Source organism: Pseudomonas sp. NFR09 (genome assembly GCF_900111535.1).
GTDB lineage: Bacteria > Pseudomonadota > Gammaproteobacteria > Pseudomonadales > Pseudomonadaceae > Aquipseudomonas > Aquipseudomonas extremorientalis.
Map to the genome: position 1 here is coordinate 1 of NZ_FOIH01000010.1, position 111,225 is coordinate 111,225.

General features: G+C 59.4%; 119 protein-coding genes, 4 tRNA genes and 1 rRNA gene (1 of these 124 only partly in view). 86 read left to right on the forward strand and 38 right to left on the reverse strand.

Annotated features, from left to right (window positions below):
* The first annotated feature begins 67 nt into the window (after positions 1-67).
* The 50 genes from rrf to bfr all read left to right on the forward strand — a co-directional run bounded on the left by rrf (position 68) and on the right by bfr (position 35,764).
* Positions 68-183 (forward strand): 5S ribosomal RNA (gene rrf, locus BMX59_RS21340).
* A 159-nt stretch (positions 184-342) separates the two neighbouring features.
* The gene (gene birA, locus BMX59_RS21345; RefSeq protein WP_093125520.1) at positions 343-1,302 is read left to right on the forward strand and encodes a bifunctional biotin--[acetyl-CoA-carboxylase] ligase/biotin operon repressor BirA; all 960 of its coding nucleotides are present in this window, start codon (positions 343-345) and stop codon (positions 1,300-1,302) included.
* Positions 1,292-2,038: a pantothenate kinase gene (locus BMX59_RS21350; protein ID WP_092250506.1), complete on the forward strand. Its 747-nt coding sequence runs from the start codon at positions 1,292-1,294 to the stop codon at positions 2,036-2,038. Before birA ends, BMX59_RS21350 begins: the two co-directional genes overlap by 11 nt.
* Positions 2,039-2,045: 7 nt before the next feature.
* A complete protein-coding gene (locus BMX59_RS21355) occupies positions 2,046-2,492 on the forward strand; it encodes a hypothetical protein (RefSeq protein ID WP_092250509.1) in 447 nt (148 codons plus the stop codon).
* A gap of 143 nt (positions 2,493-2,635) precedes the next feature.
* Positions 2,636-2,720, forward strand: a tRNA-Tyr gene (locus tag BMX59_RS21360).
* 24 nt (positions 2,721-2,744) lie between these two features.
* Positions 2,745-2,818 (forward strand) — tRNA-Gly (locus tag BMX59_RS21365).
* Between the two features lie 25 nt (positions 2,819-2,843).
* Positions 2,844-2,919 (forward strand) — tRNA-Thr (locus BMX59_RS21370).
* Between the two features lie 161 nt (positions 2,920-3,080).
* Positions 3,081-3,156, forward strand: a tRNA-Trp gene (locus tag BMX59_RS21375).
* Positions 3,157-3,201: 45 nt separating this feature from the next.
* Complete coding sequence (gene secE / locus BMX59_RS21380) at positions 3,202-3,570, forward strand: preprotein translocase subunit SecE (protein ID WP_071489830.1); 369 nt, start codon at positions 3,202-3,204, stop codon at positions 3,568-3,570.
* Between the two features lie 9 nt (positions 3,571-3,579).
* Positions 3,580-4,113 carry a transcription termination/antitermination protein NusG gene (gene nusG / locus BMX59_RS21385; RefSeq protein ID WP_003176436.1) on the forward strand — a complete coding sequence of 178 codons (534 nt, stop codon included), beginning with the start codon at positions 3,580-3,582 and terminating at the stop codon, positions 4,111-4,113.
* 117 nt (positions 4,114-4,230) lie between these two features.
* Complete coding sequence (gene rplK, locus BMX59_RS21390) at positions 4,231-4,662, forward strand: 50S ribosomal protein L11 (protein ID WP_003176435.1); 432 nt, start codon at positions 4,231-4,233, stop codon at positions 4,660-4,662.
* Positions 4,662-5,357, forward strand: coding sequence for a 50S ribosomal protein L1 (gene rplA, locus BMX59_RS21395; RefSeq protein WP_003232403.1), 696 nt, complete (start codon positions 4,662-4,664; stop codon positions 5,355-5,357). The genes rplK and rplA overlap by 1 nt, the downstream gene beginning before the upstream one ends.
* A 200-nt stretch (positions 5,358-5,557) precedes the next feature.
* Positions 5,558-6,058 carry a 50S ribosomal protein L10 gene (rplJ, locus tag BMX59_RS21400; protein WP_016969477.1) on the forward strand — a complete coding sequence of 167 codons (501 nt, stop codon included), beginning with the start codon at positions 5,558-5,560 and terminating at the stop codon, positions 6,056-6,058.
* Between the two features lie 78 nt (positions 6,059-6,136).
* Positions 6,137-6,502 carry a 50S ribosomal protein L7/L12 gene (rplL, locus tag BMX59_RS21405; RefSeq protein ID WP_071489831.1) on the forward strand — a complete coding sequence of 122 codons (366 nt, stop codon included), beginning with the start codon at positions 6,137-6,139 and terminating at the stop codon, positions 6,500-6,502.
* A gap of 219 nt (positions 6,503-6,721) precedes the next feature.
* Entirely contained in the window at positions 6,722-10,795 is a 4,074-nt protein-coding gene (rpoB, locus tag BMX59_RS21410; protein ID WP_010206926.1) for a DNA-directed RNA polymerase subunit beta, read from the forward strand.
* A gap of 64 nt (positions 10,796-10,859) precedes the next feature.
* Positions 10,860-15,059, forward strand: a complete 4,200-nt coding sequence (rpoC, locus tag BMX59_RS21415; RefSeq protein ID WP_071489832.1) for a DNA-directed RNA polymerase subunit beta' — start codon at positions 10,860-10,862, stop codon at positions 15,057-15,059.
* A 217-nt stretch (positions 15,060-15,276) separates the two neighbouring features.
* Positions 15,277-15,648, forward strand: coding sequence for a 30S ribosomal protein S12 (gene rpsL / locus BMX59_RS21420; protein WP_002555494.1), 372 nt, complete (start codon positions 15,277-15,279; stop codon positions 15,646-15,648).
* Positions 15,649-15,766: 118 nt separating this feature from the next.
* Entirely contained in the window at positions 15,767-16,237 is a 471-nt protein-coding gene (gene rpsG / locus BMX59_RS21425; protein ID WP_002555493.1) for a 30S ribosomal protein S7, read from the forward strand.
* A gap of 30 nt (positions 16,238-16,267) precedes the next feature.
* Positions 16,268-18,373 (forward strand): elongation factor G, encoded by a 2,106-nt coding sequence (gene fusA / locus BMX59_RS21430; RefSeq protein ID WP_010206921.1) that lies wholly within the window; start codon positions 16,268-16,270, stop codon positions 18,371-18,373.
* A gap of 30 nt (positions 18,374-18,403) precedes the next feature.
* Entirely contained in the window at positions 18,404-19,597 is a 1,194-nt protein-coding gene (gene tuf / locus BMX59_RS21435; RefSeq protein WP_010206920.1) for an elongation factor Tu, read from the forward strand.
* A gap of 159 nt (positions 19,598-19,756) precedes the next feature.
* Positions 19,757-20,068 (forward strand): 30S ribosomal protein S10, encoded by a 312-nt coding sequence (rpsJ, locus tag BMX59_RS21440; RefSeq protein ID WP_003186070.1) that lies wholly within the window; start codon positions 19,757-19,759, stop codon positions 20,066-20,068.
* 81 nt (positions 20,069-20,149) lie between these two features.
* Positions 20,150-20,785, forward strand: a complete 636-nt coding sequence (gene rplC / locus BMX59_RS21445) for a 50S ribosomal protein L3 (RefSeq protein WP_057010372.1) — start codon at positions 20,150-20,152, stop codon at positions 20,783-20,785.
* 12 nt (positions 20,786-20,797) lie between these two features.
* Entirely contained in the window at positions 20,798-21,400 is a 603-nt protein-coding gene (rplD, locus tag BMX59_RS21450; protein ID WP_003176424.1) for a 50S ribosomal protein L4, read from the forward strand.
* Positions 21,397-21,696: a 50S ribosomal protein L23 gene (gene rplW, locus BMX59_RS21455; RefSeq protein WP_002555488.1), complete on the forward strand. Its 300-nt coding sequence runs from the start codon at positions 21,397-21,399 to the stop codon at positions 21,694-21,696. The genes rplD and rplW overlap by 4 nt, the downstream gene beginning before the upstream one ends.
* 14 nt (positions 21,697-21,710) lie before the next feature.
* Positions 21,711-22,535 carry a 50S ribosomal protein L2 gene (gene rplB / locus BMX59_RS21460; protein WP_003186055.1) on the forward strand — a complete coding sequence of 275 codons (825 nt, stop codon included), beginning with the start codon at positions 21,711-21,713 and terminating at the stop codon, positions 22,533-22,535.
* 16 nt (positions 22,536-22,551) lie between these two features.
* Complete coding sequence (gene rpsS, locus BMX59_RS21465) at positions 22,552-22,827, forward strand: 30S ribosomal protein S19 (protein WP_003232420.1); 276 nt, start codon at positions 22,552-22,554, stop codon at positions 22,825-22,827.
* A gap of 11 nt (positions 22,828-22,838) precedes the next feature.
* Complete coding sequence (gene rplV, locus BMX59_RS21470; protein ID WP_003103908.1) at positions 22,839-23,171, forward strand: 50S ribosomal protein L22; 333 nt, start codon at positions 22,839-22,841, stop codon at positions 23,169-23,171.
* A 13-nt stretch (positions 23,172-23,184) separates the two neighbouring features.
* Positions 23,185-23,871 (forward strand): 30S ribosomal protein S3, encoded by a 687-nt coding sequence (rpsC, locus tag BMX59_RS21475; RefSeq protein ID WP_003176422.1) that lies wholly within the window; start codon positions 23,185-23,187, stop codon positions 23,869-23,871.
* A 12-nt stretch (positions 23,872-23,883) separates the two neighbouring features.
* A complete protein-coding gene (rplP, locus tag BMX59_RS21480; RefSeq protein ID WP_003176421.1) occupies positions 23,884-24,297 on the forward strand; it encodes a 50S ribosomal protein L16 in 414 nt (137 codons plus the stop codon).
* A complete protein-coding gene (gene rpmC / locus BMX59_RS21485) occupies positions 24,297-24,488 on the forward strand; it encodes a 50S ribosomal protein L29 (RefSeq protein WP_002555481.1) in 192 nt (63 codons plus the stop codon). Before rplP ends, rpmC begins: the two co-directional genes overlap by 1 nt.
* Positions 24,489-24,490: 2 nt before the next feature.
* Entirely contained in the window at positions 24,491-24,757 is a 267-nt protein-coding gene (gene rpsQ / locus BMX59_RS21490; RefSeq protein WP_003176419.1) for a 30S ribosomal protein S17, read from the forward strand.
* A 23-nt stretch (positions 24,758-24,780) separates the two neighbouring features.
* Complete coding sequence (rplN, locus tag BMX59_RS21495; RefSeq protein WP_002555479.1) at positions 24,781-25,149, forward strand: 50S ribosomal protein L14; 369 nt, start codon at positions 24,781-24,783, stop codon at positions 25,147-25,149.
* An 11-nt stretch (positions 25,150-25,160) separates the two neighbouring features.
* The gene (gene rplX / locus BMX59_RS21500; protein WP_003176416.1) at positions 25,161-25,475 is read left to right on the forward strand and encodes a 50S ribosomal protein L24; all 315 of its coding nucleotides are present in this window, start codon (positions 25,161-25,163) and stop codon (positions 25,473-25,475) included.
* 22 nt (positions 25,476-25,497) lie between these two features.
* Positions 25,498-26,037, forward strand: a complete 540-nt coding sequence (gene rplE / locus BMX59_RS21505) for a 50S ribosomal protein L5 (RefSeq protein ID WP_003194642.1) — start codon at positions 25,498-25,500, stop codon at positions 26,035-26,037.
* Between the two features lie 13 nt (positions 26,038-26,050).
* Positions 26,051-26,356: a 30S ribosomal protein S14 gene (rpsN, locus tag BMX59_RS21510; RefSeq protein ID WP_003176414.1), complete on the forward strand. Its 306-nt coding sequence runs from the start codon at positions 26,051-26,053 to the stop codon at positions 26,354-26,356.
* Between the two features lie 206 nt (positions 26,357-26,562).
* On the forward strand, positions 26,563-26,955 hold the full coding sequence (gene rpsH / locus BMX59_RS21515) for a 30S ribosomal protein S8 (RefSeq protein WP_010206883.1): 393 nt from the start codon (positions 26,563-26,565) through the stop codon (positions 26,953-26,955).
* A 12-nt stretch (positions 26,956-26,967) separates the two neighbouring features.
* The gene (gene rplF / locus BMX59_RS21520) at positions 26,968-27,501 is read left to right on the forward strand and encodes a 50S ribosomal protein L6 (RefSeq protein ID WP_003194640.1); all 534 of its coding nucleotides are present in this window, start codon (positions 26,968-26,970) and stop codon (positions 27,499-27,501) included.
* Between the two features lie 10 nt (positions 27,502-27,511).
* The gene (rplR, locus tag BMX59_RS21525; protein ID WP_003186037.1) at positions 27,512-27,862 is read left to right on the forward strand and encodes a 50S ribosomal protein L18; all 351 of its coding nucleotides are present in this window, start codon (positions 27,512-27,514) and stop codon (positions 27,860-27,862) included.
* A gap of 3 nt (positions 27,863-27,865) precedes the next feature.
* Positions 27,866-28,366 (forward strand): 30S ribosomal protein S5, encoded by a 501-nt coding sequence (rpsE, locus tag BMX59_RS21530; protein WP_003176409.1) that lies wholly within the window; start codon positions 27,866-27,868, stop codon positions 28,364-28,366.
* 2 nt (positions 28,367-28,368) lie between these two features.
* A complete protein-coding gene (rpmD, locus tag BMX59_RS21535; protein WP_003176408.1) occupies positions 28,369-28,545 on the forward strand; it encodes a 50S ribosomal protein L30 in 177 nt (58 codons plus the stop codon).
* 3 nt (positions 28,546-28,548) lie between these two features.
* Positions 28,549-28,986, forward strand: a complete 438-nt coding sequence (gene rplO, locus BMX59_RS21540) for a 50S ribosomal protein L15 (protein ID WP_003176407.1) — start codon at positions 28,549-28,551, stop codon at positions 28,984-28,986.
* Complete coding sequence (secY, locus tag BMX59_RS21545) at positions 28,987-30,315, forward strand: preprotein translocase subunit SecY (protein WP_003176406.1); 1,329 nt, start codon at positions 28,987-28,989, stop codon at positions 30,313-30,315. It begins immediately after the preceding gene.
* A gap of 28 nt (positions 30,316-30,343) precedes the next feature.
* Positions 30,344-30,460 carry a 50S ribosomal protein L36 gene (gene rpmJ, locus BMX59_RS21550; RefSeq protein ID WP_002555468.1) on the forward strand — a complete coding sequence of 39 codons (117 nt, stop codon included), beginning with the start codon at positions 30,344-30,346 and terminating at the stop codon, positions 30,458-30,460.
* A 129-nt stretch (positions 30,461-30,589) separates the two neighbouring features.
* Complete coding sequence (rpsM, locus tag BMX59_RS21555; protein ID WP_003194635.1) at positions 30,590-30,946, forward strand: 30S ribosomal protein S13; 357 nt, start codon at positions 30,590-30,592, stop codon at positions 30,944-30,946.
* A gap of 30 nt (positions 30,947-30,976) precedes the next feature.
* Positions 30,977-31,366: a 30S ribosomal protein S11 gene (gene rpsK / locus BMX59_RS21560; RefSeq protein WP_002555466.1), complete on the forward strand. Its 390-nt coding sequence runs from the start codon at positions 30,977-30,979 to the stop codon at positions 31,364-31,366.
* Positions 31,367-31,384: 18 nt separating this feature from the next.
* Positions 31,385-32,005: a 30S ribosomal protein S4 gene (gene rpsD, locus BMX59_RS21565; protein WP_003176404.1), complete on the forward strand. Its 621-nt coding sequence runs from the start codon at positions 31,385-31,387 to the stop codon at positions 32,003-32,005.
* A 22-nt stretch (positions 32,006-32,027) separates the two neighbouring features.
* Entirely contained in the window at positions 32,028-33,029 is a 1,002-nt protein-coding gene (rpoA, locus tag BMX59_RS21570; RefSeq protein WP_003176403.1) for a DNA-directed RNA polymerase subunit alpha, read from the forward strand.
* A 41-nt stretch (positions 33,030-33,070) separates the two neighbouring features.
* The gene (gene rplQ / locus BMX59_RS21575) at positions 33,071-33,457 is read left to right on the forward strand and encodes a 50S ribosomal protein L17 (protein ID WP_003176402.1); all 387 of its coding nucleotides are present in this window, start codon (positions 33,071-33,073) and stop codon (positions 33,455-33,457) included.
* Positions 33,458-33,695: 238 nt separating this feature from the next.
* Positions 33,696-35,144 (forward strand): catalase, encoded by a 1,449-nt coding sequence (locus BMX59_RS21580; RefSeq protein ID WP_092250512.1) that lies wholly within the window; start codon positions 33,696-33,698, stop codon positions 35,142-35,144.
* Between the two features lie 155 nt (positions 35,145-35,299).
* Positions 35,300-35,764 carry a bacterioferritin gene (bfr, locus tag BMX59_RS21585; RefSeq protein WP_033900044.1) on the forward strand — a complete coding sequence of 155 codons (465 nt, stop codon included), beginning with the start codon at positions 35,300-35,302 and terminating at the stop codon, positions 35,762-35,764.
* A 65-nt stretch (positions 35,765-35,829) separates the two neighbouring features.
* On the opposite strand, the gene uvrA is transcribed toward bfr, so the two are convergent.
* Positions 35,830-38,664: an excinuclease ABC subunit UvrA gene (gene uvrA, locus BMX59_RS21590; RefSeq protein WP_093125529.1), complete on the reverse strand. Its 2,835-nt coding sequence runs from the start codon at positions 38,662-38,664 to the stop codon at positions 35,830-35,832.
* 178 nt (positions 38,665-38,842) lie between these two features.
* Between uvrA and BMX59_RS21595 the strand changes: the two genes are divergently transcribed.
* Both BMX59_RS21595 and BMX59_RS21600 read left to right on the forward strand, forming a co-directional pair.
* Positions 38,843-40,237 carry an MFS transporter gene (locus BMX59_RS21595; RefSeq protein ID WP_071489835.1) on the forward strand — a complete coding sequence of 465 codons (1,395 nt, stop codon included), beginning with the start codon at positions 38,843-38,845 and terminating at the stop codon, positions 40,235-40,237.
* 9 nt (positions 40,238-40,246) lie between these two features.
* The gene (locus tag BMX59_RS21600; RefSeq protein ID WP_003232445.1) at positions 40,247-40,762 is read left to right on the forward strand and encodes a single-stranded DNA-binding protein; all 516 of its coding nucleotides are present in this window, start codon (positions 40,247-40,249) and stop codon (positions 40,760-40,762) included.
* Positions 40,763-40,819: 57 nt separating this feature from the next.
* Here the strand turns inward: BMX59_RS21600 and BMX59_RS21605 are convergent, their stop codons facing one another.
* The gene (locus BMX59_RS21605; RefSeq protein ID WP_175486698.1) at positions 40,820-41,737 is read right to left on the reverse strand and encodes a LysR family transcriptional regulator; all 918 of its coding nucleotides are present in this window, start codon (positions 41,735-41,737) and stop codon (positions 40,820-40,822) included.
* Between the two features lie 101 nt (positions 41,738-41,838).
* Here BMX59_RS21605 and tam point away from each other — a divergent pair, with 101 nt between their 5' ends.
* Entirely contained in the window at positions 41,839-42,600 is a 762-nt protein-coding gene (tam, locus tag BMX59_RS21610) for a trans-aconitate 2-methyltransferase (RefSeq protein ID WP_093125540.1), read from the forward strand.
* Between the two features lie 21 nt (positions 42,601-42,621).
* Here tam and BMX59_RS21615 read toward each other — a convergent pair whose 3' ends face one another.
* Positions 42,622-43,182 carry a cysteine hydrolase family protein gene (locus BMX59_RS21615; RefSeq protein ID WP_093125544.1) on the reverse strand — a complete coding sequence of 187 codons (561 nt, stop codon included), beginning with the start codon at positions 43,180-43,182 and terminating at the stop codon, positions 42,622-42,624.
* 96 nt (positions 43,183-43,278) lie between these two features.
* Between BMX59_RS21615 and BMX59_RS21620 the strand changes: the two genes are divergently transcribed.
* From BMX59_RS21620 to BMX59_RS21630, 3 genes are all read left to right on the forward strand, one after another.
* Positions 43,279-44,238: a GlxA family transcriptional regulator gene (locus BMX59_RS21620; RefSeq protein WP_093125549.1), complete on the forward strand. Its 960-nt coding sequence runs from the start codon at positions 43,279-43,281 to the stop codon at positions 44,236-44,238.
* Positions 44,239-44,409: 171 nt separating this feature from the next.
* Positions 44,410-45,519, forward strand: coding sequence for a DUF3182 family protein (locus BMX59_RS21625; RefSeq protein WP_093125553.1), 1,110 nt, complete (start codon positions 44,410-44,412; stop codon positions 45,517-45,519).
* The gene (locus BMX59_RS21630) at positions 45,509-46,264 is read left to right on the forward strand and encodes an alpha/beta hydrolase family protein (protein WP_093125557.1); all 756 of its coding nucleotides are present in this window, start codon (positions 45,509-45,511) and stop codon (positions 46,262-46,264) included. The genes BMX59_RS21625 and BMX59_RS21630 overlap by 11 nt, the downstream gene beginning before the upstream one ends.
* Before the next feature lie 4 nt (positions 46,265-46,268).
* Here BMX59_RS21630 and BMX59_RS21635 read toward each other — a convergent pair whose 3' ends face one another.
* From BMX59_RS21635 to BMX59_RS21645, 3 genes are read right to left on the reverse strand one after another with little or no spacing between them, the layout of a single operon-like run.
* Complete coding sequence (locus BMX59_RS21635; protein WP_071489843.1) at positions 46,269-47,216, reverse strand: lysylphosphatidylglycerol synthase domain-containing protein; 948 nt, start codon at positions 47,214-47,216, stop codon at positions 46,269-46,271.
* On the reverse strand, positions 47,206-48,468 hold the full coding sequence (gene clsB, locus BMX59_RS21640) for a cardiolipin synthase ClsB (RefSeq protein ID WP_092250538.1): 1,263 nt from the start codon (positions 48,466-48,468) through the stop codon (positions 47,206-47,208). The genes BMX59_RS21635 and clsB overlap by 11 nt, the downstream gene beginning before the upstream one ends.
* Complete coding sequence (locus BMX59_RS21645) at positions 48,465-49,244, reverse strand: endonuclease/exonuclease/phosphatase family protein (RefSeq protein ID WP_071489845.1); 780 nt, start codon at positions 49,242-49,244, stop codon at positions 48,465-48,467. The genes clsB and BMX59_RS21645 overlap by 4 nt, the downstream gene beginning before the upstream one ends.
* Before the next feature lie 171 nt (positions 49,245-49,415).
* Here BMX59_RS21645 and BMX59_RS21650 point away from each other — a divergent pair, with 171 nt between their 5' ends.
* On the forward strand, positions 49,416-51,521 hold the full coding sequence (locus BMX59_RS21650) for a mechanosensitive ion channel family protein (RefSeq protein WP_092250541.1): 2,106 nt from the start codon (positions 49,416-49,418) through the stop codon (positions 51,519-51,521).
* 56 nt (positions 51,522-51,577) lie between these two features.
* On the opposite strand, the gene BMX59_RS21655 is transcribed toward BMX59_RS21650, so the two are convergent.
* Positions 51,578-55,846 carry a DEAD/DEAH box helicase gene (locus tag BMX59_RS21655; RefSeq protein WP_093125566.1) on the reverse strand — a complete coding sequence of 1,423 codons (4,269 nt, stop codon included), beginning with the start codon at positions 55,844-55,846 and terminating at the stop codon, positions 51,578-51,580.
* A gap of 141 nt (positions 55,847-55,987) precedes the next feature.
* Between BMX59_RS21655 and BMX59_RS21660 the strand changes: the two genes are divergently transcribed.
* Positions 55,988-56,872 (forward strand): sugar nucleotide-binding protein, encoded by an 885-nt coding sequence (locus tag BMX59_RS21660; protein ID WP_083351508.1) that lies wholly within the window; start codon positions 55,988-55,990, stop codon positions 56,870-56,872.
* A gap of 92 nt (positions 56,873-56,964) precedes the next feature.
* Here BMX59_RS21660 and BMX59_RS21665 read toward each other — a convergent pair whose 3' ends face one another.
* The 5 genes from BMX59_RS21665 to BMX59_RS21685 all read right to left on the reverse strand — a co-directional run bounded on the left by BMX59_RS21665 (position 56,965) and on the right by BMX59_RS21685 (position 60,862).
* On the reverse strand, positions 56,965-57,663 hold the full coding sequence (locus BMX59_RS21665; protein WP_093125571.1) for an OmpW/AlkL family protein: 699 nt from the start codon (positions 57,661-57,663) through the stop codon (positions 56,965-56,967).
* A 94-nt stretch (positions 57,664-57,757) separates the two neighbouring features.
* Entirely contained in the window at positions 57,758-58,270 is a 513-nt protein-coding gene (locus tag BMX59_RS21670; protein WP_071493720.1) for a DUF3299 domain-containing protein, read from the reverse strand.
* Positions 58,271-58,281: 11 nt separating this feature from the next.
* Positions 58,282-59,547: an ABC transporter permease gene (locus BMX59_RS21675; protein ID WP_016978529.1), complete on the reverse strand. Its 1,266-nt coding sequence runs from the start codon at positions 59,545-59,547 to the stop codon at positions 58,282-58,284.
* 1 nt (position 59,548) lies between these two features.
* Positions 59,549-60,259: an ABC transporter ATP-binding protein gene (locus tag BMX59_RS21680; protein ID WP_093125576.1), complete on the reverse strand. Its 711-nt coding sequence runs from the start codon at positions 60,257-60,259 to the stop codon at positions 59,549-59,551.
* Positions 60,260-60,265: 6 nt separating this feature from the next.
* Entirely contained in the window at positions 60,266-60,862 is a 597-nt protein-coding gene (locus BMX59_RS21685) for a DUF2796 domain-containing protein (RefSeq protein ID WP_093125580.1), read from the reverse strand.
* A 131-nt stretch (positions 60,863-60,993) separates the two neighbouring features.
* On the opposite strand from BMX59_RS21685, the gene BMX59_RS21690 reads away from it, so the two are divergent.
* Entirely contained in the window at positions 60,994-61,341 is a 348-nt protein-coding gene (locus tag BMX59_RS21690; RefSeq protein ID WP_093125585.1) for a hypothetical protein, read from the forward strand.
* Here the strand turns inward: BMX59_RS21690 and trxA are convergent.
* Entirely contained in the window at positions 61,338-62,210 is an 873-nt protein-coding gene (trxA, locus tag BMX59_RS21695; RefSeq protein WP_092250557.1) for a thioredoxin, read from the reverse strand. The two genes, BMX59_RS21690 and trxA, sit on opposite strands and share 4 nt — an antisense overlap.
* A 285-nt stretch (positions 62,211-62,495) precedes the next feature.
* Here trxA and BMX59_RS21700 point away from each other — a divergent pair, with 285 nt between their 5' ends.
* A complete protein-coding gene (locus BMX59_RS21700; protein WP_093125591.1) occupies positions 62,496-63,968 on the forward strand; it encodes a trypsin-like serine peptidase in 1,473 nt (490 codons plus the stop codon).
* 33 nt (positions 63,969-64,001) lie between these two features.
* On the opposite strand, the gene BMX59_RS21705 is transcribed toward BMX59_RS21700, so the two are convergent.
* Together BMX59_RS21705 and BMX59_RS21710 are read right to left on the reverse strand one after the other, a co-directional pair.
* Positions 64,002-64,655, reverse strand: coding sequence for a class I SAM-dependent methyltransferase (locus tag BMX59_RS21705; protein ID WP_092250563.1), 654 nt, complete (start codon positions 64,653-64,655; stop codon positions 64,002-64,004).
* Positions 64,652-65,107 (reverse strand): YbaY family lipoprotein, encoded by a 456-nt coding sequence (locus tag BMX59_RS21710; RefSeq protein WP_093125597.1) that lies wholly within the window; start codon positions 65,105-65,107, stop codon positions 64,652-64,654. Before BMX59_RS21710 ends, BMX59_RS21705 begins: the two co-directional genes overlap by 4 nt.
* Positions 65,108-65,247: 140 nt before the next feature.
* Between BMX59_RS21710 and nrdR the strand changes: the two genes are divergently transcribed.
* The 11 genes from nrdR (at position 65,248) to BMX59_RS21765 (ending at position 73,438) form a co-directional block, all read left to right on the forward strand.
* Complete coding sequence (gene nrdR / locus BMX59_RS21715) at positions 65,248-65,712, forward strand: transcriptional regulator NrdR (protein ID WP_010206843.1); 465 nt, start codon at positions 65,248-65,250, stop codon at positions 65,710-65,712.
* Positions 65,709-66,845 (forward strand): bifunctional diaminohydroxyphosphoribosylaminopyrimidine deaminase/5-amino-6-(5-phosphoribosylamino)uracil reductase RibD, encoded by a 1,137-nt coding sequence (gene ribD / locus BMX59_RS21720; protein WP_071489858.1) that lies wholly within the window; start codon positions 65,709-65,711, stop codon positions 66,843-66,845. The genes nrdR and ribD overlap by 4 nt, the downstream gene beginning before the upstream one ends.
* A gap of 47 nt (positions 66,846-66,892) precedes the next feature.
* Positions 66,893-67,555 carry a riboflavin synthase gene (locus BMX59_RS21725; RefSeq protein WP_071489859.1) on the forward strand — a complete coding sequence of 221 codons (663 nt, stop codon included), beginning with the start codon at positions 66,893-66,895 and terminating at the stop codon, positions 67,553-67,555.
* Between the two features lie 15 nt (positions 67,556-67,570).
* Positions 67,571-68,662, forward strand: coding sequence for a bifunctional 3,4-dihydroxy-2-butanone-4-phosphate synthase/GTP cyclohydrolase II (gene ribBA, locus BMX59_RS21730; RefSeq protein WP_092250569.1), 1,092 nt, complete (start codon positions 67,571-67,573; stop codon positions 68,660-68,662).
* Positions 68,663-68,752: 90 nt separating this feature from the next.
* Entirely contained in the window at positions 68,753-69,229 is a 477-nt protein-coding gene (gene ribE / locus BMX59_RS21735) for a 6,7-dimethyl-8-ribityllumazine synthase (protein ID WP_003176356.1), read from the forward strand.
* Positions 69,226-69,726, forward strand: coding sequence for a transcription antitermination factor NusB (gene nusB, locus BMX59_RS21740; RefSeq protein WP_010206836.1), 501 nt, complete (start codon positions 69,226-69,228; stop codon positions 69,724-69,726). Before ribE ends, nusB begins: the two co-directional genes overlap by 4 nt.
* Before the next feature lie 18 nt (positions 69,727-69,744).
* A complete protein-coding gene (gene thiL, locus BMX59_RS21745) occupies positions 69,745-70,710 on the forward strand; it encodes a thiamine-phosphate kinase (protein ID WP_093125603.1) in 966 nt (321 codons plus the stop codon).
* Positions 70,711-70,776: 66 nt separating this feature from the next.
* Positions 70,777-71,496, forward strand: a complete 720-nt coding sequence (locus BMX59_RS21750; protein WP_092250575.1) for a substrate-binding periplasmic protein — start codon at positions 70,777-70,779, stop codon at positions 71,494-71,496.
* A gap of 129 nt (positions 71,497-71,625) precedes the next feature.
* Positions 71,626-72,243 (forward strand): GTP cyclohydrolase II, encoded by a 618-nt coding sequence (gene ribA, locus BMX59_RS21755; protein WP_016978544.1) that lies wholly within the window; start codon positions 71,626-71,628, stop codon positions 72,241-72,243.
* Complete coding sequence (locus BMX59_RS21760; protein WP_093125609.1) at positions 72,240-72,659, forward strand: nuclear FMR1 interacting 1 family protein; 420 nt, start codon at positions 72,240-72,242, stop codon at positions 72,657-72,659. Before ribA ends, BMX59_RS21760 begins: the two co-directional genes overlap by 4 nt.
* Positions 72,656-73,438 (forward strand): cobalamin-binding protein, encoded by a 783-nt coding sequence (locus tag BMX59_RS21765; RefSeq protein WP_093125614.1) that lies wholly within the window; start codon positions 72,656-72,658, stop codon positions 73,436-73,438. Before BMX59_RS21760 ends, BMX59_RS21765 begins: the two co-directional genes overlap by 4 nt.
* On the opposite strand, the gene BMX59_RS21770 is transcribed toward BMX59_RS21765, so the two are convergent.
* The 6 genes from BMX59_RS21770 to BMX59_RS21795 form a co-directional block, all read right to left on the reverse strand.
* On the reverse strand, positions 73,435-75,324 hold the full coding sequence (locus tag BMX59_RS21770) for a TonB-dependent receptor domain-containing protein (RefSeq protein WP_093125618.1): 1,890 nt from the start codon (positions 75,322-75,324) through the stop codon (positions 73,435-73,437). The genes BMX59_RS21765 and BMX59_RS21770 overlap by 4 nt on opposite strands.
* 79 nt (positions 75,325-75,403) lie before the next feature.
* A complete protein-coding gene (gene dxs / locus BMX59_RS21775; RefSeq protein WP_093125623.1) occupies positions 75,404-77,302 on the reverse strand; it encodes a 1-deoxy-D-xylulose-5-phosphate synthase in 1,899 nt (632 codons plus the stop codon).
* 110 nt (positions 77,303-77,412) lie between these two features.
* Positions 77,413-78,300 carry a (2E,6E)-farnesyl diphosphate synthase gene (gene ispA / locus BMX59_RS21780; protein WP_092250590.1) on the reverse strand — a complete coding sequence of 296 codons (888 nt, stop codon included), beginning with the start codon at positions 78,298-78,300 and terminating at the stop codon, positions 77,413-77,415.
* Complete coding sequence (locus tag BMX59_RS21785; RefSeq protein ID WP_003176346.1) at positions 78,297-78,539, reverse strand: exodeoxyribonuclease VII small subunit; 243 nt, start codon at positions 78,537-78,539, stop codon at positions 78,297-78,299. Before BMX59_RS21785 ends, ispA begins: the two co-directional genes overlap by 4 nt.
* Before the next feature lie 158 nt (positions 78,540-78,697).
* Complete coding sequence (locus tag BMX59_RS21790) at positions 78,698-79,075, reverse strand: MerR family transcriptional regulator (RefSeq protein WP_071489868.1); 378 nt, start codon at positions 79,073-79,075, stop codon at positions 78,698-78,700.
* Positions 79,014-79,658 (reverse strand): NAD(P)H-dependent oxidoreductase, encoded by a 645-nt coding sequence (locus BMX59_RS21795; protein ID WP_093125629.1) that lies wholly within the window; start codon positions 79,656-79,658, stop codon positions 79,014-79,016. The genes BMX59_RS21790 and BMX59_RS21795 overlap by 62 nt, the downstream gene beginning before the upstream one ends.
* 186 nt (positions 79,659-79,844) lie before the next feature.
* Here BMX59_RS21795 and BMX59_RS21800 point away from each other — a divergent pair, with 186 nt between their 5' ends.
* Positions 79,845-80,876 (forward strand): PDDEXK nuclease domain-containing protein, encoded by a 1,032-nt coding sequence (locus BMX59_RS21800; protein ID WP_093125633.1) that lies wholly within the window; start codon positions 79,845-79,847, stop codon positions 80,874-80,876.
* A gap of 15 nt (positions 80,877-80,891) precedes the next feature.
* Here the strand turns inward: BMX59_RS21800 and BMX59_RS21805 are convergent, their stop codons facing one another.
* The 12 genes from BMX59_RS21805 to BMX59_RS21865 form a co-directional block, all read right to left on the reverse strand.
* A complete protein-coding gene (locus tag BMX59_RS21805) occupies positions 80,892-81,326 on the reverse strand; it encodes a hypothetical protein (protein WP_093125638.1) in 435 nt (144 codons plus the stop codon).
* A gap of 29 nt (positions 81,327-81,355) precedes the next feature.
* Positions 81,356-81,922, reverse strand: a complete 567-nt coding sequence (locus BMX59_RS21810) for a hypothetical protein (protein ID WP_093125643.1) — start codon at positions 81,920-81,922, stop codon at positions 81,356-81,358.
* A 149-nt stretch (positions 81,923-82,071) separates the two neighbouring features.
* Entirely contained in the window at positions 82,072-82,704 is a 633-nt protein-coding gene (gene ycaC / locus BMX59_RS21815; RefSeq protein ID WP_071489873.1) for an isochorismate family cysteine hydrolase YcaC, read from the reverse strand.
* 498 nt (positions 82,705-83,202) lie between these two features.
* On the reverse strand, positions 83,203-83,979 hold the full coding sequence (locus BMX59_RS21825) for a LexA family transcriptional regulator (RefSeq protein ID WP_093125647.1): 777 nt from the start codon (positions 83,977-83,979) through the stop codon (positions 83,203-83,205).
* A gap of 214 nt (positions 83,980-84,193) precedes the next feature.
* Entirely contained in the window at positions 84,194-84,721 is a 528-nt protein-coding gene (ppa, locus tag BMX59_RS21830) for an inorganic diphosphatase (RefSeq protein WP_003219382.1), read from the reverse strand.
* Between the two features lie 109 nt (positions 84,722-84,830).
* A complete protein-coding gene (locus BMX59_RS21835; protein WP_093125650.1) occupies positions 84,831-85,646 on the reverse strand; it encodes a M90 family metallopeptidase in 816 nt (271 codons plus the stop codon).
* Positions 85,647-85,652: 6 nt separating this feature from the next.
* Entirely contained in the window at positions 85,653-86,309 is a 657-nt protein-coding gene (locus tag BMX59_RS21840; RefSeq protein WP_028618093.1) for a DedA family protein, read from the reverse strand.
* 309 nt (positions 86,310-86,618) lie between these two features.
* Positions 86,619-87,077: a GNAT family N-acetyltransferase gene (locus tag BMX59_RS21845; RefSeq protein WP_017735604.1), complete on the reverse strand. Its 459-nt coding sequence runs from the start codon at positions 87,075-87,077 to the stop codon at positions 86,619-86,621.
* A gap of 92 nt (positions 87,078-87,169) precedes the next feature.
* Positions 87,170-88,003 (reverse strand): ethanolamine ammonia-lyase subunit EutC, encoded by an 834-nt coding sequence (gene eutC, locus BMX59_RS21850; protein ID WP_093125655.1) that lies wholly within the window; start codon positions 88,001-88,003, stop codon positions 87,170-87,172.
* Complete coding sequence (locus BMX59_RS21855) at positions 88,000-89,394, reverse strand: ethanolamine ammonia-lyase subunit EutB (RefSeq protein ID WP_093125660.1); 1,395 nt, start codon at positions 89,392-89,394, stop codon at positions 88,000-88,002. The genes eutC and BMX59_RS21855 overlap by 4 nt, the downstream gene beginning before the upstream one ends.
* Positions 89,395-89,446: 52 nt before the next feature.
* Positions 89,447-90,880 carry an ethanolamine permease gene (gene eat / locus BMX59_RS21860; protein WP_092248114.1) on the reverse strand — a complete coding sequence of 478 codons (1,434 nt, stop codon included), beginning with the start codon at positions 90,878-90,880 and terminating at the stop codon, positions 89,447-89,449.
* Between the two features lie 118 nt (positions 90,881-90,998).
* Positions 90,999-92,519 (reverse strand): acetaldehyde dehydrogenase ExaC, encoded by a 1,521-nt coding sequence (locus BMX59_RS21865; protein WP_093125664.1) that lies wholly within the window; start codon positions 92,517-92,519, stop codon positions 90,999-91,001.
* Between the two features lie 272 nt (positions 92,520-92,791).
* On the opposite strand from BMX59_RS21865, the gene BMX59_RS21870 reads away from it, so the two are divergent.
* From BMX59_RS21870 to BMX59_RS21890, 5 genes are all read left to right on the forward strand, one after another.
* Entirely contained in the window at positions 92,792-94,708 is a 1,917-nt protein-coding gene (locus BMX59_RS21870) for a sigma-54-dependent Fis family transcriptional regulator (RefSeq protein ID WP_092248120.1), read from the forward strand.
* A 490-nt stretch (positions 94,709-95,198) separates the two neighbouring features.
* Entirely contained in the window at positions 95,199-95,936 is a 738-nt protein-coding gene (locus tag BMX59_RS21875; RefSeq protein ID WP_256572987.1) for a hypothetical protein, read from the forward strand.
* A 97-nt stretch (positions 95,937-96,033) separates the two neighbouring features.
* Complete coding sequence (gene mpl / locus BMX59_RS21880; protein WP_093125669.1) at positions 96,034-97,383, forward strand: UDP-N-acetylmuramate:L-alanyl-gamma-D-glutamyl-meso-diaminopimelate ligase; 1,350 nt, start codon at positions 96,034-96,036, stop codon at positions 97,381-97,383.
* The gene (ubiX, locus tag BMX59_RS21885) at positions 97,380-98,009 is read left to right on the forward strand and encodes a flavin prenyltransferase UbiX (protein ID WP_093125672.1); all 630 of its coding nucleotides are present in this window, start codon (positions 97,380-97,382) and stop codon (positions 98,007-98,009) included. Before mpl ends, ubiX begins: the two co-directional genes overlap by 4 nt.
* Entirely contained in the window at positions 98,002-98,286 is a 285-nt protein-coding gene (locus BMX59_RS21890; RefSeq protein ID WP_071493681.1) for a YceK/YidQ family lipoprotein, read from the forward strand. The genes ubiX and BMX59_RS21890 overlap by 8 nt, the downstream gene beginning before the upstream one ends.
* A 53-nt stretch (positions 98,287-98,339) precedes the next feature.
* Here BMX59_RS21890 and BMX59_RS21895 read toward each other — a convergent pair whose 3' ends face one another.
* The 3 genes from BMX59_RS21895 to BMX59_RS21905 form a co-directional block, all read right to left on the reverse strand.
* Positions 98,340-98,981, reverse strand: coding sequence for an oxidoreductase (locus tag BMX59_RS21895; RefSeq protein WP_092248126.1), 642 nt, complete (start codon positions 98,979-98,981; stop codon positions 98,340-98,342).
* A 29-nt stretch (positions 98,982-99,010) separates the two neighbouring features.
* Positions 99,011-100,729: a C13 family peptidase gene (locus BMX59_RS21900; RefSeq protein ID WP_093125677.1), complete on the reverse strand. Its 1,719-nt coding sequence runs from the start codon at positions 100,727-100,729 to the stop codon at positions 99,011-99,013.
* A 105-nt stretch (positions 100,730-100,834) separates the two neighbouring features.
* A complete protein-coding gene (locus BMX59_RS21905) occupies positions 100,835-101,290 on the reverse strand; it encodes a MaoC family dehydratase (protein ID WP_071489885.1) in 456 nt (151 codons plus the stop codon).
* 163 nt (positions 101,291-101,453) lie between these two features.
* On the opposite strand from BMX59_RS21905, the gene BMX59_RS21910 reads away from it, so the two are divergent.
* From BMX59_RS21910 to BMX59_RS21920, 3 genes are read left to right on the forward strand one after another with little or no spacing between them, the layout of a single operon-like run.
* A complete protein-coding gene (locus tag BMX59_RS21910; RefSeq protein ID WP_015886074.1) occupies positions 101,454-101,807 on the forward strand; it encodes a CidA/LrgA family protein in 354 nt (117 codons plus the stop codon).
* Entirely contained in the window at positions 101,804-102,520 is a 717-nt protein-coding gene (locus BMX59_RS21915; RefSeq protein ID WP_093125682.1) for an LrgB family protein, read from the forward strand. The genes BMX59_RS21910 and BMX59_RS21915 overlap by 4 nt, the downstream gene beginning before the upstream one ends.
* Positions 102,521-102,541: 21 nt before the next feature.
* Positions 102,542-103,132 carry an LON peptidase substrate-binding domain-containing protein gene (locus BMX59_RS21920; RefSeq protein WP_058427778.1) on the forward strand — a complete coding sequence of 197 codons (591 nt, stop codon included), beginning with the start codon at positions 102,542-102,544 and terminating at the stop codon, positions 103,130-103,132.
* Here BMX59_RS21920 and BMX59_RS21925 read toward each other — a convergent pair.
* Both BMX59_RS21925 and BMX59_RS21930 read right to left on the reverse strand, forming a co-directional pair.
* Entirely contained in the window at positions 103,129-104,445 is a 1,317-nt protein-coding gene (locus BMX59_RS21925) for a bifunctional DedA family/phosphatase PAP2 family protein (protein WP_071489886.1), read from the reverse strand. The genes BMX59_RS21920 and BMX59_RS21925 overlap by 4 nt on opposite strands.
* A gap of 16 nt (positions 104,446-104,461) precedes the next feature.
* Positions 104,462-105,145: a DNA-3-methyladenine glycosylase gene (locus tag BMX59_RS21930; protein WP_093126020.1), complete on the reverse strand. Its 684-nt coding sequence runs from the start codon at positions 105,143-105,145 to the stop codon at positions 104,462-104,464.
* Between the two features lie 174 nt (positions 105,146-105,319).
* On the opposite strand from BMX59_RS21930, the gene BMX59_RS21935 reads away from it, so the two are divergent.
* From BMX59_RS21935 to rodA, 6 genes are all read left to right on the forward strand, one after another.
* Entirely contained in the window at positions 105,320-106,585 is a 1,266-nt protein-coding gene (locus tag BMX59_RS21935) for a glutamate-5-semialdehyde dehydrogenase (protein ID WP_093125687.1), read from the forward strand.
* Positions 106,585-107,229, forward strand: coding sequence for a nicotinate-nucleotide adenylyltransferase (nadD, locus tag BMX59_RS21940; RefSeq protein WP_071489888.1), 645 nt, complete (start codon positions 106,585-106,587; stop codon positions 107,227-107,229). The genes BMX59_RS21935 and nadD overlap by 1 nt, the downstream gene beginning before the upstream one ends.
* Before the next feature lie 69 nt (positions 107,230-107,298).
* Positions 107,299-107,793, forward strand: a complete 495-nt coding sequence (rsfS, locus tag BMX59_RS21945) for a ribosome silencing factor (RefSeq protein ID WP_003176298.1) — start codon at positions 107,299-107,301, stop codon at positions 107,791-107,793.
* A gap of 9 nt (positions 107,794-107,802) precedes the next feature.
* Positions 107,803-108,270, forward strand: a complete 468-nt coding sequence (gene rlmH, locus BMX59_RS21950) for a 23S rRNA (pseudouridine(1915)-N(3))-methyltransferase RlmH (RefSeq protein WP_003176297.1) — start codon at positions 107,803-107,805, stop codon at positions 108,268-108,270.
* A 15-nt stretch (positions 108,271-108,285) separates the two neighbouring features.
* A complete protein-coding gene (mrdA, locus tag BMX59_RS21955; RefSeq protein ID WP_071489890.1) occupies positions 108,286-110,184 on the forward strand; it encodes a penicillin-binding protein 2 in 1,899 nt (632 codons plus the stop codon).
* A gap of 31 nt (positions 110,185-110,215) precedes the next feature.
* A protein-coding gene (gene rodA / locus BMX59_RS21960; RefSeq protein WP_042570827.1) for a rod shape-determining protein RodA crosses the window boundary here: on the forward strand, positions 110,216-111,225 show its 5' portion. 94 nt of this gene lie beyond the right edge of the window; the window shows 1,010 of its 1,104 coding nt (coding positions 1-1,010); its start codon is at positions 110,216-110,218; its stop codon lies beyond the right edge, outside the window.

The window sequence follows — 111,225 nt, forward strand, 5'->3', positions numbered from 1 at the left end:
CACCGAAAGCTGTCACATACCCAATTTGCTGAAGCGAGGCCCAGGCCGCGACTCAGTACCCGAATTTCTTGACGACCATAGAGCATTGGAACCACCTGATCCCATCCCGAACTCAGTAGTGAAACGATGCATCGCCGATGGTAGTGTGGGGTTTCCCCATGTGAGAGTAGGTCATCGTCAAGATTAAATTCCAGAACCCCTGATTGCTAACGCAGTCAGGGGTTTTGTTTTGGGCGGTCGGAAAGTGCGCTGAGTGTGGCCTCCAGCGCTAAAGTCCAGCCTTTCTATGCAATGACCCTGCGCATGGCTATCATGCGTGCCTCATTGTAAGGCGATGCTTGCATGCTGACGTTGTTGAAACTTCTGAAAGATGGCCGATTCCATTCCGGAGAAGCACTGGGTGCCGCCCTCGGCGTCAGTCGCAGTGCTGTATGGAAGCAGCTGCAGCACCTGGAAGCAGAGTTGAATCTGCCAATTCATAAGGTGCGAGGCAAGGGGTATCAGCTGGCATCCCCATTGGTGTTCTTGAGTGCTGAAGAGATTTCGCGGAGTGCGCCATCGCTGAGATGGCCCGTTCATATCTCCGACTCCATTGACTCCACTAATGCTGAAGCTTTGCGGCTGGTAGACGCTGGATGCGCGGCGCCGTTCCTGGTGCTCGCGGAGCAGCAAACTGCGGGAAGAGGTAGGAGAGGGCGAAAGTGGGTCAGTCCGTTCGCGCAAAACGTTTATTACAGCCTCGTATTGCGTATTGAGGCGGGTCTGCGCCAACTGGAGGGACTAAGCCTGGTTGTGGGTTTGGCGGTCGTGCAGGCCTTGCGCGAGTCTGGTGTTCAGGGCCTGGCCTTGAAGTGGCCGAACGATGTTTTGGTAGGGCAGAAGAAAATTGCTGGAATTTTGCTGGAATTGGTAGGTGATCCCGCGGATATCTGCCACGTGGTCCTGGGAATAGGTATCAACGTGAATATGCAGAGGGCTGACGAGGTCGATCAACAATGGACCTCAGTGCAGCTTGAGACGGGGGTTCAGGTGGATCGCAACCTTCTGGTGTCGCAACTGGGGCGGCAGCTGCAAGGCTACCTTGAGCGGCATCGGGAAGGCGGTTTTGTCGCGCTTCAGGGAGAGTGGGAGCAAAATCACGCTTGGCAGGGCCGGCCGGTCTCCCTTATCGCGGGTGTCCACCAGGTCGATGGGGTTGTGCTGGGTGTAGATCGCCAAGGGGCATTGCGCTTGAGTGTTGATGGCGTTGAGAAAGTATACAGTGGTGGTGAGTTAAGCCTGAGGTTGCGTGATGATTCTTGAGCTCGACTGTGGGAATAGCTTTATCAAATGGCGTGTACTTGCTGATAGCCCCAGTGCCTCGTCGGAGGGGGTGGTTGGTTCGGACCTGGCTTTGATTGAAAGCCTGTTGGCCCTTCCTGGATTGTTGCTGACGCGCTGTCGCTTGGTGAGCGTTCGTGCGCTGGAAGAAACAAGCAAGTTGGTCGCGGCTCTGCATGAGGCGTTCGGTATTACTGTTTCGTGCGCTGCTCCCGCGCGTGAAATGGGCGGAGTGCGCAACGGTTACGAAGATTTCGAGCGTCTCGGCCTTGACCGCTGGTTGGCGATGCTAGGTGGATTCAAGCTCGCGCGAGGCGCTTGCTTGGTGCTTGATTTTGGTACGGCAGCCACAGCGGATTTCATTGCGGCCGATGGCGAGCACCTGGGCGGTTTCATTTGCCCGGGTATGCCTCTCATGCGCAATCAACTGCGCACTCACACGCGTAAAATACGCTACGACGACGCAGCTGCTGAAAGGGCGCTTGAGCGCCTCTCCCCTGGCCGTACGACCGTCGAGGCAGTGGAGCGCGGCTGCACACTGATGCTGAGAGGGTTTGTACTCACTCAGTTAGAGTTGGCGCGAAGCTACTGGGGCGATGACTTCATCGTGTTCCTGACTGGGGGGGACGCTGATTTAGTGGCTGATGCAGTGCCGCAGGCGCGGCTCGTGCCCGATCTGGTGTTTGTCGGTTTGGCGATGGCTTGTCCTTTGTCCTGAGGTGGTTATGCGTTGGTTGTTTTTGCTTTTACTTGTCCTCAACGCCTTCTATTACATTTGGCATCAGCAAGAAGCGCCGCTGCGCGCCAAGGATGTCACGCCTCTAAGCCTGTACAGGGGAGCGCAGCAGGATATTCGGCTTCTCAGCGAATCTTCTGATGCCGTGGTGCGCAGAGATCGCGTAAAAGCATCTGAAGCGCAAAATACTTGCTTGTACATCGGTGGTTTTGCGGATCAGCGTCAAGCACAGTCTGTTGAGCAGCGGCTCACAAGTCTGGATATAAAGGTCAAGCTTCTATTGCTCAATACTACGGACGCCTCCGGCTATTGGCTTCGAGTAGCCCCTGAAAGCCGACGCCTGGCTGACGATCTGCCCTTTGAAAACCTTGCTAAGGAATTCAATGAGTTAAAACATAAAATAATGTTGTGCGAAGGCGTTGCAACTCTCGAATAGTTTGCATAGAATGGCGCCCGCTTCGCAGTGAAGACCTTCTAGGCCTGCAGTGTGAAGCGAAGGTCAATGCAGCTAACCTCATATTTTTAAATGAGAAAATGCTTGACAGAAGGTCGGCGTAATGTAAAATGCCGGCTCGCTTAGGAGGGGTTCCCGAGCGGCCAAAGGGATCAGACTGTAAATCTGACGTCTACGACTTCGAAGGTTCGAATCCTTCCCCCTCCACCATTTTTAGCGTGAGCTGCAAGCTCCGCGGGTATAGTTTAGTGGTAGAACCTCAGCCTTCCAAGCTGATGATGCGGGTTCGATTCCCGCTACCCGCTCCAAGTTTGCAGGTTGTGCAGGTGTTTTGCTCTTGTAGCTCAGTTGGTAGAGCACACCCTTGGTAAGGGTGAGGTCAGCGGTTCAAATCCGCTCAAGAGCTCCATATAACAAGGCAGATATGAAAATATCTGCCTTTGTTTTAACAGCTGCCTCGGCTTGAGGGTGTTGAGTCTGGCGTTATTGCCAGGTGATTTCAAGTCTAGTGGGGTTGGTTGTTGTAAAGTCTTTTTCGGGCCTGCATAATGGTCGGCCTGATTTTGTTTTAGGTCAGTAGCTCAATTGGCAGAGCGACGGTCTCCAAAACCGTAGGTTGGGGGTTCGATTCCCTCCTGACCTGCCAGATTCACGTGGTGTGTCTGGCTTTCTTTTCACAGGATCTTCATAGATGACTCCTAAGGCTGAAGCTCAAAGCTCTCGTTTCGATCTGGTCAAGTGGCTCGCTGTAGTCGCCTTGGTGGTCGTAGGCGTTGTTGGCAATCAGTACTACTCTGCTTCGCCGATCCTGTACCGCGTGCTCGCATTGCTTGCCCTAGCTGCTGTGGCTGCCTTTGTGGGCCTGCAGACCGCCAAAGGCAAATCTTTCGCGATCCTGGTAAAGGAAGCTCGCACCGAAATTCGTAAAGTCGTTTGGCCGACTCGCCAAGAAACCACGCAGACCACGTTGATCGTTGTGGCTGTTGTTCTGGTTATGGCGTTGCTGTTGTGGGGTCTTGATTCCCTGCTCGGCTGGCTTGTTTCCTTGATTGTTGGCTAAGGGTGTCCCGTGGCTAAGCGTTGGTACGTTGTTCATGCTTACTCGGGTTACGAGAAGCATGTTATGCGCTCTTTGCTGGAGCGCGTAAAGCTGGCAGGCATGGAAGATGGCTTCGGCGAAATTCTGGTTCCCACTGAAGAAGTGGTTGAAATGCGGAATGGTCAGAAGCGCAAAAGCGAACGCAAGTTCTTCCCTGGCTATGTGCTGGTTCAGATGGACATGAATGAAGGTACTTGGCACTTGGTCAAGGACACTCCTCGTGTCATGGGTTTCATTGGCGGTACCGCTGATAAGCCTGCTCCTATCACCGACAAAGAGGCAGAAGCGATTCTGCGCCGCGTTGCTGATGGTAGCGACAAGCCTAAGCCGAAGACGCTTTTCGAGCCGGGTGAGGTTGTTCGTGTCACAGATGGTCCGTTTGCTGATTTCAACGGTACTGTCGAAGAAGTTAACTACGAAAAGAGCCGGATCCAAGTGGCAGTGCTCATTTTCGGTCGCTCTACTCCGGTAGAGCTGGAGTTCAGCCAGGTCGAGAAGGTCTAGCTGAGCAAGCATCCCAACCCCGCAGCCTTAGGCTGTGGGGTTTTGTCGTCACTGGGATAAACGCGCAAGTAACCGGGGAGCCTTTCGAGGCGTTTGAACCCGTAATTGGAGTGCCTCATGGCCAAGAAGATTACCGCTTACATCAAGCTGCAAGTGAAGGCCGCTCAGGCCAACCCTAGCCCACCCGTCGGTCCAGCTCTGGGTCAGCACGGCGTGAACATCATGGAATTCTGCAAGGCCTTCAACGCCCGTACTCAGGGTCTTGAGCCAGGTCTGCCGACTCCAGTGATCATCACTGTATACAGCGACCGCAGCTTCACTTTCGAAACCAAGTCGACTCCGGCTTCGGTTCTGTTGAAGAAAGCTGCTGGTCTGACTAGCGGTTCCGCTCGTCCTAACACCGTTAAGGTTGGCACCGTAACTCGTGCTCAGCTGGAAGAAATCGCGAAAACCAAAAACGCGGATCTGACTGCAGCTGATATGGATGCAGCCGTGCGTACCATCGCCGGTTCTGCTCGTAGCATGGGCCTTAACGTGGAGGGTGTGTAATGGCTAAGCTGACCAAGCGCCAAAAGGCTATCGCCGGCAAAATCGAAGCAGGCAAGGCCTACAATTTTGTAGACGCCGCTGCCCTGCTGACCGAGCTGTCGACTGTCAAGTTCAGCGAGTCTGTTGACGTTGCTGTAAACCTGGGTGTTGACCCACGTAAATCCGACCAGGTCGTTCGTAGCGCTACTGTGCTGCCACACGGTACTGGCAAGACTGTACGTGTAGCTGTCTTCACCCAAGGCCCAGCAGCTGAAGCTGCTCTGGCCGCTGGCGCTGACCGCGTTGGCATGGACGACCTGGCCGCCGAAATGAAAGGCGGCGACCTGAACTACGACGTAGTTATTGCATCCCCGGATGCAATGCGCGTTGTAGGTCAGTTGGGTCAGATCCTGGGTCCACGTGGCCTGATGCCTAACCCGAAAGTCGGTACCGTAACGCCAGATGTAGCCACCGCGGTTAAAAACGCCAAGGCTGGTCAGGTTCGTTATCGCACCGACAAAAACGGCATCATTCACACCTCCGTTGGCAAAGTCGGCTTCGATGCCGTCAAGCTGAAGGAAAACGTTGAAGCCCTGATCGCTGATCTGAAGCGTATCAAGCCAGCTTCTTCGAAAGGTATCTACGTCAAGCGCGTTACCCTGAGCACTACTATGGGCCCAGGTCTGGTCATCGACCAAGGCTCACTGGACGTATAAGACACAGATTGGTGCGAGCGATCGCGCCAATTGAAAAAAATTGGGGTCCCTGCCTGGCGGGGGCTATCCAAGACCGTAGGCGACGCAAGTCTTAAACCACAAGCCTACGCAGATGGTGCTCCCGGTTCCTTACCGAATCAGACACCAAAACGACATCCGGCTCCGGCCAGATGAAACGGTAACAAGCAGGAGTTAAACCCGTGGCAATTAATCTCGAAGACAAGAAGGCCATCGTCGCTGAAGTCAACGAGGCTGCCAAAGCTGCTCTGTCCGCTGTCGTGGCTGATGCCCGTGGTGTGACAGTAGGCGCTATGACCGGACTCCGTAAAGAGGCTCGTGAAGCTGGCGTATACGTACGTGTTGTACGTAACACCCTGCTCAAGCGCGCTGTTGCTGACACTGAATACAGTGTCCTCAACGACGTGTTCACCGGCCCGACTCTGATCGCGTTCTCCAAGGAACATCCAGGCGCTGCTGCCCGTTTGTTCAAGGAATTCGCCAAGAGTCAGGATAAGTTCGAGATCAAGGCAGCTGCGTTCGAGGGCAAGTTCCTCGCAGCTAACCAAATCGACGTACTGGCAACACTGCCGACCCGCGACGAAGCCATTTCGCAGCTGATGAGCGTGATTCAAGGCGCTACCAGCAAGCTGGCTCGTACTCTGGCCGCAGTTCGCGAGCAAAAAGAAGCTGCCGCAGCCTAAGGCTGAGCGACTTCTCTCGCGTATTTTTGTTTATTTCGATGGCCGAGTAGGCCGTCCCCCAATTCAGGAAATACAGCAATGTCTATCTCCCAAGACGATATCCTCAACGCCGTAGCTGAAATGTCGGTTCTGCAGGTTGTTGAGCTGATCAAAGCTTTCGAAGAAAAATTCGGCGTTTCCGCTGCCGCTGCTTCCGCTGGCCCAGCTGTTGCTGCTGTTGCTGCTGAAGAGCAAACCGAATTCAACGTCATGCTGGTAGAAGCTGGCGAGAAGAAAGTAAACGTGATCAAGGCAGTACGTGAACTGACCGGTCTGGGCCTGAAAGAAGCCAAGGCTGTAGTTGACGGCGCTCCTGCCCAGGTTCTGGAAGCAGTGTCGAAAGACGCCGCTGACAAAGCTAAAGCAGTGCTGGAAGAAGCAGGCGCTAAAGTCGAGCTGAAGTAAGCATCGACCTTGCGTCTCCAGCCCAAGCGTTAAGCTGAAGGCTGATGGCTGGTGGCTCTTGCCACCGGCCTTTTTCCGTTCTTGGCTGTCGACTCGGTCGCCGCCACTAACGCGCTGTAACCACCCGATGCGGTGGTGCAAACCATGGGGTTTGCAAGATTTTCTGGCTGCTCCCGTCGGAGGGGCCAAACAAGCAGGTGACCAAGCTGGGGAACGCTGATGGCTTACTCATATACTGAGAAAAAACGTATCCGCAAGGACTTTAGCAAGTTGCCGGACGTCATGGATGTCCCGTACCTTCTGGCTATCCAGCTGGATTCGTATCGTGAATTCTTGCAGGCGGGAGCGACCAAAGATCAGTTCCGCGACGTGGGCCTGCATGCGGCCTTCAAATCCGTTTTCCCGATCATCAGCTACTCCGGCAATGCTGCGCTGGAGTACGTCGGTTATCGCCTGGGCGAACCGGCATTTGATGTCAAAGAATGCGTGTTGCGCGGTGTTACGTACGCCGTACCTTTGCGGGTAAAAGTCCGTCTGATCATTTTCGACAAAGAATCGTCGAACAAAGCGATCAAGGACATCAAAGAGCAAGAAGTCTACATGGGCGAAATCCCATTGATGACTGAGAACGGTACCTTCGTAATCAATGGTACCGAGCGCGTTATCGTTTCCCAGCTGCACCGTTCTCCGGGCGTGTTCTTCGACCACGACCGCGGCAAGACGCACAGCTCCGGCAAGCTCCTGTACTCCGCGCGGATCATTCCGTACCGTGGTTCGTGGTTGGACTTCGAGTTCGACCCGAAAGACTGCGTGTTCGTGCGTATCGACCGTCGTCGCAAGCTGCCGGCCTCGGTACTGCTGCGCGCGCTCGGCTACACCACTGAGCAAGTGCTGGACGCTTTCTATACCACCAACGTGTTCAGCCTGAAGGATGAAACCCTCAAGCTGGAGCTGATCGCTTCGCGTCTGCGTGGTGAAATTGCCGTCCTGGACATCCAGGATGAAAAAGGCAAGGTCATTGTTGAAGCTGGCCGCCGTATCACTGCGCGCCACATCAACCAGATCGAAAAAGCCGGTATCAAAGAGCTGGAAGTGCCTCTGGACTACGTCCTGGGTCGTACTACCGCCAAGGTCATCGTTCACCCGGCTACAGGCGAAATCCTGGCTGAGTGCAACACCGAGCTGAACACCGAGATCCTGGCCAAAATCGCCAAGGCTCAGGTCGTTCGCATCGAGACCCTGTACACCAACGACATCGACTGCGGTCCGTTCATCTCCGACACGCTGAAGATCGACTCCACCAGCAACCAATTGGAAGCGCTGGTCGAGATCTATCGCATGATGCGTCCGGGCGAGCCACCAACCAAAGACGCTGCCGAAACCCTGTTCAACAACCTGTTCTTCAGCCCTGAGCGCTATGACCTGTCTGCGGTCGGCCGGATGAAGTTCAACCGTCGTATCGGTCGTACCGAGATCGAAGGTTCGGGCGTGCTGTGCAAGGAAGACATCGTCGCGGTACTGAAGACCCTGGTCGACATCCGTAACGGCAAAGGCATCGTCGATGACATCGACCACCTGGGTAACCGTCGTGTTCGCTGTGTAGGCGAAATGGCCGAGAACCAGTTCCGCGTTGGCCTGGTACGTGTTGAACGTGCGGTCAAAGAGCGTCTGTCGATGGCTGAAAGCGAAGGCCTGATGCCGCAAGACCTGATCAACGCCAAGCCAGTAGCTGCGGCGGTGAAAGAGTTCTTCGGTTCCAGCCAGCTGTCCCAGTTCATGGACCAGAACAACCCGCTCTCCGAGATCACCCACAAGCGCCGTGTCTCCGCACTGGGCCCGGGCGGTCTGACCCGTGAGCGTGCCGGCTTTGAAGTGCGTGACGTACACCCGACGCACTACGGCCGTGTTTGCCCGATCGAAACGCCGGAAGGTCCGAACATCGGTCTGATCAACTCCCTGGCCGCTTATGCGCGCACCAACCAATACGGCTTCCTCGAGAGCCCGTACCGTGTGGTGAAAGACGCTTTGGTCACCGACGAGATCGTTTTCCTGTCCGCCATCGAAGAAGCTGATCACGTGATCGCCCAGGCTTCGGCCACGATGAATGACAAGAAAGTCCTGGTCGACGAGCTGGTAGCTGTTCGTCACTTGAACGAGTTCACCGTCAAGGCGCCGGAAGACGTCACCTTGATGGACGTTTCGCCGAAGCAGGTAGTTTCGGTAGCAGCGTCGCTGATCCCGTTCCTGGAGCACGATGACGCCAACCGTGCGTTGATGGGTTCCAACATGCAGCGTCAAGCTGTACCGACCCTGCGCGCTGACAAGCCGCTGGTAGGTACCGGCATGGAGCGTAACGTAGCCCGTGACTCCGGCGTTTGCGTCGTGGCTCGCCGTGGCGGCGTAATCGACTCCGTTGATGCCAGCCGTATCGTGGTTCGTGTTGCCGATGACGAAGTTGAAACTGGCGAAGCCGGTGTCGACATCTACAACCTGACCAAATACACCCGCTCGAACCAGAACACCTGCATCAACCAGCGTCCGCTGGTGAGCAAGGGTGATCGCGTTCAGCGTAGCGACATCATGGCCGACGGCCCGTCCACCGACATGGGTGAACTGGCGCTTGGTCAGAACATGCGCATCGCGTTCATGGCATGGAACGGCTTCAACTTCGAAGACTCCATCTGCCTGTCCGAGCGTGTTGTTCAAGAAGACCGTTTCACCACGATCCACATTCAGGAACTGACCTGTGTGGCCCGTGACACCAAGCTTGGCCCAGAGGAAATCACTGCAGACATCCCGAACGTGGGTGAAGCTGCACTGAACAAGCTGGACGAAGCCGGTATCGTCTACGTAGGTGCTGAAGTAGGCGCAGGTGACATCCTGGTCGGTAAGGTCACTCCGAAAGGCGAGACCCAGCTGACTCCGGAAGAGAAGCTGCTGCGTGCCATCTTCGGTGAAAAAGCCAGCGACGTTAAAGACACCTCCCTGCGCGTACCTACCGGTACCAAAGGTACTGTCATCGACGTACAGGTCTTCACCCGTGACGGCGTCGAGCGTGATGCTCGTGCACTGTCCATCGAGAAGACCCAGCTCGACGAGATCCGCAAGGATCTGAACGAAGAGTTCCGTATCGTTGAAGGCGCGACTTTCGAACGTCTGCGTTCCGCCCTGGTAGGCCATAAGGCTGAAGGCGGCGCAGGTCTGAAGAAGGGGCAGGACATCACCGACGAAATCCTCGACGGTCTTGAGCACGGCCAGTGGTTCAAACTGCGTATGGCTGAAGATGCTCTGAACGAGCAGCTCGAGAAGGCCCAGGCCTACATCGTTGATCGCCGCCGTCTGCTGGACGACAAGTTCGAAGACAAGAAGCGCAAACTGCAGCAGGGCGATGACCTGGCTCCAGGCGTGCTGAAGATCGTCAAGGTTTACCTGGCAATCCGTCGCCGCATCCAGCCGGGCGACAAGATGGCCGGTCGTCACGGTAACAAAGGTGTGGTCTCCGTGATCATGCCGGTTGAAGACATGCCGCACGATGCCAATGGCACCCCGGTCGACGTCGTCCTCAACCCGTTGGGCGTACCTTCGCGTATGAACGTTGGTCAGATCCTTGAAACCCACCTGGGCCTCGCGGCCAAAGGGCTGGGCGAGAAGATCAACCGTATGATCGAGGAGCAGCGCAAGGTCGCCGACCTGCGTAAGTTCCTGCACGAGATCTACAACGAGATCGGCGGTCGCAACGAAGAGCTGGACACCTTCTCTGACCAGGAAATCCTGGATCTGGCGAAGAACCTGCGCGGCGGTGTTCCAATGGCTACCCCGGTGTTCGACGGTGCCAAGGAAAGCGAAATCAAGGCCATGCTCAAACTGGCGGATCTGCCAGAAAGCGGCCAGATGCAGCTGTTCGACGGCCGTACCGGCAACAAGTTCGAGCGTCCGGTTACTGTTGGCTACATGTACATGCTGAAGCTGAACCACTTGGTAGACGACAAGATGCACGCTCGTTCTACCGGTTCGTACAGCCTGGTTACCCAGCAGCCGCTGGGTGGTAAGGCTCAGTTCGGTGGTCAGCGTTTCGGGGAGATGGAGGTCTGGGCACTGGAAGCATACGGTGCTGCTTACACTCTGCAAGAAATGCTCACAGTGAAGTCGGACGATGTGAACGGTCGGACCAAGATGTACAAAAACATCGTGGACGGCGATCACCGTATGGAGCCGGGCATGCCCGAGTCCTTCAACGTGTTGATCAAAGAAATTCGTTCCCTCGGCATCGATATCGATCTGGAAACCGAATAACACGTGACGCGAATCGAGAGCGGGGCAGTGATGCCCGCTCTCTGCTCCGCCAGGAGGAAAGGCCTTGAAAGACCTACTGAATTTGCTGAAAAACCAGGGTCAAGTCGAAGAGTTCGACGCCATCCGTATTGGGTTGGCATCGCCTGAGATGATCCGTTCGTGGTCGTTCGGTGAAGTTAAAAAGCCGGAAACCATCAACTACCGTACGTTCAAACCTGAGCGTGACGGCCTGTTCTGCGCCAAGATCTTTGGCCCGGTAAAGGATTACGAGTGCCTGTGCGGTAAGTACAAGCGCTTGAAGCACCGTGGTGTGATCTGCGAGAAGTGCGGCGTTGAAGTTGCACTGGCCAAGGTTCGTCGTGAGCGCATGGCGCACATCGAACTGGCTTCGCCGGTTGCCCACATCTGGTTCCTGAAATCGCTGCCGTCCCGTATCGGCTTGCTGATGGACATGACCCTGCGTGATATCGAGCGCGTTCTCTACTTCGAGAGCTATGTCGTTATCGATCCAGGCATGACCACCCTTGAAAAAGGTCAGTTGCTGAACGACGAGCAGTACTTCGAGGCGCTGGAAGAATTCGGTGACGATTTCGATGCTCGCATGGGTGCCGAAGCTGTCCGCGAACTGCTGCACGCTATCGACCTGGAGCACGAGATTGGCCGTCTGCGTGAAGAAATTCCGCAAACCAACTCCGAAACCAAGATCAAGAAGCTGTCCAAGCGTCTGAAGTTGATGGAAGCCTTTCAGGGTTCCGGCAACTTGCCAGAGTGGATGGTGCTGACCGTTCTGCCGGTTCTGCCGCCTGACCTGCGTCCACTGGTACCGTTGGATGGTGGTCGTTTCGCGACTTCCGACCTCAACGACCTGTACCGTCGCGTGATCAACCGTAACAACCGCTTGAAGCGCCTGCTTGATCTGTCCGCTCCGGACATCATCGTGCGCAACGAAAAGCGTATGTTGCAAGAAGCTGTCGATGCCTTGCTCGACAACGGTCGCCGTGGCCGCGCTATCACCGGTTCCAACAAGCGTCCTCTGAAATCCCTGGCTGACATGATCAAGGGTAAGCAAGGTCGTTTCCGTCAGAACCTGCTCGGTAAGCGTGTTGACTACTCTGGTCGTTCGGTAATTACCGTAGGCCCGACCCTGCGTCTGCACCAGTGCGGTCTGCCTAAGAAGATGGCACTTGAGCTGTTCAAGCCATTCATCTTCGGCAAGCTGGAAATGCGCGGTCTCGCGACCACCATCAAAGCGGCCAAGAAAATGGTCGAGCGCGAACTGCCAGAGGTTTGGGACGTTCTCGCTGAGGTGATCCGCGAACACCCGGTTCTCCTCAACCGTGCACCGACCCTTCACCGTCTGGGTATCCAGGCGTTTGAACCGGTACTGATCGAAGGTAAGGCTATCCAGCTGCACCCGTTGGTCTGTGCTGCGTACAACGCCGACTTCGACGGCGACCAAATGGCCGTGCACGTACCGCTGACACTGGAAGCCCAGTTGGAAGCGCGTGCATTGATGATGTCGACCAACAACATTCTGTCGCCAGCCAACGGTGAGCCAATCATCGTTCCGTCGCAGGACGTTGTATTGGGTCTGTACTACATGACGCGTGAAGCGATCAACGCCAAGGGCGAAGGTCGTGTGTTCGCTGACCTGCAAGAAGTTGACCGTGTGTTCCGTGCCGGCGAAGCCGCATTGCACGCCAAGGTCAAAGTGCGGATCAACGAAACCGTCAACGACCGTGACGGCGGCAGCGTGACCAACACTCGTATCGTCGACACCACTGTCGGCCGTGCGCTGTTGTATCAAGTTGTGCCAAAAGGTCTGTCGTACGACGTCGTCAACCTGCCGATGAAGAAAAAGGCGATCTCCAAGTTGATCAACCAGTGCTACCGCGTGGTTGGTTTGAAAGAGACCGTGATCTTCGCTGACCAGTTGATGTATACCGGTTTTGCTTACTCGACCATTTCCGGCGTTTCCATCGGCGTTAACGACTTTGTTATCCCGGATGAAAAAGCCCGCATCATCGGCGCTGCCACCGAAGAAGTGAAAGAAATCGAAAGCCAGTACGCCTCCGGCCTGGTAACCCAGGGTGAGAAGTACAACAAGGTAATCGACCTTTGGTCCAAGGCGAACGATGAAGTTTCCAAGGCGATGATGGCCAACCTCTCGAAAGAGAAAGTCATCGACCGTCATGGCGACGAAGTTGACCAAGAGTCCTTCAACTCGATGTACATGATGGCCGACTCGGGCGCACGGGGTTCTGCTGCGCAGATCCGTCAGCTCGCCGGTATGCGTGGCCTGATGGCCAAGCCGGACGGTTCCATCATCGAAACGCCGATTACTGCGAACTTCCGTGAAGGTTTGAGCGTACTTCAGTACTTCATCTCGACTCACGGTGCTCGTAAGGGGCTTGCGGATACCGCGTTGAAAACCGCTAACTCCGGTTACCTGACTCGCCGTCTGGTAGACGTTGCACAAGATCTGGTTGTAACCGAGATCGATTGCGGTACCGAGCACGGCCTGCTGATGACGCCGCACATTGAAGGCGGTGACGTTGTAGAGCCGTTGGGTGAGCGCGTATTGGGTCGTGTTATTGCCCGTGACGTGTTCAAGCCAGGCACCGAGGAAGTTATCGTTCCTGCCGGCACCCTGGTAGACGAGAAGTGGGTCGAGTTCATCGAACTCAACAGCATCGACGAAGTGATCGTTCGCTCGCCGATCAGCTGCGAAACCCGCTACGGCATCTGCGCCAAGTGCTACGGCCGTGACTTGGCTCGTGGTCACCAGGTGAACATCGGTGAAGCGGTCGGCGTTATCGCTGCCCAGTCCATCGGTGAGCCGGGTACCCAGCTGACGATGCGTACGTTCCACATCGGTGGTGCGGCAAGCCGGACCTCCGCAGCCGACAGCGTTCAGGTGAAGAATGGCGGTACTGTCCGCCTGCACAACCTGAAGCACGTAGAGCGAGTGGATGGTCACCTGGTTGCCGTGTCCCGTTCCGGTGAGCTGGCAATCGCTGATGACTACGGTCGTGAGCGTGAGCGTTACAAGCTGCCGTACGGTGCTGTGATTTCGGTTAAAGAAGGTGACAAGGTCGACGCTGGCGCAATCGTGGCCAAGTGGGACCCGCACACTCACCCAATCGTTACCGAAATGAAAGGTACCGTGACCTACGTGGGCATGGAAGAAGGCATCACGATCAAGCGTCAGACTGACGAATTGACCGGTATGACCAACATTGAAGTACTCGACGCGAAAGATCGTCCAGCTGCCGGTAAAGACATCCGTCCTGCCGTGAAGATGGTCGATGACAACGGCAAGGACTTGTTGCTCCCAGGCACTGACGTAATCGCTCAGTACTTCCTGCCAGCCAACGCCCTGGTCGGTGTAGCGGATGGTGCGAAGATCGCGATCGGTGATGTTATCGCGCGTATCCCGCAAGAAACTTCGAAAACCCGTGACATCACCGGTGGTCTGCCGCGTGTTGCCGACTTGTTCGAAGCTCGTCGTCCGAAAGAAGCGTCGATTCTGGCTGAAGTCAGCGGCACCATCGCGTTCGGTAAAGAGACCAAGGGCAAGCGCCGTCTGGTCATTACTCCGAACGACGGTAGTGATCCGTATGAAGAGCTGATTCCGAAGTGGCGTCACCTGAACGTGTTCGAAGGCGAACAGGTAAACCGCGGCGAAGTTATCTCCGACGGCCCGAGCGATCCACACGACATCCTGCGTCTGCTGGGTGTGAGTGCGCTGGCCAAGTACATCGTTAACGAGATCCAGGACGTTTACCGCCTGCAAGGCGTGAAGATCAACGATAAGCACATCGAGACCATCCTGCGTCAGATGCTGCGTAAAGTTGAAATCGCTGAATCCGGCGATTCCAGTTTCATCAAGGGCGACCAGATGGAACTGACTCACGTGCTGGTGGAAAACGAGCGCTTGGCGACCGAAGACAAATTCGTGTCCAAGTTCACTCGCGTGCTACTGGGTATCACCAAGGCGTCGTTGTCGACTGAATCGTTCATCTCGGCGGCCTCCTTCCAGGAGACCACTCGCGTACTGACCGAAGCAGCGGTAACCGGCAAGCGCGATTACCTGCGCGGTCTGAAAGAAAACGTGGTTGTGGGTCGTCTGATCCCGGCCGGTACCGGTTTGGCTTACCACAGCGAGCGTAAACGCCGCCGTGATGCTGACAAGCCGTTGCGCGTAAGCGCCAGTGAAGTGGAAGCTGCACTGACCGAAGCGCTGAACTCCAGCGGTAACTGAGTTCTGCGATAAATAAGTCCGGGCCCTGGTAGCCCCCATTCGTCGGATCGAGGCAGTTTTGTCCCGGTTCGATGAGAGGGGATGTCGGGGCCTTGCCTTGACTGGGGGCAAGATCCTCTTTAGACTCTTGTACCCCTAAATTTGGCGGGAATTCGTTCCTGCCATTTTGCTTTTCTTGCAAGACAATAGCGTCGCAAGACAACAGTGGAGCTAGTAGATGGCAACTATCAACCAGCTGGTACGTCAGCCGCGTAAGCGTATCGTCGAGAAATCCGACGTGCCTGCGCTGCAGAACTGCCCGCAACGTCGTGGCGTATGCACTCGCGTGTATACCACCACGCCGAAAAAACCTAACTCGGCACTGCGTAAAGTATGCCGTGTGCGCCTGACCAACGGTTTCGAGGTTTCCTCGTACATCGGTGGTGAAGGTCACAACCTGCAAGAGCACAGCGTGGTACTGATCCGCGGCGGTCGTGTAAAAGACTTGCCAGGTGTTCGTTATCACACCGTTCGCGGCTCCTTGGATACTTCCGGCGTTAAAGGTCGTAACCAGGGTCGTTCGAAGTACGGTACCAAGAAGCCTAAGTAGTAGCGGCTTTTTGTAACACTGAATCATCTTATTTTCTGAGTCGATAAGAGTAAGGTCGGAGGCGTCCCGAAAGGGCACCGATTCCGAGCGAACCTGAAGACCGTTTGAGGGCTTATCCATGCCAAGAAGACGCGTAGCAGCCAAGCGCGAAGTGCTTGACGATCCAAAATACGGAAGCCAAATTCTGGCCAAGTTCATGAACCACGTGATGGAGAGCGGCAAGAAAGCCGTTGCCGAGCGTATCGTTTATGGCGCGCTGGAAAAGGTTAAAGAACGCAAGAACAGCGACCCCCTGGAAATCTTCGAGAAAGCTCTCGACGCCATCGCTCCGCTGGTCGAAGTGAAGTCGCGCCGTGTAGGCGGTGCTACTTACCAGGTTCCGGTTGAAGTTCGTCCGTCCCGTCGTAACGCTCTGGCAATGCGCTGGTTGGTAGACTTCGCCCGTAAGCGCGGCGAGAAGTCTATGGCTCTGCGTTTGGCCGGCGAGCTGTTGGACGCTGCTGAAGGTAAAGGTGCTGCTGTTAAGAAGCGTGAAGACGTGCACCGTATGGCTGAAGCTAACAAAGCTTTCTCGCACTACCGCTTCTAATCTTAGCTTCACTAATTTTGCGAGGGCTTTATGGCTCGTACTACTCCGATTAGCCGCTACCGTAACATCGGTATCGTTGCTCACGTGGATGCTGGTAAAACCACCACCACCGAGCGCGTACTGTTTTACACCGGCAAAAGTCACAAAATGGGCGAGGTGCATGACGGCGCCGCGACCACAGACTGGATGGTTCAGGAGCAGGAGCGTGGTATTACCATTACTTCTGCTGCTATTACCGCCTTCTGGAAAGGTTCCGAGAAGCAGTACAAAGACGAGCATCGCTTCAACGTAATCGATACCCCAGGCCACGTAGACTTCACCATTGAAGTTGAGCGTTCCCTGCGTGTACTCGACGGTGCTGTCGTTGTGTTCTGCGGTACTTCGGGTGTTGAGCCTCAGTCGGAAACCGTATGGCGTCAAGCCAACAAATACGGCGTTCCACGTCTTGTTTACGTAAACAAGATGGACCGTGCTGGAGCCAACTTCCTTCGCGTGATCGGTCAGATCAAACAGCGTCTGGGTCACACCCCGGTGCCAATCCAGTTGGCTATCGGTTCCGAAGACAACTTCCAGGGTCAGATCGATCTGATCAATATGGAAGCGGTTTACTGGAATGACTCCGACAAAGGCATGGTGCCTGTTCGCAAGCCTATCCCTGCAGAACTGCAGGAACTGGCTGACGAGTGGCGCAACAACATGGTTGAGGCTGCGGCCGAAGCCAGCGAAGAGCTGATGAACAAGTACCTCGAGGGTGAAGAGCTCACCAACGTGGAAATCAAGGCTGCTCTGCGTCAGCGTACTATCGCTGGTGAGATCGTCCTGGCTGTTTGTGGTTCTTCCTTCAAGAACAAGGGTGTTCCCCTGGTTCTCGACGCCGTTATCGACTACCTGCCGGCTCCAACCGACATTCCTGCTATCAAGGGTACTAACCCTGATAACGAGGAAGAAGAAATGGAGCGTCACGCCGATGACAGCGAGCCGTTCTCGGCTCTGGCGTTCAAGATCGCAACCGACCCATTCGTGGGTACTTTGACCTTCGTCCGCGTTTACTCGGGCGTGTTGGCCTCCGGCGACGGCGTGATCAACTCGGTTAAAGGCAAGAAAGAGCGCGTGGGTCGTATGGTGCAAATGCACGCAAACGCCCGTGAAGAGATCAAGGAAGTACGCGCTGGTGACATCGCGGCCCTGATCGGCATGAAGGACGTCACCACGGGCGAGACTTTGTGCGACGCTGCCAAGCCAATCATCCTGGTTCGCATGGACTTCCCGGAGCCGGTTATTTCGGTTGCCGTAGAGCCTAAGACCAAGGATGACCAGGAAAAAATGGGTATCGCTCTGGGCAAGCTTGCTCAGGAAGATCCATCTTTCCGCGTCAAGACTGATGAAGAGACTGGTCAAACGATCATCTCCGGCATGGGCGAGCTGCACCTGGACATCCTGGTTGACCGGATGCGCCGTGAGTTCAACGTCGAAGCCAACATCGGTAAGCCTCAGGTTTCCTATCGTGAGCGCATCACGAAGAACTGTGAAATCGAAGGCAAGTTCGTTCGTCAGTCCGGCGGTCGTGGTCAGTTCGGTCACTGCTGGATCCGTTTTGCTCCTGCTGACGAAGGTCAGGAAGGTCTGCAATTCGTGAACGAAGTGGTAGGTGGTGTGGTTCCTAAGGAATACATCCCTGCTATCCAGAAGGGTATCGAAGAGCAGATGAAGAACGGTGTTGTTGCCGGCTATCCGCTGATCGGCCTGAAAGCAACCGTTTTTGACGGTTCTTACCACGACGTCGACTCCAACGAGATGGCGTTTAAGGTGGCTGCTTCCATGGCAACCAAGCAACTGGCCCAGAAGGGCGGTGGTGAGTTGCTTGAGCCAATCATGGCGGTAGAAGTTGTTACACCTGAAGACTATATGGGTGATGTCATGGGCGACCTTAACCGTCGTCGCGGCATGATCTTGGGTATGGAAGACACGGTTTCCGGCAAAGTGATTCGCGCCGAGGTTCCGTTGGGTGAGATGTTCGGTTACGCGACCGACGTTCGCTCCATGTCCCAGGGTCGCGCAAGCTACTCTATGGAATTCAAAAAATACAACACAGCTCCGGCGCACATCGCTGAAACTGTATCCAAAAAACAAGGCTGATTCAGTCCTTTAGGCAAGGAGTTAATTGTCGTGGCTAAAGAAAAATTTGATCGTTCCCTACCGCACGTAAACGTTGGCACCATCGGCCACGTTGACCACGGTAAAACCACTCTGACCGCTGCTCTGACTCGCGTCTGCTCCGAAGTTTTCGGTTCGGCTCGTGTTGACTTCGACAAGATCGACAGCGCACCAGAAGAAAAAGCTCGTGGTATCACCATCAACACCGCTCACGTTGAGTACAACTCGACTATTCGTCACTACGCTCACGTTGACTGCCCAGGTCACGCTGACTACGTGAAGAACATGATCACTGGTGCTGCCCAGATGGACGGCGCGATCCTGGTTTGCTCGGCCGCTGATGGTCCGATGCCACAAACCCGTGAACACATCCTGCTGTCCCGTCAGGTAGGCGTTCCGTACATCGTGGTTTTCCTGAACAAGGCTGACCTGGTAGACGACGCTGAGCTGCTGGAACTGGTTGAGATGGAAGTGCGCGATCTGCTGAGCACTTACGACTTCCCAGGTGACGACACTCCGATCATCATCGGTTCTGCTCGTATGGCTCTGGAAGGCAAAGACGACAACGAAATGGGCACCACTGCCGTTCGTAAACTGGTTGAGACTCTGGACAGCTACATCCCAGAACCAGTTCGTCTGACCGACAAGCCGTTCCTGATGCCAATCGAAGACGTATTCTCGATCTCCGGTCGCGGTACTGTTGTGACTGGTCGTATCGAGCGCGGTATCGTTCGCGTTCAAGATCCACTGGAAATCGTTGGTCTGCGTGACACTACCGTCACCACCTGCACCGGTGTTGAAATGTTCCGTAAGCTGCTCGACGAAGGTCGTGCTGGCGAGAACTGCGGCGTTCTGCTGCGTGGTACCAAGCGTGACGACGTTGAGCGTGGCCAGGTTCTGGTTAAACCAGGTTCGGTTAAGCCTCACACCAAGTTCACCGCAGAAGTTTACGTTCTGAGCAAGGAAGAAGGCGGTCGTCACACTCCGTTCTTCAAAGGCTACCGTCCACAGTTCTACTTCCGTACTACTGACGTGACCGGTAACTGCGAACTGCCAGAAGGCGTTGAAATGGTAATGCCAGGCGATAACATTCAAATGACTGTTACCCTGATCAAAACCATCGCAATGGAAGACGGTCTGCGCTTCGCTATCCGTGAAGGCGGCCGTACCGTTGGTGCTGGCGTTGTAGCTAAAATCATCGAGTAATTATCTCTTCTGAGATAGCTCGGTTTTTTTGAGAAGGCCCCCGCTTAGCGGGGGCCTTTTTTATTGGGTTGACACCCATCGGGGGCGTCTATAGAATTGCGCCTCCTTTTAACGGGCGCATTGCGCCCGGTGGGAATAGCAGCCGGAGTCTGAAATCCAATGCAAAATCAGCAAATCCGTATCAGGTTGAAGGCTTTTGACCATCGCCTGATCGACCAATCCACCCAGGAAATCGTGGAAACCGCGAAACGTACTGGTGCTCAAGTGCGTGGTCCAATTCCACTGCCTACCCGTAAAGAGCGGTTCACCGTTCTGGTCTCCCCGCACGTCAACAAAGACGCGCGTGACCAGTACGAGATCCGTACTCATAAGCGCGTACTGGACATCGTCCAGCCAACGGATAAAACCGTTGATGCACTTATGAAGCTCGATCTGGCGGCCGGTGTGGAAGTACAGATCAGCCTCGGCTAAGACTCGGGTCTTAGTCGTGTAACGCTCTGAAATGGGCGGCCATAGCGGGTGAAAGCCCCGTACACTCATGAGGTTTACAACATGACTATTGGTGTAGTCGGTCGTAAATGCGGTATGACCCGTATTTTCACCGAAGAAGGTGTCTCCATTCCGGTCACGGTCATTGAGATCGAGCCGAATCGCGTCACCCAGTTCAAAACTGAAGAAACCGATGGCTATCGTGCAGTGCAAGTCACTGTCGGCGAGCGTCGTGCTTCGCGTGTGACTGCTGCTCAAGCGGGCCACTTCGCTAAAGCAAACGTTGCAGCTGGTCGCACCGTTATGGAGTTCCGTCTTGAAGGCGGCGACTACCAGGCTGGCGATCTGATCAACGCTGAAATCTTCGCTGCTGGTCAACTGGTTGATGTAACCGGTCAGTCCAAAGGTAAAGGCTTCCAGGGTACGATCAAGCGTTGGAATTTCCGTGGACAAGACAACACTCACGGTAACTCCGTTTCCCACCGCGTCCCGGGCTCTATTGGCCAGTGCCAGACTCCTGGTCGTGTATTCAAGGGCAAAAAAATGTCCGGTCATATGGGCGCTGAGCGCGTGACCGTGCAGTCCCTCGAAGTAGTGCGCGTCGACGCTGAACGCAATCTGTTGTTGGTCAAGGGTGCTGTTCCTGGCGCTACTGGCGGCAACCTGGTTGTACGTCCAGCGGCCAAGGCTCGCGGTTAAGGGGAAGCTGACATGCAATTAAATGTAAATGACGCTCAAGCGATCGAAGTTTCCGAACTGACATTTGGCGGCGAATTCAACGAGACGCTGGTTCACCAAGCAGTCGTGGCCTACATGGCCGGCGGCCGTCAAGGTAGCAAGCAGCAAAAGACCCGTTCCGACGTACGTGGTGGCGGTAAGCGCCCTTGGCGTCAGAAAGGTACTGGCCGTGCTCGTGCCGGTACTATCCGTAGCCCAATCTGGCGTGGCGGCGGTACCACTTTCGCAGCTCGTCCGCAGGATCACTCGCAGAAGCTCAACAAGAAGATGTACCGCGCAGCTCTGCGCTCCATCCTTGCTGAACTCGTGCGTACTGACCGTCTGGTCGTGGTTCAGGACTTCGCTGTTGAAAGCCCGAAAACCAAAGATCTGCTGGGCAAACTGAACAACATGAGCCTGACCGACGTTTTGATCGTGTCGGAAGCTGTTGATCAGAACCTGTACCTGGCTGCTCGCAACCTGCCACACGTTGATGTACGTGACGTGCAAGGTTCCGATCCAGTTAGTCTGATCGCATACGACAAGGTGTTGATCACCGTGTCGGCCGTGAAGAAATTCGAGGAGCTGCTGGGATGAACCAGGAACGCGTATTTAAAGTTCTGCTTGGCCCGCACGTTTCCGAAAAGGCTACGGTTCTGGCTGACAAGAAAGGCCAGTTCGTTTTCAAGGTTGCAACTGACGCAACCAAGCTGGAAATCAAGAAGGCCGTCGAAAGCCTGTTCAGCGTGAAAGTAGAGCGTGTTACTACCCTGAATGTTCTGGGTAAGAGCAAGCGCACTGCTCGCGGTCTGGGCAAGCGTAATGACTGGAAGAAGGCAGTTATCTCCCTTCAGCCAGGCCAAGATCTCGATTTCAGCAGCAGTGCTGAGTAAGGAAGGGGTGCATCATGGCAATCGTTAAATGCAAACCGACTTCCCCTGGCCGCCGTTTTGTGGTCAAGGTGGTCAACCAGGAGCTGCATAAAGGCGCTCCTCACGCACCGCTGCTCGAGAAAAAATCGAAGTCTGGTGGTCGTAACAACAATGGTCGCATTACCACTCGTCACATCGGTGGTGGCCATAAGCAGCATTATCGTCTGGTCGACTTCCGTCGCAACGACAAAGATGGCATCGCTGCCACTGTCGAGCGCATCGAATACGATCCAAACCGTACTGCTCACATCGCTCTGCTGTTGTACGCAGATGGCGAGCGTCGCTACATCATCGCCCCTAAAGGCGTGAGCGCTGGCGACCAGCTGATCGCAGGTGCCCTGGCGCCGATCAAGCCGGGCAACGCTCTGCAACTGCGCAACATTCCAGTTGGTAGCACCGTACACGGCATCGAATTGAAGCCAGGTAAAGGCGCGCAAATCGCTCGTTCCGCTGGTGCTTCGGCTCAGCTGATCGCTCGTGAAGGTGTCTACGTGACCCTGCGTCTGCGTTCTGGTGAGATGCGTAAAGTGCTGGCTGAATGCCGCGCGACCCTGGGCGAAGTCTCGAACTCCGAGCACAGCCTGCGTTCGCTGGGTAAAGCTGGTGCCAAACGCTGGCGTGGCGTTCGCCCAACCGTTCGTGGTGTTGCCATGAACCCGGTTGACCACCCACACGGTGGTGGTGAAGGTCGTACCTCTGGTGGTCGTCATCCGGTATCGCCATGGGGCTTCCCGACTAAGGGCGCGAAGACTCGTGGTAATAAGCGTACCGACAAAATGATCGTCCGTCGTCGCAAGTAAATAGAGGGATACGACAGTGCCACGTTCTCTGAAAAAAGGTCCTTTTATTGATCTTCACCTACTGAAGAAGATCGAAGTGGCGGCGGAAAAGAACGATCGCAAACCAGTTAAGACCTGGTCGCGTCGTTCGATGATCCTGCCACAAATGGTCGGTCTGACCATCGCTGTACACAACGGTCGCTTGCACGTCCCAGTTCTCGTGAACGAAGACATGGTCGGCCACAAACTAGGCGAGTTTGCCGGTACCCGCACTTATCGTGGGCACGTGGCAGACAAGAAAGCCAAGCGTTAAGGGGTAAGGAAATGGAAGTAGCCGCTAAGTTGTCGGGCGCTCGAATCTCCGCCCAGAAAGCCCGCTTGGTCGCCGACCAGATCCGCGGGAAGAAGGTGGGCGAAGCGCTCAACCTGTTGGCTTTCAGCAGTAAGAAAGCCGCCGAGATCATGAAGAAAGTGCTGGAGTCGGCCGTAGCCAACGCCGAGCATAACGAAGGCGCAGACGTTGATGACCTGAAGGTCAGCACCGTTTTCGTCAACGAAGGGCGTTCGCTGAAGCGCATCATGCCACGTGCCAAAGGCCGTGCTGATCGCATCGTCAAGCGGTCTTGCCATATCACTGTCAAGGTTGCTGACAAGTAACGGAGTCGAAGAGATGGGTCAGAAAGTACATCCCATTGGCATTCGCCTGGGAATCGTCAAGGAGCACACCTCCGTCTGGTACGCAGACGGTCGGACTTATGCGGACTACTTGTTCGCTGATCTGAAGGTGCGTGAGTATCTCCAAGACAAACTAAAAAGCGCGTCCGTAAGCCGTATCGATATCCATCGTCCGGCGCAAACTGCACGTATCACCATCCACACCGCTCGTCCAGGTATCGTTATCGGGAAGAAAGGTGAAGATGTTGAGAAACTGCGTCAGGACCTGACCAAGCAAATGGGTGTGCCTGTGCACATCAATATCGAAGAGATCCGCAAGCCGGAGCTCGACGGTATGCTGGTTGCGCAGAGCGTAGCTCAGCAGCTGGAGCGTCGCGTAATGTTCCGTCGCGCTATGAAGCGCGCTGTACAGAACGCCATGCGCATTGGTGCCAAAGGCATCAAAATCCAAGTGAGCGGTCGTCTCGGCGGTGCTGAAATCGCACGTACTGAATGGTATCGCGAAGGTCGTGTGCCACTGCACACCCTGCGTGCCGACATCGACTATGCCAACTACGAAGCTCACACCACTTACGGTGTGATCGGTGTAAAGGTTTGGATCTTCAAAGGCGAAGTAATTGGTGGTCGCCAAGAAGAACTGAAACCACAAGCACCAGCGCCTCGTAAAAAAGCTGCTAAGTAAGGGGTACGCCAAATGTTGCAACCTAAGCGTACGAAGTTCCGCAAGCAGATGACAGGCCACAACCGTGGTCTGGCTCAGCGCGGTAGCAAAGTCAGCTTCGGCGAGTTCGCGCTGAAGTCTGTAGCTCGTGGTCGTCTCACCGCTCGTCAGATCGAGTCAGCGCGTCGTGCTCTGACCCGTCACGTAAAACGTGGCGGCAAGATCTGGATCCGTGTATTCCCGGACAAGCCGATCTCCAAAAAACCTCTCGAGGTTCGGATGGGTAAAGGTAAGGGTAACGTGGAGTACTGGGTAGCCCAGATTCAGCCAGGCAAAGTCCTGTATGAAATCGAGGGTGTTTCTGAAGAGCTGGCGCGTGAGGCTTTCGCCCTGGCTGCTGCAAAGCTGCCGCTCGCCACCTCCTTTGTTAAACGGACGGTGATGTGATGAAAGCGAATGAACTTCGTGAAAAATCCGCACAGCAGCTGAACGAGCAACTGCTCGGCCTGCTGCGCGACCAGTTCAATCTGCGTATGCAGAAAGCAACTGGCCAGTTGGGGCAGTCTCATCTGCTCTCGCAAGTTAAGCGTGACATCGCTCGCGTGAAGACTGTGCTCAACCAGCAGGCAGGTAAGTGATCATGGCTGAAGCCGAAAAGACTGTCCGTACGCTGACTGGCCGTGTTGTCAGCGACAAGATGGACAAAACCATCACCGTTCTGATCGAGCGTCGCGTTAAGCACCCGATCTACGGTAAATATGTTAAGCGTTCGACTAAGCTGCACGCGCACGACGAAACCAATCAGTGCCACATCGGCGACAAAGTCACTATTCGTGAAACTCGTCCGCTGGCCAAGACCAAGTCTTGGGCACTGGTTGATGTTCTCGAACGCGCTGTGGAAGTCTAAGGACTAGGGGTCGGAGAAATTATATGATTCAGACTCAATCCATGCTCGATGTGGCCGATAACAGCGGCGCTCGCCGTGTTATGTGCATCAAGGTGCTGGGTGGCTCCCATCGTCGTTACGCTGGTATCGGTGACATCATCAAAGTTACCGTGAAGGAAGCAATTCCTCGCGGTAAGGTGAAAAAAGGCCAAGTGATGACTGCTGTTGTAGTCCGCACTCGTCACGGCGTACGTCGTGCTGATGGCTCCATTATCCGCTTTGATGGCAACGCTGCTGTTCTTCTGAACAACAAGCAAGAGCCGATCGGCACCCGTATCTTTGGGCCAGTGACCCGTGAGCTTCGTACTGAGAAGTTCATGAAGATCGTCTCGCTCGCCCCAGAAGTGCTGTAAGGAGATCCGACATGCAAAAGATTCGTCGTGACGACGAGATCATCGTGATCGCCGGCAAAGACAAAGGTAAGCGCGGTAAGGTGCTTAAGGTTCTCGCTAATAACCGTCTGGTTATCGGTGGTCTGAACCTGGTCAAGCGTCATACCAAGCCTAACCCGATGTCGGGCGTGCAGGGCGGTATCGTCGAGAAAGAAGCTCCGCTGGACGCTTCTAACGTCGCCATCTTCAACGGCGAAACCAACAAGGCTGACCGCGTTGGTTTCAAAGTAGAAGACGGTAAGAAAATTCGTGTCTTCAAGTCGACCCAAAAAGCGGTTGATGCTTGAACACTGCTAGGTAGATTAGACCATGGCACGACTACAAGAGATTTACCGGAAGGAAATCGCCCCTAAGCTTAAGGAAGAACTTAAGCTTGGGAACGTGATGGAAGTTCCGCGCGTTACCAAAATCACCCTGAACATGGGTTTGGGCGAAGCGATCGGTGACAAAAAAGTCATCGAGCACGCTGTTGCTGACCTGGAAAAGATCACCGGCCAGAAAGTCGTTGTGACTTACGCTCGGAAATCCATCGCTGGCTTTAAAGTCCGTGAAGGTTGGCCGATCGGCGTCAAAGTGACCCTGCGCCGTGAGCGTATGTACGAATTCCTGGATCGTCTGCTGTCGATCTCCCTGCCTCGGGTTCGCGACTTCCGCGGCCTGAATGCCAAGTCCTTCGATGGTCGTGGTAACTACAGCATGGGCGTGAAAGAGCAGATCATCTTCCCGGAAATCGACTACGACAAGATCGATGCTCTCCGCGGTCTGGACATCACCCTGACCACCACTGCCAAGAACGATGATGAAGGTCGCGCCCTGTTGCGTGCTTTCAAATTCCCGTTCCGCAACTGATTGGAGTAGGACCATGGCCAAGATGAGCATGAAAAACCGCGAGCTGAAACGTCAGCTCACGGTTGCCAAGTACGCCAAGAAGCGTGCAGCACTGAAAGCAATCATCGTTGATCTGAACGCAAGTCCAGAAGCGCGTTGGGAAGCTACAGTTGCTCTGCAGAAGCAGCCACGTGATGCAAGCGCTTCGCGCATGCGTAACCGCTGCCGCCTGACTGGTCGTCCACACGGCGTTTACCGCAAGTTCGGCCTCGGCCGTAACAAACTGCGTGAAGCGGCAATGCGTGGTGACGTACCTGGTCTGGTTAAAGCCAGCTGGTAAGTACTTTCAACGTCCAGGTGGTCGATGTCGCAAGATACTGACCGCCGGTGACCTTGAATCTGGAACAAGCCCCTTTTGGGGCTTGTTTCATTTCTGGAGTGTGTCTAAAATACGCGGCTCGCCTGAGCCCGTGTGTTTTACCCGGAGATTCTCGGCGACATATGTAGCCGCAAGGCTAATTTTTTTGTATTAGGAGCGTCTAGCCCATGAGTATGCAGGACCCGTTAGCGGACATGCTAACTCGTATCCGTAATGCCCAGATGGCTGAAAAGTCCGTCGTAAGCATGCCATCTTCCAAGTTGAAGGTTGCTGTTGCCAAAGTCCTGAAAGACGAAGGCTACATTGCGGGTTATCAGATCAGCAGCGATGTAAAAGCACTGCTGTCCATCGAGCTGAAGTACTTCGAAGGCCGTTCGGTCATCGAGGAAGTGAAGCGCGTTAGCCGTCCAGGCCTGCGTCAGTACAAGTCCGCTGAAGATCTGCCGAAAGTTCGTGGCGGTCTGGGCGTGTCTATCGTCTCCACCAACAAAGGTGTGATGACGGATCGTGCTGCGCGCGCTGCCGGTGTCGGCGGCGAAGTTCTTTGCACTGTGTTCTAAGGGGGGATAAGCATGTCTCGCGTCGCTAAGAACCCCGTTAAGCTGCCAGCCGGTGTCGAAGTCAAATTCGCAGGCCAACAGCTTTCGGTGAAGGGTGCCAAGGGTACTCTTGAACTGAACATCCATTCGTCCGTTGAGATCGTTGAAGAAGCGGGTGAGCTGCGTTTTGCTGCTCGCAATGGCGATCAACAAACTCGCGCAATGGCCGGTACCACGCGTGCGTTGGTAAACAACATGGTCCAAGGCGTAAGCCAAGGCTTCGAGCGTAAGCTCCAGCTGGTCGGTGTTGGTTACAAAGCGCAAGCAAAAGGCACGGTTTTGAACCTGGCCCTTGGCTTCTCGCACCCTGTGGATTACGAACTGCCAGCGGGCATCACTGCTGAGACCCCTAGCCAGACCGATATCCTGATCAAGGGCATCGACAAGCAGCTGGTAGGTCAAGTGGCCGCTGAGATCCGCGACTTCCGTCCACCAGAGCCGTACAAAGGCAAAGGTGTGCGCTACGCGGACGAAGTCGTCCGTCGTAAAGAAGCCAAGAAGAAGTAGGGCATAGCAAATGACCGACAAAAAAGTTACTCGACTGCGTCGCGCTCGCAAAGCACGCCTGAAAATGCACGAACTCGAAGTCGTGCGTCTCTGCGTGTTCCGCTCGTCGCAGCACATCTACGCCCAGGTCATCTCGGCCGACGGCAACAAAGTCCTGGCAAGCGCCTCGACTTTGGATAAAGAACTGCGTGATGGTGCCACCGGCAACATCGACGCGGCCACAAAGGTTGGCCAGCTGGTCGCTACGCGTGCTAAGGCCGCTGGCGTCTCGCAAGTGGCTTTCGACCGCTCTGGCTTCAAGTACCACGGTCGCGTGAAAGCGCTGGCTGATGCTGCTCGTGAAGCTGGGCTGGAGTTCTAAGTTATGTCAAATAACGACCAAAAGCGCGACGAAGGCTACATTGAGAAGCTGGTTCAAGTTAACCGCGTAGCCAAAACCGTTAAAGGCGGCCGTATCTTCACTTTCACCGCGTTGACCGTGGTAGGTGATGGTAAAGGGCGTGTTGGCTTCGGCCGTGGCAAGTCACGTGAAGTGCCTGCTGCAATCCAGAAAGCAATGGAAGCTGCTCGTCGCAACATGATCCAAGTTGATCTGAACGGCACCACGCTGCAGTACGCAATGAAGTCCGCCCATGGCGCTTCGAAGGTGTACATGCAGCCTGCTTCTGAAGGTACCGGTATCATCGCTGGCGGCGCTATGCGTGCTGTCCTCGAAGTTGCTGGCGTTCAGAACGTTCTGGCCAAGTGCTACGGCTCGACTAACCCGGTAAACGTGGTTCACGCCACTTTCAAAGGTTTGAAAGCTATGCAATCTCCTGAGTCCATCGCTGCCAAGCGTGGTCTGACTGTCAAGGAGATCTTCTGATCATGGCTACCGTTAAAGTAACGCTGATCAAAAGCATGACCGGCCGTATCCCTAACCACAAACTGTGCGTTAAAGGTCTGGGTCTGCGTCGCATCGGTCACACTGTAGAAGTCCAGGATACTCCCGAGAATCGCGGGATGATCAACAAGGCTTACTACATGCTGCGTGTAGAGGGTTAATCGATGAAACTCAATGATCTGAGTCCAGCGCCGGGTTCCCGTCGCGAAAAGCATCGTCCGGGCCGTGGTATCGGTAGCGGTTTGGGTAAGACTGGTGGCCGTGGCCACAAAGGTCAAACCTCCCGCTCCGGTGGCACCATCGCTCCAGGCTTTGAAGGCGGTCAACAGCCGCTGCATCGTCGCCTGCCTAAGTTCGGTTTCGTATCCCTGAAAGCCATGGATCGCGCAGAAGTGCGTCTGTCCGAGCTGGCTAAAGTGGAAGGCGACATCGTTACTGTGCAGACCCTGAAAGATGCCAACGTGATCAACGTCAACGTACAGCGTGTGAAAATCATGCTGTCCGGTGAAGTGACTCGCGCTGTCACTATCGGCAAGGGAATCGGCGCCACCAAAGGTGCGCGTTCGGCTATCGAAGCAGCTGGCGGCAAGTTCGAGGAATAAATGGCTAAGCAAGGTGCTCTCTCAGCGCTCGGCAAAGGCGGTATGTCTGAACTTTGGGCTCGTCTGCGTTTTCTGTTCCTGGCGATTATCGTCTACCGAATAGGCGCACACATCCCGGTTCCAGGTATCAACCCGGACCGACTCGCAGACCTGTTTCGACAGAATGAGGGGACCATTCTTAGCTTGTTCAACATGTTTTCCGGCGGTGCGCTGGAGCGGATGAGCATCTTTGCACTGGGGATCATGCCGTACATCTCGGCATCGATCATCATGCAGCTGATGACCGCCGTCAGTCCGCAGCTGGAACAGTTGAAGAAGGAAGGTGAAGCTGGCCGTCGCAAGATTAGCCAGTACACCCGCTACGGCACTGTCATCCTCGCCCTGGTTCAAGCTATCGGCATGTCCGTTGGCCTAGCCGGGCAGGGTGTTGCGTTCACTGGTGACTTTGGCTTCCATTTCGTCGCGGTATCCACGTTTGTGGCTGGTGCGATGTTCATGATGTGGCTGGGTGAGCAGATTACTGAGCGTGGTGTTGGCAACGGTATCTCGATGTTGATTTTCGCAGGTATCGTCGCCGGTCTTCCGAGAGCGATTGGGCAGTCTTTCGAGTCTGCACGTCAGGGCGATATCAATATCTTTGCCTTGGTTGCCATCGGTTTGCTGGCAGTAGCGATTATCGGTTTTGTGGTGTTCATTGAGCGTGGTCAGCGTCGTATTGCTGTTCACTACGCCAAGCGTCAGCAGGGCCGTAAGGTTTTTGCTGCGCAGACCAGCCACTTGCCGCTGAAAGTGAATATGGCCGGCGTTATTCCGGCAATTTTCGCGAGCAGCATTTTGCTGTTTCCGGCTTCGTTGGGTACCTGGTTTGGTCAGTCTGAAAATATGGGCTGGCTGCAGGACCTCTCTCAGTCGATCGCTCCTGGTCAGCCGTTGAATATTCTGCTGTTTAGTGCAGGGATTATTTTCTTCTGCTTCTTCTATACGGCGTTGATGTTCAATCCGAAAGACGTAGCGGAAAACCTGAAGAAGTCCGGTGCCTTTATTCCGGGCATCCGTCCAGGTGAGCAGTCTGCGCGCTACATTGATGGCGTTCTGACTCGTTTGACCCTGTTCGGTGCTCTATATATGACGGCCGTGTGCTTGTTGCCCCAGTTCCTGGTGGTTGCAGCAAACGTTCCGTTCTACCTTGGCGGGACCTCGTTGCTGATCGTGGTCGTGGTTGTGATGGACTTCATGTCCCAAGTACAATCGCACCTCGTTTCGCACCAGTACGAATCCCTGATGAAGAAAGCCAACCTGAAGGGCTACGGCAGCGGCATGTTGCGCTGAGTACCCCATAAGGTTCGAGGAGTTGGTGATGAAAGTTCGTGCATCGGTGAAAAAGCTGTGCCGTAACTGCAAGATTATTCGCCGCGAAGGTGTTGTTCGAGTAATTTGCAGCGCGGAACCGCGTCACAAACAGCGCCAAGGCTGAGTGTGATCCGCTTGAAGCCCGGCAGCTAGTGCGCTGCCGGGTTGATTATTTGTTATTACAGCGATATTATCTCGCGCCCTATTTCTTGGCTTCCGGGGCGTAGGTAGCTGTCAATTGGAGTCCCACTGAATGGCCCGTATTGCAGGCGTTAACATTCCAGATAACAAGCACACTGTTATCTCGCTGACCTACATCTATGGTGTTGGTCGCACTACTGCGCAGAAAATTTGCGCAGTCGCTGGTGTAAATCCAGCCGCTAAGATCAAGGATCTGAGCGACGAGCAGATTGAACAGCTGCGTGGCGAAGTGGCGAAGTTCACCACTGAAGGTGACCTGCGTCGCGAAATCAACATGAAAATCAAGCGTTTGATGGACCTCGGTTGCTATCGCGGTCTGCGTCATCGTCGTGGTCTTCCAGTACGCGGTCAGCGTACCAAGACTAACGCGCGTACCCGTAAAGGTCCGCGTAAGCCGATCCGCAAGTAATCGCCCCAGCGAATCGACAGGAAAATTATCATGGCAAAACCTGCTGCTCGTCCTCGTAAAAAAGTTAAAAAGACAGTGGTTGATGGCATCGCCCACATCCATGCTTCTTTTAACAACACCATCGTGACCATCACCGACCGTCAAGGTAACGCGCTTTCTTGGGCTACCTCCGGTGGTTCGGGTTTCCGCGGTTCCCGCAAGTCCACCCCGTTTGCTGCTCAAGTAGCTGCTGAACGTGCTGGTCAAGCTGCGCTGGAATACGGCCTGAAAAACCTCGACGTTAACGTCAAAGGTCCAGGTCCAGGTCGTGAGTCTGCTGTCCGTGCTTTGAACGGCTGTGGCTATAAGATCGCCAGCATCACCGACGTGACGCCAATCCCGCACAACGGGTGCCGTCCGCCGAAGAAGCGCCGCGTGTAATCCAGGAGATTGTAAAGAATGGCTCGTTACATTGGTCCAAAATGCAAACTCGCTCGTCGCGAAGGCACCGATCTCTTCCTGAAGAGCGGCGTGCGCGCGATCGAATCGAAGTGCAACATCGAAGCAGCACCTGGTATCCACGGCCAACGCCGCGGTCGCCAGTCCGACTACGGCACCCAACTGCGTGAAAAGCAGAAGGTCCGTCGTATCTACGGCGTTCTCGAGCGTCAGTTCAGCGGCTACTACAAAGAAGCTGCTGGCAAGAAAGGTGCAACCGGTGAAAACCTGCTGCAACTGCTCGAATGCCGTCTGGACAACGTTGTATACCGTATGGGCTTTGGTTCGACTCGTGCCGAATCCCGTCAGCTGGTATCGCACAAGTCGATCAGCGTTAACGGTCAGACCGTAAACGTTCCGTCCTACCAGGTTCGTGCTGGTGACGTGGTCGCAGTTCGCGAGAAAGCAAAAAACCAACTTCGCATTGTCCAAGCTCTCGATCTGTGTGCCCAACGTGGCCGCGTAGAATGGGTAGAAGTAGACACTGAGAAGAAGTCGGGCGTTTTCAAGAACGTTCCTGCTCGCAGTGATCTGTCCGCCGACATCAACGAAAGCCTGATTGTCGAGCTCTACTCCAAGTAAGGGCTAGAAAATAGGTGCATCCATGCAGATTTCGGTAAATGAGTTCCTGACACCCCGCCACATTGATGTGCAGGTTGTCAGTCCAACCCGCGCTAAGATCACTCTCGAGCCTCTCGAGCGTGGTTTTGGCCACACCCTGGGCAACGCGCTGCGCCGCATCCTGTTGTCCTCAATGCCCGGCTGTGCAGTAGTCGAGGCCGAGATTGACGGTGTGCTCCACGAGTACAGCGCCATCGAAGGTGTACAGGAAGACGTAATTGAAATCCTGTTGAACCTTAAAGGTCTGGCTATCAAGCTGCACGGCCGTGACGAAGTTACGCTGACCTTGTCGAAGAAGGGTTCGGGGGTGGTTACCGCTGCCGATATTCAGCTGGATCATGATGTCGAGATCGTTAACCCCGATCACGTAATCGCTAACCTGGCGTCTAACGGCGCTCTGAACATGAAGCTCACCGTAGCTCGTGGTCGTGGTTATGAACCGGCCGACTCGCGTCAGAGCGATGAAGACGAAAGCCGCAGCATTGGTCGCTTGCAGCTTGACTCTTCGTTCAGCCCGGTTCGCCGCATCGCATACGTGGTGGAAAACGCCCGTGTCGAGCAGCGTACTAACCTGGACAAGCTGGTTATTGATCTGGAAACCAACGGTACTCTGGATCCTGAAGAGGCTATTCGCCGCGCTGCAACCATCCTGCAACAGCAGTTGGCTGCGTTCGTCGACCTCAAGGGTGACAGCGAACCAGTGGTAATCGAGCAGGAAGACGAGATCGATCCGATCCTGCTTCGCCCGGTTGACGATCTGGAACTGACTGTACGTTCGGCTAACTGCCTTAAGGCGGAAAACATTTACTACATCGGCGACCTGATTCAGCGTACCGAAGTAGAACTGTTGAAGACTCCGAACCTGGGCAAGAAATCCTTGACTGAAATCAAGGACGTTCTGGCCTCCCGCGGTCTGTCCCTCGGCATGCGCCTCGACAACTGGCCGCCTGCAAGTCTTAAGAAGGACGACAAGGCGACTGCCTGATCGTCGTAATCACCGAACGTGAGTTTGGTAAGGAATGAACCATGCGTCATCGTAAAAGTGGTCGTCACCTGAGCCGTACCAGCTCGCACCGCAAGGCCATGTTCCAAAACATGGCGGTGTCGCTGTTCGAGCACGAGCTGATCAAAACTACACTGCCGAAAGCTAAAGAACTGCGTCGCGTTGCTGAGCCGCTGATTACTTTGGCCAAGACGGACAGCCTGGCTAACCGCCGTCTGGCTTTCGACCGTACTCGTTCGAAAGCTATCGTTGGTAAGCTCTTCAACGACCTGGGCAAGCGTTACGCTACCCGTGAGGGTGGCTACCTGCGCATCCTCAAGTGCGGTTTCCGCGCTGGCGACAACGCGCCTATGGCGTACGTCGAGTTGGTTGATCGTGCTACTGCTGGCGAAGCTGTAAGCGCCGAGTAAGACGACAAGCTGTAACGAAGAACCGGGCCTAGTGCCCGGTTTTTTGTGCGAGTAAGAAAAGCGCGATTTGTACAAGCTTCCGTCGATTGTGCTTGGCACTATGGCACGAGGGGAGTTTGGTAGTTATTTTCTATCGAAGCCTACAATTTAATGAATTTGTAGGCGTCATGTTGATGATCAATACTCCCTGCAAGCCGATTAGCCGGCAGTTCCAAGTCCGACCTGAGGGAAATTGAGCATGAGCCAGAATAAAATCCTTACGACCGCCAGCGGTGCTCCCGTTGCGGACAACCAGAATTCCCGTTCCGCAGGCCCGCGCGGCCCGTTGCTCCTCGACGATTTTCACCTGATTGAGAAGCTCGCTCACTTCAACCGTGAAAACATCCCTGAGCGCCGTGTACACGCCAAAGGCTCGGGTGCCTATGGCACTTTCACAGTCACCAAAGACATTACCCAATACACCAGTGCTAAGTTGTTCGAGTCCGTCGGCAAGCAGACGCCGACCTTCCTGCGCTTTTCTACGGTAGGTGGTGAGCGCGGTTCGGCTGATACCGAGCGCGACCCACGCGGCTTCGCCCTTAAGTTCTACACCGAAGAAGGCAACTGGGACATCGTGGGTAACAACACCCCTGTGTTCTTCATTCGCGATCCATTGAAGTTTCCTGACTTCATCCATACCCAGAAGCGCTTGCCGCAAAGCAACCTGAAAAGCGCGCAAATGATGTGGGACTTCTGGTCTCACTCCCCTGAGGCGTTGCACCAGGTCACCATTCTGTTTTCCGACCGTGGCATTCCCGATGGCTACCGCCATATGCACGGTTTTGGCAGCCACACCTATAGCCTGATCAACGCCAAGGGCGAGCGTCACTGGGTCAAGTGGCACTACAAAACCAAACAGGGCATCAAGAACCTGGCACCGGCCGAAGCTGCGCGTTTGGCCGGTACTGACCCTGATTACGCCCAGCGCGATCTCTTTGATGCGATCGAGCGCGGTGACTTCCCGAAATGGCGCGTGTGCATCCAGATCATGACCGAGGCCCAGGCCAACGCTCATTACGAGAATCCTTTCGATGTGACCAAAACCTGGTCGCAGAAGGAATTCCCTTTGATCGAAGTCGGCGAACTGGAGTTGAACCGCAACCCGCAGAACTACTTTGCTGAAGTGGAGCAAGCCGCATTCGGTCCGAGCAATATGGTTCCAGGCGTAGGCCTGTCGCCAGACCGCATGCTGCAAGGTCGTGTATTCGCCTACGCAGATGCCCACCGCTACCGCGTTGGTACCAATCACCAGCAACTGCCGGTGAACGCCCCACGTAGCCCAGTAAACAGCTACCAGCGTGATGGCTCGATGGCATTCGGCAGTAACGGTGGTGCGGCGCCTAATTACGAGCCGAACAGCTACGCCGATGCACCGAAGCAAGCGCCACAGTATGCAGAGCCTGCACTGGCACTTAATGGCGCGGCTGACCGCTACGATCACAGAGAGGACACTGATTACTACAGTCACGCAGGTGCGCTGTTCCGCCTGATGAGCGATGAGCAGAAAGCGTTGCTCACCAACAACATTGCCGGCGCAATGGGTGGCGTTTCCAGCGACGTCGTTCAGCGCCAGCTGCAACACTTCTACAAGGCTGATCCTGCTTATGGAGAAGCAATCGCAAAGGCGTTGGGTGTATCGCTTAGCTGACTCTAAACGATAAGCAGAACCGCCCTCATTTGGGCGGTTTTTGCGTTAAATCCGCTACTTTTCTCGGAAAATCTTCACTTTTCTGCCGTTGGTCCCGTGACCTTCGAGTCATCATGGTTCAAACTACAGACTTTCAAGCAGGGAGATGTAGGGCGATGCAAGGTCACCCCGACGTAATCGATTACCTCAACACGTTGCTGACGGGCGAACTGGCGGCTCGTGACCAATATTTCATCCATTCGCGCATGTACGAAGACTGGGGCTTTACCGAGCTCTACGAGCGTATCAACCACGAAATGGAAGAAGAGGCACAGCACGCCGACGCACTGATGCGCCGTATCCTCATGCTCGAAGGCACGCCGCGCATGCGTCCGGATGACCTGGATGTGGGCACCACGGTCCCTGACATGCTCGCCGCCGACCTGCGCCTCGAGTACAAGGTCCGTGCCGCGCTTTGCAAAGGCATCGAGCTCTGTGAACAGCACAGCGACTTTGTCACTCGGGAAATCCTGCGGGTGCAGTTGAATGATACCGAAGAAGATCACACCTACTGGCTGGAAAAGCAGTTGGGCCTGATCAAGTTGATTGGCCTGGAGAATTACCTGCAATCGCAGTTCTGATTCCCGGCAGCAAAAAGCCCCTGTCACTGCAAAGTGACAGGGGCTTTTCATTGGGCCCGAAAAAGTCAGGCCCGGTCGCGTTCCAACAGTGGTTTCAAGTAGTAACCAGTGTGTGACTGCGGCATTTCGGAAACCTGCTCCGGCGTACCTACGGCGATAATCTGACCGCCCTTGGAACCACCTTCCGGCCCCAGGTCTACCAGCCAGTCGGCCGTCTTGATCACATCAAGGTTGTGCTCGATCACCACCACGGTATTGCCGTGGTCGCGAAGGCGGTGCAGCACGTCCAACAGTTGCTGGATATCCGCGAAGTGCAGGCCGGTGGTCGGCTCATCAAGGATATACAAGGTCTTGCCGGTGTCGCGCTTGGACAGCTCACGAGACAACTTCACCCGTTGTGCTTCACCACCAGACAGCGTCGTAGCTGACTGCCCCAGCTTGATATATGAAAGGCCTACATCCATCAGGGTCTGTAGCTTGCGCGCCAGCGCCGGAACCGCGTCAAAGAACACGCGCGCTTCCTCGATGGTCATCTCGAGGGTTTCATGGATGCTCTTGCCTTTGTATTTGATCTCCAGCGTCTCGCGGTTATAGCGCTTGCTCTTGCACACATCGCACGGTACGTAGATGTCCGGGAGGAAGTGCATCTCCACCTTGATCAAGCCATCGCCCTGGCACGCTTCACAGCGGCCGCCCTTGACGTTGAACGAGAACCGGCCCGGTCCGTAGCCTCTTGAGCGTGATTCCGGAACACCCGCAAACAGCTCACGAATCGGTGTGAACAGTCCGGTGTAGGTCGCCGGGTTGGAGCGCGGTGTACGGCCAATCGGGCTTTGGTCGATATCGACCACCTTATCCAGGTGTTCCAGGCCCTTGATGCTGTCATGGGCCGCCGCTTCCAGGGTGGTCGCGCCATTCAGGGCGGTGGCACTCAACGGGAACAGCGTGTTGTTGATCAGCGTCGACTTGCCCGAGCCGGAAACACCGGTCACGCAGGTCAGCAGGCCCAGTGGAATTTCCAGGTCGACATTGCGCAGGTTGTTGCCACGCGCGCCCTTGAGGTGCAGCGCCAGCTTTTTGTTGCGTGGCGTACGTTTGGCGGGTACTTCGATCTTCACGCGGCCGGACAGGTACTTGCCGGTCAGCGAGTCCGGGTGCGCCATGACTTCGGCAGGCGTGCCCTCTGCGACAATGTGCCCACCATGCACACCCGCGCCCGGGCCGATGTCGACCACGTAATCCGCCAGGCGAATCGCGTCTTCATCGTGTTCGACCACGATCACCGTGTTACCGATATCCCGCAGGTGTTTCAACGTACCCAGCAGGCGATCGTTGTCACGTTGGTGCAAACCAATCGACGGCTCATCAAGGATGTACAGCACACCCACGAGGCCGGCACCAATCTGGCTGGCCAGGCGAATCCGTTGGGCTTCGCCGCCGGACAAGGTATCGGCGCTGCGATCCAGCGACAGGTAATCCAGGCCTACGTTGACCAGGAACTGCAGCCGCTCGCGAATCTCCTTGAGGATCTTGTCGGCGATCTCCCCACGGCGACCGGTCAGTTTGAGCACGCCAAAGTATTCGCAGGCATCACCGATCGGCAGGCTGGTCACCGCCGGCAAGGTCTTTTCGCCCACCCATACATGCCGCGCCTCACGACGCAGGCGCGTGCCGCGGCAATCCGGGCAAGGCTGGGTGCTGAGGAATTTCGCCAGCTCTTCGCGCACGCTGGCCGATTCAGTCTCGCGGTAGCGACGCTCAAGGTTCGGCACAATGCCTTCGAATGGGTGGGAGCGCTTGACGATATCGCCACGGTCGTTCAGGTACTTGAAGTCGACGTTCTGCGAGCCGCTACCATGCAGGATGACCTTCTGCTGGTCCGCCGGCAGTTGGTTGAAAGGCACTTCCAGGCTGAATTTATAGTGCGACGCCAACGACCCCAGCATCTGGAAGTAATAGACGTTGCGCCTATCCCAGCCGCGAATGGCCCCCTCCGCCAGCGTCAGGTCACCGTTGACCAGGCGCTTGATGTCGAAGAACTGCTTCACGCCCAGGCCATCACAAGTCGGGCAGGCGCCGGCCGGGTTGTTGAAGGAAAACAGCTTGGGTTCCAGCTCGCTGATGGCGTGGCCGCAGATCGGGCAGGCAAACCGGGCGGAGAAGATGATCTCTTCGCCTGGCTCGTCGTCCATCGGCGCCACCAGTGCAATACCGTCGGCCAGTTTCAATGCGGTTTCGAAGGATTCCGCCAGGCGCTGCTGCAGGTCGGCGCGCACCTTGAAGCGGTCGACCACGACATCGATCGAATGCTTCTTCTGCTTGTCGAGCTTCGGCGCTTCGTCCAGCTCATACAGCTTGCCGTTGATCCGCGCACGCACAAAACCTTGCGCACGCAGCTCTTCGAAAACGGAAAGATGTTCGCCCTTGCGCTCACGGATCACCGGTGCCAGCAGCATCAGCTTGGCACCTTCCGGCTGGGCCAGCACCAGGTCGACCATCTGGCTGACGGTCTGGGCTTCCAGGGGAATGTCGTGGTCCGGGCAACGCGGAATACCCACGCGTGCATACAGCAGGCGCAGGTAATCGTAGATTTCGGTAATGGTGCCCACGGTGGAACGCGGGTTATGGGAGGTCGACTTCTGCTCGATGGAAATGGCCGGCGACAGGCCTTCAATAGTGTCGACGTCGGGCTTTTCCATCATCGACAGGAACTGCCGGGCATAGGCCGACAGGGATTCCACATAGCGGCGCTGGCCTTCGGCATACAGCGTGTCGAACGCCAGCGACGATTTGCCGGACCCGGACAAGCCGGTGATGACGATCAGTTTGTCCCGGGGCAGGGTCAGGTCGATGTTCTTCAGGTTGTGGGTTCTAGCCCCACGAATCAGGATCTTGTCCAAGATGGCCTCGCACGGCGGGCGTAAATAATGCCGGAGTATACGGCTAAAGACTGGATGAATATACACTGTCAAAAGGCCGCTTGCAGCCTTAGATGAAAGCTGCGCGGCAAAGCGCCGCATATACCCTCTCAATCGATGGGACTGGTAGAATCGCCGCCGGTTCACACGAGGTTTTTCCATGCACGATCCCCACAGCGAACGCATGAGTAGCGGCGAGACCCGAGCGGCAAGCGGTCTGGCCCTGGTGTTCGCCTTCCGTATGCTGGGCATGTTTATGGTGTTGCCGGTGCTGGCGACCTATGGAATGGATCTCGCAGGCGCAACCCCCGCGTTGATCGGCCTGGCGATTGGCGCCTATGGCCTGACCCAGGCGATTTTCCAGATCCCGTTCGGGATCATTTCCGACCGTATCGGTCGCCGCCCGGTGATCTACCTGGGGCTGATCGTGTTCGCCCTCGGCAGCGTGCTCGCGGCTCAATCCGATTCCATCTGGGGCGTGATCGCCGGGCGCATCCTGCAAGGCGCGGGCGCGATTTCCGCTGCGGTCATGGCGTTGCTGTCCGACCTGACCCGCGAACAACATCGCACTAAGGCCATGGCCATGATCGGCATGACCATCGGCCTGTCGTTTGCCGTGGCCATGGTGGTGGGGCCCTTGCTGACTCGCGCGTTTGGTTTGCACGGGCTGTTCCTGGCCACAGGCGGTATGGCACTGTTCGGCATCGTGATCGTGGCCTTCATGGTGCCGCGCTCCACTGGCACGTTGCAGCACCGTGAGTCAGGCGTCGCGCGCAAGGCCCTGTTGCCGACGCTCAAGCACCCGGACCTGCTGCGCCTGGATTTAGGTATCTTCGTATTACACGCCATGCTGATGTGCAGCTTTGTCGCCTTGCCTCTGGCCTTGGTAGAAAAAGCCGGCCTGCCCAAGGAGCAGCACTGGTGGGTCTACCTTACTGCGCTGCTGATTTCGTTCTTCGCCATGATCCCCTTCATCATCTACGGCGAAAAGAAACGCAAAATGAAACGAGTTTTGCTCGGCGCCGTCGCGACGCTGATGCTCACTGAGCTATTCTTCTGGCAGTTCGGCGACAGTCTGCGGGCGCTGGTAATCGGCACGGTGGTGTTCTTCACCGCGTTCAACCTGCTGGAGGCGTCGCTGCCTTCGCTGATCAGTAAAGTTTCACCGGCCGGCGGCAAAGGGACGGCGATGGGGGTGTATTCCACCAGCCAGTTCCTGGGTTCCGCACTGGGCGGCATCATGGGTGGCTGGATGTTCCAGCATGGCGGTTTGTCGGTTGTGTTCCTTGGATGCGCAGGTCTGGCTGCCCTCTGGCTGGCCTTTGCTGTTACCATGCGCGAACCTCCCTATGTGACGAGTCTGCGCTTGCCGTTATCGCCCGAAGCGATCCGCGAAGCCGGTCTGGTCGAGCGCCTTAAGGCCGTTACTGGGGTTACCGATGCCGTGGTTGTTGCTGAAGAAGCCGCCATCTACATCAAATTGGACACCGAATTATTGGATCGCGCGACGCTCGAGCAACTGGTCAACCCAGTGCCGACAGCGCGCCCAGCCTAGGAGAACGTTATGGCCCGTGGGGTTAACAAAGTCATATTGGTCGGTACGTGCGGCCAGGATCCCGAAGTTCGCTACTTGCCTAACGGTAACGCCGTGACCAACCTGAGTCTGGCGACCAGCGAACAGTGGACCGACAAGCAGACCGGCCAGAAGGTCGAGAAAACCGAATGGCACCGTGTGTCGATGTTCGGCAAGGTCGCAGAGATCGCCGGCGAGTACCTGCGCAAAGGTTCGCAGGTCTACATCGAAGGCAAGCTGCAGACCCGCGAGTGGGAAAAAGACGGCATCAAGCGTTACACCACTGAAATCGTGGTCGACATGCAAGGCACCATGCAACTGTTGGGCGGCCGTCCACAGGGCGACCAACAGGGCCAGGGCGGCATGTCCAACTCGGCTCCGCGTCCACAGCAGTCGCGCCCGCAGCCAAGCCAGCAGCCACAGCGTGAGTCGCGTCCAGCGCCACAACAGGCCGCGCCGCAACCGGCTCCGGATTTCGACAGCTTTGATGACGATATCCCGTTCTGAGGTTTAACACCTGGAACACACAGAACCCCCGCTGGCTCAGGCCTCGGGGGTTTTTTATCACCCGTGATCAGCTTCAGTCGAGGCGGCGGTGACAACCATCTCCTTGAACCGCTGCAGCATCGCCGAACCGTCATCGATCCGCGTCGCCAAATGCAACGGCGCCACCAGGCTGCGGCACTCCGTCAATTCCCGATAAACGATGCCATCCCCGCGCAAGCGCTGCATCGACGCCGGCACGATGGACACCCCAAGTCCAGCAGCCACCAGGCTTAGGGTCGCGGTCATGCGCGGAGCTTCCTGCACCACCTGCGGGCTGAACCCTGCTTCACGGCAGGCCACCAGAATTGCGTCGTACAAACCCAGCCCCACACGCCGGCGGTAGAGCACGAAGGACTCGGTCGCCAATGCCGACAAGGGCAGGGGAGATCCCGGATCGATTGCCAGAGGATGATCCGTGGGCAACGCCAGCAACATGGGCTCCACCAGGATCGGTTCGTCTTGCAGCGACTGGGTTGCGCTGAGGGGCGAGCGGATAAATGCTGCATCGAGCTTCTCATGGACCAACGCGTCCAGCAGTTCGCCGGTCCCGGCTTCCTCCAGCACCACTGTCACGCCGACAAAGGTTTCGCGAAACCGCCGTAATACACTCGGCACAAAGGGATGCAGCGCCGCCGAGCTGGTAAACCCGATCGCCAGGCGCCCACGCTCGCCCCGTGCGGCGCGGCGCACCACCTCTGCAATCCCATCTGCCTGGGCGAGAATCTCACGTGCTTCGTCCAGCAATGCGAGCCCGGCCGTCGTGGGCCGCACGCCACGGGGCAGGCGCTCCATCAAGACCACACCCAGTTCGGCCTCAAGGCTTTGCAGCATCCGCGTCAACGGCGGTTGCTGCATGCCCAGGCGTTCGGCAGCGCGGGTGATATAGCCTTCTTCGGCGATGGCCACAAAGGCCTTGAGTTGGCGAAGTTCCAGCATAGGTATACTTTTCAGGTATGGGAGTGCATCAATCCTGGCATTTGTTCTCATGGCTCACAAGATTTAGGCTGTGGACATCCTCAAGAAGAAGGAAAGCCGTGATGAACTGGTCAGCCAAGCAGTACACGATGTTCGAACAGCAGCGCACCCGCCCTGTCCGTGACCTGGTCGCGGCCATTCCGAACGTTGAAGTGCACAATGCCGTCGATTTAGGCTGCGGTCCCGGTAACTCGACTGAGGTGCTCGCCGAGCGCTTCCCGCAAGCGCACATCACCGGTATGGACAGTTCCGATGACATGCTGGTCGACGCCCGCAAACGGCTACCGACATTGAACTTCGAACTGGCGGATATCGGTGCCTGGAACCCTGCGCGCGCCTTCGATGTGATCCTGGCCAATGCGTCCCTGCAATGGCTGCCGGACCACGCCACGCTGTACCCGCACCTGGTCCGCCAACTGACGCCCGGCGGTACGCTGGCGGTGCAAACCCCGGACAACCTCGACGAACCCGCCCACCAGCTCGCCCGCGAAGTCGCGGCAGAAGGTCCATGGTCGGCAAAGATCGGTGCGGTCAAACACAACGAGCGCCACACGGCGAGCTACTACTACGAACTGCTGAGCAAACATTGCAGTACGGTCGATGTGTGGCGCACCACCTACCAGCACCCGTTGGCGAGCCACGCGGCAGTAGTGGAGTGGTTCAAGGCATCGGCGCTGAGGCCCTTCCTCGCGCCTTTGGCCGACAGCGAAAAAACCGCTTTCCTGCAGGAATACCAGGCGCGAATGACCCGTGCCTATCCGGCCCTGGCTGACGGCACTGTACTACTACCGTTTCCGCGCCTGTTCATCATCGCGACCCGCTGACGTCCAAAGGACAAGTGGCGGTCATGCCGCCGCTTGCGCCTTCAAATACTCATCCGCCGACACCACGCTCGCATACCCAAACGCCAGCGACGCCATGTAAGCCCCATGCACCTGCGCCGCCGGAATCACCTGCCCATTGAACTCCAGGTCCCGCGTGGCGCACGCGTCATGAATCACCGTGACCGTGTAGCCCAGGTCCGCCGCCGCCCGCACCACCGCGTCGATGCACATGTGGCTCATGCTGCCGACCACTACCAGGTCCGTGATGCTGCGCTGTTCCAACAGGGCTCGCAGGTTGGTCTCGCGGAACGCATTCACGAAATGCTTGAGCACCACCGGCTCGTTGCCCTCGTTCAACACTTTGCCATGCAGGTGCGCACCCTCGGAGCCGGGCGTGAAGAACGGTGCGTCATCGGAGGTGAACTCATGGCGCACATGAATCACCGCATCGCCCGCCTGGCGAAATGCTTGCAGCACCTGCGCGGCTTTGTCCGCTGCGGCGTCCACGCCGTCAAGTGGCCACTTGCCCTGGGGGAAGTAGTCGTTCTGGATATCGATTAGGATGAGCGCTTGCTTGGCCATGTGTGTTGCCTCGTGATGGGTTGATGGGGCCAGTATCTTAGCTGGCGCCCACACCTGGGATTGGCTGCACCGACAATAACAGGGGGAAAACTGACAATGGTCGTGGTTGAGCTGGGCGTGTTGATCTACCAGGGTGCGCAACTGGCCGCCGTGCACGGCTTGACTGACCTGTTTGGCGTGGCCAATCGCATCGCCGCCGAGCATCAATCCGCGCAGTTGCCATTGCTGCGGGTCAGCCATTGGCAGGTGGATAGCGCTGGCACACCGGTGCGTGTTTTCAGCAGCTATCCCGGTCCCGAGCAACCGATGATGGCGGTGCTGGTGCCGCCATCGATCGGCGAGTTTACAGAAGACCAGGCACACCCGGCGCTGCTGGAATGGATTCGCCAGCAACATGCGGCAGGCACGGTACTGGGCGGTGTGTGCATTGGCTCGATCATGTTGGCGCGCAGTGGGTTGCTCGACGGGCGCAGCGCCACCACCCATTGGTCCTCCGCCAAATCCTTCGCCAGCCGCTACCCGGCGGTGCGCCTGGAGGCCGACAAGCCGATCGTCGATGATGGCGACCTGATCACCACCGCCGGCTTGATGGCCTGGTCCGAACTCGGCCTGCGCCTGGTCGACCGTCTGATGGGCCCAAGCATCGCGGCCGATACCGCGCGTTTCCTGGTGATCGAGCACAGTGACAGCGCCAGCCAGTGCGGCAGCAACTTCGCGCCGATTCTTGGCCACGGTGACACAGCCATCCTCAAGGTTCAGCACTGGTTGCAGGCCAGCGGTGCGGTGGATGTTTCCCTGGCGGCAATGGCCCGGGAAGCCGGTTTGGAGGAGCGGACTTTCCTGCGGCGTTTTCGCAGCGCCACCGGTTTGAAACCCACCGAATACTGCCAGCACCTGCGTGTGGGCAAGGCGCGGCAGATGCTGGAATTCACCAACGGCACCATCGACCATATCGCGTGGACCGTGGGCTACCAGGACCCCAGCGCCTTTCGCGCCATCTTCAAGAAAATCACCGGCCTTGCGCCCAGCGATTACCGCAGCCGTTTTGGCGTGTGAATCGTGCAGAACGCCGCTGCGTTAACGCGGCGTCGTGCAGAATAAAACAGGCCAACTGCCATCGGTTTTTCCGTAACGGCTTGATTTGAAAAGCATCCTCCATGGAAGAGCCTTGGCCTGATCCCTGCAACCTTCTGCGTACACACATGGCGGGATGGCCAAGGGGGACGCATGACCCCGATTCAACGCAAGAAGCTGGTCGTTGCTCACTCCACGCGTGAGGGCGCGCCGCTGCATGAGGTCGAAACCAATCGTGCCTTGGCACGCTGGCTGGCGCAGATCCTCGGGCTCAAGTTCGGTGGAAGCTATGACGCTGATCTACACGCGGGGCGGGCGTTATACCTGCTGCCCACACAAACCCTGGTCGGTCCCGGCCAGGCGCGGGCACTGAATATCCAAGGTCCGGAGGATTTGTGGGGCGGTTATGTCGACCACGACTTCATCTGCACCAAGGCCATCAGTCATGGCTTACTCAGCCCTGAAGCCAAAGCGCCCGAAGGGTGGTCGGGGTTGTTTGGCGAACGTGTGCGAAAAGTCGTGCTGGAGGGCTTGAGTGTCTTTGCGCTGGAGGACGCGCGGCCTGCCGCTGCACGCTTGCTGTCCAGCGGCCCCATTCGCTTAAAACCCGTGCACGCCTGCGCGGGCCGAGGCCAGGAAGTTATCCACAGCCTGGATGAATTCGAAGCGGTGCTGGCGCGACCGGATGCCGCACAACTCTTCAACCAGGGCGTGGTGCTGGAGCAAGACCTGCACAACGTGGTCACCCACAGTGTCGGCCAGAGTTTTATCGGCGATCACGTGTTCAGCTACTGCGGCGAGCAATACCTGACGAAAGATGGACAGGGCGAAGAGGTCTACGGCGGCTCCAACCTGTTGGTGGTGCCCGGTTACTACGAAGACCTGCTGCAACTCGAATTACCCGACGACGTTCGCGAGGCCATCGAGCAAGCCCAAGTCTTCGACGCGGCCGCCGATGAAGCCTATCCCGGCTTCTACGCATCACGGCGCAATTACGACATCGCCCAGGGCCTCGACAATAACGGCCAGCGTCGCAGCGGCGTGCTCGAACAATCCTGGCGCATGGGCGGGGCCAGCAGTGCCGAAGTCGTGGCCCTGCAAAGCTTTATCAACAATCCCGGCCTGCGTGCGATCCATGTGTCCTCCGTGGAAACCTACGTGGACCAGCCCTTGCCGGCTGATGCCATCGAGGTGTATCGCGGCCCGGCGGAAAACAGCGAGTTCCTTCTCAAGTACGTGACGGTTGAATCTTATGACGGCTAGAAGCGAAAGCATTGCGATCGATATCGACGACGAACAGATGAGCGGCACCTTCCTGAGCCCCAAATCCAAAGTGCCTGGCGTGTTGTTTGTGCACGGTTGGGGTGGCAGCCAGGAGCGAGACCTTGAGCGCGCCAAAGGCATCGCCGGCTTGGGATGTGTATGCCTGACCTTCGACCTGCGCGGGCACGCTGGCACGGGTATTCCTTTGTCCCGCGTCACCCGCGAAGACAATCTGCGCGACCTGCTGGCGGCCTATGACCGACTGCTGGCTCACCCGGCCATCGACACCTCGGCGGTGGCGGTAGTGGGCACCAGTTACGGCGGCTACCTCGCGGCGATCCTCACCTCGCTGCGCCCGGTACGCTGGCTGGCGCTGCGCGTGCCAGCGCTGTACCGCGACCAGGAATGGCTCAAGCCCAAGCGTGACCTGGATAAGGCCGACCTGATGGATTACCGCAGCACCTTGGTCCACGCCGAAACCAATCGCGCCTTGCATGCGTGTTCGGCATTTACCGGGGATGTATTGATCGTCGAATCGGAAACCGATGACCACGTGCCCCACGCGACCATCATGAGCTACCGTGCGGCGTGCCAGCAGACCCATTCCCTGACCCATCGCATCATCGATGGCGCCAACCACTCCCTCAGCGATCCGGTGTCCCAACAGGCGTACACCTCAATCCTGGTGGATTGGATCACCGAGATGGTGGTGGGCGAACGGTTGAGCATCATCCAGTCCCAGTAAGCGTTCAGGCGGGTGTTTTCTTCACCCGCAACGCCTTGGCCTTGGCCTCCACACCGAGGTACATCACCAACGCGATCAGCAGCGGCAAGATGAAGTAAATCGCCCGATACGCGATCAATCCGGCGAGCAGACTGCCCCGCGACGCCTCATGCTGCAGCAGTGCAATAAACACCGCCTCCAGCACGCCCAGCCCGGCGGGAATATGGGTGAGCACCCCGGCAATCGCGCTGATCAGCAACACGCCCAACACCAGTGGATAGTCCAGCTTGGCCGGCAGCAGGGTGAAAATCACCGCCGCCATCAGCGACCAGTTCAACGCGCCGAGCAGCAACTGCAGGCACGCCATGCGCACTGACGGCAGGTTGATTTCCATGCCGCGAATCGTCCACGCGCGCTTCTTCGAAAACTGGCAGGCCACCAGATAGCCGAGGCTGGCCAGTACCAACAACGCGCCAATGCCCTGCAATGCCGTGGTGCTGACCTTCCACCCCGGCGGCATGGTCACCAGGCCGCTGCTGAACACCACCCCGGCAATCGCCATGTAGCCAAACCAATTGGTGGCCAGGCTCAGGCCGAGAATCTTGGCGATATTGCCGGTGCTCACGCCCAGGCGCGAATACAGGCGATAACGCATGGCGATGCCGCCCACCCACGCGCTCAGGTTGAGGTTGAAGGCGTAGCTGATGATGCCCACCGGCAGGATCTGCTTCCACACCAGGTTCTGGCGGATGTAGGTGCGGCCGATCAAGTCGAAGCTGGCGTACACCAGAAAGCTGCACAACGTCAGTGCCCCCGCGATCACCAGAGTGCGCACCTTGAAGTCACCCAGGGTCTGCAGCACTTCGCTCCAGTCGATACGCCGCGCCAGCAGAGTGAACAGCACGATCAGCACCAGGAAAAAGGCGATAGTCAGCGGTTTCTTCCAGCGTTTGAACCGGGATTCAGCGGTCATTGGCCTGGCTCTCGATGGGTTTCAATCGTGGCTTGTGCGCCGGCAGCCATCCCGTCAACGCTGGGAAGTGGCGCATCACATGAAATACCAGAAAGCCCACGGTCAATCGCCACAGCCACAAGCGCGGTTTGCGGTTTTCCGGCATGGTCTGGCAATGATTGTTGGCGAGTGTTTCCAGACGTTCGTATAAGTGTTGGTTGAAGGCTCGGTCGCGTATCAACACGTTGGCTTCCAGGTTCAGCGACAGGCTCAACGGGTCCAGGTTGCTCGACCCAACGGTGCTCCATTCGTCATCCACCAACGCGACTTTGCCGTGCAGGGGGCGCTGGCAATACTCGTGGATCACCACCCCGTCCTTGAGCAGATAGTCGTAGAGCATCCGCGCCGCCAACTTGGCCAGCAGCACATCGGGCTGGCCCTGCATGATCAATTGCACCCTCACGCCACGGCGCGCGGCGTTGCGGATTTCCCGCAGCAAGCGGTAGCCGGGGAAGAAATAGGCGTTGGCAATCACCGCACGTTTTTGCGCCTTGCTCAGTGCGTGGATGTACGCCTCTTCAATATCATCGCGATGTTGCACGTTGTCGCGGTAAATCAGCCGCACCAGGCCATCGCCCTGGTCGGTGGACCACAACGAAGGCCGCTGCTGGCGCCGCCGCCAGCCACGTCGCGCGCGGACTTGGCGACCACTTTGCGCCAGGGCAAAATGATGCAGGTCCGCCACCGCCGGGCCCACCACCCGCACTGCATAATCCTGCTTGGCTTCTGGACCGAAATCTCCCAAATGATCGGCGGAGAAATTGATCCCGCCAATAAACGCCACCTGCGCATCCACCACCACAATCTTGCGGTGCAGGCGACGAAACCAGTTGGTGCGAAAGCCCAGTGTCTTGGACGCCGGGTCAAACATCTGCACCGTCACCCCGGCGTCCGCCAGTTCACCGAGAAACGAGGGCGTCAGCTCACCGCAACCAAAACCGTCCAGGCTTGCCACCACTTTCACTCCACGCTGCGCGGCCTCGATCAGGATGCCGTGCAGCTCATGACCCACCTTGTCTTCGAAGAGAATGAAGGTCTCCAGCAGAATCTCACGCTGCGCCGCGCGCAGGGCTTCGAACACCTTGGGAAAATACGCCTCGCCATTTTCCAGCAACTCGATCTGGTTGCCACTCTGCCAGCCATAATCCAGGTCGCGGGCCTTGGCTTCGTCCGGCGGCTGGTCGGTGGAGATATGTTCCACGGCCACGTTCATAGCTCGATCTCCACCGATAGCGGCACATGGTCGGAGAGGTGGGACCATGGCCGCGTCGTCAGCACCCTGGGGTTATGCACCTTCAGGTTGCGTACATAAATCCGGTCCAGCGGCAGCAATGGCAACCGCGCCGGGAAGGTGCGCGCGGGTTTGCCCATGGACTCGATAAACACTTCCTTCAAACCCGCCTTGCTCAGGTCGGCCTTCTGGCGCCAATCGTTGAAATCACCGGCCACCACTAACGGTGCATCGGCCGGGATTTCGCTGATGCGCTGCTCGATCAAGCGTAATTGCTGCTGGCGGTGCACTTCACGCAAACCCAGGTGGATGCAGATCGCATGGATCTCCTGGCCGGTGCCCGGCAAGCGCAGCACGCAATGCAGCAGGCCCCTGTTTTCATGGCCGCTTTGGGAGATATCGAGATTGTCGTAACGCACGATCTGGAACTTCGACAGCAACGCATTACCGTGGTCGCCATGGGGATAGACCGCGTTGCGCCCGTAGGCGAATTGCGGCCAGATACTGTCGGCGAGGAACTCGTACTGCGGCATGTTCGGCCAGTCACTGAAGCGCTGGGGGTGGCGCTCGTGGGTGCCGTGGATTTCCTGCAGGAACACCATGTCGGCGCCCACGCTGCGCACGGCTTCACGCAATTCGGGCAGGATGAAGCGTCGATTCAGTGCGGTGAAGCCCTTGTGGATATTGACCGTCAACACCGTGAAGCGAGTGATGGCGACGCTGGGGGTGATGGGCACCCAGTCGGGAATCGCAGCCATAGTTGCTCCTGTGAAAAAGTGGTGGGGCCTGGCCCTCGTTTATGGCTGACTGTGATTTTTGACGGAAAGTTTCCAGCGTCCTACAGACGGCATAAAGATGCCGCTGAAGGGGAACGATCAACGCGCAAACCCGTCAGTTCCTTACAGACTCTTCTGAAGGAGCTCGGTGTTTTGCTGAATCTCAAGACTGCATTACTGCTCGGCGCGCTGCTGTTTTGCGGCAGCGGTGCGCTGCAAGCGGCGGCCACCGCGCCGGAACCTGAAGCGCCGGCCAAGCCAGAGTTGCTGGTGGAAGGCGGCCTTCTCGGTGCGATCAGTTCCAGCATTGATGATGTGCAGCAAAAGCTGGACCTCAACCAGAACTTCATTGACGAATGGCGCCTGCGGGCCGACCGGGCTGCCAACGAAGTCGGTCGCCTGGTCAACCAGACCGCTGAGCGTTCCCCGTGGAGCGTGGCCGGGGACTTCCTGTTGCTGTCCGGTGTGTGGATCGGCGCCTTTACGCTGCTGACGTTACTGGGGCGCGTGATAGTGAGACGACTGGGGCAACGCACGTTTTTCGAACGGCGCAAACGCCTCCTAGCGGTGCTGGGCTATGTGGTGCCTTACACGATCCCGGCGCTGATATGCCTGCCCCTGACCTTGTATGTCAGCCATTTTCTGCCCACCTCCGTGGGGCGGGCGCTGGCGCTGTGTTTTGCCTATGCCACCAGCAGTGGCATCTTCTCCACGTCAATGCTGCTGTGTGTGATCGTCATGTTCAATGTCGGCCACAAGCGCCCGGCGGTGCAGATCATTCGCGGCTACTGCCCCAAGCCGCTGTTCCTCATCGGCTTTCTCGCCGCCCTCAGCGACGCCTTGACCAGTCCGCAGATCGCACGCCAACTGGGCGGCAATATCACCAGCAGCATTGCGGTATTCACCGGCCTGCTTGCGACAGTAATCTTTGGCGTATTAGTGGTTCGCCTGCGCCGTCCGGTCGCCCACCTGATCCGCAACCGGCCGTTGGCGCAGCGCATGAAACATCCGGCGCTCCAGCAATCTCTGCGGGTGTTTTCCGGGTTGTGGTACTGGCCGATCCTGTTGATGGTACTGGTCTCGGCAATCAACTTGATCGGTGCCGGCGACGATAATCAGAAGGCCCTGCGTTGCGCGTTGTTCACCACGATCCTGCTGATCGGCACGGTATTCCTCAGCACCGTGTTGCAACACCTGTTCAAATCCCGCAGCCAGGTGGCGATCCAGCGCAGCAGCGCCTACAAGGAACGTTTTCTCAGCCTGTTGCACGCGATCCTGCGCATCGCCATGGCCATTGCCTTTATTGAAATCCTCGGGCGGATCTGGGGCGTGTCCCTGTTCGAGTTCGCCCAGCGCAACTCGGTGGGCCGCGCGATCAGCGATTCGCTGAGCAGCATCGGCCTGATCCTGCTGATGACCTGGCTGTTCTGGGTGGTACTCGACACGGCGATCCAGGAAGCCTTGAAACCACCGGTCAACAAGCGCTCCAGTCGCCAACCGAGCACGCGGGTGAAAACCATCCTGCCGCTGCTGCGCAATGCGGTGAAGATCGTTCTGGTAGTGATCTGCGCGATCACCACCATGGCCAACCTCGGGATCAACGTCGCGCCGCTGCTGGCCGGTGCCGGGGTGGTCGGCCTGGCCATTGGTTTTGGTTCGCAACAACTGGTGCAGGATGTGATCACCGGCCTGTTCATCATTATCGAAGACACGCTGTCCATCGGCGACTGGGTGGTACTCGACTCCGGTCACGCCGGCACTGTCGAAGGCCTGACCATCCGCACCCTGCGCCTGCGCGACGGCAAGGGCTTTGTGCATTCGGTGCCGTTCGGGCAGATCAAGGCGGTCACCAACCAGTCGCGGCAATTTGCCTATGCGTTCTTCTCGGTACAGTTCACCTATGACACGGATGTGGACAAGGCGGTGGAACTGATCCGCGAGGCGGGCCAGTCGATCCGCGATGACGTGTTCCTCAAGTACAACCTGCAAGGCCCGCTGGAGGTGTTTGGCGTGGACAAGATGGACCTCAACGGCGTGGTACTCACGGCACAGTTCCGCACGGTGTCGGGTGGGCAATATGCGGTGAGCCGCGCGTTCAACCAGCGCCTGAAAAAGCTTGTGGATAACTGTGATCAGGTGCACTTCGCGCAGACTTATCCACAGCAGGTGTTGCTGCCCAAGCGTACGCCGCAGGTGGATGAGCCGGATGAAGACGTGCCCGCTTCGGTGGTGCTTACCGAGCAACCGCGAACGCAGTGACCCTCGTGGTGAGCGGGCTTGGCCCGCGCGGTACAAGCCTGCTCACCACAAGAGGTTCATCGTTTGATCAGTTTTTCTTGCAGCAGCGTGGTCTCGGGTAAACTCAGTTCCAGCAACATTTGTTGCGTGCCGCCGACCATTACCGCCGCCGGCAACCCATCCCGGTACACAATCCGATTACCGCTCACTGCCGGCACCTTGTTGCCGGGCAACAGTGTACCGACCAGGTTCAGCGGATCGGCCCCACACACTGCGATCAAACTCCCGTCATGGGGCCGCCGCCGTACTTCACGCAGCAGCGGGATCGCCTCCGGCAGCGCAAACTGCTCACCTGCCAAACCACTGACAAACCGCCCGCCGCGAATTTCCCCGCGTGCTTCCAGCCGGTGAAACGTGCGCAGCAGCTCGCGCCAACTCGGCAGCCAATCTGCCTCACGCTCCAGCAAGCGCCAGAACACCACGCCATAGCGGCGCAGCAGGGTCATGGCGACATGCTCAAGTGCCTCGGCTGAATGGGGCCCGGTAGCCGTTGATGAACGTCGCACCAAGGCCCAGCGCCCGGCATCGTCCATGCCGCCGACAAACGCGCCGCGCCCGCGTCGGCTGCTGCGCGCCTGGCGTTTGCTGGCGGGGGTGGTCAGGGCGCGCAGGCCGGCGAAGCTGTCGGCGTTCACCAGCCCTGCGCCGACCAACTCCTGCAACGTGGTTTCCAGCTCGCTGCGCAACAGATGGGCTTCGTGGGACAGCTCATCAAAAAACAGCGCGCCGTGATCACACAGGGCCTGATGCACTTTCTGCGCCTTGGGCGACAGGGTGGTGACATCGGTAACTTCGGTCAATCCGCTCCATAACCCTACTTGGCTACGGGGCAGCAACACCACCGGCGTGCTGCGCAAGGCCATGGCGCTGGCCTTGTTGCTCAAGCGCAGCCACACCAGTTTGCCGCTGCGGCAGAGTTCGTCGAGCCATGTGGATGAATAATCCTTGAGGCGTGCGCTGAGCAGGTCGTTGTCCCAGGCGGACGTGGCGGCGGCATAGCCTTCAAACTGCCCGACGATTTGCGGCAGCATCGCGCTGCCCTGGCCACGGGTGCCGCCGGACAGGTGCTGCCAGTCGAACAGAAAACGCATGAAATCCTGTAATGCCACCGGTTCGATTTCCCGGCGCAGGCGCTTGACCGTGTAGCGATGAATGCGCGCCAGCAGGTGGCGTTCGCACCACTGCTCTTGTGTGGCCTCGGGGCTGAAATAGCCGCGTAACACGTAGCCTTCCTGTTCCAGGCGGGCCAGTGCTTGAGTGACCTGCATGACCGACAACGCCAGGGGCGCGGCGATCTCGATCAGGCTCACCGGGCCGAACCCACCGAGGCGCGCGCGCAACACTTCCGTCACGGCATCCTCGTAGGTCCACGACTCATCGAAGCCGGGCAGCAACGGCAAGTTGCTCGGATAGATCGCCTGCAGGCAACCCAGGCGCTCAACGGCGACCCACAGGTTGGTGTGTAAGTGAGTGTGCAACTGATAGGCGCGGCCAGCCTTGGCCAGGGCATGCAGCCATTGCGCCCATTGCGGCGTGACTTCGTTGGCGGCGATACACGCCAGGCTCATCAGCGCCTCATGCATTTCATCCGGCCCGTTGGGCGCCGGCCAGGCTTCTTCGCGCACGGCGACGATGGCATCGGCGTCCAGCGCACCGAGGTCGTCGGTGCTTTGCGGGTCGCTCCAGCGTCGGGTGAGCACGGCCTGGGTGCGGCGTTCCTCCAGCGGCGCATCGTCGAGAAAAGTGTACGGACGGGCGCTGAGAATCTCCGCCGCCATGGGCGAGGGTGCCGGCAGGTCGCGGCTGACCAGGCGCACGTCGCCGCGCTCCATGCGCCGCAGCAGGGCCAGCCAGGCGTCGCAGTCCATGGCTTCATGCAGGCAGTCGTCGAGGGTTTGTTCCACTAACGGGTGCTCGGGCACGTCGCGCTCACCGGCGAGGTTTTCCAGGCAGGCAATCTGGTCCGGGAACACGCTGGCGATCAGGTCTTCGCTTTTCATGCGCTGGATCTGCGGCGCGACCTTGCGCCCACCGGCATAACGCGGCAACGCCAAGGCCACACCGGCATTCCAGCGCCAGCGCACGCCGAACAGCGGCGCATCCAGCACGGCCTGGATCAGGATATGTTCGGCGCTTTGGCTGTTGAGGTAGCGCCACACCTCATCCAGCTCGAAGCTGTGGCTGGTGGACAGCGACAGCACGATCGCATTTTCGCTGGCCGCCGCCTGCAACTCGAAGTTGAACGTGCGGCAAAACCGCTTGCGCAGGGCCAGGCCCCAGGCACGGTTGACGCGGCTGCCGAACGGCGTGTGGATGATTAATTGGGTGCCGCCGGACGCGTCGAAAAACCGCTCCATGATCAGCGTGTCCTGGGACGGCAATGCACTCAGGGCCAGGCGTGCGCGGGCGAGGTAGTCGAGGAGCTGTTCGGCGCTGGCGCGGTTCAGGCCGAGTTCGCCGGTCAGCCAGGCCTGTGCGGCTTGCAGGTCGCCGGGTGTGGCGCCGAGCAGCGTGTCCAGTTGACCTTGCAAACGCGCCACCGCCGCCGACAGCTCGTGACTGCGCCCAGGCGCTTCGCCTAGCCAGAAGGGGATGGTCGGCGGTTGACCATGGGCGTCCTCGACCCGCACTTTGCCGGCTTCGACCCGCAAGATCCGATAGGAGGAATTGCCAAGCTGGAAGATATCCCCGGCGATGCTTTCCACCGCGAAGTCTTCGTTGACGCTGCCGATGTTCAGGCTCTGGGGTTCGAGCAACACGCTGTAGTCGGCGTTGTCGGGGATGGTGCCGCCGCTGGTCACGGCGGTCAGCTTGGCGCCGCGCCGACCACGCAAGGTGCGGGTCAGGGCGTCGCGGTGCAGGTAGGCGCTGCGCATGCCCTGGCGACCGTTGTAGCCGTCGCAGAGCATCTGCAACAGTGCCTGGTAATGACGTTCGTCGAGTTCGGCGTAGGGCGCGGCGCGATGGATCATCTCCAGCAAGCCTTGCTCCGACCATTCACGGGCGCTGACTTCGGCGATGATTTGTTGGGCCAGCACGTCCAGTGGCGCCACCGGTATGTGCAGGGTGTCCAGTTCGCCTCGACGCACGCAGTCGAGCAGGGCGGCGCATTCGATCAGATCGTCGCGGGTGGTGGCGAACAGGCGCCCTTTGGGTGTGCCGCCAACCTGGTGACCGGAGCGGCCGACCCGTTGCAGAAAACCGTTGATGGAACCCGGCGAACCGATCTGGCATACCAGGTCCACATCGCCGATATCAATCCCCAGCTCCAGGGATGCCGTGGCGATCAGCACTTGCAGCTCGCCGCCCTTGAGGCGCTGCTCGGCATCCAGGCGCATCTCCTTGGCCAGGCTGCCGTGGTGGGCAGCCACCGCAGTTTTGCCCAGGCGCTCGCTCAAGTGCCGGGCCAGGCGTTCGGCCAGGCGTCGGGTGTTGACGAACACCAGAGTGGTGCGGTGCTCGCGCGCCAGTTCGGCGAGGCGGTCGTAGACCAGCTCCCACACGTCATTGGCCATCACCGCCGAGAGCGGCACGGGCGGCACCTCGATATCCAGATCACGTGGGCGGGCGTGGCCGATATCCACAATCGCGCAGTCCCGACCAGTGCCCACCAGGAACCGCGACACCGCGTCGATGGGCTTTTGCGTGGCCGACAAACCAATGCGCATCAGCGGCCCGGCGCACAAGCCTTGCAGGCGCTCCAGGCTCAGGGCGAGATGGCTGCCACGTTTGCCGGCGGCGATGGCGTGGATTTCATCGACGATCACCGTGCGTGTGCTGGCGAGCATCTGGCGACCGGAGTCCGAGCCCAGCAGCACGTAGAGCGATTCCGGGGTGGTCACCAGGATATGCGGCGGGCGCTTGCGCATCTGGGCGCGGTCTTTTTGTGGGGTGTCGCCCGTGCGCACGGCGGTGCGGATGATCAGCGGCGGCAGATCCAGGCGCTGCAAATGCTCGGTGATCCCGGCCAGCGGGTTTTGCAGGTTGATCTGTATATCATTGGACAGCGCCTTGAGCGGCGACACGTAGACCACCAGCGTCTCATCCGGCAGCTCACCGCCGTTGGCCAGGCCTTGGTGGACCAGGTCGTCCAGCACCGCCAGGAACGCGGTGAGGGTCTTGCCGGAGCCGGTGGGCGCGGCGATCAGGGTCGATTGACGCTGGCGGATCAGCGGCCAGGCCTGGGCCTGGGCGCCGGTCACCGAGGGGAACGTGCTGCGCAACCAGGCGCTGACGGCGGGGTGGAAGCCGGTCAATGCGGTATCAGTGGATTCAGGAAGGCTCATGCAATGATTGATAGCCCTAGTTCCAACAAGTTGCAATGGCACAGTTAATCCGTGACGGTTGCGCGATGAACCCGCAAAATGCAACGATTCTGACCAATACCTGAATAACCTTCGTTCCAACAGACCGGGCCTGCTCAATCTATGCGAATGCGCCTTATGTTACTGGGCGGCGGGAATGCCCTCGGGCAGGCGCTGATTCGCCTCGGTGCAGAGGAAGACATCGGTTTCCTCGCACCCAAACCGCCCCAAGACGGCTGGGATGCCGCAAGCCTCACCCAATTGCTCGACGACACCCGTCCCGACGCGTTGATCAACCTCGCCTACTACTTCGACTGGTTCCAGGCCGAAGCGGTCAGCGAGCCCCGTCTGGCTGCCCAGGAGTTCGCCATCGAGCGCCTGGCCGAGCTGTGCCAGCACCACAGCATCACCCTGTTGCAGCCATCCAGCTACCGCGTGTTCGATGGCTCCCGCGCCACCGCCTACAGCGAAAAAGACGAGCCGGTGCCCCTGGGCCTGCGCGGCCAGGCGCTGTGGCGTATTGAACAGAGCGTGCGCGCCACCTGCCCGCAACATGTGTTATTGCGCTTTGGCTGGCTGCTGGATGACAGCGTCGACGGCACCCTCGGGCGCTTCCTGGCCCGGGCTGAGAAGCCGGATGAGTTGCTGATGGCGGACGACCGTCGCGGCAACCCGACACCGGTGGATGACGCGGCGCGGGTGATCATTTCGGTGCTCAAGCAACTCGATTGCGCGGCGCCGCTGTGGGGCACTTACCACTACGCCGGCCATGAGGCGACCACGCCGTTGGCGCTGGGCCAGGCGATCCTCACTGAAGCGCGCAACTACCACCCGCTGGCAATCGAATCCCCCACCGCCCAGGCCCACGCGGCCCGACCGGATGCGAGCGAAGAACCGCAACACGCGGTGCTCGCCTGCAAGAAAATCCTCCACACCTTCGGCATCAAGCCTCGGGCGTGGCGAGCGGGGTTACCGGCGTTGCTGGACCGGTTCTACCGCCATGGCTGACCCAACACAAAACCCAATGTGGGCATGAGCTAAATGTGGGAGGGGGCTTGCCCCCTCCCACATTGGTTTTTGTGTTGTTGGTCAGGTCGGTGTCAGAACTTGTAGCCGATACCCACCATGTAAACCATCGGGTCCACGTCCACATTGACCTTGGCGCGAGTGCCAGGGGCGACCGCGTTGTTTTCCACGGTGGCCTTGGTGCTGATGTCGATGTAGCGCGCCTGGGCGTTGATCATCCACTTGTCGTTGATCATGTAGTCGGCGCCGATCTGCGCGGCCCAGCCCCAGGAGTTCTCAGCCTTGAAGTTGCTGAAGCCTGCGCCTTGGGCACGGCTGCCGACGTGCTCGTCGTAGATCCAGGTGTAGTTGATACCGGCGCCCACGTACGGTTGGAAGGCCGACTTGTTGTCCAGCGGGTAGTACACGACGCTCAGGGTCGGCGGCAGGTGTTTCAGGGTGCCGAGCTTGCCGTTGGCGGCGCCGAGGGCGGTGCCCTTGATCTTCACGTCATGCTCGAACGGCGTGGCGGCCAGCAGTTCGATACCCACGTGATTGGTCAGCATGTAGGCGAAGTTCAGGCCCAACTGAGTGTCGCTGCTCATGGTCGCCTTGCCGCCCAGGTTGGCGCCGGCCAATGGGCCTTGGTCAACCTTGACGTGGCCGCTGTCGGCCTTCGGGTTCACGGTGATTGCACCAGCGCGAACCAGAATGTCGCCCGCTTCGTGAGCGTGTACGACGGGGGCAACGAGGGCGAGCGCGAAGAGGGACGCGCCGAGCAGAGACTTGTTCATGGGAGCTCCAAAGGACGTTTAAAAGTTGTACGTCCAATGGTAAAGATCGTTCCGTTCGGTCTTTTGACTCAGCTCAATGAAAGGGCGATAAGCGTTATTCGGGCAATTCGTACATGTAAATCTTCTCGGCCTCCATCTGGTAACCGGCATCGGCCAGTTCGCTGGTGGACGGTTTGACCTGCATCGCGCCCTCGATCCAGTACGGCTGATACAGCTCATCGAGCTTCACGCCGATTTCGCTTTTGACATGCACGATCTGGTTCGACGGCGGCGGTGGCACATGGATGCACGCGCCGAAATACGGCACCAGCAAGAACTCGGTGGTGCGGCCGTTTTCGCTGACCTCCAGTGGCACGATGTAGCCGGGCAAGCGAATGTGCTGGCCATCAAGCGCTGGCACCACCGGTGCGTTGGGCAGGTCCTGCTTGGCTGCGGGTGCCGATTCCAGTGCATCCGCCATGCTGGAGAGATTGTGCAGTGGTTGCATGTTCGGCACTTCTGGCGGGGCATCCGGCGGTATCAGTTCCGACCACGTCAGTTCTTTGGGCTCGGCTGCCCAGGCGGGCAGGGCAAGCAGCAGCAACAGTGCGAACAGGACGCGACGCATCAAAGCCTTCCTCATAAACGTATGGACAGGCCATCGGCCAGGGATTGCCGATAGGCGCGCCACGCGGGCACGCTGCCCATCAACAGCGCGGCGCCCAGGATACCGGCGAGCAGCGTCCATTCATATTCGCTCGGCCACGACATCGGTAGGTCCAGGCCGTAGTTGGCCTGCAGATACCCGCGCGACGCGGCGATGCACACGTAGAGCAAACCAACGCCCGCCACCACGCCGGACAGCGCCAGGGCGAAGGCTTCGAAGATCAGCAGCGTCGCGATATGCCAGGGCCGTGCGCCCACCGAACGCAAGATCGCCATTTCGCGGCGGCGCTCGTTGAGACTGGTGAGGATCGCCGTGAGCATGCCGATCAGGCCGGTAAGCACCACGAACAGCGAGATCACGAACAGCGCTTTTTCGGCGGTGCCCATCATGCTCCACAACTCTTGCAGCGCCACGCCAGGCAGGATCGCCAGCATCGGCTCGCCACGGAATTCGTTGATCTCCCGTTGCAGGGCGAAGGTGGAAATCTTGTTGTTCAGGCCGAGCATGAACGCGGTGATGGCTTGGGGCGTGAGGTCCATATTGCGCGCCTGGTCGGCGCTGATGCGGCCTTTGCCCTGGGCCGGTACGCCGTTGTGCCAGTCGATATGGATCGCTTCCATGCCGCCGAGGCTGATGTGCAAGGTGCGGTCCACCGGGGTGCCGGTGCGCTTGAGAATGCCGACCACGGTGAAGGGCTTGTCGTCGTGCTTGACCAGGCTGACCACTGCCACGCCATGGGCCAGCACCAGTTTGTCGCCAAGTTTGTAGTGCAACGCGTCGGCGACTTCGGCGCCCAGCACCACTTCGAATGGGTCGGTGGCGAAGGCACGACCGCTGGCCAGTTCGAGGTTCTGCTTGCGCCCGTACTGGTAGTGCTCGAAGTAGGACTCGTTGGTGCCCATCACGCGGTAGCCGCGATGGGAGTCGCCGAGGGAAATCGGAATCGCCCATTTCACCTGTGGGCTGGCGGCGAAGTGTTCGAAGCTGTCCCAGCGGATGTTGTTGGTGGCGTTGCCGATGCGGAATACCGAGTACAGCAACAGGTTCACCGAACCGGAACGGGCGCCGACGATCAGGTCGGTGCCGCTGATGGTACTGGCGAAACTGTTGCGCGCTTCAACGCGTACGCGCTCCACCGCGAGCAGCAAGCAGACTGAAAGCGCGATGGCGAACGCGGTGAGGATCGCGGTAAAGCGGCGGTTAGCCAGGCTGGCCATGGCTAGACGGAACAGATACATCTCAAACCTCTGCGGGCGTGGCGGCGCGATTGAGTTCGGCCAGCGACAGGTTGCGGTCGAACAGCGGAGCCAGGCTCTGGTCATGGCTGACAAACAACAAGCTGGCCCCGGCCTCGCGGCATTCGGCGAACAACAACTGAATGAACGCTTCACGGGCGTCGTAATCCAGGGCCGAGGTGGGTTCGTCGGCGATCACCAGTTCCGGTTGGCCGATCAGTGCCCGGGCGGCGGCGACACGTTGTTGCTGGCCGATGGACAGCGAGTCGGCGCGGCGTTCCAGCAGGTTTTTGTCTTTCAAACCCAGGTGCGCGAGCAGGGCGGCGGCGGCCTGATCCACGCTGCCGTGGCGCTGCTTGGCGCGTTGCGCCCGCAGTTTGGAGAAGTGGCAAGGCAACTCGACGTTCTCGCGCACCGACAGGAACGGCAGCAGGTTGAACTGCTGGAAGATATAGCCGGTGTGGTCGACGCGAAAACGGTCGCGAGCGCCGGCCGAGAGTTCGGTCAGCTCCTGGCCGAGCAGGCGGATGCTGCCCTGGCTGGGTTTCTGCACACCGCCGAGCAAGCCGAGCAGGGTGGTTTTGCCACTGCCGCTCGGGCCCTTGAGAAACAGGGTTTCCCCCGCTTCCAGGCGGAACGCGGGGATGTCCAGCAACTGCGGGTGGCCGGGCCAGTTGAAGCCCAGGCCGGACAGTTCGATCAATGCGTGGGTCATGTGAACTCAGAATTTCAGGGTGGCTGCAGTGGCCGTTGCTTCAACACCTTGCTGGCCGCTCGGGCCGATCAGTTGTACCTGAATTTTCTGGGTGGCGGGGAAGGTCTTGAACACCTGGGTCAGGTCCAGGTTGCTCAGCGCAGTCGGCGTGGCGCAGGTGAACTGGTAGTGGGCGTGGATTTCGCTGTGGTCGTGATGATGCTCGTGGGCGCCGTCTTTGGCGTCATCATCGTCGTCGTCATGGTCGGCTTCGGGCTTGTCGCCAAACAGCGGGCTGTTGAGTTCCTGACTGCTGACCACACAACCGGCGGCCTTGGGCAGGTTGAACAACGCTACGGGGTTTTCCAGTTGTTTGCGTGCGGCGGCGACCTTGGCTTTGTCGGCAGGCGTGGTGGCCAGGTGTTCAAAACCCACCAGGTTCATTGCCGGGCTGTCCAGTTCAAGCTCCAGGGCCTGGCCGTCGAGTACCGCGTTCAGGCGGCCGACGCCATGCTCGTGCGCGCCAAGGCTGCCATGTTCATGTTCATGGTCGTGCTCGTCATGAGCATGGGCAACCGCCAATGGCAGCAGGGCGAACGGCAAAGCAAGCAACAGACGGCGCATGGGAAGACTCCAGAACATGAAAGTTTTGTTATGTGATCTTATAACAATAGCGTCAGAGTTTGACCGCCCGCTTGGCGTTGCGCAAGCCACATGGGAGCATGCCCGTCAGAAAAAGTGCAGGAGTGAGGACGATGTTGCGAATTCGTGGAACCGTTGGCGACTTGCCGGTGGACTTGACCCTGGAGCTGGATGACGGCGACTGGGCCCGCCTGGGCGCGCAATTGCAGGCCACGCCCGTTGCCAGCGCGACCGCCGCGCCGGTGGCTCCGGTCAAACCCAATGATGACCTGTGGCAGGGCGCCCAGGACCTGTTGCGCAAGGCCGGCCAGCTCAGCGGTCTGGAGTTGCTCGATCAACTGGAAGGCTTGGCTGGCGACGCCTCGGCGGGCAAGCGCCTGCTGGTGCGCTTGCGTCATAGCGCCAAGGTGAAGGTCAGCAGCGGCGCGGATACGCCGCTGTACAGCTGGGTCGGCGCCTAGTACAGCGCGGCGAACAATTTGCGGCGATACACGGTGACCAGTGGATGGTCATTGCCCAGCAGTTCGAACACCTGCAGCAACGTCTTGTGCGGCAAACCTTCGCTGTAGCTGCGATTGCGGATAAACAGCTTCAGCAAACCTTCCAACGCCGCGTCGTATTGCTGGCGTGCCAGTTGTTGAATCGCCAGTTGATAGGCCGCTTCATCGTCTTGCGGGTTTTGCGCCAGGCGGCTTTTTAGCTCGGCGGCGTCGGGCAGGTCGGCAGCCTGACGCAGGAAAGTGATCTGTGCCTTGGCCCCGGCGAGCGCGGCTTTGTGATCGTCGCTTTTCACGGCATCCAGCACGGTCTGAGCTTCACCCAATTCACCGCGTTCAGCCAGGCAGCGCGCGTAGAGGATCAGCGCGGCAGCGTTGGTGTTGTCCTCGCCCAACAGCGCGACCAGCAGCGCTTCGGCATCGCTGATACGCCCATCGGCAAACAGCGCTTGAGCCTGTTCCAGTGGGTCGGCCGCAGCCGGCGGTGGCATCTGCACATGCGGCTCCAGCATCGCCCGCACCGCCGATTCCGGCTGCGCCCCGGCAAACCCGTCCACCGGCTGGCCATCCTTGAACAACACCACGGTCGGCAGGCTGCGAATACCAAAGCGCGCAACGATATCCTGCTCGGCCTCGCAATCGACCTTGGCCAGCAGCAGTTCGCCCTGATAACTCTCGGCGATCTGTGCCAGCAACGGCATCAGCGCCTTGCACGGCGCACACCACTCGGCCCAGAAATCCACCAGTACGGGCTTGTGGAACGAATTCTCGATCACCGCCTGGTCGAAGGTGGCAGTGGTGACATCGAAGATATACGGCGTGGGCTCACTCATGGGTCGTCTCGAATAAAGCGGGAATGGGGGCAACTATAAGGGCTGGCGCGGTTGGCTGAAAGCGCAAGAATCTACAGTGGGCTGATTTGTCTGGGGGGCGCCGATACCCTTTGTTGTTTTGACATGGAGTCGGGCCCTCAGGATAACTGTCTGTGTTATGAAATTACGTAAAAATTTCACAATGTAGACATAGGATTTAGGTGCGTAAAAAAATTAACTATTTACCACGATGCTCGGGAATGTTTGCGGTTCTATAAGGCTTCGTCGGTTAATGAGTTAGTGTTTATGTTTACTAAAATATCTGCATTTGTTTTTGTGGGGCTCAGTTATATATCGCAGCCTGTCAACGCTGAAATTGATATTGGCAGAGGAGTCGAGAATTTTGCGCCCGGCAGAGTACTGAATAATCAAGATGGGCTCTATGACTATTGGAGCGGTGTTGGGCGAATTCAAAGTCCCACCCGATGTGTTGGGACGCTGCTGGATACTAGAGTTGATGGAGTCGCCAAAGGTCCTGCTTATGTTTTGACGAATGGGCACTGCGTCAGTTGGGACGGGGGCGAGATTCTAAGAAATACCGACTTTGAGGGGACCATACAGTTCAAATTTTTTACAGGTCAAGAAAGTACCGCGAAAGCCTACCCGTTCAAGAAAGTCAATTGGAGCAGCATGCGCGGTGTGGATCTGGCCATTCTGGAGTTGCAGGCAAGCCTTGCCTCGGTGATTGAAGACGGTGTTCAACCTCTTTTATTTGGGCAGCGTCCTGATGAAGGCACGGATATTCTGGTGGTTGGCAGTAAAGGCATTGACCCCCTGCAGGTGGCCGCTTGCCAGTTGGAAAGCTCACCAGAAGTGGTTGAGGGTGTTTGGGTATGGCGCCATACCATGAAAAATAAGTGTAAAGGTATCGGGCCTGGCAGTTCTGGCAGCCCGATTATTGAGCGCTCTACCAATAAAATAGTAGGGCTGTTAAACACGGAGTATGATTACGGGGCGTATCAGTGTGGTATACACATGCCCTGCCAGATCAAGGATGGAAAATTTTACACGGAGATAACCAATTACGGGATTTCGACGGACAGGATCGACCGTTGCTTTGTTGACGGTGTATTTTCCGAAGACCCGGCGCGATGTGTATTGTTTCCCGCTTATTCGATTGTTGGCGATGTAGCGCGCCAACAGCAATATTATCTTCCTGAAGATTTAACTACGGGCTCGCCTGCCGTCTATCCAAAATGGAATATGCGATTCACCCTTGATAAACCGTTTTATCGCTACAAGGTGACCAGGCGGCCGAGGACGTGTGAGGTGGTGCATGGTTATAGCGACATAATAGACAGTGCTAACGCTTATATTAATGATGAGATTGGGCCGCAGGTGGGCATCCATACACTGTGTGTTATTGGTGTGGATAGTCGAGAAAGCTTGCCTTTTCCCGGGGTGATGAGAAATGCGCTGAATGCAGTGGTTGAGTTGAAGGCTGCTGATAAGAACGTTGAACCTTTGGTGCGATTTCGGAGCAATTGGTTTGGTAGATATGCTGAGTTTCGTCGTGCCCCGCCTTCGCGTAATCAATTCTTTATGAAGTACGGTCAGCCCGCGCAAGTGGATTGCACGACTCAGGATGGCTATACAGAGGTGGAATTTAAAGAGGGGCAAGGCACTTCTGTCGTTAAACTTGAGCCCCGGCCTGGCCTTGTGTGTGTCTATAGCAAAGACATCCGAGGCACTTCTTCACCAGTTGAGACTTATCCTTAGGTCCCACGTGCAAAGGCACACCGGCCTACCGTGTTAACGCCGTGAATGGTACAGGCTCACCTTGCGAAACTCCCAAGGCTCGGCCAGGTCCGGCAGGGTCAGGGCATCGAGGATGCCCAGGCGCTGATAATCCGGGTGCTGGAAGTCGCGCACCCGCGAATCCGCCACCAGCGCTTCGCGGCCACGGGTCAGGAACTGATCCAGCAGCGGCAGGTTCGCGCGGTCGTAGAGCACGTCGGCCACCAGGATCAGGTCGAAGCGATCGGCTTCGGCGAAGAAATCCGCCGAATAACCCAGCTCTACGCCATTGAGTTCGGCATTCGCCCGGCAGGACGCCAGCGCCAGTGGGTCCAGGTCGCAGGCCACCACTTCCAGGGCGCCCGCCTTGACGGCGGCAATCCCTGCGACACCGGAGCCGGCGCCAAAGTCCAGCACACGTTTACCGGCGACCCATTCAGGGTTCGCCGCCAGATAGCGCGCCAAGGCCAAGCCACTGGCCCAGCAAAAACTCCAGTAGGGCGGTTCATGCAGGATGCGCCGGGTTTCTTCGGGGCTGAAGGCGCGGTCCATGTTGTCCGCATCCAGCAGCCACAACGACAACCCAGTGCCCGGCAGCGGGCAGGGCGCCAATTGCGCGTCGCCGATCAGTTCGCTGAGGGCGGCTTGCAGGCCAAGCGGTGGTGTCATGGGGCCTTGACGAGTTGCAGGGGGCCGGTGGTCTGGGTGATCGCCTGGGTGATGCGCACGGCGGGCAGGTGCAGGATCAACTGGCCGGACTGGCTGGCGCGGCCACGCAATTCAACCCGTGCACCGGCCGGGAAGGCCTCGGGGTTGAAGCGCAGGCGGAAGGCCAGGGGCTTGCCGTTGCCGGTCAGCACGCTGCTGGCCAGCAATTGTTGCGGGCGCGAGCGGTCGTCGATCACCAACAGCGCCATCTCCACTTCGGCACCGGCCGGAATGTTGGTCAGGCTGCCGCTGATTTCACGCTGATAGGCGGGCAGGGGGCCGAGTTCTTCAATGCCTGGGACTTTTTTCTCTTGCGCGGGCGTCGGTTGAGGCGTGGTCGGTTTGGGGGCTTCGCTGCTGCAGGCGACCAGGAAACTGAACAGGGTGAGCAAAACAAGTGGTCGTAACTGCATGTACGGCTCCAGAAAGGACAAAATCCGTGGCTTAAAAAATATGAAACATAATAGTCAGCCTATATACCGTAAAGGCTATGGCTTGTCTTGCCACGGGGATGCGCTACCATGGCCCTCCCTTTATTTGTTGCCTGCCTACCATGCACTGTCCCTTCTGCGGTGCCAACGACACCAAGGTCATTGACTCGCGTCTGGTCGCCGAGGGCGATCAAGTGCGTCGCCGGCGCGAATGCCTGGCCTGCGGTGAACGTTTCACCACCTTCGAAACCGCCGAACTGGTATTGCCGCGCCTGATCAAATCCGACGGCAGCCGCCAGCCTTTCGACGAAGAAAAACTGCGCGCCGGTATGCAGCGCGCCCTGGAAAAACGCCCGGTGAGCGTCGAGCGGCTGGAGGCGGCGCTGGTGCATATCAAGCACAAGCTGCGTGCCACTGGCGAGCGCGAGGTCAAGAGCCTGGTGGTAGGAGAGTTGGTGATGGGCGAGCTGCAAAAGCTCGACGAAGTCGCCTACATCCGTTTCGCCTCGGTGTATCGACGCTTCCAGGACCTCAATGAGTTCCGCGAAGAGATCGACCGCCTGGCCCGGGAGCCTGCCAAAGAATGAACCCACCGTCTGCCGAACAAGCGGTGCTCGACGCCCATTACATGGCCCGCGCCTTGGAACTCGCGCGCAAAGGCTTGTACACCACCCATCCCAACCCGCGTGTAGGTTGTGTGATCGTGCGCGATGGGCAGGTTGTCGGCGAAGGCTGGCATGAGCGCACCGGCGAGCCCCATGCCGAACCCAACGCCCTGCGTGCCGCTGGTGACAAGGCCCGTGGCGCCACGGTGTACGTAACCCTCGAGCCGTGCAGCCACCATGGGCGCACACCGCCCTGCGCCGATGCCCTGGTCACGGCCGGTGTCGCCCGTGTCGTGGCCGGCATGCAGGACCCTAACCCCGAAGTGGCCGGGCGCGGCATGCAGCGTCTGGCGCAAGCCGGGATCGAGGTCTTGAGTGGCGTGCTGGAAGCCCAGGCCCGCGCGTTGAATCCGGGATTCCTCAAGCGCATGGAGCACGGCCTGCCCTTCGTGCGGGTCAAGCTGGCGATGAGCCTGGACGGCCGCACTGCCATGGCCAGCGGCGAAAGCCAATGGATCACCGGCCCTGCGGCCCGCGCTGCCGTGCAGCGCCTGCGTGCCGAGGCCAGTGTGGTGCTGACCGGCGCCGACACGGTGTTGGCCGACGGCGCCCGCCTGACCGTGCGCGCCGCCGAACTCGGCCTGGACGAAGCCACCACTGCGCTGGCCATGTCGCGCCCGCCGTTGCGCGTGCTGATCGATGGCCGTTTGCGCGTGCCGCTCAACGCACCGTTCTTCAAGGCCGGGCCGGCGCTGGTCATCACCTGTGTGACCCCGGAAAACCAGTTTCCCCGTGGCCCCGAGTGCCTGGTGGTGCCCGGCGTTGACGGCCAGGTCGACCTGCGTTCGGCGCTGGTCGCCTTGGCCGCCCGTGGCGTCAACGAAGTGTTGGTGGAGGCAGGCCCAAGCCTGGCGGGCGCCTTTGCCCAGCAAGGCCTGGTGGATGAGTACGTGATATTCGTCGCCGGCAAGTTCCTGGGCTCCGCTGCCCGGCCTTTGCTGGACTGGCCGCTTGAGAAACTGGCCGATGCCCCCCAACTCAAGATCACTGAAATGCGCGCTGTAGGCGACGACTGGCGAGTCACTGCCATCCCGCTTCCACCCGCGAGCGTATAATTCTGACCGGGCGCTCAAGTGCCCGTCCCGTTTTCCAGGAGAAGGCCATGTTCACCGGCATTATCGAATCCATCGGCAGCATCCGCGCCATGACCCCCAAAGGCGGCGACGTGCGCCTGCTGGTTGAAACCGGCAAGCTGGACCTGGGCGACGTCAAGCTGGGCGACAGCATCGCCGTCAGCGGCGTGTGCCTCACCGTCATCGACCTGCCGGGCAACGGCTTTGCCGCCGATGTCAGCCGGGAAACCCTGGACTGCACCGCGATGAACGACCTCAAGGCCGGCAGCCCGGTGAACCTGGAAAAAGCCCTGACCCCGACCACCCGCCTCGGCGGTCACCTGGTCAGCGGCCACGTCGACGGCGTCGGCGAAGTGGTAGCGCGCAGCGAAAACGCGCGTGCCGTGGAATTCCGCATCCGCGCGCCCAAAGAGCTGGCCAAGTACATCGCCCACAAAGGCTCGATCACCGTCGATGGCACCAGCCTCACCGTGAACGCCGTGAACGGCGCCGAATTTGAACTGACCATCATTCCCCACACCCTCAGCGAAACCATCATGGCGTCTTACCAGCCAGGTCGCCGGGTGAACCTGGAAGTGGACTTGCTTGCCCGTTACCTGGAGCGCCTGTTGTTGGGCGAAAAGGCCGCAGAGCCTGCAACCGGGAACATCACCGAAAGTTTTCTGGCCGCTAACGGCTACCTGAAATCCTGACCAAGGGGGTGCCGCGTGGCGCTCAATAGCATCGAAGAACTGGTTGAAGACATCCGCCAAGGCAAGATGGTCATCCTGATGGATGACGAAGACCGCGAGAACGAAGGCGACATCATCATGGCCGCCGAGGCCTGCAAGCCTGAGCACATCAACTTCATGGCCAAGTACGCCCGCGGGCTGATCTGCATGCCCATGAGCCGCGAGCGCTGCGAGTTGCTCAAGTTGCCGCTGATGGCGCCGCGCAATGGCTCGGGTTTTGGCACCAAGTTCACTGTATCGATCGAGGCCACTACCGGCGTCACCACCGGCATTTCCGCCGCCGACCGCGCCCGCACCGTGCAAGCCGCTGCTGCCAAGGACGCCAAGGCCGAAGACATCGTCAGCCCCGGCCACATCTTCCCGCTGATGGCCCAGCCGGGTGGCACCCTGGCCCGTGCCGGCCACACCGAAGCCGCCTGCGACCTGGCGCGCATGGCCGGTTTCGAGCCCTGCGGCGTGATCTGCGAAGTGATGAACGACGACGGCACCATGGCCCGTCGTGCTGAACTCGAAGCCTTTGCCGCCGAACACAACATCAAGGTGGGCACCATTGCCGACCTGATTCACTACCGCATGATCCACGAACGTACCGTTCAGCGGATTGCCGAGCAGCCACTGGACAGCGAACTGGGCCAATTCAATTTGGTGACCTACCGTGATTCCGTGGAAGGCGACGTGCACATGGCGTTGACCCTGGGCACCATTTGCGCCGAAGAGCCGACCCTGGTGCGTGTGCACAACATGGACCCATTGCGCGACCTGCTGATGGTCAAGCAACCGGGTCGCTGGAGCCTGCGCGCTGCCATGGCTGCGGTCTCCGAGGCCGGCAGCGGTGTGGTGCTGCTGCTCGGTCACCCGCTGGATGGCGATGTGCTGCTGGCGCATATCCGCGAAACGGCGGACCACACGCCGGTGAAAAAACCGACCACCTACAGCATCGTCGGGGCCGGTTCGCAGATCCTGCGTGACCTGGGCGTGCGCAAAATGCGCCTGATGAGCGCACCGATGAAATTTAATGCGATATCCGGTTTCGACCTGGAAGTAGTAGAATACGTGCCCTCCGAATAAAGGCCGGCGATTTTCGCCCCTTGTTCGCGGTTCAAATATCACTAAGGGACGCGTCATACACGCGTCCCGGCTCTTTAAGAGATTTGTCGAATGACCCTGAAGACCATCGAAGGTACCTTCATCGCCCCCAAAGGCCGCTATGCCCTGGTGGTTGGCCGCTTCAACAGCTTCGTGGTTGAAAGCCTGGTAAGCGGTGCCGTTGACGCCCTGGTTCGCCACGGTGTGAGCGAAAGCGACATCACCATCATCCGTGCCCCTGGCGCCTTCGAAATTCCACTGGTTGCGCAGAAAGTTGCTCAACAGGGTGAATACGCGGCGATCATCGCCTTGGGCGCGGTCATTCGTGGCGGCACGCCGCACTTCGAATACGTGGCTGGCGAATGCACCAAGGGCCTGGCCCAGGTGTCCATGGAGTTCGGCGTACCGGTTGCGTTCGGCGTGCTGACCGTGGATTCCATCGAGCAAGCCATCGAGCGTTCCGGCACCAAGGCCGGCAACAAAGGCGCTGAAGCTGCCCTGTCCGCCCTGGAAATGGTCAGCCTGCTGTCGCAGTTGGAGGCCAAGTGATTTCCGACGAGAGCGACAACTTCAACCCGCGCGAGCCACGTCCAGCCGATGCTGGCAAGCCTTCGAAGAACGAGAAGCGTCGCGCTGCTCGTCAGTTGGCGACCCAGGCGCTGTATCAGCGTCACCTGGCGGGCGCGTCGTTGAACGAGATCGAAGCACAGTTTCGCGTCGACAACGATTTCACCTTTGCCGACCTGCCGTATTTCCACGACATCTTGCACGGTGTGCACGCGCACCTGACCGAGATCGACACCGCCCTGGCGCCTTGCCTGGACCTGACCATCGAAGAGCTGGACCCGGTTGAGCTGTGCGTGATGCGCCTGTCGGCTTGGGAGCTGCTGTATCGCGTCGACGTGCCGTACCGCGTGGTGATCAACGAAGGTATCGAACTGGCGAAAGTCTACGGTTCGACCGACGGCCACAAGTTCGTCAACGGCGTGCTCGACAAACTGGCCCCGCGCCTGCGTGAAGCCGAAGTGAAGGCGTACAAGCGCTGAATCGCGCTTGAAACCTGAATGGGCGAGTTTGAGCTGATCCGCAACTACTTCGCCGCCGCGCCTTGTGCGCAGGGCGGCGAAGGCATTGCCCTGGGTATCGGCGATGACTGCGCCTTGCTGGCACTTCCCGCTGGGGAGCAGTTGGCAATCTCCACCGATACTTTGGTCGCCGGGGTGCATTTTGCCGACCCTTGTGACCCGTTCCTGCTGGGCCAGCGCTCGTTGGCCGTGGCGGTGAGCGACCTGGCGGCCATGGGCGCCACCCCCCTCGCATTTACCCTTGCCCTGACCACACCAACCGTCGATGCCGATTGGCTGCAACGCTATGCCCAGGGGTTGAACCTCATGGCGCAAAACTGTGGTGTGGGTCTGGTGGGCGGCGATACCACCCGTGGCCCCCTGAGTTTGACGCTGACCGTGTTCGGTCGCGTGCCGGCCGGGCAAGCCTTGACCCGCAGCGGTGCGCAGCCGGGTGACCTGCTGTGTGTCGGCGGCGAGCTGGGCAATGCCGCCGGCGCCTTGCCGTTGGTATTGGGCCAGCGCAGCGCCGACGCAGCCATCGCCGAGCCCTTGCTCGCTCATTACTGGTCGCCGCAACCGCAGTTGGCCCTGGGTCTGGCGCTGCGTGGCAAGGCTACGTCTGCGATGGATATTTCCGACGGGCTCCTGGCCGATTGCGGGCATATCGCGATGGCGTCAAAGGTCAGCCTGTTGATCGAACGCGAGCGGTTGCCAATGTCCCAGGCACTGTTGGCGTTTGTCGGCGATGATGACGCGCGCGTGGCAGCCCTGAGTGGGGGCGACGACTATGTGCTGGCGTTCACCCTGCCACCTGTCGAACTGGCACCGTTGCTGGCCGATGGCTGGCCGATCCATGTGATCGGCCGGGTCGAAGCGGGGCAGGGCGTCACGTTGCTCGATGGCAGCGGGCAGGACATCACCCCGGCCATCCGTGGTTATCAGCATTTTCGCGAGACACCCTGAATCGGCAAGCTGCGCTACCCTGTGTAGCGTTATCACGCATGCAAGGCCCTGTAGGAGGTCGTCACCATGGATGTGCGCCGTTGGCTGCTGATCGTACTGTGTGTCTTCACAGCGGTGGTCCAGGCGCAGGAGGTGCCCGGCAAGGTCATGCTGGCGAGTGAGGAATGGAGCGACTACACCAACAAAGACGGCACGGGCCTGGCCTGGGACGTACTGCGTCAGGTCTTCGAGCCGGCCGGCATCAACTTGCAGACCCGTTCCGTGCCCTACACGCGCTCGGTCGGCCTGGCCCAGCGCGGCGAGGTGGATGGTTGGGTCGGTTCCTACCGCGATGAAGCCGAAGGTGTGTTGTACCCCCACTGGAACTTCGATTCCGACCACATCTACGCCCTGGGGCTGGCCAGCACACCGACGCCCACCATCGCCACGCTGGGTAACTACCGCCTGGCCTGGGTGCGCGGCTACAAGTACGAGGAGTACTTGCCCAATGTGCGCCGTTTCAACCAGGTCGAGCGTCGCGATGGCATTTTGGCAATGCTGCTACATGGCCGTGCGGACTTCTACATTGATGCGTTGGCCGAGGCCAAGTACGTGCTCAGTCAGGCGGATGATCCCTCGAAGTTCACGCTGACGCCGATTGCCGAACTGCCGTTGTACATCGGGTTTGCCGATAACGAGCAGGGCCGGGGCTTGATGGCTGTCTTTGACCAGCGCATGGCGGCCCTGGTGAAAAGCGGTGAGTTAAAGCCGATATTCGAGCGCTGGAAACAACCCTATCCGTTCTGACGTGCATAGAACCAGGTCGAAGGCCAATCGAACCTATTGATCTTTATCAGCGATAATTCAGCTTAAGCGTCTGTAGGAACCTGCTGTTACAATGGCCGCCTCTGTAAAAACTGAAATCAGGAGCACACGGTGCCCGTCGTTTTCGTCGCCGCTTCCAAGCTGCCTACCCCTTTTGCCACGTTCACCATGAACGGCTTTCTCGAAGAAGCCACCGGGCGCGAGCACGTCGTGCTCAGCCTGGGCGATATCGCCGATGGCGCACCGGTGCTTGGCCGGGTGCACTCCGAATGCCTGACCGGTGATGCGTTGTTCAGCCAGCGTTGCGACTGTGGTTCGCAACTGGAGGCCGCCATGCGCGCGATCGCCCGTGAAGGCCGAGGTGTGCTGTTGTACTTGCGCCAGGAAGGCCGTGGCATTGGCCTGATGAACAAGATCCGCGCCTACGAGCTGCAAGATGGCGGCGCCGATACCGTCGAGGCCAACGAGCGCCTGGGCTTTGCCGCCGATCAGCGTGACTACGCGATCTGCCTGCCGATGCTCGAGCACCTGGGCGTCAAATCCCTGCGCCTGATGACCAATAACCCGCGCAAGGTCAAAGCCTTGACCGAGATGGGCATCACTGTGGCCGAGCGTGTGCCGCTGCACACCGGGCACAACCCGCACAACAAACTCTACCTGGCCACCAAGGCCAGCAAGCTTGACCATATGATGGGCAACGAGCACCAGGGCGAGGTCGACCGCGCGTGACCCGAGGCCAGGTGAAACGGCGACTGTCCTTCAATTGGTGGCAGTACCTGGCCCTGGCGCTGCTCCCCCTGTTGGTGCTCAACCTGGTGTTCGGCCAGGCCGAATCCCTGCTGCCGGTGCTGGCCATGCCGTTCTTCATTGCCGGCGTGGCCTCGATGTTCCTCAGCCTGCGCTACTTCAACGGCTATAAACACGCGTTGATTGCCACCTCCAAAGCCCTCGATACCCCCGAAGAACCGGCTGCCTGGATCACCCTGGCGGCGCGTCGGCGCACGGCGTTGCTGGTTGCCGCCGTACCGGCCTGGGTCGGTGCGTTGTCGGTCTTCGTCGGGTTGGAAGCGGTGCCACTGTTTCTGTTGGCGCTGTCGACCGTGGTGCTGTTCTACCTCTACCGCATTCCCCGTCAACTGGGATGATTCGCCACTGGCTGGCCGTGTTGCTGGTATTCAGTGCCCAGGCGCTGGCGGCCGAGCGAGTGGTGAGCCTGGCGCCGTCCCTGTCTGAAATCGTGGTCGAACTGGGCGCAGCCGATGTGCTGGTGGGCGTGCTCGACGGCGGCGAACGCCCGGCGGCCTTGGCGCAGGTGCCGTCAGTGGGGCATTACGGTCAGTTGGACATGGAGCGCCTGCTCAGCCTCAAGCCCGACCTGATCCTGCTCTGGCCCGGCAGCGTCGGCCCGGCCCAGCGCGAGCAATTGCAGCGCCTGAATATCCCGGTGTACGTCGCCGAACCCCATAGCCTTGAACAGCTCACCACCCAGGTCCAGGCCATTGCCGAGCAATTGGGCCGCGCTGACGCGGGTCGACAGTTGGCCGCGCAGTTGCGCCAACGCCTGGCCGAGCTGCGACAGCGCTATCAGCGCGCCGAGCCATTGCGCGTGTTTTACCAGGTATGGAATAAGCCGCTGTACACCGTGGGTGGCGGGCAGATCATCAGCGATGCGTTAAAGGTATGCGGCGCGCGCAATGTGTTTGATGACCTCAAGCTGCCGGCCCCGCAGGTGAGCATTGAATCGGTGTTGCAGCGTGATCCCGAGATGATTCTGGTGGGCGACCAGGCGCAGAAGGAGGCCTGGAAGGTCTGGCCGACGATGGCTGAGCGGGTGCGACTGGTGCCGGATAAAGGCCTGGAGCGGCCCAGCGGGCAGATGCTGGAAGCCGTAGCCCGATTGTGTGAGGTAATCGCGTCCCGCTAGAGGTCCGGCGTCCAGGTCACGCCAACCATCAGCGCCCGGCCTTCTTCCCGGTAGCCATATTGCTGGCCTTGGTACTGATACAGCGCCCGGCTGTAGGCCTTGTCCAGCAAGTTATCGAGCTTCATGCTCAGCGTGACTTCACGGTTCAGCGTCCAACTGGCGCGCAGCCCGAGCAATCCATAGCCAGCCAACGGTTGCTGGTTCTTCGCGTCGTCGTAGCTGCTGCTGACCGCTTGCCAGCTGGCGCCGACGCCGAATTGGTCGAATTGGCGATCCAGGTCCAGGCTCACGGTGCGCCTGGCGCGACGCGCCAGCGTATGTCCGGAATCGCGGTCTCGTGGATCAATCAGTGCCAGTCCCAGGCTGCCTTGCCAGCCGAACAGCTCTTGCTTGAGCGCGGCTTCGAAGCCGTTGATGCGCGCCGAACTGACGTTTTGCGGGCCGTCGCTGCCGAACACGATCGCATCCTGGATATCGGTACGGTACAGCGAAGCTTCCAGGCGGCTGGTGTCGCTGAGTTGGCTACGCCATTGCAGTTCGTAGCTTTTCGAGGTTTCGGGCTTCAGGTTTGGGTTGCTGTTCTTGAAGCCGTACTCGTCCGGGTAATACAGGTCATTGAACGTCGGGGCGCGGAAGCCCTCGCTGTAGCTCAGCAGCAGGTCGTTGTCCGGGTTGACTGGCAACGTGAGCGTGCCGCTCCAGCTGTTCTGCCCGCCAAACTGCTGGTTCTGGTCACGCCGCAGCCCCAGCTCGGTGGAAAACCATTCGCCATGGAAGCGATGCTGCACAAAGGCTGCGCGGTTCCAGCGACTGTTTTCGGTGAGGGTGGTGGAGCCGTGGAAGCGGTCCTCGTACCAGTCGCCGCCGAGAATCAGGCTGTTCTGCTCATTCAGCGTCAGGTCGTTCTGCCAGTTGACCGAGTCGCGGTAAGTGTTGAACACACTGAAGTCATCACTGAGGGTGTCGCGCTTGGTGTCGCGGTTCTCGCTATGGCCCAGTTCCAGGCGCGATTGCCAGCGCTCGTTGAGCGTGGCGTCGACATAGCCGCTGGCGCTGCTCACGGTGTAGTCGGTGTAGGGCTTTTGCCCCACCGTTTGCCCGGTGGCGACGTCGTAGCGGCCAAAGCTGTTGTCGTACTCCGACTTGCCGCGGTTATCCAACAGGTTGAACCCCGCCTCCAGCGCATCGCTGAAGGAATGGCTGAGGTTCAGGCTGAGGGACTGGTTGCGGTAGGCGTCATGATCGCCATCGCTGGGGAATGAGGTGTGCGTCGAGTTGATGCCGGCGGTCTCATCCAGGCTCGCGCCGAGGTTGAAGTGCGTGTATTCATCGCCACCGGACAGGCCGAGGCTGCGCTCCCAGGTCTTGTTGCTGCCAAACCCGAGCTTCAGACGCGGTTGCAGGCCTTGCCCGGCATTGCGCCGGGTAAACACCTGGATCACCCCGCCAATCGCATCGCTGCCGTAGATTACCGAACGTGAACCGCGCAGCACTTCCACCCGTTCGATCTGGTCGACGTTCAGGTATTGCAAGCCGCTGTCGCCGGAGGTGCTATTGGCAATGCGCTGGCCGTCCACCAACACCAGGCTTTGTGCGGATTTGGTACCACGGATATAAATTCCCGGCAGGCTGCCGCGACCACCGGTAGGCGCTACCTGCACGCCGGGTACGCGGCTGATCAGGTCAGTGAGGCTGGTGGGTTGCAGGCGGTCGATGTCGTCGCGGGTGAACACGGTGTTGGCGGCGCTGCTGTCGTTGCGCGCCTGGACCTGGCGGTTGGCGCTGATGACCACGTTGGGAAGTTTCAGTGCGTCGTCGCGGGTGTCGGCGAGTAGTTCCGGGGCGGTCAGCAGTAACAGGGGCAAGGTGAGACTAAGATGTTTCATCGGCTGTCCATGGCATTTGAAGGTGCCGCAAATCAAATGTGAAAGGGGGCAAGCCCCCTCCCACATATTGATCCGGTTTCTACAGGCCCAGCAGTGCCATGCGCTCGCGCACCGATGTCTCAATGCCGGCCTCATCCAACCCACACTCGGCCAGCATCTGCGCCGGCTTGGCGTGTTCGACATACACATCCGGCAAGCCCAGGTGCAGCACCGACTTGAGGATATTCTCCCGCGCCAGGAACTCGCTGACCGCCGCACCGGCGCCACCCATTATTGCGTTTTCTTCGACGGTCACCAGCAGCTCATGGTTGCCGGCAATCTCGTGTACCAAGGCTTCGTCCAATGGTTTGACGAAACGCATGTCGACCACGGTGGCGTCGATCTTCTCGGCGACTTTCAGCGCTTCGGCCAATTGCACGCCGAACACCAGGAAAGCGGTCTTGCTGCCTTGGCGACGCACGATGCCCTTGCCGATCTCGATAGGCTCCAGGTCCTTTTCGATCACCGCATTCGGGCCATTGCCGCGCGGGTAACGTACGGCGGCCGGGCCGTTATACAGGTGGCCGGTGCTGAGCATCTTGCGCAGTTCGTTTTCATCACTTGGCGTCATCACCAGCATGCCGGGGATGCAACGCAGGTAGGACAGGTCGAAGCTGCCGGCGTGGGTCGGGCCGTCTTCGCCCACCAGGCCGGCGCGGTCGATGGCGAACAGTACGTCGAGGTTCTGCACTGCCACGTCATGCACCAACTGGTCGTAGCCACGCTGCAGGAACGTGGAGTAGATCGCCACTACTGGCTTGGCGCCTTCGCAGGCCATGCCGGCGGCAAACGTGACCGCGTGCTGCTCGGCAATTGCCACGTCGAAGTAGCGCAGCGGGAAACGCTCGCTGAACGCCACCAGGTCGGAGCCTTCCTTCATCGCCGGGGTAATGCCCACCAGGCGCGGGTCGGCGGCGGCCATGTCGCACAGCCATTCGCCGAACACACCGGAGTACTTCGGCCCGCTGGCCTTTTTCGGCGCGGCGGCAGGAGCGTCCAGGGGTTCCAGCTTGGTGATGGCGTGATAGCCAATCGGGTCGACTTCCGCCGGGGCGAAGCCTTTGCCTTTCTTGGTGACGATATGCAGGAACTGCGGGCCCTTGAGGTCACGCATGTTGCGCAGCGTGGCGATCAGGGTCGGCAGGTCGTGGCCATCGATGGGGCCGATGTAATTCCAGCCCAACTCTTCGAACAGCGTGCCGGGCACCAGCATGCCCTTGGCATACTCTTCGGTGCGCCGGGCAATTTCCCACGCGCCGGGCAGGCGCGAGAGCACCTTCTTGCTGCCTTCGCGCATGCTCGCGTACGTGCGGCTGGAAAGGATCTTGGCCAGGTAATTGGACAGGCCACCGACGTTGCGCGAGATCGACATATCGTTGTCGTTGAGGATCACCAGCATATTGGCGTCCACTTCCGGTGCATGGTTGAGCGCTTCGAACGCCATGCCAGCGGTCAGCGCGCCATCACCGATCACCGCGATCGCCTTGCGGTCGCTGCCTTGCAGGCGGGCGGCAATCGCCATGCCCAGCGCGGCACTGATGGAGGTGCTGGAGTGGCCGACGCCAAAGGTGTCGTACTCGCTCTCGGCGCGGCGCGGGAAGGCGGCAATGCCGTCCTTCTGGCGCAGGGTGCCCATTTGCTCGCGGCGGCCCGTGAGGATTTTATGCGGGTACGCCTGATGGCCCACGTCCCACACCAGCCGGTCGTCCGGGGTGTCGAACACGTAATGCAGGGCGATGGTCAGCTCGATGACGCCCAGGCCGGCACCAAAATGCCCACCGGTCTGGCCGACCGTGTAGAGCAATTCCAGGCGCAACTCATCGGCCAGGGTTTCCAGCTCGGCTTCACCGAGTCGACGCAGGCCGGCCGGCGTGACAGCACGGTCGAGCAGGGGCGTGGACGGGCGCTTGCGGGGAATCTCTTGAAACGTCGTGGGCATCAGGCGAATCGTTATAGGTATAGAAGAGGCGGCAGTTTACCTCAAGCATCGCAAACTGCCCACGCGGAGCGCCGAACTTGGCCGATATGCGGCCGCAAAGGCCGCCGTTATCAGTGCCGACGTTCGACGATATACCGCGCCAGGTCACGCAGTGGCTCGGCCGCCGCGTCGAAAGGTCGCAGGGCATCCAGGGCCTGGTCGCGCAGTTCCAGGGCATAGGCCTTGGCGGCTTGCAGCCCGAGCAGCGCAGGATAAGTCGGTTTGTCCCGAGCGATATCGGCGCCCTGGCGTTTGCCCAGGGTGGCGGTGTCACTTTCTACGTCGAGAATGTCGTCCTGCACCTGGAATGCCAGGCCAATGGCCCGCGCGTAGGTCTTCAGCGCGGCCAACTGAGCGGCTTCGGCCCGCCCGCTGGCAAGTGCTCCCAGGTGTACGGCAGCTTCGATCAGGGCACCGGTCTTGTGGCGGTGCATGTATTCCAGCGCCTGTTGATCAAGCTTCCGGCCGACCGAGCCGAGGTCGATGGCCTGGCCGCCGACCATGCCGGCCGGGCCTGCCGCCATCGCCAGGGCGGTGACCATGCGCAAGCGGATCTCGGCATTCACGCTGCTCAATGCCGGGTCCAGCAGTGCGCTGAACGCCAGGCTTTGCAGGCCATCACCGGCGAGGATCGCGCAGGCTTCATCGAAGGCTTTGTGGGTGGTGGGCTGGCCGCGACGCAAATCGTCGTCGTCCATCGCCGGCAAATCGTCATGCACCAGGGAGTAGGCGTGGATCAACTCCACCGCACAGGCCGCGCCGTTGGCCTGTTCGGCGTCTGCGCCCAAGGCTTCGCACGCTGCATAGGCCAGCAACGGACGCACGCGCTTGCCGCCATTCATCACGCTGTAGCGCATGGCTTCATAAAGACGCTTGAGTTCGGGGCTTGGCGCAACAAACAAGGGTTCCAACGCCGCATTGACCCGGGCTTGGCTACTGGCCTGATACGCGTCGATCATTCGGGCTGTTCCGCATCGAAAGGTTCTTCGGCCAACTCCCCGTCACGTTCCAGCAACACCTGCACCTTCTGCTCCGCCTGCGCCAGCGCGCTCTGGCAGTCACGGGTCAGGCCGATGCCTTGCTCAAACGCCGTCAGCGAGTCTTCCAGCGACAACTCGCCGTTCTCCAGCCGCTCGACCAGGGTTTGCAGGTCGGCGAGGGATTGTTCGAAATCGAGTGCAACTTTTTTGCGGGCCATGGCGGCTATTCCGGTAGACGGTAAACCGGCGGGACACTAGCAGACATGGGGATTCTGGGCAAATGAGCGGGGGAGGGTGTTCAGGCGGTGAGCCGAATAAGCGCCCTATTCGGCTCATCAAATGAGCCGTATACCCATTTTATTCGGCTCACCGCCGGTCAGGATCTTTGCGCCATTGACGAGCATTGTTCTTGTGATGTTTTCAACTGTGCTTCAAATGTCTGCAATCCCACGTGCATTTCCTGTAGCGCGGCAATTTTCAGGGCTAGTTCCTGCTTCTTGTCTGCGATTGCCTGGTCCGCCCGCTCCCAGGGCAATACATCGCCTACGTGACCTGCAAGAATCTCCTGCAACTCCTTGAGCTTGAACCCCAATTGCTGCGCGCACTTGATAAACATCAACAGCTCAACGTTCTGCGCCGAATAGACCCGGTATTGGCCCTGACGCCGCGGTTCTGGCAGCAGTCCGATCGCCTCATAGTGACGAATCGCCTTGATGGTCGTGCCCGACAACTGCGCGGCTTTGCCGATGTACATGAAAACTCCTTTTTTCCGTTAAAGCGCCGGCCTGTTTCAGCCATGTATCCCGCTGCGCCGCAGTGGAGCCCAGCACCGGCCCGAACAGCAGTGTCTTTGCAGTCTTGACACCACAAAGCCCCAGCGTGGTCTTGCGCATCTGGTGAATGCCCGGCATGCGATAGAACCAACGGTAATACCATGGCGGCGTGTCCAGGGTCACCAGTAAATGTGCCGTTCGGCCGTGGAGCAGTTTGTCAGGAAAAGCCCTGCCCGCTCGGTATTTAAAGGCAAAACCGGGTAAGAAGATTCGGTCGATAAAGCCCTTCATCAACGCCGGGATGCCACCCCACCAGATCGGGAAAACAAATGTCAGGTGAGTGGCCCAGAGGATGTCGGATTGCGCGCTGAGCAGGTCGGGCTCCAGCGGCTGAATCTGGGTGTAACCGTGATGAAGGACGGGGTCGAAAGCCAGGTCGCCCAAGCGTACGACACGTACTTCATGGCCGGCGGTTTTTGCCGCCTGGATGTAGGTATCGGCCAGGGCTGAACAAAAGCTGGAGGCGGAAGGATGGCCGAGGATCACCAGGGTACGCGGGGTCATGGGGAGGTCCTGAACAGGGTGTTCCAGGGTAAAGGCTGCTGTATAGGGGAGAGTCAAGTCAGTAGTCCGCAATGGCCAGCAGGACGTTTCTGTGGTTATTGAAGGGGCCTTCCTGGAACGACCTTCGCCCCTTGTGACCGTCAATGCGCCTGACTAGCCTGCCTCAAAACTCCAGAGTGACATGGCATGAGCGAACCCTGTATCGGCTTGACCGCACCACCAGCGGGCTACAGTGACTGGCTGACCGACCTGAAAGGCCGTATTCATGCGGCGCAACAGCGCGCAACACTGGCGGTGAATCGGGAATTGGTGTTGCTCTATTGGCAGATTGACCACGACATTTTGACCCGCCAGGCGGAGCAGGGTTGGGACAGCAAAGTCATTGATCGACTTGCCCAGGATCTGCGTGCGGCCTTTCCCCGAATGAAGGGTTTTTCGCCGCGTAATCTCAAGTACATGCGTGCTTTTGCCGAGGCGTGGCCAGATGCTGAATTTGTGCAAGAGGTGCTTGCACAATTGCCCTGGTATCACCATTTGGCATTACTGGACAAACTCCCCGGCCCCGAAACCCGCCGCTGGTACATAGCCCAGGCGATAGAGAACAACTGGTCGCGTAACTCGCTGGTGATGCACATCGAAAACCGCTTGTTGGAGCGCAGTGGCAAGGCGGTCAGCAACTTCGAGACCCACCTGCCCAAACCGCAATCCGACCTGGCGCGTGAGTCGCTGAAAGACCCTTACCGATTTGACTTCCTCAGCCTGGCCCTGGACGCGCAGGAGCGCGACATAGAAAACGCCTTGATCAAGCACGTCACCGACTTTTTGTTGGAGCTGGGCGCCGGTTTCGCCTTTGTCGGCCAGCAAGTACTGTTGGATGTCGGAGGCGATGAGTTCTTTGTCGACCTGCTGTTCTATCACGTGAAGCTACGCTGCTACGTGGTCATCAAACTGAAAGCCGGCAAGTTCAAACCCGAGCATCTGGGGAAACTCAGCTTTTATCTGGCTGCCGTCGATGCCCAGCTTAAACATCCACAAGACGGGCCCACCATCGGCCTGCTGTTGTGCAAGAGCAAGAACGAAGTCGTCGCCGAGTATGCGTTGCGCGATAACAATCGGCCGATTGGTGTAGCGGAATATCAACTGGTTGAGTCGTTGCCCGCAGAGCTGCGAACCAGCCTGCCAAGCATCGAGCAGATCGAGCGGGAACTGGCGGGTTAAAACCGACTGATAGCCTCAAAAGCCCGGCGGAATATACCCCGGCACAAATGGCACATTCAGGCATTTGCCATGCAGGATCCGGCCATCCTCAATCCTGAACAGCACGATCTTCTTCGTCTTATCCACCGTGGCTTCCAGCTTGCAATCCGAACTGTGTCCGACCTGCTGGTAATACTCCGTGTACACCATCCCGTTCCCGGTGTGATTCATTGAAGTTCCGGCGGCTTCAGTGGTCGTCCATGAAGAGGATTTGTGCCAGGTCATCACCACCTGCGTGTCGCCATTGGGCGCATTCTGCTTTTTCATCGAGTCGGGCTTGCCGAACAAATCCAACGCCTCTTGCACGTCCCGGCCTTCCCAGCGCGATTGTGCAATCAGGTGGCACCCGTTGATAAACAGCACTGCGGGCAACAAAAGCCCAGCCAGCAACAGCCTTGTCAATGTAGGCATGGTGAATCCTTCTTGTAGGTGAGTGTTGCTCAGCGCTTGTTGCCCAGCATGTCGTCGAGGTCATCGATCATCTGGCTCTTCTCCTGAGTCGGCCCCAATTGCTGGAACATGGCCTTGGTGGTCTGGATCATCTGCAGGTGGGTCATCTTGCCCATGGCGATGGTGTCCTTGCTCTTGCCCGGTTCGCAGACATACGCGAGCGTGCGGTCGAGCCAGAACTCCTTCGGCGTCTGCCACGTGTTGGAGACCTTCAAGTGCGTAAGGGTGTAGGAAAATGGCGCAACCGACTGCCCGTTAAGAAAGCGCAGCTTGCGCGTGGAGCACTGCACTTCGATGTTGTACACATCGATCATGGGCTTGCCCGGTTCTTCATACACCACCGTGACGGCCACCAGTTTTGCGCCCTTGTTGTGGTTCGACGGCACCACCGAAGTGCGATCGGCCACATACATCACGTTTTTATGGGCCCGACCGCTGCCGTAGATGATCGACCAGTCGCCGATCGGTGTTTCTTCATCGGCCAATACCGACGGTGTGCTGGTCAGCAAAATGGGCAACAGTGCCAGGCAGCGCCCGATTTTGGTTAAGGTATTCAATAGCGTCCTTCCTTGAGACTCGAAATAAGCGAAGGACTTTAGTGGTGAGGCGGTGCCGTCTCAATTAGGGCGAGTGTGCTAATGGCGCATTGCTAGTTAACCAAAAAAGCCTGCGTTTCAAGGCAGGCTTAGTGTGTGCAGCGGTTGAATTAGTCCTTACGCGCCGTCAACGCCGCATACCCATTCATCAAGTTGCGATAGTTGGGAATGCGCTGGGACAACAGATTCCCCAGGCCTTCGATATCGTTGCGCCAGTCGCGGTGCAGCTCACACGCCACCGAGAACCAGTTCATCAACTGCGCACCTGCTTGCGTCATCCGGCTCCACGCCGCCTGCTGCACCGTGGTATTGAACGTGCCCGACGCATCGGTCACCACAAACACCTCAAACCCTTCCGCCAGCGCCGACAGGGTCGGGAACGCTACGCACACATCGGTGACCACGCCGGCAATGATGATCTGCTTACGGCCAGTGGCCTTGATCGCCTTGACGAAGTCTTCGTTATCCCACGCATTGATCTGACCAGGGCGGGCGATGTAGGGCGCGTCCGGGAACATCTCTTTCAGTTCCGGCACCAGCGGGCCATTGGGGCCTTGCTCGAAGCTGGTGGTGAGGATGGTCGGCAGGTTGAAGAACTTGGCCAGGTCAGCCAGGGCGAGCACGTTGTTCTTGAACTCGTTGGGCGAGAAGTCCTGTACCAGAGAAATCAGGCCGGTCTGGTGGTCGACCAGCAGGACGACGGCGTCGTCTTTGTTCAAGCGGTTGTAGGTTGCAGTGCTCATGGTTGAATCCTTTTTTGTTCAGGTTGGTTGGGCGTTGCGTTCAACATGGGCACAGATTAATGGGTGGTCTGTGGGGGATAAATCGGGTGAAACCGGTAATACCGTCAACTCACAGGGGACAATAGTGGCTGCGTCTAAGGTGCTTGGGGAGCCGCTGGGTGCGCCGCAGAGGGCGGTGATGTATTTGATGGAGATGGCGAACAGGATGGCGAATCGGACTGTAAGCCGCCCGCTTTTGGTCATTCAATTGTCCAGCAGCTTGTTGGACAATTGAATTGGGATTTTCACGGGCATTAAAAAGCCGGCTTGTGGCCGGCTTCTCGGGGACTGCCTCAGCTTGTTTTTGACAAACCTCACCAGCCTTCAAATCGCTCAGCCCACAACACGTCTGGCTGAATAGTAGGGGCATCCGCGGGAACTCCTCCGCTTCGCCAGGCAAGGTGGATAGCGTAAAGCCACCCCCTGCCAAATGTGCGGCGCATGATACCCATATTCACCTCAGTTGCCCACCTCCGGATCCGATTTAGAGCCTTCCCAGTCCAACAGATGCTCATCCAGTGGCACGGGCGGGCGGCGGTTATTCAGGGTGGACCACCAGAATACCCACCCCACAATCTGGAAGTTCTGCTCAAAGCGTTGTTCGTAGGTGAGGTATTCGTCGGGATGCTCGCCGGCATTGTGACTGCGCATGCGCAAACCTCCGCCGGGCCTGTTGTAGAGGTATTTGATGCGCAGCATGCCGTCGTGTTCTACCGCGTAGATCTCGCCGTCGATGATTTGCGTGCGGCCTCGGTCGATGGCGAGGGTGGCGCCTTGTTGGATGATGTCGATCATGCTGTTGTCGACCATGTAGGCGCCCAAAGCGCGGTCGGGGTTTACGCTCAGGGCCTGAAGGGTGTGCAGCGAGAGGCGGATGCGCTCGTTGGAGGTGAATGAAGGGTGGAGATCGATCTCCACGTCGGTTTTTTCCGGGAGGCAGGCGGGGCCTGTGAGGTATTTGCCGCTTCCTTCGCGGGTGGTGGGCAGTCCTTTTCGTGAGCTCGGGCCATCCAGCAGGAAGTTGGCCGGTGGGTGTTTGGGGCCTTCGCCGGTGCGCAGCCAACGGCTGGAGACGCACAGCAGTTCTGCGATCTCGTTGAGTCGGCCCATGGGTACACCGCGCTTGAACCAGTTGTTCACGTGCTGGGGCGTGACACCGCGGTTCTTGGCGAAGTCGGAGGCGGAAAGATGAACTTCCTGTAGTAGCGCTTTTAAACGATCACCTGATGTATTCATAAACGCAGAGTTTACTGGGCGGAATTACAGATCAAATAAACCATGCGTTGAGTTGCGCTTGTAGGGATTTACTTAGTTGTAGCCTGATACTTCGAATTTTGATTTGAATTAAACGTTATTTATAAATTATTGAACTTTTCGTTTAATTTTTCCCACAAAAAAAGCCCCGAATAATCGGGGCTTTTTCAATTGCCGGGGCAATGAGGAGCGGGTATCAGCCTTTGTAGGCGGCAACCGACTTCAGGATCTCGGCGCGGGCGGCGTCTGCGTTGCCCCAACCGTCGATCTTCACCCATTTGCCTTTTTCGAGGTCTTTGTAGTTCTCGAAGAAGTGTTTGATCTGCTCCAGCAACAGTGGCGGCAGGTCGGTGTATTCCTTCACGTCCACGTACAGCTGGGACAGCTTGTCGTGTGGAACCGCGATCACTTTAGCGTCGCCGCCGCCGTCGTCGGTCATGTTCAGGATGCCGACTGGACGCGCACGGATAACGGAGCCTGGGGTCACCGGGTAAGGGGTTACCACCAGCACGTCGAGGGGGTCACCGTCGTCAGCCAGCGTGTTGGGGATAAAACCGTAGTTGGCCGGGTAGAACATCGGGGTGGCCATGAAACGGTCAACGAACAGGCAGTCGCTGTCTTTGTCGATTTCGTATTTGATCGGCGCGTGGTTGGCCGGAATCTCGATGGCGACGTAGATGTCGTTCGGCAGGTCTTTGCCAGCCGGAATCTTGCTGTAGCTCATTGGGCGTTGCCCCCGTTAATTGGCCATGAAACATGGCCGGATTGGCCTAAAAGTGGCGGCGATTATAGGCACATTCTGACGCCGATGCCATGCGCCAGACGTCGTACGGTCATTCGCCCTGTGGCTGATAGCGCGGGTCGCTGGCTTGCAGTTGACTGAGGCGGGCCAGGGGATCCTGGCGATAAAAGAGGCTGAGTTGGGCGTACACCTGTGGATAACTGCTGACCAGCAAATCCGGGGCGCTGAAAAAATATTCGCTGGTGACGGCAAAGAATTCAGCGGGGTTTTCGGCGGCGTAGGGGTCGATCTCGGTTTCGGCGTCCGGGTTGGCATCGAGTTGGCGATTGAGATCGTCGTAGGCGCTCTGCATCACGCTGGCCCACTCCTGCACGCGCATGTCATGGTGCAGCGGTGGCAGGCCGTTGGCGTCGCCGTTGAGCATGTCGAGCTTGTGGGCCAGTTCGTGGATGACCAGGTTGTAGCCTTCCCACTGGCCGCTGGCCAACACGCCGGGCCAGGCGAGGATCACCGGGCCTTGCTGCCAGGCTTCGCCGCTGTGTTCGCCGTCCCACTCGTGTTCGACGCCGCTGCTGTCGCGGTGACGCTGGGGGCTGAGGAAGTCGTCGGGGTACAGCACGATTTCGTGGAAGCCCTGGTACCAGTCGAGGTCGCCCAGGTTCATCAGCGGCAATTGCGCCTGGGCGGCGAGCAGCAGGCGTTGTTCCTGATGCAATTCGACGCCGGGCAGGGCGGTCAGGTGTTTTTCGGCGAGGAACAGCACGCAGGCTTCGCGCAGCCACTGGTCCTGCTCGGTGCTGATGCCGTCGAGGAAGGTCAGGTGATGGCGCACCCGTTGCCAGGTGTCATCGGCAATCGGGTGTTTGGCCAGCAAGCGCCGGCGACGCCAGGCGCTGAGGGACCACATCGCAGGTTACTGCGGCTTGGCTTCGGAGGATGTGCGGCCAAACCGGCTGCGGAACACCCCAATGATCATCGGCACGAGCGACAGCAGGATGATGAACACCACCAGCAGCGACAGATTTTTCTTGATGAACGGCACATTGCCGAAGAAATAGCCCAGGGTTACCAGGCCGCCGACCCAGAGGATGGTGCCGAATACGCTGAAGCCGAAGAAGCGCGGGTAGGGCATTTTCGCGATGCCGGCAACGAACGGCGCGAACGTGCGCAGGATCGGCAGGAAGCGCGCCAGGGTCACGGTTTTGCCGCCATGTTTGTCGTAGAAGTCGTGGGTCTTTTGCAGGTAGTCGCGACGGAAGATCTTCGAGTTCGGGTTGCTGAACAAGCGCTCCCCGGCCGTTCGCCCGATCACATAGTTGGTGCTGTCGCCGAGGATTGCCGCCAGCATCAGCAGGCCGGCCAACAGCACCGGGTCCATGCCACCACCCGCAGCGACTGCGCCGGCGATGAACAGCAATGAATCGCCTGGCAGGAACGGCATGACCACCAGGCCGGTTTCGCAAAAGATGACAAGGAACAGAATGGCGTAGATCCACGGACCGTAATTGGTTACCAGCAGGTCGAGGTAGACGTCGAGATGCAGGATAAGGTCGAGCGGGTTGAAATCCATGGATGGCACCTGTGTGAATGGCCCGGCTCAGCAGGCCTGTGCGGAAGCTCGGGTAATAAGGCTACAAGTGTATGCCGCATTTCTTACAACCCTGAAAGGTCCGCATTATACGGATTGGAAGGTGAAAAGCGTGTTGGTTTTGTAGCGAAGGATGTCGTGGTACTCGGGCTTGCAAGTGCTGCAGGGCTAAATGTGGGAGGGGGCTTGCCCCCGATGAGGCAGTGCCAGTTAAAAATTGGCTGACTGGCACACTGCTATCGGGGGCAAGCCCCCTCCCACAGTAGATTTGAGGTGTTTGGGCTACCGCGATCAATCCTCACTGATCGGCAACACGTAGTTCTTGAACTCCGTGTCTTCCCGAAACCCAATGGACTCATAGGTCTTCTGCGCCACTTCGTTGTCGCTGCTGGTCGACACGCGCAGTCGCACCGCGTGGGTCTCCTTGGCCATTTTCTTCGCCGTGCGCATCAGGTTGTCCGCCACCAATTGCCGGCGGGCGTCTTCAGCCACATAGATGTCATTGAGGATCCACACCCGCTTGAGCGACAGCGACGAAAAGCTCGGGTACAGCTGGCAAAACCCCAGCAGCTTCTTGTCATCATCATCCGCCAGGGCCAGGTAGATCACCGACTCCTTGCGCCGCAGGCGCTTCTCCAGGAAGGCCCGCGACGAATCCGGGAACGGCAACGCCCCGTAGAACTCACGGTATTTGACGAACAGCGGGGTCAACAGGTCCAGGTGTTCCAGGGTCGCTTGAGTAATCCGCATGCCAGGCCTCAACTTCCAAATGGGGGATGACCACACAAGCGGCCGTGACTCGATGCTGCCTAATGGCGTGAAAAAGCGCAATCGTGCAGCGTTCAGTCATCCGGTGAACTGAGCAGGAAATTGCCTTTCATCAGGTCCGGATCATCCGACTCGAGGGTCTGCACCTGCGCCTCATCCTTGAGACTGACCCCCGACAGCTGCCGGCGACACGCCTCTCGCATCAAGTAAAGCAGGCGGTGGGCGGCCATGCCGTAGCTCAGGCCTTCCAGGCGCACATTGGAGATGCAGTTGCGGTAGGCGTCGGTGAGGCCGACCTTGGGGTTGTAGGTGAAATACAGGCCCAGGCTGTCCGGCGAGCTGAGGCCGGGCCGTTCGCCGATCAGAATGACGGTCATCTTGGCCCCGAGCAACTGGCCCACTTCATCCGCCACCGCCACGCGGCCCTGTTCCACCAGGATGACCGGCGACAAGGACCAACCGTCTGCGCTGCTCTGTTCTTCCAGGCGCGTCAGAAACGGCAAGGTGTGTTTATGCACCGCCAGTGCCGACAGGCCATCAGCGACCACCACCGCCAAGTCCACGCCGCCGGGGTTGGCCGATGCATGATCGCGCAGCAACTGGGCTGACTCATCGCTCAGGCGCCGCCCCAGGTCCGGGCGTTGCAGGTAGAGGTGACGGTCAGTGGCAGCACTGTGCAGCAACAGGCTGTCACGCCCGCGTTCGGCCAACTGACCGCGCAGGCCCGCATGGTCGAAGGGCAAGTGCACCGCATCCCGCGCCTGGGCGTGGGCAAACTGGAAATCCAGCTGCGCGTTAGTGGGGATGCTGGTGCCGGTGCGGCCCAGGGCTATTCGGGCTGGCGTCAGGCGGCGCAGTTCCAGCCAAGGGTTGTCAGGCAGGTCGAGTTGCACAGGCGGCTCCTTCATCCCAATTGCGCCAAGGCTTGGCGAAACGCCGGTGGCAGGCTGTTGCCGAAGTGCACCTTGCCGTCGGCTTGCGTAAAGATGCCCATTTTCGCCAGCCACTGCTCAAACTCCGGCGCTGGCTTCAAGCCCAGGGTCTGGCGGGCGTACAAGGCGTCGTGGAACGAGGTGGTCTGGTAGTTGAGCATGATGTCGTCGGAGCCGGGAATGCCCATGATGAAGTTGATCCCGGCCACACCCAGCAGGGTCAGCAGAGTGTCCATGTCGTCCTGGTCGGCTTCGGCGTGGTTGGTGTAACAGATGTCGCAACCCATCGGCACGCCGAGCAGCTTGCCGCAGAAGTGGTCTTCGAGGCCGGCGCGGATGATCTGCTTGCCGTTGTACAGGTACTCGGGGCCGATAAAGCCTACGACGGTATTCACCAAAAATGGTTTGAAATGTCGCGCCACCGCGTAGGCGCGGGTTTCGCAGGTTTGCTGGTCGACGCCAAAGTGCGCGTTGGCCGACAGGGCACTGCCCTGGCCGGTTTCGAAGTACATCAGGTTCTGGCCCAATGTGCCGCGATTGAGGCTCAGGCCTGCTTCGTAACCTTCCTGCAGCACACTCAGGCTGATGCCGAAGCTGGCGTTGGCCGCCTCGGTGCCGGCAATCGACTGGAACACCAGGTCCAGCGGCACGCCACGGTTGATCGCTTCGATGGAGGTGGTGACGTGGGTCAGCACGCAGGCCTGGGTGGGGATTTCATAGCGTTGGATGATCGCGTCGAGCATCTCCAGCATGGCGCAGATCGAGGCGATGCTGTCGGTGGCCGGGTTGATGCCGATCATGGCGTCGCCGTTGCCGTACAACAGGCCATCGAGAATGCTCGCGGCGATGCCGGCCGGCTCATCTGTAGGATGGTTGGGCTGCAGCCGCGTGGACAAGCGCCCGCGCAGGCCCAGGGTGCCGCGAAACTGCGTGACCACGCGGATCTTCTGCGCCACCAGCACCAGGTCCTGCACACGCATGATCTTCGACACGGCGGCGGCCATTTCCGGTGTCAGCCCTGGCGCCAGGGCGCGTAGGGAATGTTCATCGGCCGCGTCGCTGAGCAGCCAGTCGCGCAAGCCGCCGACGGTCAGGTGGCTGACCACGCTAAACGCCTGTTTATCGTGGGTGTCGATGATCAGTCGGGTGACTTCATCGCTTTCATAGGGGATCAGCACTTCGTCGAGGAAGTGTTTGAGCGGGATATTCGCCAACGCCATCTGCGCCGCCACGCGTTCACCGTCGTTCTGTGCGGCGACGCCGGCGAGAAAGTCACCGGAGCGTGCGGGGCTGGCCTTGGCCATCACGTCCTTGAGGCTGTCGAAGCGGTAGGTCTGTGCACCCACCGCGTGGGAAAAACTTGCCATACAGTGTCTCCTTGGCGACGCAGGCACGCGCCTGCGTCGAGGTTTACGGCTATCAGTGCAAGGCGGCCTCTGCGGCCTGGATCGCCGCGAATTCCTCTTCGGGCGTGCCCGCTACCAAGTGATGCCGGCTGTAGAAAGCAAAGTAAGCAATTAATACTCCATAGATGATCGCGGCGCCAATCACCACCCGTGGATCCACCAGAAAGCCCGCTACCACGGCCACGCAGGCCAGCACGAGGGCAACGCCGGAGGTGAAGACGCCGCCCGGCGTGCGGTACGGACGGTCCATTTTGGGGCGACGGATGCGCAGGGTGATGTGCGCGGCCATCATCAGCACGTAGGAAATGGTCGCGCCAAACACCGCCACCAGGATCAGCAGGTCACCCTGGCCGGTCAGCGACAGGCCAAAGCCGATGATGCCGGGGATCACCAACGCCAGCACGGGCGCCTTGCTTTTGTTGGTCTCGGACAGTTTGCGTGGCAGGTAGCCGGCACGCGACAGCGCGAAGATTTGTCGCGAATAGGCGTAGATGATCGAGAAAAAGCTGGCGATCAGGCCCGCCAGGCCTACCAGATTGACGAAGCTGCCCATCCAGGTCGAGCCGCCATAGGACAAGGCCAGCGCCTCCACCAGCGGGTTGCCGGACTTGATCAACGCGTACGTGCCGGCGCCGCCCGGTGCTATTACCAGGATCAGCAGGGCAAAACTGGTCAGCACCACAATGGCGCCAATCAGGCCGCGCGGCAGGTCGCGCTTGGGGTTCTTGGTTTCTTCGGCGGCCAGCGGCACGCCCTCGACGGCCAGGAAAAACCAGATGGCATAGGGGATTGCCGCCCACACACCCACATAGCCGAACGGCAGGAAGGTGCTGGCACCCTTGGCCTCGGTCACCGGGATGTCCAGCAGGTTGGCGACACTGAAGTGCGGCACCATCGACACCAGGAACACGCCCAGGGCAATCGCAGCCACGGCGGTAATCACGAACATCAGCTTCAAGGCTTCGCCGACACCCAAGATGTGGATGCCGATAAAGATGATGTAGAACGCCAGGTAAATCATCCAGCCGCCAATGCCGAACAGCGACTCGCAATACGCGCCGATAAACACCGCGATGGCGGCGGGGGCGATGGCGTATTCGATCAGGATCGCGGTGCCGGTGAGAAACCCGCCCCAGGGACCAAAGGCGCTGCGGGCGAAGCCGTAGCCACCGCCGGCGGTGGGGATCATGGAAGACAGCTCGGCCAGGGAAAAACACATGCACAGGTACATGGTGGCCATCAGCAATGTGGCCAGGAACATCCCGCCCCAGCCACCTTGGGCCAGGCCGAAGTTCCAGCCGGCGTAGTCGCCGGAGATCACGTAGGCGACGCCAAGGCCGACCAGCAGTACCCAGCCGGCGGCGCCTTTTTTCAGTTCGCGTTGTTGGAAGTATTGGGAGTCGACTTTTTCGAAGTCGACAGAAGATCCAGTCGGTTCGCTAGGCATGGGAAAGTACCTTTCATTCTTATTGTTTTTAATTTGGCGTCTTTGTGTCGAACGCAAAATGTGGGAGGAGATAAGCCCCTCCCACATTTGATTGCATTTCAAATGTGCGAGGGGGTAATTAGAAGAAGCCCAGCGGATTAATGTCGTAGCTCACCAGCAAGTTCTTGGTCTGCTGGTAGTGATCCAACATCATCTTGTGGGTTTCACGGCCAACGCCGGACTTCTTGTAACCACCGAACGCGGCATGGGCCGGGTACAGGTGGTAGCAGTTGGTCCACACGCGGCCCGCCTTGATCGCGCGGCCCATGCGGTAGGCGCGGTTGATGTCGCGGGTCCACACACCGGCGCCCAGGCCGAACTCGGTGTCGTTGGCAATCGCCAGGGCTTCGGCTTCGTCCTTGAAAGTGGTGATGCTCACCACCGGGCCGAAGATTTCTTCCTGGAACACACGCATCTCGTTGGTGCCCTTGAGCAGGGTCGGCTGGATGTAATAGCCGCCGGCCATGTCGCCGCTAAGCTTCTCGACCTTGCCGCCGGTCAGCAACTGCGCGCCTTCGCCCTTGGCGATTTCCAGGTAGGACAGGATCTTGTCGAACTGCTGCTCGGACGCCTGGGCGCCGACCATGGTGTCGGTATCCAGCGGGTCGCCGCGTTTGATCGACTCGATCTTCTTCATCACCACTTTCATGAAGTCGTCGTAGATCGATTCTTCCACCAGTGCACGGGAAGGGCAGGTGCACACTTCGCCCTGGTTGAAGAACGCCAGCACCAGGCCTTCGGCTGCTTTTTCGATGAACGAAGGTTCGGCTTTCATGATGTCGGCGAAGAAGATGTTCGGCGACTTGCCGCCCAGCTCAACAGTCGACGGAATAATGTTCTCGGCCGCCGCATGCATGATGTGCGAACCCACCGGGGTGGAGCCGGTGAAGGCAATCTTGGCGATGCGCTTGCTGGTCGCCAGGGCTTCGCCGGCTTCCTTGCCGAAACCGTGCACCACGTTCAGCACGCCCGGTGGCAGCAGGTCGCCGATCACTTCCAGCAGCACGTTGATGCCCAGCGGGGTTTGCTCGGCAGGCTTGAGCACCACACAGTTACCGGCGGCCAGCGCCGGGGCGAGTTTCCACGCGGCCATCAGCAGCGGGAAGTTCCACGGGATGATCTGGCCAACCACGCCCAGCGGTTCGTGGAAGTGGTAGGAGGCGGTGTGTTCGTTGATCTCGGCGCTGGTGCCTTCCTGGGCGCGAATGCAGCCGGCGAAGTAGCGGAAGTGGTCGGCCGCCAGCGGGATGTCGGCGTTGAGGGTTTCACGCACGGCCTTGCCGTTGTCCCAGGTTTCGGTGATGGCCAGCAGTTCGAGGTTCTGTTCGATGCGGTCGGCGATTTTCAACAGGACCAGCGAACGGTCCTGGGCCGAGGTCTTGCCCCAGGCGTCGGCGGCGGCGTGGGCGGCGTCCAGGGCTTTGTCGATGTCTTTGGCGGTGGAACGCGGGAATTCAGCAATTGCCTTGCCGTTGACCGGCGAAGTGTTGGTGAAATAGTTGCCATCGACCGGTGCAACGAACTCGCCACCGATGTAGTTGCCGTACTTGGCCTTGAACGAAACGATGGCGCCTTCAGTACCGGGGTGTGCGTAACGCATGGTGGGTATCTCCTGGCTTTTATGTTTATTGGGAGCGCAGCGCAACGAGCGCTTGATAAGCGTAGAGCAAAGGTTGGGCCACCGCTGTGTGAGCCAGCTAAATCAAGGGGTTGGGCATTGTTGCAAGGCGTTGCTGTGGCAGGGTTGATACAGCCTGTGTGACAGTTTGTGCCGTAAACGGTACAGCCCGTGACCGGCGGGTCGGCACGGGATTGCATTGCCTGGATGGCTGGGGGATGCTGGGGGTTCTCACGCAGGGAGAATAATAAGAAATGCACAACGATCATTTCAGTCGCCATGCCCAGCAAGTCCTCACCGTGGCGCATGGTCGCGACCCATCCAGCGATCCCTCCATCGCCCGCTCCTGGCTGCGCTGCCTGGAGGACTATCACCTCGACCCTGCGCAAACCATTGCCCCCACCGTGCTTGAACACGGGCGCCTGCTGGAAAGCCGCGAGCGCCTGCAACAGGTGCTGCATATCGCCGGCAGTGAGATGAACAGCCTGCACCAGCAGCTGTCCGGCGCCGGGCATGCGGTACTGCTGACCGATGCGCGAGGCGTGATCCTCAACTGTGTCACCGCGCCGTCCGAGCGCAAGATCTTCGAACGCGCCGGGCTTTGGCTGGGCGCTGACTGGAGCGAAGCGTGCGAGGGCACCAACGGCATCGGCACCTGCCTGGTGGAGCGCCAATCCCTGACCATTCATCGTGATGAACACTTCCGTGGCCGGCATACCGGGCTGACCTGTTCGGCTAGCCCGGTGTTCGATCCCCATGGCGATCTGCTGGCTGTGCTGGATGTGTCCTCGGCCCGCGAGGCGGTGTCGCGTCAGAGCCAGTTTCACACCATGGCGCTGGTCAATCTGTCGGCGAAGATGATCGAGAGTTGCTATTTCTTGCGCCACTTTGAAAACCACTGGTTGCTGCGCTTTCACCTGCAGGCTGAGTCGGTGGGGTTGTTCAGTGAAGGATTGCTGGCGTTCGATGGGGACGGGCGCATCTGCGCGGTGAACCAAAGTGCGCTGAACCTGTTGGGGCAGTTACGTGGCGGCCTGCTGGGCCAGCCGGTGGAGGCATTTTTCGAATGCACCCTCGATCAGTTGCTCGGCCGCGCCAGCGCCAATGCCACCGCCAGTTGGCCGTTGCGTACCCGCGATGGCCGGCATTTGTTCGCGGCGCTGCGCGGTCAGGTGCGCAGTATTCCCACACCCGTTGCCAAACCTGCGGTAGTGGAACGGCCGCGCCTGCCCGGCATCTGCCTGGGCGATCCGGCCCTGCAACAGGACTTCAGCAAGGCGTTGCGGGTTTTCGAGCGCGATGTGCCGTTGCTGATCAATGGCGAAACCGGTTCCGGTAAAGAGGCCTTTGCCAAGGCCGTGCATCAGGCCAGCCGGCGGGCCGACAAGGCATTTGTGGCACTCAACTGTGCCGCCATCCCGGAAAGCCTGATCGAAAGTGAATTGTTCGGCTATCGGGGAGGCAGCTTTACCGGTGCGCGCAAAGAAGGCATGCAAGGCAAGTTGCAGCAAGCCGATGGCGGCACCCTGTTTCTCGATGAAATCGGCGATATGCCCCTGGCGCTGCAAACCCGTCTGCTAAGAGTGCTGGAGGACCGGCTGGTGGTGCCGCTCGGCGGTGAGCCCCAGGCGGTAAACGTACGAATTATCAGCGCCACCCATCGCAATTTGCTGGCGCGTGTGCAGGACGGCACCTTTCGCGAAGACTTGTACTACCGGCTCAATGGTCTGGAAATTTCCCTGCCGGCACTGCGTGATCGCGCGGACAAATCCCAGTTGCTGGATTTTCTGCTGGGCCAGGAGGCGGGTGAGCAACAGGTCGCGCTGGATCCTGCTGCACGCCGGGTGTTGTTGGCGTTTGCCTGGCCAGGCAATGTGCGTCAGATGCGCATGGTGCTGCGCACGCTGATCGCGCTATGTACGGACGGTCTTGTTCGGCTTGAAGACGTGCCCGCCCGTGTTCGTGGTTCGCAGACCGCACAGGCAAACAGTGTCATGCCATCGGTTGATTCATCGCTTGATGTCGCCGAACGTGGAGCGTTGCTGGCCGCCTTGGCGCAGCAACACTGGCACATGAGCCAGACCGCGGTTTTATTGGGCATCAGTCGAAATACGTTATATAGAAAGTTGCGCAAGTACGGAATCGCTCGTCAATTGCGCCAGGAATGTTAGTTGCCGGTCGCTTATTAACTGCGGCGTGTAAGTAACGGTTATCGCTCACCGTCCGAGGGGTCGGCTTTGTTTGCGCGGCATTGGTTTTCTGGAACTGGTGGTTGGTTTTTCAAGACGCAAAGGATAAGGCCAATGTGCAATTTGGCCTTGCCTGTCTCAACAACCATCCGTTTCAGAAGTTATCAGGGTGAAGGTTATGCGTATAACAGGTCAGACTCCGGCAACACCTATGCAAACTGAACAACCGTCCACCGAGTCATCAAAAGAGCCCACGGCACCGCCCATTAATTATCCCAGTGATGAAGCCCAAAACGGGCAAGAGGTACACAGTCGTCGCAAGAGAGACTTGTTTTTCAACCCGTTCAGGCGGCGTCCGCCATCACCACCGACACGGGGAAGCAGCGTTGGAGGCTCACGGCCACGCCTCAATCCCCCGCCTGCAAGCCCAGCGCCGCCGACGGGGTCTGCGGGAAGTGCCTTCAAGAGTATTTTGCCAAAGATCACTGGCCAGCCGGTGGCCAATGTGATTCCGTCCCAGACCCATGCTGCTCCCAAGACCTTGGCCGAGGTGACGCAAAACCTGATCGTTGCGGATCGATTGCACAAGGCCGGTGTGTTTTCCACTTCCCCCAAACTCGGCACGGTGGCCCGTGATGCCTTTGTAAATGCGGGTGTCAATGGGCTCGTCAGTGCGCCACTCAGTATTGCAACCTACGCAGGGTCCGCTTGGACAGGAGAGGCGATCAAAGGCCAGTACGCCGCACAGACCCCGGTACTGCCACCGGTGCACCAACCGGCCCCCAGCACTCAGGGGACGACGCCCACGGGCAGTATTTCGACGCAGAATGCCAATGTAGACACGCGATTGGCCCTGGCCGAACTGCGTATCGAGGTCGTGGCGAATAACATCATGGCAATACGGGAGGGGACGGATGCGACGGCCCTCAAATTGGTTGAACGTGATTCACAGTCTCCGGGTGAGCGACTGGCCGCGCTTGAGGCCTTGTACGACGTCGCCGAAAATCAACTCAAGATGATCGGTGATGAAAACGACATGATCTTTCGACCTTACAAAGAAGCTTCCGGCGCAACGACCGGTACCGACAGCAGCCGGCTGGACAGCCTGGACAAGCGTTTTGAGGCGGTGAACAAGTTCATCGGCAAACTCATCGTACTCAAGGCCACCGAGTTACCCGTCGAAACAACAGCTGATACGGCGACCGTCTGAGTCCCCGGGCGGCCCTCCGGGGCCGCTTCCTGACAGCTAAAGAGTGCGATTTTCGCCCCCCTGCGCTAACCTGCCTCGATGTTTTACGAGGTCGACTATGCACATTCATATTCTCGGTATCTGCGGCACGTTCATGGGCTCGATGGCGGTGCTGGCCAAAGAGCTGGGCCACCATGTCACCGGCTCCGACGCCAACGTCTATCCGCCCATGAGCACGCAACTCGAGGCCCAGGGCATCGAGCTGACCCAAGGCTACGACCCGGAGCAATTCGACCCGGTCCCTGACCTGGTGGTGATCGGCAACGCCATGTCCCGTGGCAACCCAGCGGTCGAATATGTGCTCAACAAAGGTTTGCCTTATGTGTCTGGCCCGCAGTGGCTGGCCGACCACGTGCTGCAAGGCCGCTGGGTACTTGCTGTCGCCGGCACTCACGGCAAGACCACCACCAGCAGCATGCTGGCCTGGGTGCTTGAGCATGCGGGCATGAGCCCGGGCTTCCTGATTGGCGGCGTGCCGCAGAATTTCTCGGTGTCGGCGCGCTTGGGCGACACGCCGTTCTTCGTGATCGAGGCGGATGAATACGACAGCGCCTTCTTCGACAAGCGCTCAAAGTTCGTTCACTACCGTCCGCGCACGGCAATCCTGAACAACCTGGAATTCGATCACGCCGACATCTTCCCCGACCTGGCGGCCATCGAGCGCCAGTTCCACCACTTGGTGCGGACCATTCCAAGCGAAGGCCTGGTGATCCACCCGACCACTGAGCCTGCCTTGCAGCGCGTGATCGAGATGGGCTGCTGGACCCCGGTACAAACCACCGGCGCGGGCGGGCAATGGCAGGTCAAGTTGCTCAGCGAAGACGGTTCCCGCTTTGAAGTGCTGTTCGAGGGCGAGGCCCAAGGCATCGTCGAGTGGGACATGACCGGCCAGCACAACGTCGCCAACGCTTTGGTGACCCTGGCGGCTGCGCGGCATGTAGGCGTAGTGCCGTCCATGGGTATCGCCGCGCTGAGTGCATTCAAGAGCGTGAAACGGCGTATGGAAAAGGTCGCCGACGTGAATGGGATTACCATCTACGACGACTTTGCCCACCACCCGACGGCGATTGCCACCACCCTGGATGGCCTGCGCAAGCGCGTTGGCGATGCGCCGATCATTGCGATTGTCGAGCCGCGCTCCAACTCCATGAAGCTTGGCGCGCACCGCGACGGCCTGCCGGAAAGCGTCAACGATGCCGACCAGGTGGTCTGGTACGCACCGGCCAATCTCGGCTGGGACCTGCCGGCGATTGCCGCCCTGTGCACGGTGCCGTCCAGCGTCTGCGACTCCATCGAAGGCATCATCGAACACGTCAAGCACCAGGCCAAGCCCGGCACTCACGTAGTGGTCATGAGCAACGGCGGCTTTGGCGGCCTGCATGGCAAGTTGGCCGAGGCGCTGAAATGAGCGGCCCGGAGCGCGTCACCCTGGCGATGACCGGTGCATCCGGCGCACCCTATGGCTTGCGTCTGCTCGATTGCCTGGTGCGTGAAGACCGCGAAGTGCATTTCCTGATCTCCAAGGCCGCGCAGTTGGTGATGGCCACCGAGACCGACGTGGCGCTGCCGCCCAAGGTGCAGGCCATGCAGGCCTTCCTCACCGAATACACCGGTGCGGCGGCGGGGCAGATCAAGGTCTACGGCAAAGAGGACTGGATGTCGCCGGTGGCGTCCGGCTCAGGAGCGCCGGCGGCGATGGTGGTGGTGCCGTGTTCCACGGGCACCTTGTCGGCGATTGCCACGGGGGCCTGCAACAACTTGATCGAACGGGCTGCTGACGTGACCTTGAAGGAGCGCCGCCAGTTGATCCTGGTGCCACGAGAAGCGCCGTATTCGAGCATTCACCTGGAGCACATGCTCAAGTTGTCGAACATGGGCGTGACCATTCTGCCGGCCTCGCCGGGTTTCTATCACCAGCCGCAGACCATCGATGACCTGGTGGACTTTGTGGTGGCGCGCATTCTCAACCTGCTGAACATTCCCCAGGACATGCTGCCACGTTGGGGCGAGCACCATTTGAGCAGCGATGAATAAGGCGCTGCTGGTCCTGCTGGCGCTGCAACTGACGGGCTGCGCCACCGCGCGTACGTTGGACGCGGCGCAACCGGGTGCGCCGGTGGTGTATGCCGGCACGCGGTTGGATTTGTATGCGATGAATGGTGGCTGCTGCGCCAAGGACAGGTTTGGTGCCGAGGCGCCGGGTTATCCTGGGGTGGATCTGCCGGCGAGTGCGTTGCTCGATACCTTGTTGTTGCCGCTGTCGGTGTTGACGGTGTTGGGCGTTGGTTTCAACGCCACGGGCGGCCTGTAACCCTGGGGCAAGCCCGCTCGCCACGAAAAAGCCCTTCAGTGGGAAGGGGCCGGTTATTTGCCGAGTTTGCGCAACTCGTCCGACTCCACCACCCGCACCCCATCCTGCTCTTCCAGCGCCAGGCGCCACATGGCGCGGGCCAGTTCGCACACTTCAATGCCGTGGTATTTGCCCGGAATCAACCGCGACAGCGGCCCGGCCAATTGCTCCGCCAAGCGCGGTTGCAAGCGTTCCCCCAGCAACAACGAAGGCCGCACGATGGTCAGCTGTGGCCAGTCCTGGGCCCTCAAGGCTTGTTCCATTTCCCCCTTGACGCGGTTGTAGAACACCGAGGATTTCGGGTCGGCGCCAATCGCGCTGATCACGATCAGGTGCCGCGCGCCCATTTCCCGCGCACGCTTGGCGAAGGCCACGACCATGTCCAGGTCAACCGCGCGAAAGGCGGCTTCGGAACCAGCTTGTTTGAGGGTGGTGCCCAGGCAGCAGAAGGCGATATCCACCCGGCCGCTCAGTTGTGGCAGGAGCACCGCCGGGTCGCCCACCGGGTTTTCCAAATGCGGGTGTTCGGCCAGCGGCTTGCGGCTGGGCGCAAGCACGCGGGTCACGGTGGGTTCGTTGAGCAGGCGGTCGAGCAGGTGTTCGCCGGTAAGGCCGGTGGCTCCGGCGAGCAAGATATGCTGAGGCGTCAGGTACATGGTGTTTCCCCCTTGTTACACGTTACAGCTTAGTTGCCTTTGGCATCCTTGCTATTCATTGAGACGCTTTCCAGCGCCTTTCGTGCCTGCTGTTTGCGTAATAATTGCCAGTGGGCGATCACACCCTTGGGGGCCCAGATCTGCGGTTCGGAGGCTTCGAAGTTGTCCGCCTGTTCGCGTTCGGCCACATGCAGTTGCGCCAGCTTGAAGGCTTGCTGCAAGTCGTCGGTCTGGTTGAGGGCTTGGGCGAAGAGGGCGTCGCCGAAGTAGGTGAAGTCGGCTTCCTCGGAGCAGCCGAAGGACACGCGGTCGGCCCGGGAGGCGGTCATGATCAGCGTGTGCTCATCCTTCAAGGCCGGGATGAAGCCGCCGGAGTAGCAGGCCGAAATCACCACGATCTTGTCGCGGTTCTTCAGCGGTGCCAGCACGGCCGCCAGCTCATCGGCTGGCAGGTCGGCCAGCTCCATGCGCGGCTGGTCCAGCACCAGTTCGTGTTCGTGGGTACCGTGGCTGGTCATGTATATGAACACCAAGTCTTCCGGGCCGGTGCGCTCGGCCAGGGTTTGCACGGCGCGACGCAAGCTTTCGCGGGTGGCCAGGGGGCGATCGGTGATGTGGTCGCGGTGATTGACCAGGCGAATCTGCCCGCGTGCGCCGAAGCGGGTGGCGAGCATATTGCTGACGTAATCGGCTTCGCGCAGGAACACGCTTTGTTTACCGTCGCCAGCCACGGCCAGGGTGTACAGCTCCACGGCGGGGGTGGAGGCGGGCACGGCGGCGAGGGCTGCATCCAGCAGGCGGCCTTGGGCCAGCACGCCGATTTCCAGGGGGTCGGGCAGCAGCTTGCCGTCGGCGTCACGCACGCGCATGCCATTGACCCAGGTACCGGCCTGCACGGTGCCGTCGGTGAGGACCAGGGTACCTTTGCCTTGATAGTTGTCGCCGTCGAAACCGCCGATATAGAAGCTGCCATCGGTGAGGTTGAGGCGACCTTCGCCGCTAAAGCGCCAATCAGCGAACTGGCCGACGTAGTGGCTGCCATCCACACCGATCAACTCGCCCTTGCCGCTGAGCGCGCCTTCCTTGAATTGGCCGATCCACACGTCGCCATCGGCGTTCTCGTAGCGGCCCTTGCCGTTGAGTTGGTTCTGCTTGAACTGGCCGACATAGATGTCACCGTCGGCGCTGTTGAAGGTGCCGTTGCCTTCCAACTGGCCATCGACGAAATGGCCGCTGAACTGGTTGCCGCTGTCGTCGTTACGCTGGCCTTCGCCATTGGGCTTGCCGTGGGCGAACTGGCCCTGGTACTGGCTGCCGTCCGCCAGCTCCAGGCGACCAAGGCCGGAATACTGGTCGTCCTTGAATTCGCCGCGATAGGTCATCTGCCCCTCTTTGAGGGTGCCTTCGCCATTGCGTCGTCCGTTCTTGAAGCCGCCCACATAGTGGCTGCCCGCCGTGGTCAGGCTGCCCTGGCCATCGAACAGGCCTTGCTGGAACCGGCCTTTATAGACTTCGCCGTTGCTGCCATGCCATTCGCCCTGGCCGTGCCACTGGCCCTTGTCGAACTGCCCGGCGTACCAGCTGCCGTTGGGGTAGTCCACGCGGCCCTGGCCCTGCAGCAAGCCATCGACCACATCACCCCGGTAGCGGCCGCCATCAGGCAGGCGCGCATCGGGCGGCAACAGCGATTCGCCATCTCCGCAAGCGGTGAGCAACAGGGCAAGGGCGAGGGGAGCGAGTGGGCGCATAGCGGGATCCGGATAATTGAGCGCCGAGTATGCCGCAGCTGCGAGTTTCATACATAAATTTACATACCCTGTGGTGAGGTTTATTTCCCCACCACAGGCACGGCCTTATACAAAGCAGAGTGACAACGACTCGGCAATGTAAGCCGGTTTTTCCTGGCCTTCGATTTCCAGGGTGCAGGTTGCCTTGAGCAACCACTGGCCGGGCTTTTTCTCGGACACGTCGGTGAGGGTGACCGCCAGGCGCACGTTGGAGTTGACCTTCACCGGCTGGATGAAGCGCACGCTGTCCAAACCATAATTGACTGCCATCTTCAGGCCTTCGGGCATGATCAGGATGTCTTCGATCAGCTTGGGGATCAGCGACAACGACAGGAAGCCGTGGGCGATGGTGCTGCCGAATGGCGTTTGCGCGGCCTTGACCGGGTCGACGTGGATGAACTGATGATCGCCCGTGGCCTCGGCGAACAGGTTGATGCGTGCCTGGTCGATGGTGAGCCATTCGGAACGTCCCAGTTCCTTGCCGACATAGTCTTTGAGCTGCGCTACGGGTACATGGGGCATTGCGTCTCTCCTTGGTTCATCGGTGCTGTTTTTATCGATTACAGAGAACCAATGTAGATCATCATGGCCAATCGGCCCGGTCAACCCACCATGCTTTTGGCGAATGCCGGTGCATAGGGCGGGCATGCTTATAATGCGGGCGAGTTTCGAGGGGGAAGAACGGATGCTGTTACGGGGCCTGACCTGGCTGGTGCTGTTTCAATTGATCGGCACCGCGATCAATCATTTGCTGTTGCCGGTACTGCCGGGGCCGATCATCGGGCTGCTGCTGATGCTGGGCTTCCTGGTCTGGCGTGGCGAAGTCGGCGAGCCATTGAGCCTGGCCGCCAGCAGCCTGTTGCGTTACCTGCCGTTGCTGCTGGTGCCGCCGGCGGTAGGCGTGATGGTGTATGCCAAGGACATCGCCGCGGACTTCTGGGCCATTGTCGGTGCGCTGGTGTTGTCACTGGTGATTGCCATGGGCTTTGTCGGCGTGTTGATGCAGCAGATGGTCAAGCGCAAGGAGAAGGATCAATGACCTTCGACTGGCAGGGCGCCTGGGCGGCGGTGATCCATCACCCGTTGTTCGGCATCGGCATCACCCTGGGTGCCTATCAACTGGTACTGGCCGGTTTCGAGAAAACCCGCTGGATCTTCCTGCAGCCTGTACTGGTTTCCATGCTGCTGGTGATCGGCGTACTGATCAGCTGTGGCCTGAGCTACGCCGAGTACCGCGAGAGCACCGAGATCATGGGCATCCTGCTGGGCCCGGCGACGGTGGCCCTGGCGGTGCCGCTCTACTTGAACCTGCGGCGCATTCGCCAATTGTTCTGGCCGATTTTTACTACGCTGGTCATAGGCGGGGTGTTGGCCACCGGCCTGTGTGTACTGCTGGGCTGGTGGTTTGGCGCCGAACACAGGATGTTGATGACCATGGCGCCCAAGTCCGTGACCTCGCCGATCGCCATGCTGGTGGCCGAGCAGATTGGCGGTGTGGCGGCATTGGCGGCGGTGTTTGTGCTGATCACCGGGGTGATCGGCGCGATGATCGGCCCGGCATACCTGTCGCGCCTGGGCGTGCACAGCCCTGAGGCGCGGGGCATGGCCCTGGGCATGACCGCCCACGCGGTCGGCACCTCAGTGGCGTTGCAGGAAAGCGAAGAGTGCGGCGCCTTTGCGGCGCTGGCCATGAGTCTGATGGGCGTGGCCACGGCAGTGTTCCTGCCGCTGGCTGTGTCGGTGATCGTTTAAACCGGGTTTAAGGAAACCTTTATGAGTCTGGCGCTGTTCCCGCTCAATACCGTGCTATTCCCAGGCTGCACCCTCGACCTGCAACTGTTCGAGGCGCGCTATCTGGACATGGTCGCCCGCTGCATGAAAAAGGGCGAAAGCTTCGGCGTGGTGTGCATCCTCGACGGCAAGGAAGTGGGCCTGGCCCCGGACGGCTACGCGCTGATCGGCTGTGAAGCGCTGATCCGCGACTTCAAGCAGCAGGACAATGGCCTGCTGGGGATTCGTGTCGAAGGGGGTCGCCGGTTCCGGGTGCGTGACGCGGGCGTGCAGAAAGACCAGCTGCTGGTGGCTGATGTGCAGTGGCTCGAAGAACTGCCGGATCAACCGCTGGAAGAAGAGGACGCCGACCTGCTGGCATTGCTCCAGGCGTTGGCCGAGCATCCGATGGTGGCCTCGCTGGACATGGACGCCCACGCCGACGGGCAGCAAGCCTTGGGCAATCAACTGGCGTATCTGCTGCCATTCACCGAGGCCGACAAGATCGACCTGCTGCAACTCGACGACCCGCAGCAGCGCCTGGATGCGATCCAGATGCTGCTCGATGAGTTGCAGGGCGAGTTGTTCACTTAATAGGCATAACGCAGCAGGGCGTGGGGCGTGCCGGTGAGGGCGATAAAGCTGAGCACCGCCACCAATGCTGGCAGCAACAGCCACCAGGCTTTTTGCGGCATCGCCGGCAGCGGGCTGCGGTACTGGCTGACCCCCAGGCTGAACGCACATACCGTCATCGCCAGCAGCGTGCCGGCCAGGATGTCTGTGGGCCAATGCGCGCCCAGGTAGACCCGCGACAATGCGATAAAGGCGGCGGGAATGCAGCCCAGCAGCATCCAGGTCAGGCGTAGCCGGATGGGTTGCCCGCGCCCGGCCAGGACCGCGAGGGCCAGGAAAAACGCAAACGCGCCGGATGCATGGCCGCTGGGCATACTGAAACTGGTCAGTGGGTCTGTGAGGATTTCCGGGCGGCCACGGGCGAAAAACAACTTGGTTCCGGTGTTGATCACCGCCGCACCGGCGAGGGTCGCGCCGACAAACACCGCATGGCGCCATTGCCGAGCCACTAGCAGCAAGCCGGTAAACACGGCGCTGGCGACGAACATCTTCTTGAATTCGCCCAGTTGGGTGATGCGCACCATCACTTCGTCCAGCCAGGGGCTGCGGTGCTCCTGTACCAGGGCGCTCAGGCCCTGGTCAAAGTCATTGAGGTGGGGGTAGCCGATAAACAAGGCGATCAACATCGTCAGGCTGGCGCAACCGATCCAAAGGGTAGCGCGACGATGGCCACGCAGGCTGCTGTTCAGGCTCAGGCCCACCACCACCGCGATACAGGCTGCTACCACTCCCGCTTCAGGCCAGAAACCCTCCGGCAATGGCAGGCGGAATGCGGCGCCGGTCGCCCAGCCTGGCAGCAGGTACGCCACCGACCAGCCCGCCGCCGCCACGAGGCTGACAATCGCAAAACGCGGGAAGGGCATGTCGCACATCCCGGCCACCATCGGCAGCATGGGCCGCAGCGGGCCGATGAAGCGCCCGACCAGCAGGCTGGCAATGCCGTACTTGTGGAAGTAAGTTTCGGCGCCGTTCATCCATTCCGGGTGATGACGCAAGCCGGGCAAGCGCCGGATGTTCTGGTGGAAATGTCGCCCCAAGTAGTAGGAAACCCCGTCACCCAATAATCCGCCGAGGAAGCCCAGCAGCAGGGTCTCGCTCAGTGACAGCGCACCGCTGCCGGCGAGGGCGGCAATGGCAAACAACAATACCGTGCCCGGCACGATCAGCCCGGCGATGGCCAGGCACTCCACGCAGGCGACGATAAACACCGCGACCGCCAGCCATTCGGGGTTCAGGGTCAACCAGCCGGTAATGCTATCGAGCCATTGGCCCATACGATCCACTCCATGCTCAAATCAAAAAATAATCGCGGCCTTCGACCTGGCCCCTGCGCAGCGGGTTCCGCGTGCAATAAGGCGCGTAGCCAGCATCGACGAAGCGGTACATCAGGTGTTCATCACGCCCGCTGGGGATCCCCAGGCGGGTGGTCTGGATGATCTGGGTCGGGGTCTGCCCCACATCCTCCACGTAGAGCCGTTCCTGATCGAAGCGCTTGGCATCCCACATCGGCACCTTCAGGCCCAAGGCCTTACACAGCAGGGTCTGGCCGGCGCACAGTTTTTGCGAGGCGCGGGGACTGCCGTCGGGGGTCGGGTTGTTCAACAACATCTGTGCCAGGCTGGCCGGGCCTGATACGTCATCGACCCATGGATAGGCCGATTTGATCAACACGGCATTGCCTGGTCCATGGGCGCTGAAGTTCAGCGAATCGCCACCCCGGGCGTAGTACATGTAGATATGCCCGCCATCCAGAAACAAAGCCTTACGCTTTTCTGTGTAGCCCAATGAGGCGTGACTGCCTTTTTCCGCCACGTAATAGGCTTCGGTTTCAATAATCCGCGCCGAAAGCCAGGTTTCACCGACGCGATGGCGGATGACTTTGCCGAGCAATTCCTGCGCAAGCAGTTGCGCGTCACGGTCGAAGAAGCAGTCGGGCAGGGCGCTGGCGGGGAGTTGCGGCGATGAACTGGGCATGGCGGTCAGGGTAAATACGGCTAAATGTGACGGAATCATAACAACTCCCACCTTAATTACCGCTGAACCCCAGGTTTTTACAGTTCATTTCGACCATCCGCCCCTCACCGCTGTCAGTCGGGCGGCGTCACAGCTATAATCTGCCGCTTTCCTCCCTGCCAAGACTCCCTGACCATGACTGAGTCCGTTCTTGACTACATGACCCGCCTGGGTCGCGCTGCCCGTCAGGCCTCGCGGTTGATCGCCCGTGCGAGCACTGCGCAGAAGAACCGCGCCTTGCTGGCCGCCGCCGATGCCCTGGATGCTTCGCGCTCCGAGCTCAGCGCCGCCAACGAGCAAGACCTGGCCAACGGCCGCGCCAATGGCCTGGAGCCGGCCCTGCTGGACCGCCTGGCACTGACCCCGGCACGTATCGACGACATGATCGAAGGCCTGCGTCAGGTGGCCAAGCTGCCTGACCCCATCGGTGAAATTCGCGACATGCGTTACCTGCCGTCCGGCATTCAGGTCGGCAAGATGCGCGTGCCCCTGGGCGTGATCGGTATCATTTACGAGTCGCGTCCGAACGTGACCATCGACGCCGCGAGCCTGTGCCTGAAGTCTGGCAACGCCACCATCCTGCGCGGCGGTTCCGAGGCGATCAATTCCAACCGTGCCATCGCGGCCTGCATCCAGCAGGGCCTGGCCGTGGCCGAGTTGCCCGCCGAAGTGGTGCAAGTGGTGGAAACCACCGACCGCGCCGCCGTGGGTGCGCTGATCACCATGCCGGAATTCGTCGACGTGATCGTGCCGCGTGGCGGCAAGAGCCTGATCGAGCGCGTCAGCCGCGATGCCAAGGTGCCAGTGATCAAGCACCTGGACGGCGTGTGCCACGTGTACATCGACATCGCCGCCGACATCGACAAGGCGATCCGCATCGCCGACAACGCCAAGACTCACCGCTATGCCCCGTGCAACACCATGGAAACCCTGCTGGTGCACGTCGGCATTGCCGAGCGCGTGCTACCGCCGCTGGCTGCCATCTACCGCGACAAGGGCGTTGAACTGCGCGGTTGCGAGCGCACCCGTGCGCTGCTGGGCGCGGACGTGATCGAGGCGACCGAGCTGGACTGGTACACCGAATACACCGCGCCGATCCTGTCGATCAAGTTGGTCGACGACCTCGACGAAGCCATCGAACACATCAACACCTACGGCTCGAAGCACACCGACGCTATTGTTTCCGAGCATTTCAGCGATGCCCGGCGCTTCCTCAACGAAGTGGATTCCGCCTCGGTGATGATCAACGCTTCGACACGCTTTGCCGACGGCTTCGAATACGGCCTGGGCGCAGAGATCGGGATTTCCACCGACAAGCTCCACGCCCGTGGCCCGGTCGGGCTGGAAGGCCTGACCAGCGAGAAGTACGTGGTGTTCGGCGACGGTCATGTGCGCACTTGATGGGTAAACGCATCGGGCTGCTCGGCGGTACCTTCGACCCCGTGCACATCGGCCATTTGCGCAGTGCCCTGGAAGTTGCGGATGCTCTCGCGCTGGACGAGCTGCGCGTGATGCCCAATGCGCGGCCGCCCCATCGCGATACGCCGCAGGTATCGCCGCAGCAACGCCTGGAAATGGTGCGCCTGGCGGTGGAAGGCATAACGCCGCTGGTGGTGGACGACCGCGAGCTCAAGCGCGATAAACCGTCCTACACTGTTGACACCCTGGAGCTGATGCGCGCCGAGTTGGCCGCGGATGACCAGTTGTTTTTGCTTCTGGGCTGGGACGCTTTTTGCGGCCTGCCCTCTTGGCATCGCTGGGAGGAACTCCTCCAGCATTGCCACATCCTGGTTCTGCAACGCCCGGATGCCGACAGCGAACCGCCGGATGCCTTGCGCAACCTGCTGGCCGCGCGGTCGGTAAGTGACCCCTTGGCCCTGACCGGGCCGAACGGGAATATTGCATTCGTCTGGCAGACCCCGCTTGCGGTGTCCGCCACCCAGATCCGTCAACTGCTGGCCAGCGGGAAGTCGGTACGTTTCCTGGTGCCTGACGCGGTCCTGGCCTACATCGATGCGCACGGGCTTTACCGTGCGTCGAACTGAAAAGGCGCGCTTGAACGCACGAAAAATCGTACGGCAGGCGCCCGAACATACGAGCAAAACGAGTTTTATATGACGAACAAAGACGTAAGCAAAGTTAAGCGCAAAGGCACTTTCAAAAGCGCGCCACTGCCGGTTGAAGCCCACGTAGGCCCGGAACTGGCCGGCGAAGAGCTGGTAAAGGTCGCCGTGGCTGCCCTGGAGGACGTCAAGGCCCAGGATATCCAGGTGCTGGACGTGCGCGACAAGCAGAGCATCACCGACTTCATGATCATCGCCACCGGTACCTCGAACCGCCAGATCGGCGCGATGCTCGACAAGGTCCGCGAAGCCGTCAAAGCCCAAGGCGTGAAGCCGCTGGGTGAAGAAGGCAAGGGCGACAGCGACTGGGTGCTGCTGGACATGGACGATGTGATCGTTCACATGATGACCTCCAACGCCCGCCAGTTCTACGATCTGGAGCGTCTGTGGAAAGGCGCCGAGCAGAGCCGTGCCGCCGATGGCAAGCACCACAGCCCGGAAGTGGGCCACGCGCACTTCGACAAGCTGAACAAAGACCAGGAATAAGGAACGGCTGTGCGCCTGCGTCTGATTGCTGTCGGTTCACGCATGCCCAAGTGGGTGGAAGAAGGCTGGCACGAGTATGCCAAGCGTCTGCCCGCCGAGCTGTCGCTGGAGCTGGTAGAGATACCGCTCAATACCCGGGGCAAGAATGCCGACGTGGCGCGCTTTATCCGTCAGGAAGGCGAAGCCATGCTGGCCAAGGTCGGCCCCAACGAGCGCATCGTCACCCTCGAAGTGCACGGCAAGCCCTGGAGCACCGAGCAGCTGGCGGTGGAACTGGATCGCTGGCGCCTGGACTCGCGTACGGTCAACTTCATGGTCGGCGGCCCCGAAGGGCTGGCGCCGGAAGTCTGTGCGCGGGCGGACCAGCGCTGGTCGCTGTCGGCGCTGACGCTGCCGCACCCGTTGGTAAGGATCCTGATCGGTGAACAGCTGTATCGCGCCTGGACAGTCCTGTCCGGGCACCCTTACCACAAATAATCTGCGCCCCTCCCGATGACCCAACCGATCCGCATCAAGGACCACGAGAAAGACGCACGTCTCGTACGCGCACGCGTGGTGTTTGGCGCGATCATGGTGGTGGCGTTGTTGGGCGTGCTGATCGCCCGTCTGTATTTCCTGCAGGTGATCCAGTACGACTATCACTCCACGCTGTCGGAAAACAACCGGGTGCATGTGCAGCCGATCCCGCCGACCCGTGGGCTGATTTTCGACCGTAATGGCGTGGTGGTGGCGGACAACCGGCCCAGCTTCAGCCTGAGCATGACCCGCGAGCGCTCTGGCGACTGGCAACAGATCCTCGATGTGATCGTCGAGGTGCTGCAACTGACGCCGGAAGACCGGGTGATCTTCGAGAAACGCATGAAGCAGGGGCGCCGGCCTTTCGAGCCGGTGCCGATCCTGTTCGAGCTGACCGAAGAGCAGATCGCGCGGATCGCGGTGAACCAGTTCCGCCTGCCGGGTGTGGAAGTGGTGGCGCAGTTGGTGCGGCATTACCCGCAGGGGCCGCACTTTGCTCACTCCGTCGGCTATATGGGGCGGATTAACGAGAAAGAGCTGAAAACCCTCGATCCGGTGAATTACAGCGGCACCCACCATATCGGCAAGACCGGCATCGAGCGTTTTTATGAGCCCGAGCTGCACGGCCAGGTGGGTTACGAGGAAGTCGAGACCAACGCCCGTGGCCGCGTGCTGCGGGTGCTCAAGCGCACCGACCCGGTGCCGGGCAAGGACATCGTGCTGAGCCTGGACATCAAGTTGCAGGAAGCGGCGGAGATGGCCCTGGGCGGGCGTCGCGGCGCGGTGGTTGCCCTGGACCCGGCTACCGGTGAAGTCCTGGCGATGGTCAGCCAGCCGAGTTTCGACCCCAACCTGTTTGTGACCGGGATCAGCTTCAAGGCCTACGCCGAGTTGCGCGATTCCATTGATCGTCCGCTGTTCAACCGCGTGCTGCGCGGCCTGTACCCGCCGGGTTCGACCATCAAGCCGGCGGTGGCGATTGCCGGCCTGGACGCGGGTGTGGTTACCGCTTCCAGCCGCGTGTTCGACCCGGGCTACTACATGCTGCCCAACTACGATCACAAATACCGTAACTGGAACCGCACCGGCGACGGCTTTGTCGACCTGGACACCGCAATCATGCGCTCCAACGACACCTATTTTTACGACCTGGCCCATAAGCTCGGGATCGATCGCCTGTCTGCCTACATGGGCAAGTTCGGTCTCGGCCAGAAAGTCTCCCTGGACATGTTCGAAGAGTCCCCCGGCCTGATGCCGTCGCGGGAGTGGAAGCGCGCAACCCGCCGCCAGGCGTGGTTCCCGGGCGAAACCCTGATCCTCGGTATCGGCCAGGGCTACATGCAGGCCACGCCGCTGCAACTGGCCCAGGCCACGGCGTTGGTCGCCAACAAAGGCATCTGGAACCGTCCGCACCTGGCCAAGACCATCGAGGGCGAGAAGCCCCTGGATGAAAACCCGATCCCGAACATCGTGCTGCGCGATCCGTCCGACTGGACCAAGGTCAACCATGGCATGCAGCAAGTGATGCACGGTGCACGCGGCACCGCACGCAAGGCGGCCATTGGTGCGCAGTACCGCATTGCCGGCAAGAGCGGTACCGCCCAGGTGGTGGCGATCAAGCAGGGCGAAAAATACGACCGCTCCAAGGTTCAGGAACGCCACCGCGACCACGCCTTGTTTGTAGGCTTTGCCCCGGCGGACGATCCGAAGATCGTGGTCGCGGTGATGGTCGAGAACGGCGAGTCCGGCTCCGGCGTCGCGGCGCCCGTGGTGCGCCAGGTGATGGACGCCTGGCTGCTGGCCGACGACGGCAGGCTCAAGCCCGAATATGGCGGCCCCCCTTCAAGCACCGAGGTTACGGCCCGTGAAGAGTAATTTTGACCGCATCCTCTCCAGTGAGGATGTGATGCGTCGCCGTGCGACGTTGCTGCAACGCATGCACATTGATGGCCCGCTGCTGATCCTGCTGCTGACTCTGGCGGCCGGCAGCCTGTTCGTGCTGTATTCGGCCAGCGGCAAGAACTGGGACCTGCTGATCAAGCAGGCGTCGTCGTTCGGCCTGGGCTTGTTGTCGATGGTGGTGATCGCCCAGCTCGAGCCGCGTTTCATGGCGCGCTGGGTGCCGTTGGGCTACGTCGCCGGGGTATTGTTGCTGGTGGTGGTCGACGTGATGGGCCACAACGCCATGGGTGCGACCCGCTGGATCAACATTCCGGGGGTGATTCGCTTCCAGCCGTCGGAATTCATGAAGATCCTGATGCCCGCGACCATTGCCTGGTACCTGTCCAAGCGCACCTTGCCGCCGCAGCTCAAACATGTGGGCATCAGCCTGATCCTGATTGGCGTGCCGTTCATCCTGATCGTGCGCCAGCCCGACCTCGGCACCTCGCTGCTGATCCTGGCGGGTGGCGCGTTCGTGCTGTTCATGGGCGGCTTGCGCTGGCGCTGGATCCTCAGCGTGCTTGCCGCTGCCGTGCCGGTGGCCGTGGCCATGTGGTTCTTCTTTATGCACGACTACCAGAAGCAGCGGATCCTCACGTTCCTCGACCCGGAAAGCGATCCGCTGGGTACCGGCTGGAACATCATCCAGTCGAAGGCCGCCATCGGCTCCGGCGGGGTATTTGGTAAGGGTTGGTTACTGGGTACCCAGTCGCACCTGGACTTTTTGCCCGAGAGCCACACCGACTTCATTATTGCGGTGATGGGCGAAGAGTTCGGCCTGGTGGGCATTTGCGCGCTGTTGCTGATCTATCTGCTGTTGATTGGTCGCGGCCTGGTGATCACCGCGCAGGCGCAGACGCTGTTCGGCAAACTGCTCGCCGGCGCCCTGACCATGACTTTTTTTGTTTACGTTTTCGTCAACATCGGTATGGTCAGTGGCCTGTTGCCGGTGGTTGGGGTGCCGTTGCCATTCAT

Excerpts from the sequence above, each read along its gene's own strand:
- rpsH (WP_010206883.1), top strand. The coding sequence starts at position 26,563 with ATGAGTATGCAGGACCCGTTAGCGGACATGCTAACTCGTATCCGTAAT.
- rplV (WP_003103908.1), top strand. The coding sequence starts at position 22,839 with ATGGAAGTAGCCGCTAAGTTGTCGGGCGCTCGAATCTCCGCCCAGAAA.
- BMX59_RS21800 (WP_093125633.1), top strand. The coding sequence starts at position 79,845 with ATGAGCGAACCCTGTATCGGCTTGACCGCACCACCAGCGGGCTACAGT.
- ispA (WP_092250590.1), bottom strand. The coding sequence starts at position 78,300 with ATGATCGACGCGTATCAGGCCAGTAGCCAAGCCCGGGTCAATGCGGCG.
- rpsL (WP_002555494.1), top strand. The coding sequence starts at position 15,277 with ATGGCAACTATCAACCAGCTGGTACGTCAGCCGCGTAAGCGTATCGTC.
- BMX59_RS21580 (WP_092250512.1), top strand. The coding sequence starts at position 33,696 with ATGAGCCAGAATAAAATCCTTACGACCGCCAGCGGTGCTCCCGTTGCG.
- BMX59_RS21670 (WP_071493720.1), bottom strand. The coding sequence starts at position 58,270 with ATGCGTCGCGTCCTGTTCGCACTGTTGCTGCTGCTTGCCCTGCCCGCC.
- BMX59_RS21700 (WP_093125591.1), top strand. The coding sequence starts at position 62,496 with ATGTTTACTAAAATATCTGCATTTGTTTTTGTGGGGCTCAGTTATATA.
- rpsQ (WP_003176419.1), top strand. The coding sequence starts at position 24,491 with ATGGCTGAAGCCGAAAAGACTGTCCGTACGCTGACTGGCCGTGTTGTC.
- BMX59_RS21905 (WP_071489885.1), bottom strand. The coding sequence starts at position 101,290 with ATGCCCCATGTACCCGTAGCGCAGCTCAAAGACTATGTCGGCAAGGAA.
- BMX59_RS21845 (WP_017735604.1), bottom strand. The coding sequence starts at position 87,077 with ATGCGGATTACTCAAGCGACCCTGGAACACCTGGACCTGTTGACCCCG.
- rplL (WP_071489831.1), top strand. The coding sequence starts at position 6,137 with ATGTCTATCTCCCAAGACGATATCCTCAACGCCGTAGCTGAAATGTCG.
- rpsG (WP_002555493.1), top strand. The coding sequence starts at position 15,767 with ATGCCAAGAAGACGCGTAGCAGCCAAGCGCGAAGTGCTTGACGATCCA.
- BMX59_RS21805 (WP_093125638.1), bottom strand. The coding sequence starts at position 81,326 with ATGCCTACATTGACAAGGCTGTTGCTGGCTGGGCTTTTGTTGCCCGCA.
- ubiX (WP_093125672.1), top strand. The coding sequence starts at position 97,380 with ATGAGCGGCCCGGAGCGCGTCACCCTGGCGATGACCGGTGCATCCGGC.
- BMX59_RS21840 (WP_028618093.1), bottom strand. The coding sequence starts at position 86,309 with ATGGATTTCAACCCGCTCGACCTTATCCTGCATCTCGACGTCTACCTC.
- BMX59_RS21895 (WP_092248126.1), bottom strand. The coding sequence starts at position 98,981 with ATGTACCTGACGCCTCAGCATATCTTGCTCGCCGGAGCCACCGGCCTT.
- rpsK (WP_002555466.1), top strand. The coding sequence starts at position 30,977 with ATGGCAAAACCTGCTGCTCGTCCTCGTAAAAAAGTTAAAAAGACAGTG.
- BMX59_RS21835 (WP_093125650.1), bottom strand. The coding sequence starts at position 85,646 with ATGTGGTCCCTCAGCGCCTGGCGTCGCCGGCGCTTGCTGGCCAAACAC.
- ribE (WP_003176356.1), top strand. The coding sequence starts at position 68,753 with ATGACCCTGAAGACCATCGAAGGTACCTTCATCGCCCCCAAAGGCCGC.
- rpmC (WP_002555481.1), top strand. The coding sequence starts at position 24,297 with ATGAAAGCGAATGAACTTCGTGAAAAATCCGCACAGCAGCTGAACGAG.
- BMX59_RS21935 (WP_093125687.1), top strand. The coding sequence starts at position 105,320 with ATGACTGAGTCCGTTCTTGACTACATGACCCGCCTGGGTCGCGCTGCC.
- rpmJ (WP_002555468.1), top strand. The coding sequence starts at position 30,344 with ATGAAAGTTCGTGCATCGGTGAAAAAGCTGTGCCGTAACTGCAAGATT.
- BMX59_RS21855 (WP_093125660.1), bottom strand. The coding sequence starts at position 89,394 with ATGGCAAGTTTTTCCCACGCGGTGGGTGCACAGACCTACCGCTTCGAC.
- rpsE (WP_003176409.1), top strand. The coding sequence starts at position 27,866 with ATGTCAAATAACGACCAAAAGCGCGACGAAGGCTACATTGAGAAGCTG.
- rplA (WP_003232403.1), top strand. The coding sequence starts at position 4,662 with ATGGCTAAGCTGACCAAGCGCCAAAAGGCTATCGCCGGCAAAATCGAA.
- nrdR (WP_010206843.1), top strand. The coding sequence starts at position 65,248 with ATGCACTGTCCCTTCTGCGGTGCCAACGACACCAAGGTCATTGACTCG.
- trxA (WP_092250557.1), bottom strand. The coding sequence starts at position 62,210 with ATGAGTGAGCCCACGCCGTATATCTTCGATGTCACCACTGCCACCTTC.
- BMX59_RS21785 (WP_003176346.1), bottom strand. The coding sequence starts at position 78,539 with ATGGCCCGCAAAAAAGTTGCACTCGATTTCGAACAATCCCTCGCCGAC.
- mpl (WP_093125669.1), top strand. The coding sequence starts at position 96,034 with ATGCACATTCATATTCTCGGTATCTGCGGCACGTTCATGGGCTCGATG.
- BMX59_RS21655 (WP_093125566.1), bottom strand. The coding sequence starts at position 55,846 with ATGAGCCTTCCTGAATCCACTGATACCGCATTGACCGGCTTCCACCCC.
- BMX59_RS21725 (WP_071489859.1), top strand. The coding sequence starts at position 66,893 with ATGTTCACCGGCATTATCGAATCCATCGGCAGCATCCGCGCCATGACC.
- BMX59_RS21665 (WP_093125571.1), bottom strand. The coding sequence starts at position 57,663 with ATGAACAAGTCTCTGCTCGGCGCGTCCCTCTTCGCGCTCGCCCTCGTT.
- birA (WP_093125520.1), top strand. The coding sequence starts at position 343 with ATGCTGACGTTGTTGAAACTTCTGAAAGATGGCCGATTCCATTCCGGA.
- rpsJ (WP_003186070.1), top strand. The coding sequence starts at position 19,757 with ATGCAAAATCAGCAAATCCGTATCAGGTTGAAGGCTTTTGACCATCGC.
- ppa (WP_003219382.1), bottom strand. The coding sequence starts at position 84,721 with ATGAGCTACAGCAAGATTCCGGCTGGCAAAGACCTGCCGAACGACATC.
- eat (WP_092248114.1), bottom strand. The coding sequence starts at position 90,880 with ATGCCTAGCGAACCGACTGGATCTTCTGTCGACTTCGAAAAAGTCGAC.
- fusA (WP_010206921.1), top strand. The coding sequence starts at position 16,268 with ATGGCTCGTACTACTCCGATTAGCCGCTACCGTAACATCGGTATCGTT.
- eutC (WP_093125655.1), bottom strand. The coding sequence starts at position 88,003 with ATGAAGGAGCCGCCTGTGCAACTCGACCTGCCTGACAACCCTTGGCTG.
- BMX59_RS21600 (WP_003232445.1), top strand. The coding sequence starts at position 40,247 with ATGGCCCGTGGGGTTAACAAAGTCATATTGGTCGGTACGTGCGGCCAG.
- BMX59_RS21625 (WP_093125553.1), top strand. The coding sequence starts at position 44,410 with ATGACCCCGATTCAACGCAAGAAGCTGGTCGTTGCTCACTCCACGCGT.
- BMX59_RS21930 (WP_093126020.1), bottom strand. The coding sequence starts at position 105,145 with ATGCCCAGTTCATCGCCGCAACTCCCCGCCAGCGCCCTGCCCGACTGC.
- BMX59_RS21595 (WP_071489835.1), top strand. The coding sequence starts at position 38,843 with ATGCACGATCCCCACAGCGAACGCATGAGTAGCGGCGAGACCCGAGCG.
- BMX59_RS21630 (WP_093125557.1), top strand. The coding sequence starts at position 45,509 with ATGACGGCTAGAAGCGAAAGCATTGCGATCGATATCGACGACGAACAG.
- secE (WP_071489830.1), top strand. The coding sequence starts at position 3,202 with ATGACTCCTAAGGCTGAAGCTCAAAGCTCTCGTTTCGATCTGGTCAAG.
- BMX59_RS21675 (WP_016978529.1), bottom strand. The coding sequence starts at position 59,547 with ATGTATCTGTTCCGTCTAGCCATGGCCAGCCTGGCTAACCGCCGCTTT.
- bfr (WP_033900044.1), top strand. The coding sequence starts at position 35,300 with ATGCAAGGTCACCCCGACGTAATCGATTACCTCAACACGTTGCTGACG.
- rplC (WP_057010372.1), top strand. The coding sequence starts at position 20,150 with ATGACTATTGGTGTAGTCGGTCGTAAATGCGGTATGACCCGTATTTTC.
- BMX59_RS21900 (WP_093125677.1), bottom strand. The coding sequence starts at position 100,729 with ATGCGCCCACTCGCTCCCCTCGCCCTTGCCCTGTTGCTCACCGCTTGC.
- BMX59_RS21705 (WP_092250563.1), bottom strand. The coding sequence starts at position 64,655 with ATGACACCACCGCTTGGCCTGCAAGCCGCCCTCAGCGAACTGATCGGC.
- BMX59_RS21685 (WP_093125580.1), bottom strand. The coding sequence starts at position 60,862 with ATGCGCCGTCTGTTGCTTGCTTTGCCGTTCGCCCTGCTGCCATTGGCG.
- BMX59_RS21890 (WP_071493681.1), top strand. The coding sequence starts at position 98,002 with ATGAATAAGGCGCTGCTGGTCCTGCTGGCGCTGCAACTGACGGGCTGC.
- rplE (WP_003194642.1), top strand. The coding sequence starts at position 25,498 with ATGGCACGACTACAAGAGATTTACCGGAAGGAAATCGCCCCTAAGCTT.
- tam (WP_093125540.1), top strand. The coding sequence starts at position 41,839 with ATGAACTGGTCAGCCAAGCAGTACACGATGTTCGAACAGCAGCGCACC.
- BMX59_RS21795 (WP_093125629.1), bottom strand. The coding sequence starts at position 79,658 with ATGACCCCGCGTACCCTGGTGATCCTCGGCCATCCTTCCGCCTCCAGC.
- rplQ (WP_003176402.1), top strand. The coding sequence starts at position 33,071 with ATGCGTCATCGTAAAAGTGGTCGTCACCTGAGCCGTACCAGCTCGCAC.
- BMX59_RS21915 (WP_093125682.1), top strand. The coding sequence starts at position 101,804 with ATGACCTTCGACTGGCAGGGCGCCTGGGCGGCGGTGATCCATCACCCG.
- BMX59_RS21910 (WP_015886074.1), top strand. The coding sequence starts at position 101,454 with ATGCTGTTACGGGGCCTGACCTGGCTGGTGCTGTTTCAATTGATCGGC.
- BMX59_RS21870 (WP_092248120.1), top strand. The coding sequence starts at position 92,792 with ATGCACAACGATCATTTCAGTCGCCATGCCCAGCAAGTCCTCACCGTG.
- BMX59_RS21615 (WP_093125544.1), bottom strand. The coding sequence starts at position 43,182 with ATGGCCAAGCAAGCGCTCATCCTAATCGATATCCAGAACGACTACTTC.
- rpsM (WP_003194635.1), top strand. The coding sequence starts at position 30,590 with ATGGCCCGTATTGCAGGCGTTAACATTCCAGATAACAAGCACACTGTT.
- BMX59_RS21790 (WP_071489868.1), bottom strand. The coding sequence starts at position 79,075 with ATGTACATCGGCAAAGCCGCGCAGTTGTCGGGCACGACCATCAAGGCG.
- BMX59_RS21350 (WP_092250506.1), top strand. The coding sequence starts at position 1,292 with ATGATTCTTGAGCTCGACTGTGGGAATAGCTTTATCAAATGGCGTGTA.
- secY (WP_003176406.1), top strand. The coding sequence starts at position 28,987 with ATGGCTAAGCAAGGTGCTCTCTCAGCGCTCGGCAAAGGCGGTATGTCT.
- BMX59_RS21620 (WP_093125549.1), top strand. The coding sequence starts at position 43,279 with ATGGTCGTGGTTGAGCTGGGCGTGTTGATCTACCAGGGTGCGCAACTG.
- rsfS (WP_003176298.1), top strand. The coding sequence starts at position 107,299 with ATGACGAACAAAGACGTAAGCAAAGTTAAGCGCAAAGGCACTTTCAAA.
- BMX59_RS21765 (WP_093125614.1), top strand. The coding sequence starts at position 72,656 with ATGATTCGCCACTGGCTGGCCGTGTTGCTGGTATTCAGTGCCCAGGCG.
- rpoA (WP_003176403.1), top strand. The coding sequence starts at position 32,028 with ATGCAGATTTCGGTAAATGAGTTCCTGACACCCCGCCACATTGATGTG.
- rpsN (WP_003176414.1), top strand. The coding sequence starts at position 26,051 with ATGGCCAAGATGAGCATGAAAAACCGCGAGCTGAAACGTCAGCTCACG.
- ycaC (WP_071489873.1), bottom strand. The coding sequence starts at position 82,704 with ATGAGCACTGCAACCTACAACCGCTTGAACAAAGACGACGCCGTCGTC.
- BMX59_RS21355 (WP_092250509.1), top strand. The coding sequence starts at position 2,046 with ATGCGTTGGTTGTTTTTGCTTTTACTTGTCCTCAACGCCTTCTATTAC.
- BMX59_RS21690 (WP_093125585.1), top strand. The coding sequence starts at position 60,994 with ATGTTGCGAATTCGTGGAACCGTTGGCGACTTGCCGGTGGACTTGACC.
- rpoB (WP_010206926.1), top strand. The coding sequence starts at position 6,722 with ATGGCTTACTCATATACTGAGAAAAAACGTATCCGCAAGGACTTTAGC.
- dxs (WP_093125623.1), bottom strand. The coding sequence starts at position 77,302 with ATGCCCACGACGTTTCAAGAGATTCCCCGCAAGCGCCCGTCCACGCCC.
- BMX59_RS21645 (WP_071489845.1), bottom strand. The coding sequence starts at position 49,244 with ATGGCTGCGATTCCCGACTGGGTGCCCATCACCCCCAGCGTCGCCATC.
- rplD (WP_003176424.1), top strand. The coding sequence starts at position 20,798 with ATGCAATTAAATGTAAATGACGCTCAAGCGATCGAAGTTTCCGAACTG.
- rpsD (WP_003176404.1), top strand. The coding sequence starts at position 31,385 with ATGGCTCGTTACATTGGTCCAAAATGCAAACTCGCTCGTCGCGAAGGC.
- BMX59_RS21750 (WP_092250575.1), top strand. The coding sequence starts at position 70,777 with ATGGATGTGCGCCGTTGGCTGCTGATCGTACTGTGTGTCTTCACAGCG.
- rplF (WP_003194640.1), top strand. The coding sequence starts at position 26,968 with ATGTCTCGCGTCGCTAAGAACCCCGTTAAGCTGCCAGCCGGTGTCGAA.
- rplN (WP_002555479.1), top strand. The coding sequence starts at position 24,781 with ATGATTCAGACTCAATCCATGCTCGATGTGGCCGATAACAGCGGCGCT.
- rplK (WP_003176435.1), top strand. The coding sequence starts at position 4,231 with ATGGCCAAGAAGATTACCGCTTACATCAAGCTGCAAGTGAAGGCCGCT.
- BMX59_RS21825 (WP_093125647.1), bottom strand. The coding sequence starts at position 83,979 with ATGAATACATCAGGTGATCGTTTAAAAGCGCTACTACAGGAAGTTCAT.
- rplR (WP_003186037.1), top strand. The coding sequence starts at position 27,512 with ATGACCGACAAAAAAGTTACTCGACTGCGTCGCGCTCGCAAAGCACGC.
- rplO (WP_003176407.1), top strand. The coding sequence starts at position 28,549 with ATGAAACTCAATGATCTGAGTCCAGCGCCGGGTTCCCGTCGCGAAAAG.
- rplP (WP_003176421.1), top strand. The coding sequence starts at position 23,884 with ATGTTGCAACCTAAGCGTACGAAGTTCCGCAAGCAGATGACAGGCCAC.
- BMX59_RS21710 (WP_093125597.1), bottom strand. The coding sequence starts at position 65,107 with ATGCAGTTACGACCACTTGTTTTGCTCACCCTGTTCAGTTTCCTGGTC.
- rplB (WP_003186055.1), top strand. The coding sequence starts at position 21,711 with ATGGCAATCGTTAAATGCAAACCGACTTCCCCTGGCCGCCGTTTTGTG.
- BMX59_RS21770 (WP_093125618.1), bottom strand. The coding sequence starts at position 75,324 with ATGAAACATCTTAGTCTCACCTTGCCCCTGTTACTGCTGACCGCCCCG.
- BMX59_RS21680 (WP_093125576.1), bottom strand. The coding sequence starts at position 60,259 with ATGACCCACGCATTGATCGAACTGTCCGGCCTGGGCTTCAACTGGCCC.
- BMX59_RS21920 (WP_058427778.1), top strand. The coding sequence starts at position 102,542 with ATGAGTCTGGCGCTGTTCCCGCTCAATACCGTGCTATTCCCAGGCTGC.
- BMX59_RS21660 (WP_083351508.1), top strand. The coding sequence starts at position 55,988 with ATGCGAATGCGCCTTATGTTACTGGGCGGCGGGAATGCCCTCGGGCAG.
- BMX59_RS21605 (WP_175486698.1), bottom strand. The coding sequence starts at position 41,737 with ATGCTGGAACTTCGCCAACTCAAGGCCTTTGTGGCCATCGCCGAAGAA.
- ribD (WP_071489858.1), top strand. The coding sequence starts at position 65,709 with ATGAACCCACCGTCTGCCGAACAAGCGGTGCTCGACGCCCATTACATG.
- rpmD (WP_003176408.1), top strand. The coding sequence starts at position 28,369 with ATGGCTACCGTTAAAGTAACGCTGATCAAAAGCATGACCGGCCGTATC.
- rpsC (WP_003176422.1), top strand. The coding sequence starts at position 23,185 with ATGGGTCAGAAAGTACATCCCATTGGCATTCGCCTGGGAATCGTCAAG.
- clsB (WP_092250538.1), bottom strand. The coding sequence starts at position 48,468 with ATGAACGTGGCCGTGGAACATATCTCCACCGACCAGCCGCCGGACGAA.
- rplW (WP_002555488.1), top strand. The coding sequence starts at position 21,397 with ATGAACCAGGAACGCGTATTTAAAGTTCTGCTTGGCCCGCACGTTTCC.
- BMX59_RS21925 (WP_071489886.1), bottom strand. The coding sequence starts at position 104,445 with ATGGGCCAATGGCTCGATAGCATTACCGGCTGGTTGACCCTGAACCCC.
- mrdA (WP_071489890.1), top strand. The coding sequence starts at position 108,286 with ATGACCCAACCGATCCGCATCAAGGACCACGAGAAAGACGCACGTCTC.
- BMX59_RS21865 (WP_093125664.1), bottom strand. The coding sequence starts at position 92,519 with ATGCGTTACGCACACCCCGGTACTGAAGGCGCCATCGTTTCGTTCAAG.
- rplX (WP_003176416.1), top strand. The coding sequence starts at position 25,161 with ATGCAAAAGATTCGTCGTGACGACGAGATCATCGTGATCGCCGGCAAA.
- BMX59_RS21635 (WP_071489843.1), bottom strand. The coding sequence starts at position 47,216 with ATGACCGCTGAATCCCGGTTCAAACGCTGGAAGAAACCGCTGACTATC.
- thiL (WP_093125603.1), top strand. The coding sequence starts at position 69,745 with ATGGGCGAGTTTGAGCTGATCCGCAACTACTTCGCCGCCGCGCCTTGT.
- nadD (WP_071489888.1), top strand. The coding sequence starts at position 106,585 with ATGGGTAAACGCATCGGGCTGCTCGGCGGTACCTTCGACCCCGTGCAC.